General features: G+C 66.7%; 109 protein-coding genes and 1 pseudogene (1 of these 110 cut by a window edge). 43 read left to right on the top strand and 67 right to left on the bottom strand.

The annotated features are described in order from the left end of the window. Positions 1-117 precede the first annotated feature (117 nt). Together AC1D3B_RS11985 and AC1D3B_RS11980 are read right to left on the bottom strand one after the other, a co-directional pair. Positions 118-1,251 (bottom strand): thiolase family protein, encoded by a 1,134-nt coding sequence (locus AC1D3B_RS11985; protein ID WP_478190889.1) that lies wholly within the window; start codon positions 1,249-1,251, stop codon positions 118-120. 91 nt (positions 1,252-1,342) lie between these two features. After that, complete coding sequence (locus AC1D3B_RS11980; protein ID WP_478190888.1) at positions 1,343-1,927, bottom strand: TetR/AcrR family transcriptional regulator; 585 nt, start codon at positions 1,925-1,927, stop codon at positions 1,343-1,345. A gap of 295 nt (positions 1,928-2,222) precedes the next feature. Here AC1D3B_RS11980 and AC1D3B_RS11975 point away from each other — a divergent pair, with 295 nt between their 5' ends. From AC1D3B_RS11975 to AC1D3B_RS11950, 6 genes are all read left to right on the top strand, one after another. Beyond that, positions 2,223-2,474: a hypothetical protein gene (locus AC1D3B_RS11975; protein ID WP_478190887.1), complete on the top strand. Its 252-nt coding sequence runs from the start codon at positions 2,223-2,225 to the stop codon at positions 2,472-2,474. A 300-nt stretch (positions 2,475-2,774) separates the two neighbouring features. Beyond that, positions 2,775-3,776: a tripartite tricarboxylate transporter substrate binding protein gene (locus tag AC1D3B_RS11970; RefSeq protein WP_478190886.1), complete on the top strand. Its 1,002-nt coding sequence runs from the start codon at positions 2,775-2,777 to the stop codon at positions 3,774-3,776. Positions 3,777-3,794: 18 nt separating this feature from the next. Continuing rightward, on the top strand, positions 3,795-4,559 hold the full coding sequence (locus tag AC1D3B_RS11965) for an enoyl-CoA hydratase/isomerase family protein (protein WP_478190885.1): 765 nt from the start codon (positions 3,795-3,797) through the stop codon (positions 4,557-4,559). A 1-nt stretch (position 4,560) separates the two neighbouring features. Next, positions 4,561-5,790 (top strand): CaiB/BaiF CoA transferase family protein, encoded by a 1,230-nt coding sequence (locus tag AC1D3B_RS11960; RefSeq protein ID WP_478190884.1) that lies wholly within the window; start codon positions 4,561-4,563, stop codon positions 5,788-5,790. Beyond that, positions 5,783-7,108 carry a fumarylacetoacetase gene (gene fahA, locus AC1D3B_RS11955; protein ID WP_478190883.1) on the top strand — a complete coding sequence of 442 codons (1,326 nt, stop codon included), beginning with the start codon at positions 5,783-5,785 and terminating at the stop codon, positions 7,106-7,108. The genes AC1D3B_RS11960 and fahA overlap by 8 nt, the downstream gene beginning before the upstream one ends. A gap of 63 nt (positions 7,109-7,171) precedes the next feature. Then, positions 7,172-7,909, top strand: a complete 738-nt coding sequence (locus AC1D3B_RS11950; protein WP_478190882.1) for a TetR/AcrR family transcriptional regulator — start codon at positions 7,172-7,174, stop codon at positions 7,907-7,909. Positions 7,910-7,989: 80 nt separating this feature from the next. Here AC1D3B_RS11950 and AC1D3B_RS11945 read toward each other — a convergent pair whose 3' ends face one another. The 4 genes from AC1D3B_RS11945 to msrB form a co-directional block, all read right to left on the bottom strand. Continuing rightward, positions 7,990-8,460, bottom strand: a complete 471-nt coding sequence (locus AC1D3B_RS11945) for an MgtC/SapB family protein (RefSeq protein ID WP_478190881.1) — start codon at positions 8,458-8,460, stop codon at positions 7,990-7,992. A gap of 228 nt (positions 8,461-8,688) precedes the next feature. Beyond that, positions 8,689-8,922: a DUF2630 family protein gene (locus AC1D3B_RS11940; protein ID WP_478190880.1), complete on the bottom strand. Its 234-nt coding sequence runs from the start codon at positions 8,920-8,922 to the stop codon at positions 8,689-8,691. Between the two features lie 41 nt (positions 8,923-8,963). Continuing rightward, positions 8,964-9,482, bottom strand: coding sequence for a peptide-methionine (S)-S-oxide reductase MsrA (msrA, locus tag AC1D3B_RS11935; RefSeq protein ID WP_478190879.1), 519 nt, complete (start codon positions 9,480-9,482; stop codon positions 8,964-8,966). Beyond that, complete coding sequence (gene msrB, locus AC1D3B_RS11930) at positions 9,482-9,928, bottom strand: peptide-methionine (R)-S-oxide reductase MsrB (protein ID WP_478190878.1); 447 nt, start codon at positions 9,926-9,928, stop codon at positions 9,482-9,484. Before msrB ends, msrA begins: the two co-directional genes overlap by 1 nt. Before the next feature lie 341 nt (positions 9,929-10,269). Here msrB and AC1D3B_RS11925 point away from each other — a divergent pair, with 341 nt between their 5' ends. Next, positions 10,270-10,587 (top strand): hypothetical protein, encoded by a 318-nt coding sequence (locus AC1D3B_RS11925; protein WP_478190877.1) that lies wholly within the window; start codon positions 10,270-10,272, stop codon positions 10,585-10,587. Positions 10,588-10,821: 234 nt separating this feature from the next. Here the strand turns inward: AC1D3B_RS11925 and AC1D3B_RS11920 are convergent, their stop codons facing one another. The 5 genes from AC1D3B_RS11920 to AC1D3B_RS11900 all read right to left on the bottom strand — a co-directional run bounded on the left by AC1D3B_RS11920 (position 10,822) and on the right by AC1D3B_RS11900 (position 17,255). Continuing rightward, complete coding sequence (locus AC1D3B_RS11920) at positions 10,822-11,079, bottom strand: hypothetical protein (RefSeq protein WP_478190876.1); 258 nt, start codon at positions 11,077-11,079, stop codon at positions 10,822-10,824. Positions 11,080-11,596: 517 nt separating this feature from the next. Next, positions 11,597-12,454, bottom strand: a complete 858-nt coding sequence (locus AC1D3B_RS11915) for a DUF2272 domain-containing protein (protein ID WP_478190875.1) — start codon at positions 12,452-12,454, stop codon at positions 11,597-11,599. A gap of 187 nt (positions 12,455-12,641) precedes the next feature. Continuing rightward, entirely contained in the window at positions 12,642-14,528 is a 1,887-nt protein-coding gene (locus AC1D3B_RS11910) for a phage integrase family protein (RefSeq protein WP_478190874.1), read from the bottom strand. A gap of 330 nt (positions 14,529-14,858) precedes the next feature. Further along, positions 14,859-15,941 carry a ParB/RepB/Spo0J family partition protein gene (locus tag AC1D3B_RS11905; protein WP_478190873.1) on the bottom strand — a complete coding sequence of 361 codons (1,083 nt, stop codon included), beginning with the start codon at positions 15,939-15,941 and terminating at the stop codon, positions 14,859-14,861. 156 nt (positions 15,942-16,097) lie between these two features. Then, positions 16,098-17,255, bottom strand: a complete 1,158-nt coding sequence (locus tag AC1D3B_RS11900) for an AAA family ATPase (RefSeq protein WP_478190872.1) — start codon at positions 17,253-17,255, stop codon at positions 16,098-16,100. 631 nt (positions 17,256-17,886) lie between these two features. Here AC1D3B_RS11900 and AC1D3B_RS11895 point away from each other — a divergent pair. Further along, on the top strand, positions 17,887-19,245 hold the full coding sequence (locus AC1D3B_RS11895) for a replication initiation protein (protein WP_478190871.1): 1,359 nt from the start codon (positions 17,887-17,889) through the stop codon (positions 19,243-19,245). A gap of 8 nt (positions 19,246-19,253) precedes the next feature. Here AC1D3B_RS11895 and AC1D3B_RS11890 read toward each other — a convergent pair whose 3' ends face one another. Then, on the bottom strand, positions 19,254-19,772 hold the full coding sequence (locus AC1D3B_RS11890) for a PDDEXK nuclease domain-containing protein (RefSeq protein WP_478190870.1): 519 nt from the start codon (positions 19,770-19,772) through the stop codon (positions 19,254-19,256). 78 nt (positions 19,773-19,850) lie between these two features. After that, entirely contained in the window at positions 19,851-20,876 is a 1,026-nt protein-coding gene (locus AC1D3B_RS11885; RefSeq protein ID WP_478190869.1) for a tyrosine-type recombinase/integrase, read from the bottom strand. A 264-nt stretch (positions 20,877-21,140) separates the two neighbouring features. Between AC1D3B_RS11885 and AC1D3B_RS11880 the strand changes: the two genes are divergently transcribed. Beyond that, positions 21,141-21,338 (top strand): hypothetical protein, encoded by a 198-nt coding sequence (locus AC1D3B_RS11880; RefSeq protein WP_478190868.1) that lies wholly within the window; start codon positions 21,141-21,143, stop codon positions 21,336-21,338. A 19-nt stretch (positions 21,339-21,357) separates the two neighbouring features. On the opposite strand, the gene AC1D3B_RS11875 is transcribed toward AC1D3B_RS11880, so the two are convergent. The 9 genes from AC1D3B_RS11875 to AC1D3B_RS11835 all read right to left on the bottom strand — a co-directional run bounded on the left by AC1D3B_RS11875 (position 21,358) and on the right by AC1D3B_RS11835 (position 31,150). Beyond that, entirely contained in the window at positions 21,358-23,259 is a 1,902-nt protein-coding gene (locus AC1D3B_RS11875) for a hypothetical protein (protein ID WP_478190867.1), read from the bottom strand. 140 nt (positions 23,260-23,399) lie between these two features. Further along, a complete protein-coding gene (locus AC1D3B_RS11870; RefSeq protein ID WP_478190866.1) occupies positions 23,400-24,308 on the bottom strand; it encodes a hypothetical protein in 909 nt (302 codons plus the stop codon). Beyond that, positions 24,305-26,470: a hypothetical protein gene (locus AC1D3B_RS11865; protein WP_478190865.1), complete on the bottom strand. Its 2,166-nt coding sequence runs from the start codon at positions 26,468-26,470 to the stop codon at positions 24,305-24,307. The genes AC1D3B_RS11870 and AC1D3B_RS11865 overlap by 4 nt, the downstream gene beginning before the upstream one ends. A gap of 72 nt (positions 26,471-26,542) precedes the next feature. Next, the gene (locus AC1D3B_RS11860) at positions 26,543-26,926 is read right to left on the bottom strand and encodes a glutaredoxin (RefSeq protein WP_478190864.1); all 384 of its coding nucleotides are present in this window, start codon (positions 26,924-26,926) and stop codon (positions 26,543-26,545) included. Between the two features lie 49 nt (positions 26,927-26,975). Beyond that, positions 26,976-27,947 (bottom strand): cation diffusion facilitator family transporter, encoded by a 972-nt coding sequence (locus AC1D3B_RS11855; protein ID WP_478190863.1) that lies wholly within the window; start codon positions 27,945-27,947, stop codon positions 26,976-26,978. A 119-nt stretch (positions 27,948-28,066) separates the two neighbouring features. Continuing rightward, the gene (locus tag AC1D3B_RS11850; protein WP_478190862.1) at positions 28,067-29,038 is read right to left on the bottom strand and encodes a fumarylacetoacetate hydrolase family protein; all 972 of its coding nucleotides are present in this window, start codon (positions 29,036-29,038) and stop codon (positions 28,067-28,069) included. Next, positions 29,035-29,358 carry a NifU family protein gene (locus AC1D3B_RS11845; protein WP_478190861.1) on the bottom strand — a complete coding sequence of 108 codons (324 nt, stop codon included), beginning with the start codon at positions 29,356-29,358 and terminating at the stop codon, positions 29,035-29,037. Before AC1D3B_RS11845 ends, AC1D3B_RS11850 begins: the two co-directional genes overlap by 4 nt. Beyond that, positions 29,355-30,386: an amidohydrolase family protein gene (locus AC1D3B_RS11840; RefSeq protein ID WP_478190860.1), complete on the bottom strand. Its 1,032-nt coding sequence runs from the start codon at positions 30,384-30,386 to the stop codon at positions 29,355-29,357. The genes AC1D3B_RS11845 and AC1D3B_RS11840 overlap by 4 nt, the downstream gene beginning before the upstream one ends. A 2-nt stretch (positions 30,387-30,388) precedes the next feature. Next, on the bottom strand, positions 30,389-31,150 hold the full coding sequence (locus tag AC1D3B_RS11835; RefSeq protein WP_478190859.1) for a Bug family tripartite tricarboxylate transporter substrate binding protein: 762 nt from the start codon (positions 31,148-31,150) through the stop codon (positions 30,389-30,391). Between the two features lie 6 nt (positions 31,151-31,156). Here AC1D3B_RS11835 and AC1D3B_RS11830 point away from each other — a divergent pair, with 6 nt between their 5' ends. Beyond that, complete coding sequence (locus tag AC1D3B_RS11830) at positions 31,157-31,828, top strand: AraC family transcriptional regulator (RefSeq protein ID WP_478190858.1); 672 nt, start codon at positions 31,157-31,159, stop codon at positions 31,826-31,828. Positions 31,829-31,852: 24 nt separating this feature from the next. On the opposite strand, the gene AC1D3B_RS11825 is transcribed toward AC1D3B_RS11830, so the two are convergent. The 4 genes from AC1D3B_RS11825 to AC1D3B_RS11810 form a co-directional block, all read right to left on the bottom strand. Further along, a complete protein-coding gene (locus tag AC1D3B_RS11825) occupies positions 31,853-32,458 on the bottom strand; it encodes a methyltransferase domain-containing protein (RefSeq protein WP_478190857.1) in 606 nt (201 codons plus the stop codon). Between the two features lie 38 nt (positions 32,459-32,496). Continuing rightward, a complete protein-coding gene (locus AC1D3B_RS11820) occupies positions 32,497-33,993 on the bottom strand; it encodes an amidohydrolase family protein (RefSeq protein ID WP_478190856.1) in 1,497 nt (498 codons plus the stop codon). After that, positions 33,993-35,132: a BMP family ABC transporter substrate-binding protein gene (locus tag AC1D3B_RS11815; protein ID WP_478190855.1), complete on the bottom strand. Its 1,140-nt coding sequence runs from the start codon at positions 35,130-35,132 to the stop codon at positions 33,993-33,995. Before AC1D3B_RS11815 ends, AC1D3B_RS11820 begins: the two co-directional genes overlap by 1 nt. A gap of 62 nt (positions 35,133-35,194) precedes the next feature. Next, positions 35,195-35,923, bottom strand: a complete 729-nt coding sequence (locus AC1D3B_RS11810) for a GntR family transcriptional regulator (RefSeq protein ID WP_478190854.1) — start codon at positions 35,921-35,923, stop codon at positions 35,195-35,197. A 250-nt stretch (positions 35,924-36,173) separates the two neighbouring features. Between AC1D3B_RS11810 and AC1D3B_RS11805 the strand changes: the two genes are divergently transcribed. Further along, positions 36,174-37,256 carry a DUF1989 domain-containing protein gene (locus tag AC1D3B_RS11805; protein WP_478190853.1) on the top strand — a complete coding sequence of 361 codons (1,083 nt, stop codon included), beginning with the start codon at positions 36,174-36,176 and terminating at the stop codon, positions 37,254-37,256. Here AC1D3B_RS11805 and AC1D3B_RS11800 read toward each other — a convergent pair. Further along, the gene (locus tag AC1D3B_RS11800) at positions 37,225-39,174 is read right to left on the bottom strand and encodes a sensor histidine kinase (protein WP_478190852.1); all 1,950 of its coding nucleotides are present in this window, start codon (positions 39,172-39,174) and stop codon (positions 37,225-37,227) included. The two genes, AC1D3B_RS11805 and AC1D3B_RS11800, sit on opposite strands and share 32 nt — an antisense overlap. Continuing rightward, positions 39,174-39,848 carry a response regulator gene (locus AC1D3B_RS11795; protein ID WP_478190851.1) on the bottom strand — a complete coding sequence of 225 codons (675 nt, stop codon included), beginning with the start codon at positions 39,846-39,848 and terminating at the stop codon, positions 39,174-39,176. Before AC1D3B_RS11795 ends, AC1D3B_RS11800 begins: the two co-directional genes overlap by 1 nt. A 185-nt stretch (positions 39,849-40,033) precedes the next feature. Between AC1D3B_RS11795 and AC1D3B_RS11790 the strand changes: the two genes are divergently transcribed. From AC1D3B_RS11790 to AC1D3B_RS11765, 6 genes are all read left to right on the top strand, one after another. Next, entirely contained in the window at positions 40,034-41,971 is a 1,938-nt protein-coding gene (locus AC1D3B_RS11790) for a hypothetical protein (protein WP_478190850.1), read from the top strand. Between the two features lie 62 nt (positions 41,972-42,033). Then, positions 42,034-42,186 (top strand): hypothetical protein, encoded by a 153-nt coding sequence (locus tag AC1D3B_RS11785; RefSeq protein ID WP_478190849.1) that lies wholly within the window; start codon positions 42,034-42,036, stop codon positions 42,184-42,186. Between the two features lie 367 nt (positions 42,187-42,553). After that, entirely contained in the window at positions 42,554-42,970 is a 417-nt protein-coding gene (locus AC1D3B_RS11780) for an organic hydroperoxide resistance protein (protein WP_478190960.1), read from the top strand. A 41-nt stretch (positions 42,971-43,011) separates the two neighbouring features. Next, positions 43,012-43,545, top strand: coding sequence for an alpha/beta fold hydrolase (locus AC1D3B_RS11775; RefSeq protein WP_478190848.1), 534 nt, complete (start codon positions 43,012-43,014; stop codon positions 43,543-43,545). A 97-nt stretch (positions 43,546-43,642) separates the two neighbouring features. After that, entirely contained in the window at positions 43,643-45,016 is a 1,374-nt protein-coding gene (locus AC1D3B_RS11770; protein WP_478190847.1) for an epoxide hydrolase family protein, read from the top strand. A 332-nt stretch (positions 45,017-45,348) separates the two neighbouring features. Beyond that, positions 45,349-46,122 carry an alpha/beta hydrolase gene (locus AC1D3B_RS11765; protein WP_478190846.1) on the top strand — a complete coding sequence of 258 codons (774 nt, stop codon included), beginning with the start codon at positions 45,349-45,351 and terminating at the stop codon, positions 46,120-46,122. 26 nt (positions 46,123-46,148) lie between these two features. Here the strand turns inward: AC1D3B_RS11765 and AC1D3B_RS11760 are convergent, their stop codons facing one another. The 3 genes from AC1D3B_RS11760 to AC1D3B_RS11750 form a co-directional block, all read right to left on the bottom strand. Next, complete coding sequence (locus tag AC1D3B_RS11760) at positions 46,149-46,976, bottom strand: SDR family NAD(P)-dependent oxidoreductase (protein ID WP_478190845.1); 828 nt, start codon at positions 46,974-46,976, stop codon at positions 46,149-46,151. A gap of 119 nt (positions 46,977-47,095) precedes the next feature. Then, positions 47,096-48,046, bottom strand: coding sequence for a GlxA family transcriptional regulator (locus AC1D3B_RS11755; RefSeq protein WP_478190844.1), 951 nt, complete (start codon positions 48,044-48,046; stop codon positions 47,096-47,098). 97 nt (positions 48,047-48,143) lie between these two features. Continuing rightward, complete coding sequence (locus tag AC1D3B_RS11750) at positions 48,144-49,388, bottom strand: CaiB/BaiF CoA transferase family protein (RefSeq protein WP_478190843.1); 1,245 nt, start codon at positions 49,386-49,388, stop codon at positions 48,144-48,146. A gap of 170 nt (positions 49,389-49,558) precedes the next feature. Between AC1D3B_RS11750 and AC1D3B_RS11745 the strand changes: the two genes are divergently transcribed. Continuing rightward, on the top strand, positions 49,559-50,341 hold the full coding sequence (locus AC1D3B_RS11745) for a TetR/AcrR family transcriptional regulator (protein ID WP_478190842.1): 783 nt from the start codon (positions 49,559-49,561) through the stop codon (positions 50,339-50,341). Here the strand turns inward: AC1D3B_RS11745 and AC1D3B_RS11740 are convergent. The 3 genes from AC1D3B_RS11740 to AC1D3B_RS11730 form a co-directional block, all read right to left on the bottom strand. Then, positions 50,338-51,540, bottom strand: coding sequence for an MFS transporter (locus AC1D3B_RS11740; RefSeq protein ID WP_478190841.1), 1,203 nt, complete (start codon positions 51,538-51,540; stop codon positions 50,338-50,340). The two genes, AC1D3B_RS11745 and AC1D3B_RS11740, sit on opposite strands and share 4 nt — an antisense overlap. Then, complete coding sequence (locus AC1D3B_RS11735; RefSeq protein ID WP_478190840.1) at positions 51,537-52,445, bottom strand: NmrA family NAD(P)-binding protein; 909 nt, start codon at positions 52,443-52,445, stop codon at positions 51,537-51,539. The genes AC1D3B_RS11740 and AC1D3B_RS11735 overlap by 4 nt, the downstream gene beginning before the upstream one ends. 91 nt (positions 52,446-52,536) lie before the next feature. Continuing rightward, entirely contained in the window at positions 52,537-54,480 is a 1,944-nt protein-coding gene (locus tag AC1D3B_RS11730) for an AMP-binding protein (RefSeq protein WP_478190839.1), read from the bottom strand. Positions 54,481-54,701: 221 nt separating this feature from the next. Here AC1D3B_RS11730 and AC1D3B_RS11725 point away from each other — a divergent pair, with 221 nt between their 5' ends. The 3 genes from AC1D3B_RS11725 to AC1D3B_RS11715 are packed head-to-tail and all read left to right on the top strand — an operon-like array spanning position 54,702 to position 57,107. After that, positions 54,702-55,157: a MaoC family dehydratase gene (locus AC1D3B_RS11725; RefSeq protein ID WP_478190838.1), complete on the top strand. Its 456-nt coding sequence runs from the start codon at positions 54,702-54,704 to the stop codon at positions 55,155-55,157. Between the two features lie 36 nt (positions 55,158-55,193). Then, complete coding sequence (locus AC1D3B_RS11720; RefSeq protein ID WP_478190837.1) at positions 55,194-56,153, top strand: tripartite tricarboxylate transporter substrate binding protein; 960 nt, start codon at positions 55,194-55,196, stop codon at positions 56,151-56,153. 48 nt (positions 56,154-56,201) lie between these two features. Continuing rightward, a complete protein-coding gene (locus AC1D3B_RS11715; protein ID WP_478190836.1) occupies positions 56,202-57,107 on the top strand; it encodes an SDR family oxidoreductase in 906 nt (301 codons plus the stop codon). A 9-nt stretch (positions 57,108-57,116) separates the two neighbouring features. Here the strand turns inward: AC1D3B_RS11715 and AC1D3B_RS11710 are convergent, their stop codons facing one another. Genes AC1D3B_RS11710 through AC1D3B_RS11700 form a run of 3 tightly spaced genes read right to left on the bottom strand, consistent with a single transcriptional unit; the run spans position 57,117 to position 59,649 of the window. Continuing rightward, positions 57,117-57,431, bottom strand: coding sequence for a type II toxin-antitoxin system RelE/ParE family toxin (locus tag AC1D3B_RS11710; protein WP_478190835.1), 315 nt, complete (start codon positions 57,429-57,431; stop codon positions 57,117-57,119). Then, positions 57,428-57,709 carry a YlcI/YnfO family protein gene (locus AC1D3B_RS11705; RefSeq protein ID WP_478190834.1) on the bottom strand — a complete coding sequence of 94 codons (282 nt, stop codon included), beginning with the start codon at positions 57,707-57,709 and terminating at the stop codon, positions 57,428-57,430. Before AC1D3B_RS11705 ends, AC1D3B_RS11710 begins: the two co-directional genes overlap by 4 nt. A 44-nt stretch (positions 57,710-57,753) precedes the next feature. Beyond that, a complete protein-coding gene (locus AC1D3B_RS11700; RefSeq protein WP_478190833.1) occupies positions 57,754-59,649 on the bottom strand; it encodes an AMP-binding protein in 1,896 nt (631 codons plus the stop codon). Positions 59,650-59,834: 185 nt separating this feature from the next. Here AC1D3B_RS11700 and AC1D3B_RS11695 point away from each other — a divergent pair, with 185 nt between their 5' ends. From AC1D3B_RS11695 to AC1D3B_RS11675, 5 genes and pseudogenes are all read left to right on the top strand, one after another. Beyond that, positions 59,835-61,016, top strand: a complete 1,182-nt coding sequence (locus tag AC1D3B_RS11695; RefSeq protein ID WP_478190832.1) for an iron-containing alcohol dehydrogenase — start codon at positions 59,835-59,837, stop codon at positions 61,014-61,016. 14 nt (positions 61,017-61,030) lie between these two features. Then, positions 61,031-62,008 carry a tripartite tricarboxylate transporter substrate binding protein gene (locus AC1D3B_RS11690; protein WP_478190831.1) on the top strand — a complete coding sequence of 326 codons (978 nt, stop codon included), beginning with the start codon at positions 61,031-61,033 and terminating at the stop codon, positions 62,006-62,008. Positions 62,009-62,019: 11 nt separating this feature from the next. Continuing rightward, complete coding sequence (locus AC1D3B_RS11685; RefSeq protein WP_478190830.1) at positions 62,020-62,949, top strand: SDR family NAD(P)-dependent oxidoreductase; 930 nt, start codon at positions 62,020-62,022, stop codon at positions 62,947-62,949. Between the two features lie 33 nt (positions 62,950-62,982). Further along, positions 62,983-63,854, top strand: a pseudogene (locus tag AC1D3B_RS11680) (NAD(P)H-dependent flavin oxidoreductase). A gap of 145 nt (positions 63,855-63,999) precedes the next feature. Then, on the top strand, positions 64,000-64,479 hold the full coding sequence (locus tag AC1D3B_RS11675; RefSeq protein WP_478190829.1) for a VOC family protein: 480 nt from the start codon (positions 64,000-64,002) through the stop codon (positions 64,477-64,479). A 32-nt stretch (positions 64,480-64,511) separates the two neighbouring features. Here AC1D3B_RS11675 and AC1D3B_RS11670 read toward each other — a convergent pair whose 3' ends face one another. From AC1D3B_RS11670 to AC1D3B_RS11650, 5 genes are all read right to left on the bottom strand, one after another. Beyond that, the gene (locus tag AC1D3B_RS11670) at positions 64,512-65,942 is read right to left on the bottom strand and encodes an efflux transporter outer membrane subunit (protein ID WP_478190828.1); all 1,431 of its coding nucleotides are present in this window, start codon (positions 65,940-65,942) and stop codon (positions 64,512-64,514) included. Then, positions 65,942-66,850 (bottom strand): efflux RND transporter periplasmic adaptor subunit, encoded by a 909-nt coding sequence (locus tag AC1D3B_RS11665; RefSeq protein WP_478190827.1) that lies wholly within the window; start codon positions 66,848-66,850, stop codon positions 65,942-65,944. Before AC1D3B_RS11665 ends, AC1D3B_RS11670 begins: the two co-directional genes overlap by 1 nt. Positions 66,851-66,857: 7 nt before the next feature. Next, positions 66,858-67,088, bottom strand: coding sequence for a DUF1656 domain-containing protein (locus tag AC1D3B_RS11660; protein WP_478190826.1), 231 nt, complete (start codon positions 67,086-67,088; stop codon positions 66,858-66,860). Next, positions 67,082-69,130: an FUSC family protein gene (locus AC1D3B_RS11655; RefSeq protein ID WP_478190825.1), complete on the bottom strand. Its 2,049-nt coding sequence runs from the start codon at positions 69,128-69,130 to the stop codon at positions 67,082-67,084. Before AC1D3B_RS11655 ends, AC1D3B_RS11660 begins: the two co-directional genes overlap by 7 nt. A 224-nt stretch (positions 69,131-69,354) precedes the next feature. Then, a complete protein-coding gene (locus tag AC1D3B_RS11650; protein WP_478190824.1) occupies positions 69,355-69,654 on the bottom strand; it encodes a hypothetical protein in 300 nt (99 codons plus the stop codon). A gap of 238 nt (positions 69,655-69,892) precedes the next feature. Here AC1D3B_RS11650 and AC1D3B_RS11645 point away from each other — a divergent pair, with 238 nt between their 5' ends. Beyond that, positions 69,893-70,135, top strand: coding sequence for a hypothetical protein (locus AC1D3B_RS11645; protein ID WP_478190823.1), 243 nt, complete (start codon positions 69,893-69,895; stop codon positions 70,133-70,135). Positions 70,136-70,499: 364 nt separating this feature from the next. Here AC1D3B_RS11645 and AC1D3B_RS11640 read toward each other — a convergent pair whose 3' ends face one another. After that, a complete protein-coding gene (locus AC1D3B_RS11640) occupies positions 70,500-70,718 on the bottom strand; it encodes a hypothetical protein (RefSeq protein ID WP_478190822.1) in 219 nt (72 codons plus the stop codon). Between the two features lie 149 nt (positions 70,719-70,867). Between AC1D3B_RS11640 and AC1D3B_RS11635 the strand changes: the two genes are divergently transcribed. Together AC1D3B_RS11635 and AC1D3B_RS11630 are read left to right on the top strand one after the other, a co-directional pair. Next, positions 70,868-71,485, top strand: coding sequence for a glycoside hydrolase family 108 protein (locus tag AC1D3B_RS11635; RefSeq protein WP_478190821.1), 618 nt, complete (start codon positions 70,868-70,870; stop codon positions 71,483-71,485). Between the two features lie 26 nt (positions 71,486-71,511). Continuing rightward, positions 71,512-73,125, top strand: coding sequence for a trypsin-like peptidase domain-containing protein (locus AC1D3B_RS11630; protein ID WP_478190820.1), 1,614 nt, complete (start codon positions 71,512-71,514; stop codon positions 73,123-73,125). Here the strand turns inward: AC1D3B_RS11630 and AC1D3B_RS11625 are convergent. The 4 genes from AC1D3B_RS11625 to AC1D3B_RS11610 are packed head-to-tail and all read right to left on the bottom strand — an operon-like array spanning position 73,122 to position 77,215. Next, on the bottom strand, positions 73,122-74,330 hold the full coding sequence (locus AC1D3B_RS11625) for an ABC transporter substrate-binding protein (protein ID WP_478190819.1): 1,209 nt from the start codon (positions 74,328-74,330) through the stop codon (positions 73,122-73,124). The two genes, AC1D3B_RS11630 and AC1D3B_RS11625, sit on opposite strands and share 4 nt — an antisense overlap. Beyond that, positions 74,327-74,902 (bottom strand): hypothetical protein, encoded by a 576-nt coding sequence (locus AC1D3B_RS11620; RefSeq protein WP_478190818.1) that lies wholly within the window; start codon positions 74,900-74,902, stop codon positions 74,327-74,329. Before AC1D3B_RS11620 ends, AC1D3B_RS11625 begins: the two co-directional genes overlap by 4 nt. After that, positions 74,902-76,170, bottom strand: a complete 1,269-nt coding sequence (locus tag AC1D3B_RS11615; protein ID WP_478190817.1) for a phosphotransferase family protein — start codon at positions 76,168-76,170, stop codon at positions 74,902-74,904. The genes AC1D3B_RS11620 and AC1D3B_RS11615 overlap by 1 nt, the downstream gene beginning before the upstream one ends. Positions 76,171-76,210: 40 nt before the next feature. After that, positions 76,211-77,215, bottom strand: a complete 1,005-nt coding sequence (locus AC1D3B_RS11610) for a DUF7064 domain-containing protein (protein WP_478190816.1) — start codon at positions 77,213-77,215, stop codon at positions 76,211-76,213. 192 nt (positions 77,216-77,407) lie between these two features. Here AC1D3B_RS11610 and AC1D3B_RS11605 point away from each other — a divergent pair, with 192 nt between their 5' ends. Beyond that, on the top strand, positions 77,408-78,235 hold the full coding sequence (locus AC1D3B_RS11605) for an IclR family transcriptional regulator (protein WP_478190815.1): 828 nt from the start codon (positions 77,408-77,410) through the stop codon (positions 78,233-78,235). Positions 78,236-78,287: 52 nt separating this feature from the next. Continuing rightward, positions 78,288-79,208: a DMT family transporter gene (locus AC1D3B_RS11600; protein WP_478190814.1), complete on the top strand. Its 921-nt coding sequence runs from the start codon at positions 78,288-78,290 to the stop codon at positions 79,206-79,208. Between the two features lie 24 nt (positions 79,209-79,232). Here the strand turns inward: AC1D3B_RS11600 and AC1D3B_RS11595 are convergent, their stop codons facing one another. The 6 genes from AC1D3B_RS11595 to AC1D3B_RS11570 are packed head-to-tail and all read right to left on the bottom strand — an operon-like array spanning position 79,233 to position 85,463. Further along, positions 79,233-80,798: an AMP-binding protein gene (locus AC1D3B_RS11595; protein ID WP_478190813.1), complete on the bottom strand. Its 1,566-nt coding sequence runs from the start codon at positions 80,796-80,798 to the stop codon at positions 79,233-79,235. Positions 80,799-80,802: 4 nt separating this feature from the next. Next, on the bottom strand, positions 80,803-81,705 hold the full coding sequence (locus AC1D3B_RS11590) for an SDR family oxidoreductase (protein WP_478190812.1): 903 nt from the start codon (positions 81,703-81,705) through the stop codon (positions 80,803-80,805). A gap of 10 nt (positions 81,706-81,715) precedes the next feature. After that, complete coding sequence (locus AC1D3B_RS11585; protein ID WP_478190811.1) at positions 81,716-82,915, bottom strand: acyl-CoA dehydrogenase family protein; 1,200 nt, start codon at positions 82,913-82,915, stop codon at positions 81,716-81,718. Positions 82,916-82,931: 16 nt separating this feature from the next. Continuing rightward, positions 82,932-84,098 carry an acyl-CoA dehydrogenase family protein gene (locus AC1D3B_RS11580; RefSeq protein WP_478190810.1) on the bottom strand — a complete coding sequence of 389 codons (1,167 nt, stop codon included), beginning with the start codon at positions 84,096-84,098 and terminating at the stop codon, positions 82,932-82,934. Positions 84,099-84,132: 34 nt separating this feature from the next. After that, positions 84,133-85,014: an HpcH/HpaI aldolase/citrate lyase family protein gene (locus AC1D3B_RS11575; protein ID WP_478190809.1), complete on the bottom strand. Its 882-nt coding sequence runs from the start codon at positions 85,012-85,014 to the stop codon at positions 84,133-84,135. Next, the gene (locus tag AC1D3B_RS11570; RefSeq protein WP_478159749.1) at positions 85,011-85,463 is read right to left on the bottom strand and encodes a MaoC family dehydratase; all 453 of its coding nucleotides are present in this window, start codon (positions 85,461-85,463) and stop codon (positions 85,011-85,013) included. The genes AC1D3B_RS11575 and AC1D3B_RS11570 overlap by 4 nt, the downstream gene beginning before the upstream one ends. Positions 85,464-85,581: 118 nt before the next feature. On the opposite strand from AC1D3B_RS11570, the gene AC1D3B_RS11565 reads away from it, so the two are divergent. Then, a complete protein-coding gene (locus AC1D3B_RS11565) occupies positions 85,582-86,610 on the top strand; it encodes an NADP-dependent oxidoreductase (protein WP_478190808.1) in 1,029 nt (342 codons plus the stop codon). A gap of 7 nt (positions 86,611-86,617) precedes the next feature. On the opposite strand, the gene AC1D3B_RS11560 is transcribed toward AC1D3B_RS11565, so the two are convergent. From AC1D3B_RS11560 to AC1D3B_RS11520, 9 genes are all read right to left on the bottom strand, one after another. Continuing rightward, a complete protein-coding gene (locus AC1D3B_RS11560; RefSeq protein WP_478190807.1) occupies positions 86,618-87,112 on the bottom strand; it encodes a PaaI family thioesterase in 495 nt (164 codons plus the stop codon). Beyond that, positions 87,109-88,347, bottom strand: a complete 1,239-nt coding sequence (locus AC1D3B_RS11555; RefSeq protein ID WP_478190806.1) for an acetyl-CoA hydrolase/transferase family protein — start codon at positions 88,345-88,347, stop codon at positions 87,109-87,111. The genes AC1D3B_RS11560 and AC1D3B_RS11555 overlap by 4 nt, the downstream gene beginning before the upstream one ends. Beyond that, the gene (locus tag AC1D3B_RS11550; RefSeq protein WP_478190805.1) at positions 88,344-88,736 is read right to left on the bottom strand and encodes a MaoC family dehydratase; all 393 of its coding nucleotides are present in this window, start codon (positions 88,734-88,736) and stop codon (positions 88,344-88,346) included. Before AC1D3B_RS11550 ends, AC1D3B_RS11555 begins: the two co-directional genes overlap by 4 nt. Then, the gene (locus AC1D3B_RS11545) at positions 88,733-89,185 is read right to left on the bottom strand and encodes a MaoC family dehydratase N-terminal domain-containing protein (protein ID WP_478190804.1); all 453 of its coding nucleotides are present in this window, start codon (positions 89,183-89,185) and stop codon (positions 88,733-88,735) included. Before AC1D3B_RS11545 ends, AC1D3B_RS11550 begins: the two co-directional genes overlap by 4 nt. Continuing rightward, positions 89,182-90,711 (bottom strand): enoyl-CoA hydratase-related protein, encoded by a 1,530-nt coding sequence (locus tag AC1D3B_RS11540; RefSeq protein WP_478190803.1) that lies wholly within the window; start codon positions 90,709-90,711, stop codon positions 89,182-89,184. The genes AC1D3B_RS11545 and AC1D3B_RS11540 overlap by 4 nt, the downstream gene beginning before the upstream one ends. Positions 90,712-90,817: 106 nt before the next feature. Next, a complete protein-coding gene (locus AC1D3B_RS11535; protein WP_478190802.1) occupies positions 90,818-91,612 on the bottom strand; it encodes an enoyl-CoA hydratase-related protein in 795 nt (264 codons plus the stop codon). 13 nt (positions 91,613-91,625) lie between these two features. Further along, positions 91,626-92,396: a glucose 1-dehydrogenase gene (locus AC1D3B_RS11530; RefSeq protein WP_478190801.1), complete on the bottom strand. Its 771-nt coding sequence runs from the start codon at positions 92,394-92,396 to the stop codon at positions 91,626-91,628. 51 nt (positions 92,397-92,447) lie between these two features. Continuing rightward, positions 92,448-93,653, bottom strand: coding sequence for an acetyl-CoA acetyltransferase (locus tag AC1D3B_RS11525; protein WP_478190800.1), 1,206 nt, complete (start codon positions 93,651-93,653; stop codon positions 92,448-92,450). Beyond that, a complete protein-coding gene (locus tag AC1D3B_RS11520; protein WP_478190799.1) occupies positions 93,654-95,132 on the bottom strand; it encodes a 3-oxoacyl-[acyl-carrier-protein] synthase III C-terminal domain-containing protein in 1,479 nt (492 codons plus the stop codon). Positions 95,133-95,271: 139 nt separating this feature from the next. On the opposite strand from AC1D3B_RS11520, the gene AC1D3B_RS11515 reads away from it, so the two are divergent. The 11 genes from AC1D3B_RS11515 to AC1D3B_RS11465 all read left to right on the top strand — a co-directional run bounded on the left by AC1D3B_RS11515 (position 95,272) and on the right by AC1D3B_RS11465 (position 107,135). After that, positions 95,272-96,186 carry an SDR family NAD(P)-dependent oxidoreductase gene (locus AC1D3B_RS11515; protein ID WP_478190798.1) on the top strand — a complete coding sequence of 305 codons (915 nt, stop codon included), beginning with the start codon at positions 95,272-95,274 and terminating at the stop codon, positions 96,184-96,186. Between the two features lie 24 nt (positions 96,187-96,210). Beyond that, a complete protein-coding gene (kce, locus tag AC1D3B_RS11510; RefSeq protein WP_478190797.1) occupies positions 96,211-97,143 on the top strand; it encodes a 3,5-dioxohexanoate:acetyl-CoA acetone transferase in 933 nt (310 codons plus the stop codon). A gap of 120 nt (positions 97,144-97,263) precedes the next feature. Next, positions 97,264-97,731 (top strand): MarR family winged helix-turn-helix transcriptional regulator, encoded by a 468-nt coding sequence (locus tag AC1D3B_RS11505; protein ID WP_478190796.1) that lies wholly within the window; start codon positions 97,264-97,266, stop codon positions 97,729-97,731. A gap of 165 nt (positions 97,732-97,896) precedes the next feature. Next, positions 97,897-99,543: an AMP-binding protein gene (locus AC1D3B_RS11500; RefSeq protein WP_478190795.1), complete on the top strand. Its 1,647-nt coding sequence runs from the start codon at positions 97,897-97,899 to the stop codon at positions 99,541-99,543. A 208-nt stretch (positions 99,544-99,751) separates the two neighbouring features. Next, entirely contained in the window at positions 99,752-100,558 is an 807-nt protein-coding gene (locus AC1D3B_RS11495; RefSeq protein ID WP_478190959.1) for an ABC transporter ATP-binding protein, read from the top strand. Beyond that, complete coding sequence (locus AC1D3B_RS11490) at positions 100,558-101,445, top strand: branched-chain amino acid ABC transporter permease (protein ID WP_478190794.1); 888 nt, start codon at positions 100,558-100,560, stop codon at positions 101,443-101,445. Before AC1D3B_RS11495 ends, AC1D3B_RS11490 begins: the two co-directional genes overlap by 1 nt. Before the next feature lie 2 nt (positions 101,446-101,447). Then, positions 101,448-102,485, top strand: coding sequence for a branched-chain amino acid ABC transporter permease (locus AC1D3B_RS11485; RefSeq protein WP_478190793.1), 1,038 nt, complete (start codon positions 101,448-101,450; stop codon positions 102,483-102,485). Between the two features lie 22 nt (positions 102,486-102,507). Beyond that, on the top strand, positions 102,508-103,710 hold the full coding sequence (locus AC1D3B_RS11480) for an ABC transporter substrate-binding protein (RefSeq protein WP_478190792.1): 1,203 nt from the start codon (positions 102,508-102,510) through the stop codon (positions 103,708-103,710). After that, positions 103,695-104,522, top strand: coding sequence for an ABC transporter ATP-binding protein (locus AC1D3B_RS11475; protein ID WP_478190791.1), 828 nt, complete (start codon positions 103,695-103,697; stop codon positions 104,520-104,522). Before AC1D3B_RS11480 ends, AC1D3B_RS11475 begins: the two co-directional genes overlap by 16 nt. Then, positions 104,519-106,339, top strand: a complete 1,821-nt coding sequence (locus AC1D3B_RS11470; RefSeq protein ID WP_478190790.1) for an AMP-dependent synthetase/ligase — start codon at positions 104,519-104,521, stop codon at positions 106,337-106,339. The genes AC1D3B_RS11475 and AC1D3B_RS11470 overlap by 4 nt, the downstream gene beginning before the upstream one ends. Continuing rightward, a complete protein-coding gene (locus tag AC1D3B_RS11465) occupies positions 106,332-107,135 on the top strand; it encodes an enoyl-CoA hydratase/isomerase family protein (RefSeq protein ID WP_478190789.1) in 804 nt (267 codons plus the stop codon). The genes AC1D3B_RS11470 and AC1D3B_RS11465 overlap by 8 nt, the downstream gene beginning before the upstream one ends. Positions 107,136-107,166: 31 nt before the next feature. Here the strand turns inward: AC1D3B_RS11465 and AC1D3B_RS11460 are convergent, their stop codons facing one another. The 5 genes in view from AC1D3B_RS11460 to AC1D3B_RS11440 are tightly spaced (at most 9 nt apart) and all read right to left on the bottom strand, a layout consistent with a single transcriptional unit that may run on beyond the window. Beyond that, on the bottom strand, positions 107,167-108,162 hold the full coding sequence (locus tag AC1D3B_RS11460; protein WP_478190788.1) for a ketopantoate reductase family protein: 996 nt from the start codon (positions 108,160-108,162) through the stop codon (positions 107,167-107,169). 9 nt (positions 108,163-108,171) lie between these two features. Beyond that, the gene (locus AC1D3B_RS11455; protein ID WP_478190787.1) at positions 108,172-108,975 is read right to left on the bottom strand and encodes an SDR family NAD(P)-dependent oxidoreductase; all 804 of its coding nucleotides are present in this window, start codon (positions 108,973-108,975) and stop codon (positions 108,172-108,174) included. Next, a complete protein-coding gene (locus AC1D3B_RS11450) occupies positions 108,972-109,754 on the bottom strand; it encodes an ABC transporter ATP-binding protein (protein WP_478190786.1) in 783 nt (260 codons plus the stop codon). Before AC1D3B_RS11450 ends, AC1D3B_RS11455 begins: the two co-directional genes overlap by 4 nt. After that, positions 109,751-111,556 carry a branched-chain amino acid ABC transporter ATP-binding protein/permease gene (locus tag AC1D3B_RS11445; RefSeq protein ID WP_478190785.1) on the bottom strand — a complete coding sequence of 602 codons (1,806 nt, stop codon included), beginning with the start codon at positions 111,554-111,556 and terminating at the stop codon, positions 109,751-109,753. Before AC1D3B_RS11445 ends, AC1D3B_RS11450 begins: the two co-directional genes overlap by 4 nt. A gap of 4 nt (positions 111,557-111,560) precedes the next feature. After that, positions 111,561-111,607, bottom strand: partial view of a branched-chain amino acid ABC transporter permease gene (locus AC1D3B_RS11440; RefSeq protein WP_478190784.1) — the 3' portion only. It continues 832 nt past the right edge of the window; the window shows 47 of its 879 coding nt (coding positions 833-879); its start codon lies off the right edge, out of view; its stop codon occupies positions 111,561-111,563.

Here is a 111,607-nt window from a genome sequence, read left to right as displayed (position 1 = left end):
CTTCGAACAGCCGACGCGCGGTCCTGTACCGCGTGGCGGAGTCGGCGTGCACGCGCCCACCGAGCAGGCCCGGCGTCGCATCCATCGTGATCACGCCCGAAGGCGGCCGGTCCGAACTCAGATGCGCTCCAGGATGGTGGCAATGCCCTGTCCACCTCCGATGCATTGCGTGGCGAGTGCGTAGCGGCCGTTCTCGCGAACCAGCAAGGCGGCCGCCTTCCCGGTGATGCGGGCGCCGGTCGCGCCGAGCGGATGGCCGATGGCCAGGCCGCCGCCGTCAAGATTCACCTTGTTCAGATCCAGACCCAAGTCGCGGATGCAGGCCAATGCCTGCGAAGAGAAGGCCTCGTTGATTTCGACCACATCGAGGTCCGCGACGGTCAGCCCCGCGCGCGCAAGCGCCTTTCGCGTCGCCGGAATCGGACCGATGCCCATCACAGCCGGGTCGACACCGACGGTCGCGAAGGATTTGATACGCGCCAGCGGCTTCAAGCCGTGCTCCTGCGCGAAGGCGTCGCTTGTGACCAGGACGGCCGCAGCGCCGTCCGTCAGCGGCGAGGACGTGCCGGCGGTCACCACGCCGTCTGGCCGGAATGCCGGCTTGAGCCCAGCCAAGGCTTCGGCCGTGGTGGTCGGCCGAATGCAGCCGTCGGCCGTGACCCATTCGCCCGTGACGCCGCGAACGGGCACGATCTCGTCGACCAGCCGTCCCTGCTCTCGTGCGGCAGCGGCCTTCTGGTGTGACTGGACGGCGAGTGCCTCCTGATCGCTCCGGCTCACGTTCCATCGCTGCGCGACGTTCTCGGCTGTCTCGCCCATCGAGATGTATGCATCGCTATGGCTTCGCAACTCGGGATTGGGTGAAAAGTTGAAGCCGCCCTGTGGCACCATGGTCATCGACTCGACGCCCACGCAGAGAAACGCATCGCCCATGCCCGCTTCGATCTGAGCGGCTGCGATGTGCACGGCTTGCATCGACGAGCCGCAGAAGCGGTTGACCGTCATGCCGCCCACATGGTGCGGCAGACCTGCCAGCAAGCCGACGATGCGCGCCAGGTTGTTGCCCTGCGCAGCCTCGGGATATGCGCAGCCCAGCACGATGTCTTCGAGCAGGTTCGGGTCGAGCCCGGTGCGCTCCAGCAGCCCGCTGACCACCGTGGCGGCCAGAGTGTCGGGGCGGACCTGCGCGAGCGCGCCTTTCTTGGCAAAGTGAAGCGGAGAACGGGCGTAGGCGGAAATGACGGCTTTCATCAAGAGACTCCAGTTGGGGCTACCAACCAATCGGTAGCCTGTGAGAATAAAAAGAAGGCACGCCGCAGCGCGCCGGATCGTGCATTCGGTTTCACTCCTGCAGGGATGATTTCAGCTGCGCCACTGCTTCGTCGAAGTCTTCGACGCGACCGGTCATCCGCGAAGACAGCAGGGCACCCTGGCAGACGGCGAAGACGTATGCCGCGCGGCGCTGGGCGATGGCCGAATTCCTCTTGCGCCCCGCGGACGGCAGCCCGCCGAGCGCCGCCGCCAGCCACAGCACGTGCGCATCGCGCAATTCGCGCACGGACTGGCGCAACTCGTCGTTGATGACACCCCATCCGGGGGCCAGTGCCCCCGTGGGACAGACCCCATCGCCCGCATGCAAGCTGTCGCGCAGCATGCGGCAGTAGGCGTCGACGGACTCGGAGGGCGACCGCACTTTCGACCGGGTCCAGTCCAGAAAGCGTTGCGTCGTTTCGTGCAGCACCTCGATGCCCAGCGCTTCCTTGGACGGGAAATGGTGGTACAGGCTGGCCTTGCGGATCCCGACCCGGTCCGCGATGTCCTGAAAACTGAAGCCGAGGTAGGACCGTGTCTGGATCAGGTCGCGCGCCACCTCGACGATCTCGTCGCGAGTGGTGGCCGCAAGGACAACATTGGTGGGTGCGCTCATCTACCTACTATAAGGTAGTTTCTCAGCGTTCGCACGGCATGCGCATTCAGCCCCGGCGTGCGACCGGAGATTTGTATTCCTGTGTATCTCATCGAGCCGAACTACAAGGCATACACCGAAGCGCTTCTTTTCGCGCATGTCGACTTCCAATCGAAACCGTGGCCGCTGTGCCGTTGAAAGGGAAGACCGCCGATCTTCCGGCCGATCCACTCGTTGATGGCGTCGATGACCCATCGATTCTTCATGACTCCTGCCCGCGAATCGGAAAGTCGCCCTGCAATGTGGCGACGCGCGAATGAAATTGAACGCAATGAAATCGACGGAACTTCGGGACATTGAGCAAGCCCTTCAAGTCATCGAACATGTACTCGCCAAGGGTGGCCTGTTGACGGTCGCGCACCGGCTCATGGACGAGCCGGAAGATCTTTCCAGCAGGGAGTTCTCGCTTCGGATGAAGGCCACGATCGAGAAACTCAAACTGGCCGCGCGAAGTGCATACGAAGCCGGTCATCTTCTTATCGGAGTTCGAACGCCCCCTCATTCGTGAGAACGAACGACGCGGATCCACTCGGACCGCCATACAGATTCTGATCTGCATCTCACGCTGCCAGCGGGCTCGGCACGCCCGGATCTCGCAGTCGCGCCGCCTCCCGTCACCTCGGCGCCTTCGGCAACTGCACTGCGTCGCCGGCCAATTCCGCTAGATGCGCTCGAACTTCGCCGCGGCAAGCCAGTTTGGCCCTTGCGCGATTCAGGAATTGCGCTTGCGGATCGATGTGAGCAGTGATATCTTTCGTCCAAGTTAGCATCGTTAACACCGTATCGGCCACCTAACTGGAGACAGCACATGCACCCTATGTCCGTTCGCAAAGCCCTCATCGTCGGTTGCTTCGCCATGAGCACGGCGCTGCTCGGCGCATCGGCAATCGCGCAAGCACCGGCCTACCCGGGAAAACCCATCGTGATCAAGGTCGCGTTCCCGGCCGGTGGCCCCGCGGACGCTTCGATCCGAGCCGCGAGCGTCGTGCTGCAACGCAGCTTGGGCCAGCCCTTGCTTGCCGACAACTTGCCTGGAGCGAATGGCTCCATCAGTGCGATGAACGTGCTCAAGGCCGTGCCAGACGGCTACACCCTGCTGGGCACGACCGGGACGGATTTCCTGATCGCTCCACAAACCATCGCTTCAGCCAAGTACAAGCCGGACAGCTTCTCGCTGCTCGGCCTGACGGGCCAATCCGACTTCGTGCTGGTCTCCAGCCCGGCGTACGCCTTCAAGAGCGTGGACGAACTGATTGACTACGCGAAGAAGCCTGGCAATCCGCAACTCTCCGTCGCTCACTGGGGCACGGGTTCCGCGCCGCACATCGTGGCCGCGGACTTCCAGGCCCGGACCGGGACGAAGTTCCTGGAAGTACCTTACAAGGGCGCCGCACCCACGATCGCGGACGTGGCCGGCGGACAGGTGGACCTGACCTTCGTGCCTCTGGCTGGGCCGACGCTCGGAATGATTCAGAACGGAAGGCTCAAAGCCATCGGGATCACCAGCCTGAAGCGCAACCCCGCGCTGCCGGACTTGCCTGCACTCGCCGAAAGTCCGCGGCTTCCGGGCTTCGAGTACAGCCAATGGGCGGCGCTGCTCGCCCCGCCGAAAACGCCTGAAGCTGTCGTCGCGCGCCTGACCAGTGCAATGAACGATTGGCTCCAAAGCCCCGAAAACCAGGCCCGTGTTGCGACCAATGTCCAACGCAAGCTGGAACCCATGAGCGTGACCCAGGCTGCCGCCTTCCTCAAGGCCGAGCATGAAAAGTTCGAGCGGGTCACGCGCTCGCTCAAGCTCGATCCCCAGTAACCATTCAGAAAGGTCTCCATGTCCATCGTCCACTACGAAAAGGACGGCGCCGTCGGCGTTGTCACCCTGGCCAAGCCACCTCACAACCTGATCGATGAACCCTTGTTGGACGGTCTGCTCGGCGCCTATCGCACGGCGGTCGCCGAGGGTTGCCGGTCCATCCTGCTGCGAAGCGGAATGCGCCACTTCTGCGCCGGCGCCGACGTGGCGGGCTTCACCGGCGGGGCGCGCCGCCGCGACCAGGCTGCGCTCGAGAAGCTTCTGGACGCGCTGGAGAACGTCGCCCTGCCCAGCGTCGCCGCGGTCCACGGCGCCGCACTGGGCGGCGGCCTCGAGCTGGCGGTGACCTGCGACATGATCGTCGCGGCGGACACGGCCTCCTTCGGCATGGCCGAGTCATCACTGGGACTGCTGCCCTTGCTCGGCGGCGTGCAGCGCGTGGTGCAGAGGGTCGGCCCGGCGCGGGCGAAGGAGATGGCGATGTTCGGGCGGCGCCACGATCCCGCCGCGCTCGAACGCTGGGGACTTGTCAACCTGGTCGTGGCAGAGGCCGAGTTGCAGAACGCGTCGATGTCCTGGGCACGCCAGCTCGCAGCGGGTCCCACGGTCGCGTTGCTCGGCATCAAGACCCTGGCCAACCTGTCGGCCCGCCATGGCATCGCCGGCGCCGATGCGCAACAGACCGAGGTCAGCAACCGCATGTGGGCCAGCAGCGACCAGAAGCGCGGCCTGACCGCCTTTGCCACCACCGGCCCGGGCTCGGCCGTGTTCGAGGGGAACTGAAATGAACGCGCCACTTCAGGGCCTGCGCGTGATCGACTTCACACGCGTGTTGGCCGGACCCCATTGCACGAAGACGCTGCGCGATCTCGGTGCCGACGTCACGAAGATCGAGCCACCGGCCGGAGACGCAGGCCGCGCCGGCGTGCCGCATCTCAACCAGATGTCCGTCTATTACACGCAGCAGAATGCGGGCAAGCGCAACCTGAGCCTGGACCTGAATTGGCCCGAGGCGCGCGAGATCGTGAAGGATCTCTGTCGCGATGCCGACGTGATCGTCGAGAACTTCCGGCCCGGCACCCTGGCGCGGTTCGGCCTCGGCTATGAGCAGGTGCACGAATTCAATCCGACCGCGGTCTACGTATCGATGAGCGGCTATGGGCAGACCGGGCCGTGGCGCAACCGACCCGCCTTCGCGCCTACCGTGCAGGCCGAGACGGGACTCACCGATATCCTCGAGCAACACTACGGCGAAGCGCTGACGGAGTCGCGCAACGACGCCTGCAGCCATGCCGACGTGTACACCGGCCTTCAGGGCGTGATCGCGGTCTTGGCCGCCCTGCAGCATCGCAGCCGCACGGGCGAGGGCCAGCACGTGGACGTGTCGATGGCCGCCACGATGCTCTCGGTCAACGAGCGCGCAGGCGCCCAGCTCTCGGGTATCGACACGATGGGCGAGCCACCAGCCCTCAGCGCGCCCGAATCGCACATCTACGAGCTGCCCGACGGCCGCCGCATCACCATCGCGGCCAGTCCGATCTACTCGCCCATGTTCGTTCGCTATTGCGCCATGATGCGGCGCACCGATCTCCTCGGCGACCGGCGCTTCGCCACTGCCGTGCTGCGCCGGCAGAATGTGAAGGCGCTGTTGGCCGAGGTGCGCGCATGGGTCCTCACCTTCACGGATCTGGAGGAGTTGCAGGCGCAAGTGAGCGAAGCCGGCCTTGCCATCGGCGTGATCCGCACGACCCGCGACCTGGCTGAATCCGAGTGGGCGAAGGACTGGGGCGCAGTGGTCGAGGTGGACGATCGCGGCGGCAGCACAGTGCGCATGCCCGGACCGCCCTGGCGCTTCAGCGAATCGACGTTGCCGTCGCCCGGCATCCCTGCCTTCCAGGGCGAGCACAACGTCGAATTGCTGATGGAACGCAAGGTCGATGCGGCCCTCATCGAGGACCTGCGCGAGCGCCGGGTGCTTCTGAGCCGACGCAGCCCTCGCGGCGCCTATGACTGAGCTCGATCACACCCACGACGCCGGCGCCCGCAGTTGGGTTGCGTCGGCCAACGTAGCCGGCGATTTCCCGTTGCAGAACCTTCCGCTCGCGAGCTTTCGACGCGGCGGCAGCGGCGAGGCCTTTCGCGGCGGTGTTGCGATCGGCCATCAGATCGTCGACCTCGCATTGCTGTCACGATCGGGCGTCCTGCAGGGCATCTCGGCGCAGGCCGCACAGGCCTGCGCACAACCGCAATTGAATGCCTTGCTCGGGATGGGCCTGCCGGCCTGGCGCGCGCTGCGACATGGCCTCTTCGCCGCCCTCCATGACGCTGCGCCACAGACCGTCCGCGAGCAAGTGCAGGCCTGCCTGCTGCCCCAGGCGCAGGCCGAGTACGCGCTGCCCGTGCACATCGGCGACTACACGGACTTCTACACGTCGATCGACCACGCGCTCAACATCGGTCGGCTCTTCCGGCCCGACGACCCGCTTTCGCCCAACTTCCGCTGGATGCCCATCGCCTACCATGGCCGCGCATCGAGCATTGGGGTTTCGGGTCAGCAAGTGCACCGACCCGGCGGACAGGCGCTTCCCGCCGATTCAAGCGTGCCGGTCCTCGGTCCAAGCGCGCGACTGGACTATGAACTCGAACTTGGCATCTTCATCGGCACAGGGAACGATCAGGGCACATCCATCCCGGTGGACGAAGCGGAAGACCATGTCTTCGGAATCTGCCTCCTGAACGACTGGTCCTCGCGCGACATCCAGAGATGGGAATCGACTCCGCTGGGTCCGTTTCTCGCCAAGAACTTTGGCACCACCGTGTCACCCTGGATCGTGACGATGGCCGCGCTGGCCCCGTATCGACTGCCCTGGCAGCGCGGCGAGCACGAGCCGCAACCGCTGCCTCACCTGGATCATCCGCAGATCCGGTCAAAGGGCGCTTTGGACATCCGCCTCGAAGTCCGATTGGAAACCGCGCGACATCGAGCCCAGGCTGCGGCGCCGCAGCGCCTGTCGAGCACCAGCTTCAGGCACCAGTACTGGACCATCGCGCAGATGGTTGCGCATCACACCAGCAATGGCTGCAACCTCCAACCGGGCGATCTTCTGGGTAGTGGAACAGTTTCCGGTCCCGCGCCCGGGGAGGCCGGCGCACTGATCGAGCTCAGCGAAGGTGGTCGCAAGCCGTTGATGCTGGACAACGGGGAGCGTCGGACCTTTCTGGAGGATGGCGACACCGTGCTCTTCGAAGGCTGGTGTGAGAAACCCGGATTTGCACGGATCGGGTTCGGCTCGTGCCGAGGGACGGTCCAACCTCCGCGCCGCTTCGCTTGAAGTCATTACAGCGCTCCTGTCGAGCCGCCTATGATCTGCGGCAGAGAAACGCCCGTTTGAAAAGTGCGCACGAAGACATCTGCCCCCCTCTCCGCCGACTCCGCTCGCAAGCCGGCCGGGGCTCGCTCCACGCGCAAGCGCCCTGCCCTCGCCACTCCAACTGGTTACCACCACGGCGACTTGCGCAACGCCTTGATCGCGGAGGGTCGCCGCATGCTCGAGGAAACGGGCGCGCGGGAACTGAGCCTTCGGAACGTGGTGCGTTCGATCGGCGTCTCCATCGCGGCACCGTCGCGTCACTTCGATGGCAAGGACGGACTGCTGGCCGCAATTGCTGCGGACGGCTTCAGGGAACTTGCAGCCGAACGCAGCCAGATTGCCCTTGCCATCAAGGATCCGTTGCTCAAGGTGTACCGAATGATGGACGGCTATGTCCGCTTCGCCCAGCGGGAGAAGGGGCTTTTCGATCTGATGGTCGGGCCGCGCATCCTGCCCAGGCATCCGGACGAGGAACTTGCAGTTGCGGCTTCCTCATCGTTCGAATGGTTCGCGGCCGCCGTGCGCGACTATGCGCGCGCGCGAGGTTGGCAAGAGAAGAATCTCGAGTTGGTCGTGCACGCGGCATGGTCCGTCGAGCACGGGCTTGCGACGCTGATTCTGGCCGACCGTGTCCCCCGCTTCGATCGTCAGATCGACGTCCAGCAGATGATTCACTTCTCCCTCTCCCTGCTGTTGAGCGGGATAGCGGCCGGGCCAGCGGACTTTTCGCGCATCGCACGATTGACCGCGCCGAAGGCATGAACTGGGGCCGCCCTGGAGCCACTCAAGACAAGGCGTCCACGATGGCTTGGTACAGGGGGCTCATGCCCGGCTGGAGTGCGTCAAGGTGAAACTCTCGACACCAGGAAACGGCGAACCTCTTCGGCGCTCGGCCGGTGCCCCTGGCGAAATCGAAACGATCCCGTCATGGTCGCATGGGCGGGCAGGCGTTGCTCGATCCGGGGCACGATGGCCGTGCAGACCACGAACAAGTCCGTCAGCCCGATGGCCGGCACGTAGAACCCCGCGCCCAGAAACCCGATGCCCGTGAGGACGGCGCCAATGACCTTCGTTGGATCGGCCGCAATGGCGTTCTGCACACTTCCCCAATACCAGATCGAGGGATAGCCAGCCAGCAAGGTGACGGCACAGGAGGTGGTGCAGACCAGGCAGTAGACCTGGCTGCCGGCTGCACGTCCGTTGAAATAGCGCTCGTAGCCGACGAACCAGCCGAGCACCAGCGCCGCGGACATGTTTAACACCATCCACAGGCCCGCACCGTGCCAGCTGTTGATCAAGCCAAGTTGCGACACGTCCGCTCCTTGTCGGTACGAAGACGGTGCGCCGGAATTCCTGTGTTCATTGCGGATGCGTCGCGTGGTCGGACCAGGCAACTCTAGGAAAACCGCTGCCGACCGACAAGGCGATGCAGCGCAATACGCTGTTCAAGCTTCGTCAATAACGCGCAGGCGTAGAAGCGAGGCGATTCTGTTTCGTCGGCTACGGAAACGTGCCGGCGCTACGGCCTCGGCACCCGCTGATCAGCCCTCGTAGCCTTCGACGGTGCCCGCGTCCCGAACCTTGGCGTCGGCCGGATCACCCCCGAACTCGCGCTTGGCGCGCCGCTGCCGCAGCAGGTCCCAGCATTGGTCGAGTTGCTCTTCCACGTGCCTGAGGCGTGCCGCGTTCGATTCAGAGGCCACGGGCTCCGATCGCAGTTGATGCTCCTCGGCGACCAGCGTCGTGATGTGCTCGAGGATGGACTTGTCGCTCATGCTGGATACCTCCGGCGATTCGATGCGGGCAGCCTGCGCCCCTAGGCCGACTGCGACGAGCCCGCGCGAACGGACAATTTCCAGTCGGGCCGGATGAAGTGGCAGGTGTAGCCGTTCGGGATGCGCTCCAGGTAGTCCTGGTGCTCCGGCTCGGCTTCCCAGAACGGACCCGCCGGGGCGAGCTCGGTCACCGCCTTGCCGGGCCACAGGCCCGAGGCATTCACGTCGGCGATGGTGTCTTCGGCGACGCGCTTCTGCGCCTCGCTCGTGTAGAAGATCGCAGAGCGATAGCTCAGTCCCCGATCGTTCCCCTGACGGTTGAGCGTCGTCGGGTCATGGATCTGGAAGAAGAACTCGAGCAGCTTCCGATAGCTGGTCTTCGCGGGGTCGTACACGATCTCGATGGCTTCGGCATGCGTGCCGTGATTCCGGTAGGTCGCGTTCGCAACGTCACCGCCCGAATAACCCACGCGCGTCGAGACCACGCCGTCCTGTCGACGGATCAGGTCCTGCATGCCCCAGAAGCAACCGCCAGCAAGGATGGCTTTTTCGTGACTCATCAGATGTTCTCCACTTGGTCTAGATAGGCGCCAGAGCCCTGCGCTTCCATGTCATCGCGATGAATGAAGCGCAGCGAGGCCGAATTGATGCAATAGCGCAGGCCGCCGCGATCCGCGGGGCCATCGGGAAAGACGTGGCCGAGGTGGCTGTCGCCGTGCGCCGATCGCACCTCGGTGCGAACCATCCCGAGCGTGGCATCGCGCAGCTCGTTGATGTGCGCAGGCTCGATCGGCTTGGTGAAACTCGGCCAGCCGCAGCCCGACTCGTACTTGTCGGACGAAGCGAACAAGGGCTCGCCGGAAACGATGTCGACGTAGATGCCGGGCTCCTTGTTGTCGAGGTATTCGCCGGTGCCAGGGCGTTCGGTCGCGCTCTGCTGCGTCACGCGGAACTGTTCCGGCGACAGGGCGGCGAGCGCCTCGGGTGTCTTACGGTAGTCAGCCATACGATGTCCTTGGGAATGACCGCCAGTGTAGGCGTGCGCTTCCAACTTGGGGACCGGGGAACAGCTTGCAAGGCCCTTCGCCTGATGACCCTGATCGGGCTCGCCGGACGCTGAGAACATTGCCATCACTTTTCAAGATCGAGTTACATGTTTGGCACGGAACTCAACCCTTGAGTTTTCGTTTCGTTTCTCAGTTCCCTGTGATGTTCAGGTCATGGCTTGAACGGCCTGCTCAGGAATCGTGAGCCCTGGTGTGGACAGCATGCGACAAACCAGCGAACAGGCTGCCTTCGTGTGAAATTGCTCGGGGCATGGCGGCCGGCACGGCTCACAATTTCTGCATGTCCACCCCTCGACTTCCGCTCTGGTATCGCCATGCTTGGTGGCTGCCAGGTGCCTGCTCCGCCTTCGCCATCGCGCTGGTCGCTGCGACCCTTCGCCCGTCGGAACAGAGCGTCCTGCTGACAGTGGCCATTCTCTGCGCCCTGCCCTGGGCGCTCGTCCTGCTGCTTCTGGATTTCGGACAAGGCTTCGCGGATCGCGCGGCGGTCGTCGTCTGCGTCGGCCTCGTTGCAAACGCGGCGGTGCTGTGGTGGTCGACGGCCGTGTTGCGGGCTCGATTTCGTCAGCGTCACAACACAGGCGCCCTCGAAGCCTGAATCAACGCACGACCTGGGCATACGGCTTGCATGGTTCATTGCAAGCCGGCAGAAAGGGCTCCAAAGCATCCCTTTCTGGTGCGTCGTTTGTCTCCTCCACCCAATCTTGGTGGATTTCCCCCGGGGCGGTGCAATACCCCCCGGGGACTTTCTTGGAAGACATCGCGCCGCGCGGATTCGGAATTTCAATCCGACGTCCAACCCGCCTCGCGAATCATCAGCGGCAGCAAGGCTTCAGGCTACTTCGCGATCGAAACGGAGATGTGGGTCCAGGCTGCGCGCCGAGCTCTCCTGAACGAATGGCATCGCGTATTCGCGGCCGATCATGTCTCGCGCCAACAGGTAGTTGTTGCGGGCCTTCTCACCCATCGCGTCGAGATCGACTTCACCGCGGCTGTCGCACGGAAATGCCAACGCGCGGCCCTCATGAAACAGTGACCGGAAGCGAATCTCGAACGCAGCGGCAGTACGCATCGAAGGACCTTTCAGCATGATGTTCTCCTGAACCTGTCTTGCATCAATCGTGCCCGAGCTCCTTCGGTTGACGCATCCCGCGCGTTGTTGAGTGATCCGCGCAGGGAGGACGTCGGACCGTGAAGAAGTGCACAACGCGAGGCCTTGGAGCAGCGCAGGGACGGCTCTGTCGATTGGCAACGCTGCGGCCCAATGCTGACAGCCGGGCCCGTCGCCGTCGCGCGTTTCAAATAGCGTGCGAGATGGTCCGGAGCGCGACTGCTTGCGTTGACAAGCCACAGATGCGGCCGCTCGGCTCAGCCGCTGTGCAACTCGAAGACCGAAGGTTCAGATCAGCCACCAACGCCGTCTGACTGATCACCCATGCGAGCACCCCGAGCGCGAGGCAGATGGCAGCCCATCGGAGGACCGGCGCCTTCCACACCGCGAGCACAAGGAGGATGCCAGCGCTCAGGATGGCGCCAACGATGACGGGATCCTTCATCGATCGGGACGTCCGAGTCGCGCCAACAGTTGCATGGCAGGTGCCGCTCATTCACAGGCGATTGGCCATCAGCACGATGGCTTCGCCCACGACCTTGCCGTCCGCATCGATGCGCCGGTTGGGGGTCAGGAAGCCATCGCTGTCGACCTGGTAGCCCGTCGCATAGACGCTGTTCCTGATGTTGCCTCCGATGGCCAGGACGAGGTCTGGGCCGACGGCCACGACGATGTCCGAATGACAGGGCGTCTCCGGGTTCTCGGTCGCTGTCAGGAAGTTGTCGAAGCTGAAGGGCGTGTTGCGCCAACTCCCGATGATGTCGCCGACCTGCGGCCTCGCCTTGGAAAGCATCACACCCCAGAAGGGCGCAGCCATGTCGCCGCTCGCGGCCTTCCTGATCGATTCCCACATGTAGCGTGAGTGGCCGATCGACTCGGGAAATGACCTGTAGCCCGCCACCGTCCTCGCGGCATTGCGCACCATGAGCGAGATGGCCACCGCGGACCAGGGCACGTCTTGGTTCTTGCCGGTCAGGTTCTTGCCGAAAGCCTTCCACATCTTGCCGATCATGGTGCTGAACGGCTCGACGTTCTCCTTGCCCTCGCCCTTCTTGAACAGGAGCCACTGCTCAACTGCGGCGGCCACCAGCGCCTCACGCGCCGGAGAGGCCGGGTCCCGCAATGTCGGTTGCTTCTTGTCGGTCCATCGGATCCTCGCGTCGACCAGCCCGTCCACGCAGAAGCCATCGACCTCCTTGGTGCCGACGCGCGCGCGAATGTGATTCCACCCCGGCGGACCGTCACCGATCTCGACGACCGAATCGCCCAGCGAGAGTGCCGTCAGCGGATCGTTGGCTTCGGTGCTCGGGACGCCGCGAAAGTTGACGGTCTGGACATTGACGAACTTCTGCATCAATTACTCCTGGACTTGAGGGCGAGAGAACGAACGCCCATCGGTGCCGCCGATGGCGGCATCCCTCGGGGCAGTGTCAGCGCGCGTCAAGCCAGTGTCAAACTTTCTTCTACGCCAAGCGCGCGTCGCGAACTCTCGCGAAGTTGCGTGGTGGCGCGAGCCCGCCAGGCGCGGCACTGAGTTGCCTTCAGCCCTTCAGGTACAGGGCTGTCGTCGCTACCGATGCGTGCCCGACGTTCCGCTGAACAACCTCGATCGACAACGGTGACTGCCCCGCCCTGCCCTGCAGTGAATGCACCACGTGCGAGTGCCGCAGCCAGTGCGTGCTGGCTTCCCTGAGTCGCTGCGATGCAGCGTCATCGAGTTCCCGCGCGGCCTTGTCAACCGCGGCCTTGATCGCCTGGTAGAGACCCGAGGCCGACCAGCACGGCGGCTCGCCACTGCGTGGCGAACCGAATCGCGCAAGTAGCGCGACGCTTCGATTGCCGACGGCGTCGGCGGCGCCCTCGTGGCCCTGCATCGCGAGTTCGGCTTCGAGCTCTTCGACCAGACGAGACGGCACAGGGACGTCGCGACTGCGTCCTCCGCGGCCGACCACCTTCAACTGCCAGACGCTGTCCGACGCCGATTCTGGTTCCACGGGCTCTACCTTCCGGAGGTCGCCGCAGGTGGCCCGCTTGATCTCGTCCAGACGCAGTCCCGTCTCGTACAGCCAGCGCACGGCCCGTGCCAGCCGCCGTCCTACGACGTCGTCCGCGCGGCGCGCCAGGCAGGCGTCGAGATGGGTCCATTGCGCGGCGGTTAGCGTGCGGCCTGCACCCAGGGCGCTGCGTGGGCTCGAAGGCGCCTGCACCTCGGCGAACGGGTTGGTTCGCACGTAGTTTGCTGAAGCAAGAAAGGCGAAGAGGCCGCTCACGATCGTCAGCGCTTGCTTGCGTGCGCTCGACGACAACGGCCCTTCCATCGGGCGCCATAGCGGCGACCAACGCTGGTGATGGCGCGGTCCGCACCAACTCTTCGGCGGATCCGACAGGAACTCGAAGTAGGCGCTGGCGTCATCCACGGACAACGATGACAGCGCCTTTCCGCGCTCGAGAATGGCCCACAAGAGCAGTCGCTCGGCCTCCTTGCGATACGAGCGCTGAGTCGGCGACAGTGCGTGGCCCGCCCCATCCGCCTGCTTTGCCAGGAGCCACGCGTCGATGGCCTCCCTGTCGTCGACGGCGACCAGTCGACAGGTTTCGGACGGCGCACGGTTGTGTCCGGCCCGTCCATCGAGCTGCGCTGGCAACACGAACTTCTCGTAGGGAACCAGCGAGGTCGCCGGCGACACGACGGCCGCGAGCACGTCCGGGCTCAACTGCGCCCGTGGCTGCGCCGCATGCCGGCCGACCCTCAGCCCCCCCAGGACGTCCTCATTCGCGTGCAGCCAATCGAGAATCCGGGCCGCCTTGCGCTCGCCGATCCCCGGCACTTGCACCCACCAGCGTGCGCCCACGCCGTTGATGCATTCGACCAAGGAGAACAGCGTGCCGAGCCCCGCGCGTTCGAGGCGGGCGGCCACGGCCGGATTGAGCCAGGCCGACACGCCATCCAGCGGCCTCGGGTCCTGCGCAATCAGCCCCTCTAGCCAGCGCAGCGCCTCGAGTTGCCGCTCGATCACGCGCGCGCGCCGCGAAGGCTGTCCTCCTCTGCCCGCGCGGCCGGACTGTCCATCGCCCGCGCGGGCATGCGCCGCCTCGTAGGCCTCGATCTGCTCGGCCTCCGAGAAGTCCTCCAGTCCGTTGGCGTGCGCAAACTCGGCCAAGCTTGGCAACTGTGGCGCCTTGTCCGAGTACCCGGACGGGTCGAGCAGGATCAAGCGCGCGGTGCCCGGCTTCCGTTCGCGTCGCGCGGCGGCCGCAAAGGCGTCGCGGATCCAGGCGATGGTGCGCCGGACAGTGCGGAGGTCGGCGTGCTCGCCCTCGAGGCGCAGGTAACGATCCCAACTCGCGCGCTCGTCCAGCCCTTGGGCCAAGGCCCGCATGAAGGCGAAATGGCCCCGGTGGAGCTTGCGTGGCGGTCGATTCGTCACCGGGCCGAGGCGTTCACGGGTGGGCAGGCGCAGTTACGGCCGTACGCAGGACTCGAACGGGGATCCCCAGCCTGCTTCTTCGTTGACGTTCGTGCATATGTCAAACATCGGGCGACCCGATCGATTGGTCGAAAAACCAAGCATATCAAAGACTTAGAAGTATCAGCTCAGAATAGCCTAATCTCGACATGTAAATTCATCATTGATGATTATTTGAGACGCGCCCCTGGGTGCGACAGCGCTCTGCGTCCATTCACTCCGCCGCCGAAATCCCAACCGCTCTCACATTAGATGGTGGTTCGCCGTTTGCTCGGCGCACCACTCTCTCGCTCAGGTCTGCTGACGGAGCTTGCGCAATGCGGCCACGACCGCCGATTCGACCGCCTCCGCATTCGAATCCACCGCGGCTTGGGCCGCGATCGTGATCGTGATCTCGCCCGATTTGGCGCGCACGAGCGCGCCGAGTTTGTTCCCTGCCACTTCAATGTCGACGCGTTCAGTGCGCTCGAAGCCGGGCTTCGCGTCAAGCAGCCGCGCGACCACGATCGGCGCCGACAGCCCCTGGCCTCGAAGTTTCTCCGCGCGCTTCAGGACCGCGCGGCGGTCCTGCTCCATCGCCGCAGTCATCTGCTCGGCGTGGCGAAAACTGATGTCGAGTGGACTGCGAAAACACTCGACCACGGCCTCGGGCAACTGAGCCACCAGCAGCGCCTTGCGCACCCAGGTGTGGCTCACGCCGATGGCCTCGGCAAGCTGTCGCTGTGTTGGGAACAACTGCTCCTCGAGCGCGCGCTGGTACATGACGCCCTGCTCATAGGCCGACAAGTCCGCGCGCTCCCGGTTCTCGCGGTCCATGATCTCGAACAAGGCGCGGTCACCGAGTTCGTCGTTCCACACCGAGGCCAGCACTTCGATGCCCAGTTCGAGGCAGGCCTGGTGCCGTCGATGGCCGAACACGAGTTCGAACTGGCCCGGCTCATCCTTCAACGGCCGCACGAGGATCGCCTGGACGTTGCCGCCGGCGTGCTCGATGTCGGCCTTCAATCCGGCAAATTCGCTGGTACTGAAGGAAGACTGGTGACGGTTCGCGTAGCGGCTGGGCCGGATCGTCTTTGGGTCCATCTTGCGCGTTGGCAGCGCGCCTTCGTACTGGCGCAGTTTGTCGCGCAGCGCGGCCATCTCCCCCTCGACTTGCTGGATCTGACCGCGGAACGCCATCATCTGACCCGGGCCGGTCCGTGGCGGCAGGCCGGCGCCCGAAGCCGGTGGAAACCTGGTTTCCACGCCGGCCGGCGCTGGCGCAGGACCGTCGGGCGGCTCGGGCGTCACTGCAGGGGCCGCGGGCCTGGGCAGCTCGGTGGGCAGCGACAGACCGGCAGTCAGCGCTTCAAGACGTTTGCGTGTGCTTGCCATGTCAGGCCTCCTCTTCGCGCTGCGGCGTAGGTGTCGATTCGGCCGGCACGACGACCTTCGGCCGGCCTCGGGCCTCAGAAACGAGACGGCTGCACAACAACTTGCATCGGCCGGTGGAAACCAGGTTTCCACGCGCGAGCGATTTCCTTGTCGTGTTCATCGTTGTGCCCTGCCCTGTGCCTGCCAGGCGCCGACGACCGATTGCTCGACCAGTTCAACGAACGAGTCATAGGCGTCCACCGCCCGCTTGTAGGTCTTGGCAGCACCCTCGTACTTCTGAACGTCGTAGACGGTCGCGAACTCCGCGGCCTTGTTGCTCGTGACACTGGTCTTAGGGATCTCAACCGGCAAGGTGTACTCGCCGTAGGTCGCCTGGATCCATTGCCGCACCGCAGGCATCGCGGGATCGGCTGCGTCGACGCGGCTCAACAGCACATGCAGGAAGTCGAAGGCCTTGCCCTCGCGGTCCTTGCTCTGGCCGTCGAGATTGCCGCCGAGGTCCGCGAGCAGCGACCAGAACTGGGCCGACGAAGCGAAGTCGAGACCCGAGGGCGGCACCGGCACCACGATCCCGTTGGCAGCCCACAGCGCATTGATCGTCACATAGGAAAGGGAAGGTGGCGTGTCGATCACGATGACGTCGTAGAGATCGCGGACGCTGTCGAGGCCCACATTCAGCACGTCCCAAAACTTGGCGCCCGGCTCCTGCATCTGGCGCGCCGGCAGCGCGAACTCGGCCGAGAAGAGGAAGGGTGCGGCCGCGACCAAGTCGATGCCATCCCAGTAGGTCGAGCGGATCGCATACCGGATGTCGTTCTCGGTGCCGTCGCACAGCGGCCCGATCGTCATGTCCTCGGTTACCTCGGCTTCGGGCAGTAAACCATGCAGGGTCGTCAACGAGCCCTGAGGATCGGTATCGATTGCCAGCACCCGGTGGCCGCGCAGGCTCAGGCCTTGGGCCAGGATCATCGCGGTGGTCGTCTTGGCGACGCCGCCCTTGAAGTTGCCGACCGCGATCGTCACCGCCTTGCGCCCGGCTGGACGCATCTTTTCGCCGCGGTATGTGCGAGTCCAGCGGCGCAACTCGTCGAGCCCGAAAATCCGCTTGCCGCCCGAGGGGGTCAGTTGCCCGCCCGGCAGGTCATCCTTGGTGATCCGGTACGCGACATGCGCCTTGTCGACGCCGCACAGGGCGGCAAGCTGGGCGGTGGAGTAGGTGGGGGCGATCTTGCGGGTCTCAGGGGCCAGCAGCATGCCGCGGATCTGCTCGACCATCGAGCCGGCCCGCGTCGCCAGGGCAGCAATGCGCTCCATATTGATCGTCTGGCGAGGCTGGGCAGGGGCGTCAGTGGAAACCAGGTTTCCACCGACCGGCGGGACAGTGACAGACATAGGGGACAACCTTATTCGACAGAATCCAGCGATTCTATGAGAATCCGTCGAATGAACAAGTTTCGCGTAGAGCGCGCCAATTCTCTCGCCGCGTATTGTGAGGTCCTTTGGGAATCCACCGCCAGCCGGCCGCCGGCACCGGCGCCGATAAGGGCAGAAAACTGCGGCCCCAGGGCGGAAGCGTGCATCCAGCCGGCTTCACCGCCCCCGCGACGGCTGGAAGCGCCGCGGGGGAGGGCGGTTGCCCCTATCCACTCACACCCAAGCCCATTGCTTCTCACGCTTCGCTGAGTCGGAGCCCAATTTCTCTCACATCAAATCCCAACGCCGCTCACGTTCAACCCCAATGAAACTCACAGTTCGCATCGTAAGCCTTTGTCCGCGTTGAAGAAATCAGATCCTCAACTCTTCAATCTCCCAAGTGTTCCTTTCAAACAATTCAAGGGCACTGACAGAATTTCTTGTGAATTGACCGAATCACAATACGACGGCATGATGTGCAACCCCATCAACACCACCCCGCTCCATGGCCGAGGATGACTTATCACGCAGCGTGCCTCGCCAGCCCCCGACGGCAGAGGAGCAAAGCGTCGCGAAAGCCAACGAGGCTATCGCGATCCGCCCGAAGCGCGGGCGCCTGACCCTGTTGTCCCGGCGGATCTACAACGCGCTGCTGTACCACTCCCAGCGCCAGGGCGTCGATGAACCCGTGTATCGGCTCGCGCTCAGCGAGCTGATCGGCGACGCCCGCTTCAACTCGAACAACACCGAGCTGCTCAAGTCGCACCTGCGCGACATGCAGGCCACAACGATCGAGTGGTCGACCAGCAGCAGCTCGCTCAAGCGCTGGGTCTCGTCGCAGCTGCTGGGCACCGTGACGATCGAGGAGCAGGGCAGGGGCCGTCCGTGCATGGTGACCTGGCGCTACCCCGACGAGATCAAGGAGCGGCTGGTCAAGCCCCACCAGTACACGCGCGTGCTGCTCGAGATGAGCAGCCAGATGCGCAGCTACTCGGCCGCGGTGCTCTACGAGATCGGTGCGCGCTACCTGACCTCGCCGGGCCGGCTCTCGATGCGCGAGGACGTCGTATGGTGGGCGGCCGTTCTGACCGGGCGCAGCGACATCAAGGAAGTGGACTACCGCTTTCTCAAGCGCGACGTCATCACCAAGGCGATCGCCGAGATCGACGCGCTGTGCGAGGAATTCGGCCTCGAACTGATCGAGCACAAGCGCGGGCGCAAGATCGAGGAGATCCAGTTCCGGGTGGTGCCAAGGGTCCAGCAACGCCTCGGCGACATCAATGCGCCCAATCGCAACGTGTTCGACCTCGAACTGGTCGCGCGCCTCGTCGCACTCGGCATCAAGCAGGACGAGGCGCAGGACCTGTATGCGACGACCGATGAAGGGCAGATCCGGGCGACGCTCGACCATGTCGAAGCGCGGCAGCGCAATGCGTCGATGCCCGTGCTCAAGTCGCCCGCCGCGTATTTCAAGGACGCATTGAAGAAGGGCTATGGCGGTGTCGTCGCCGGCGCGCCGGCGTCAGCGGTCGCCGGCACGGCACCGGCACTCCCCGCACCGGCCCTCCCCGCACCGGCCCCGGCGCTGTCCGAGGCCGATCGACAGCGCCGGATCCGCGAACTATGGGAGAACGACCGCATGGGCAAGGCACGCGCTCTGTTCGCGGAGATGCTCGAACCGATGCAGGCGGACCTGCGCTCGCGCTTCGAGGCCGATCGGCTCGACCAGATGGCCGCGCCGATCGCGCGCGCCTGGCGGCGCGACGGGCCCGACAGTCGCATTGCCGCGACGACCTTCTTCAAATGGCTGGCGCAGGAAACCTGGCCCGAAGAACCCAGCGATCGCGTGTTGCTCGACTTCGCACTGCAGCGCGGCGTTCCAGGGCTGTAGCGCTCTTTTCAGAAAGTCAGCGCATGCTTCAGAGCATGCTTCAGAAATGATGAAGCACGCGTGGCTTGAGTGGCAATCGAATCCGCGCGGCCGCGCCGGCCAGTCAACCGTTCGTCCGGCCCGGAGGGCGGCTCGGATGACTTCCTGCAGCTGGCGCGGGGAGGGCAGCTTCCCCCTCGCTCCCTGTCGTTGAGCAGGTTCAGATAGAAGTCCATCTTGCCCGCGTACTCGGGTTCGAACTTGCCGATCTTCAACTCGATCGCCACTAGCGACTTCAGGAATCGGCGATAGAACGGCAGGTCGATGAAGTACTCGTTGCGGCCCAAGGTGAGGCGGTGCTGGCGTCCGATGAAGCAGAAGCCGTAGCCGAGCTCCAGGATGAAGTCGCGCAACTTGTCGATCAGCTGGTTCTCGAGATCGCGCTCCCTGACGGCCTGGCGCCGCGTACGTCGATGAAATGGGCGTAGTCGCTCGCGGGAACGGGGTTGCGGGTCATGGGACGGGACTTTAGACCACCGTCTTGCCACGACCGACGGGACCGGGCCGGTTGGAGCAGAGGCGAAGAAAGGGCAGGGGAGGCTTGCCCGTGCTCAGTCAGTGGCCAGCTAGATGACATCCTCGGGCCCGGCGACGACACGCCGGTACCTCGCCATGGTGTCGGGTTCGACCCCGAGCCAGCGCGCGACCTGTTCGCTGTCGGCACCGCGCCGGAGTTGACGCAGCGCGAACGTGTGCCGAAGGCGAAACGATCCGCCATCCGCGGCGACGAGGCCCGCCGCGTCGAGCACCTGCTTGGCGGCCTTGTAGTGAGACTCCTTGCTCCAGGCCTTGCCGCTGCGCGTGGAGGGAAACAGAAAAGGCCCCTCGACGCGCGCCTCGGTGCGCACCTGCAGCCAATGCTGCAGCAGTTCTCCGGCCCACGGTGCGATCGGCGTCTCGCGTGCGGGCGAATTGCCGTTGCCCGGGACCGCCACCTTCCACGGCCTTTCGCGCACGTGTCCGCCCTGCGCGGTCGGTCCGTCAAGAGTCAGCACGCGCACGTCGCCGGGTGTCAGCCCGGCGCCCAACTGCAAGCTGACCGCGACGCGGTTCCGCACCTCCTGCCAGCTGAACGCCGTCTGCGCGGCTCGGCGTTCGGCGGAGAGGTGCGGGCGTGGTCGAGCTTGCGTCAGAAAGGTGATCAGCTGCTTGGTCTCGGCCACCGAGAGGAATTCCGGCAACGGATCGGACGCCGTGGCTTCCGCGTAGCGGATCTCGGGATTCGTGGCAATCCAGTCGGCGGCCGCGGTGTTCACGGGCGCGTCCGTGGCCGCCGCGTGGTGCCGCAGCACCCGATCGATCAGGCGCAGAAGACGCAAGGCATGGCGCGGGGAGAGCGACAGGTCGGCGCTTTTCATGCCGTAACGCGCCGCCTGGAAGGCTTGCAGATCGCGCGAGTCCAGCGACTCCAGCGTGACCGCGGGCGATTGATCCAGGCACCAGGCCGTGAAGGCCCTCCACATGTTCCGGTACACATCGACCGATGAGGCCCGGCGCAGCGATCCTTGCGCCTGCTGGTCGTGAAGCCAATGCTCAAAGGCCCCACGATGGATTTCGCGAGGAGCTTCTTCGAAGAGGGAAAGGGATGCCATAAATACGCTAACGGCAGGGGTGTGGTGTTATGTAGGAACGGGGTTGTGCGTTGAGGTGGAGGAAGCGGGGTGCCGTTAGTGTAAATACCTCATCGGTATCTCGCGTCAATGCAACCATGCCTTGGAGCGCATCCAGGGGCGCAGCAAACACACTCGTTCCCAGCCCAGTGTTGCGGTAAATGTACAAACGAGAACCTTCGAGGTACTTGTAGTTACGTTTGTATACGTTTGGGTTACCATCGCTCACCGAACGAGGTCAAAAGTATGAACACCTATCCGACATCCAGCCAAGCGACCGGCGTTGCACGCACCCTCAGCAAGAGCGCGCAGAGCACCATTGTTGTTTACAAGACGGCCGAGAACAGGTTCGTGACGGCCAGCCTGCGAGACTCGGTACGTGGCCTGGTGCTCGGGGCCTATCGCAATGGCTATGGGGTTCCTGTCGGCGAAGTCGTGAGGTAACTGGCCCCGCGTGATACGCCTAAGGCACGTTGGCCGTGCTGATCGCGAACGGCCGGCCCGGTATCGACATGCCGCCGCCAAATTCGAAGGGCGCATCGCCACCCGTTCCCATGCCGCAACCACGCGGCGGCTGGCAGGCCCAGGAAGGGCCTCGATCGGCAAACACGACCTTCCCGTACCGATAGTTCAGCACCGCTTTCGCGCCATGGTCCGCAATGCTCAGCACGTGACCGGCGGTCGCGAAATTGTCGGCATCCTCGACGGCGATCGGATCCACGATGCGTGAATCCTGGAGGGTGCGCACGACGCGGCCGCTGTTTCCGTCAGCCGCAAAGCGCACCCACTGGATCTTGCGCTCGCCACGCGACGCAACCAGCACCTGGCGATTGAGCGGGTCTACGCTCTCGTCGTCTGGCGCGCTCTTCGAGATCGCGAGCGAGGTCGGATTGCGGCCGACAGGCACGACGCCGAGTTGCACGATCCCGTTCGCGGACGCGACCGCGGCACTCCCGGCTGCGGTCGCATACCCACCGAGCCCGAAGATCCGCAGCGTGCCGTCCTCCGTCGCAATCCAGGCGCGCTGCACCTCGCCGAACTGCGTGGTGCGTACGGCGGTTGGCCGGGCGCCGAGGGAAACGGTCTTCACGAGTTCGGGAGCATGGTGCGGCCAGTATGCGAAGGCATAGGGCCACTGATCGTCGCGCAGCCCGAAGCGGCCCACCGTCGACTCGAACTCGCCCTGGGTGCCTTCGAAGTAGGTGCGGCGCATCGACCCGAACAGAGGCCGCAGGTCGACGAAGGCCGCCTTGCGCTCCGACTTGGAAACCACGACTGCGATCCCGCCTTTCGCAACCTTCCCATCGTTGTCGCCGCGGGCACGGAAGCTTGCGCGGTTGAACGGGTCCGATAGCGGCGTCTCGAGTCCCATGAAGTTGCCGTTGCCGAGCATGGTGCGAAACGGGTCGAGGCCGGTTGTCACCGCGATGTCGGTCGGCGCGGCCAGCCCCGGCAGGTCGATGTAGCCGAGCACCTTCATGAAGGCAATGTTGCCCATGTTGGGCAGCCCCGGATACACGCCCAGCCACTCGTGCCACCAGTCGTACCAGGCGCGCGGCTTCACGCGGTCGTAGGGGTTGCAGCCGTCGCACAGGCCGGCCAGCGCGATGACAGCCACCTGCCCTTGATGCGTCTTCACGTCCCACACCGTGACGAAGGCGAACTCGCTGTTGCCGCTCATCGCGATCGCGGTCGGCACCTTGTTCGCGGCGAGCTTGACGGTCGCACGATTCGTCGCCGTGTTGGTCCCCGCGGTGGCAATCAACCCGTTCTGGTAGGCGACGAGACTGCTCGCGCAGAAGCCCGCGCGACCGCCGCAGCGCCCGATCGCGACGGGACCGCCGGCGATCAATCCTTGCGCCCTGTAGTCCATCGCGGTGACGGAGTCCATGCCGCCGCCGGCCACGCCGGTGCGCGTCCAGCTCAATTGGGGCCGCTGGGCGAATGTGTTGAATTCGTAGCCCGAGACCTGGATGTCTGCGACCCCGATGCGCGCAGCAGGATCCTCCGGCACGAACAGCACATTGGCCTGGTTGGTCGAATAGCTGCCGGCTGCCACCTGGTCGTTGGTCTGGTCCCCGGAATTGCGCGGCCCCCCGACCTGCCAGCGCGAATCGCCGCCGCGCGCGACCACGTCGGGGCGTTGGTACCACGTCGGCGCGCCTTTGGCGATCGGACCGGCAGGTGCGCCGAAGCGATACGCGATGCCGGCCTCGCTGCCCATCTGGCCCGCGATCGCCACGTAGGCGGCGGGCACGATGGCGCCAGTGGCGTCGACGATGTCTCCCGGCAGAGCGGGCAAGACAGCCCGAGCACACAGTGGAGACAGGGTCAAGGCTGCCGCCGCGAGGATGGATGGGAGCATCGGCATACGCCATTGTGGCGGCGTGTTCTGCGTCGGACCAAATCGGAGCAGCCCTTGGGGGCTGCATCGCGAGACTTCGCTCGATCCGGCGGACGGACCGAACTGAAGCGAGGCGCCGCCACAGCTCCGGCGACGGCAGCTCACGCCGCGCCGAGCGCGTCGAGGTTGGCCCGGTAGACGCGTACGCTTTCGATGTCGCCGACAGCCTCTGCGCCGGCAATGGCACGCGTCGTGCACTCCCGCGCCCTAGCGGCGTTTCCGAGCCGGTGTTCGTCAAACCCCATCAGACCCAGGACCTTGGGCGATAGCGCCGCCAGCAGCGCATCGCCAGGGTGGCCCTCGATCACCGACAGCGCCTCGACAAGGCGGTGCCTGCTGATCTCATACCGACCCGCATCGGCTGCCTCCTGCGCACGCACGACCAGCCGCCGGACCTGTAGCGCACGCTGGCCCGAGTCGGGCGCAATTGCCAGCGCGTCGATCACGCGCAGCGACATCAGGTTTTCGTAGTAGGCAACGCGCCCGGCCTCGTCGCCGCTCGCACCGCACGCGTCATAGGCGCGCTGCGTGAAGTCGAGCGCGGCGGCGTACTCGCCGCGGTGGAGCGCATTGGTGCCGAGCGTGCCGAGGATCTTCGGGCGCAGGTCGTCCACCACGTTGCCGGTCGCCCCCTCCATCTCGTCCAGCACGGCACGGAGTTCCGTGTCGGACGCGCTGTGCTCCCCACCTTCGGACAAGGCCTGCGCATTGGACAGCCTTCGCTTCCATCGCACGATCGGGTTGTCCTTGTCCTCGCCCACCATGCGCTGCAGCAGCGAAGCTTCGCCCACGTGGTCGAACAGTTGCGCAATGCGGAAGAGCGAGTCGACGTACAGTTTCACTGCTGCCTGGTCGCCACGGATCGCAGGCGGCACATTCAGCCAGGAGCCGAACTGTTCGACGACCTCCTGCCCGTGCGCCTGAAGCAGGCGATTCAACGCCGTCGCGTCGTTGGCTTCGATCGCCGCGTGAAATTCGGCGTGCAGAGCGCTAGCGCATGGAAGGCTCATGGAACCTCCTCCAGAACCTGCCACTGGAACAGCCCCCCGGCATGCACCCTGGCGGGACGCTTCGCCAGGTTCACGGGCTTGATCATCTCACCGACCTCCACATCCTTTGGGGGATCCTCCGGCTCGTAGATGCGGACGTTGTCCCTGGCTTCATCGACGGCCACCGTGACATGGGTGATCCCGGTCCAGCGCAGGGGTTCGATGACCTGCCCCGCCACCGGGCAATGCGACAAGCGCATCGACGTCGCGACGACGACCCACGCGTTCGCGACGACCGCAACGCCTTCGAGCGTCCCGACAACCAGATGCCCGATCGGCGCGATGTCGGCGGCGACCCACGAGATGCTCGTGATGGAGACTGGCAACACGGCCTCAAGCTCGGAGAGGTGTTGGTGAACCCAGTTGGCCAACAGAATCGCCTCGCCCTCGCACGCCCCGACGACCGCGACGTGGCACGGGGCTACGTCGACCGTCGCGGCGACTTCAAGCCGGCGGAACGGTGGAACAGCCGCAGCGTCATCGCGCGCAGCGTTCCATGCTGTCGGCAGGGCGAGAGCGCCGGTCCAGTCCAGCGACGCCGTCGGCACGGGCTTCGCGTCCGCCCGGACCGCCCGTCCGGTGCGGCGTGGACGCACGACGACCGCCCCATCCTCGAAGGCCGGCATCGGCAGCACACCTGTCACCACCGCTGAATCGTCGATGTGAATCTTGACCGGGCCCCGGAGCCCCTTCAATCGGTCATAGATGAATGCCAGGTCGTCGGGATCCGTCACCGCGAGTCCGAGCCGCTCGACGCACCGGCCGGGCGACTGGATGTCGAACAATTCGGTATCGAGCACCGCCCGCCACAGCACATGCGGCAGGTCGACCAGAAGGCTTTCGAAATAGTGCTCGACCTCGCCGGCTGCTGTCGTCGGGCGCCGCGAACCGACGACAAGGTCGGCCCCGTTCCCGTACGTGTCGGCGACGAGCGCCTCCAGCGCACACCAGGCGCGCGAGAGGTAGTCCTGGGCGTCGTCGAGCATGATGACCGTGCGTCCCATGATCTGTGCCGCCGAGAGTTCCTTGAGGCCCTGCACGAACAGCGGGATGTCCTCCCCCTCTCGCGGCGGCTGGGGCAGGCAGGCGTAGTCGTACCAGAGGTGAATTCGCTCCGTCAACCGGCGCAGCAGCGGACGGTCGGCCATGAGGCTGCGCAGTCCGGCGAGTCCGTTGTCGGTCTCAGCGCGCGCGACCCCATGATCCTCGAGTTCCTCTTCGAGGGAGGCGACCTCAACGGCTGCCTGCCGCAGCGACTCCTCGTCGAGCGCGAACCGGAGGACGTTGACGATCAGGGCCTCGGCGAGCGTGGTCCCCCTGGGCCCCACGGCTTGCCCCAGCTGTGCGCTGAACCGCCGCGGTTGATGCAGCCCGCGCTGGTCGGCAACCCGTATGGCTTGAACGAGGTGAGCCACGAGCTGCCAGGCCGCGAAGCGCGCCTGCGCGCCTTCGGCATCCGGATGCGTCGTGCCGAGCCAGCGATGCGAGAGGAAGCAATAGAAGATCCCTCGCTGTGTCTCGCGATGAAGCTGCGACCGGACCTCCTGGAGACGGCGAAAGTGCCCGTCTTCGAGCAGCGTCTTCAGGGGAAGCCAGTGCGTTGCCTGCAGGCGCACGGTCAGGGTCTGTGCCGCGACCAGCGCCTCATCCGCATCGTACGCGCCGAGCAGGAGCGCGTCGGGGAGGTCCGTCAGGGAAAAGGTCCAGCGGTCCACGATCTCGCGCCCGGCATCGTCGACGCGGTCCGTGTACATGTGGATCGCCTCCCGATCGATGCCGTAGCGGAACGAGCCGTCGGAAATGGGCAGGCGAATCGCGCGAGGACGCAGCACCGCTTGCTGCGTGAGGATCTCGTCCACGACCGTGTCGGCCTTGCTGCGATCGGCAAGCTCGCGTTGCATGGCCGTCCACGCTGCCGTTTGCAGCGGCGACGGTCCACGTCGTGGCGACGCGGCAAACATGCGGAAGCCGATCGCGTCGTACGGAGCCTCCTGATGCCCACGCCTGGCGTAGAGGATTGCGCGTCCGGCGGCTGACGTCTCCGCGCTGAGCGTGGCGGGGTCGAGGATCAACGCGCGTGGAGAGCGACCCTCAAGGTCCGACGCATCGATTCCGCCGAACACGGCAGGGAGTCCTGAAAGCTCGACCTCATCAGCCATGGCGCCTCCGCTTCACGTCGGCCAGGATCCACTCCGTCAGGTCGGCACTGTCGTGTCGGCCACCAGCCCGGGCAATTCGCCGCTCGCAATGAGCTTCTGCAGGTCGTCGGCTCCGCCGATCAGGGTGCCGCGCACGAAGATCATCGGCAGCGTCGGCCAGCCGGTCCACATCTTGAGCGCATTGCGCTCGCGCCATCTCGAGAAATAGCTGCCGTAGCCGAGGTAATGGTAGGGCACCCCGGCTTCGTCAAGCAGGCGTCTGGCCTTCTTCGGAAAAGGGTTGATGCCCATGCCGACCACCACGACCGGATGCGTCGCCACGGCGTCCTGCACTTCGCGGACGATGGCGGACTGGTGCCGGGCGATCTTGTCGCGGACGGCGGGATGAATGTGGGTTTCGGCAAGGATTGCGCGGGGCATGGGTGCTTTCTCCGGGATGGCGACACAGCTTACATGGCAGCTGCCGTGCCTACGCGCTGATGTCCTCTTCCTCGGGCGCGGCCAGCGTCAGGGTGGCGAGGCCGACGTTCCTGTGGGTCATGACCTGCCGCTCCAGCCGGCGCAGGATGGCGCCGAGTTCGGCCTGGGAATGCTCGCCGGCAATCTCGATGCGCGCAGCCAGGAGAATGCGATCCGGCCCGATGAACTCGGTGAACAGATGAGTGACGCGCTTGACGTCGGGCGACTGCTTCAGCAGCACGATGGCGCTCGCCCGACGATCCGCTGGCAGCGGCATCCCGGCCAGATAGCGGCGGTTCAGGTTGACCAGGAACACCCCGGCGATCCCCATCAGCACGCCCACGACGATGGAGCCCCCGGCGTCGTACACCACGTTGCCGGTGATGTCGTGCAACAGCATGCCCAGCCCCGCGACGGCCAGCCCGACCAGCGCGAGAAGGTCCTGCGTCACCACCGTCCTCAGCTGCGAGTCGGAGGTCTCGAACACGTGCTTGACCGCGCCGAGCTGTCGCTCCGAGGCACGTCGCCGCAGGAACCGAAGCGCCTGAAAGGTCGAGATGCTCTGGAGCACCAGCGATCCGAGGATGACGGCGTAGCCGAGCCGGTAGTCGGTCGTCGCGTCGGGCATGCCCAGCTGGCGAATGCCGCGCCAGATCCCGACTTGCGCACCCAGGGCCAGCATGGCGATCGAGCCGAACATCGACCACACGTACGACTCCCGTCCATAGCCGAGCCGATGGAGCGCGTCGGCGGGACGCCTGGCCGCGAGGTAGGCGGCGACCAGGAAACTGTCGGTCAACGTGTCGACCCACGAGTGCACGGCCTCGGCGGTCATGGATGCGGAGCCCGTGAGGACCGCGGCCACCGTCTTCACGAGCGCCATCGACGTTCCCGCCGCGAAGGCCAGCCACACGGCCGACTTGCCGCCGGGCTTGTCGGCATCGACGCCGAGGTGGCGATGAAAGCGGTGAAACGCCCTCATGGCTGGGCACCTCGTCGCCCTTCGCGAGTCTTGGGGGAAGTCATGTTGGGGGATGATGCCACCTGCCCCGCCGTGCTCCACCGCACGGCTGCCGATATCAGAGAGCGTCGGCCAGGACGCTAACGCAGCTCATCCACCACACGGTTGCGCAGCACGCCTACGCCCTGCACCTCGGCCTCCACCACGTCGCCCGGCTTCAGCAGCTTGTCGGGCTGCTGCTTGCGAAAGCCCGCCACACCCGAGGTCGTACCGGTCGTGATCACGTCACCCGGTTCCAGCGTCACGCGCGACCAGTACGCGACGATCATGCCGAAGTCGTACAGCATGTTGCGCGTGTTGTCGCGCTGGCGCACCTCGCCGTTCACCCGCAACTCCATGTCCAGGTTGCCGGTGTCGCCGAGCTCGTCCAGGGTGGTGATGCAGGGGCCGAGCGGGCAGCAGGTGTCGAGGTTCTTGCCCTGGAAGTGAATGCCGTGCGTCTGTTCGGCGAGGATGATGTCGCGCATGCTCACGTCGTTGACCACCGTGAGCCCGGCCACGACCGAGCGCCAGTCCTGTGCGGGCACGTCCTTGCAGCGCGTGCCGATGACGAGGGCGATCTCGATCTCGTAGTCGAGTTCCTCGGTGAGGCGCGAGCGCACGATGTGCTGGTCCGGCCCGATCACCGCCGAGGGCATCTTCAGGAACGCGAGCGGGTAGTCGGGCGCATCCAGCTTCACCTTCTGCTGGTGCACCTCGTCGACGTGCGAACGGTAGGTTCCGCCTGCGGAGATGATCTTGCGTGGACGGGGCACCGGCGCCAGCACGCGCACCGTGTCCGCCACCTGCGCCACGCGGGCCGCAAGCAGCGAATCCAGGCTGGCGGATCGCGCGTGCTCGTCGGCCGCGCGCGCGGCCTGCATCGACAGCACCCCGCCCTCGAGGAAGCGGATCATGTCGCCGGGAACCCGCACCGCCGCGATCTGCGCCGCGAACGGATCACCCGCCAGCGTCGCCGCATACGCGCGCTGCAGGTCGACGATCAATTCGCCCTGCAAGCTGCCCACGCGCGGCGCGGCATCGCCCGGCTCGATATAGGTCACCAGCTTCATGCCTCATCCTCGCAACGTCGAACCGCCCGCAGGATCGCCTGCAGGTCCGCGCAATCGGCAGATGCTTCGAGCGCGGCCTGCGCATGCTCGGAGACGCGGCCACCGGCGAGTTCCACCGCGGTCACGCCCTCGAGCGCTCGCAGGGCAGGCCCCACCACCCGCGCCGCGGTCACCGGCCTGAGTTCGCAGCCGACACACATCCCGGTGAAGCGCACGCGCACCACACCGCGTTCATCAACCGACTGCAGCTCCAGTCCGCCCGCATGCGACCGCAGCATGCTGTCGAGCGCCTGCACCCGGCCCTGGACGGCTTCTCTCATGCGGCCTCCGTCACGAGGCCCAGCTTGCGCCTGGCCGCATCGAGGTCGATGCCCATGATCCGCGCGAAGTTCTCGCCGAGGATCTTGCGACGGTCCTCGCGCGTGATCTGCGGGTAACCGTAGCCGGCGCGCAGGTCGTCTGGAATCTTCAGTTCCATAAAGGCTTCCAGATAGGGCTGCGGATTGCCAGCAAGCGCCGCTTCGGAACCCCACAGGATCTTGTCCGGTCCGGCGGTCTGCAGCAGGCGGCCGATGTGCTCCTGCACGCGCCGCGGTGCGACGCGATAGAAAGCCATGAAGCCGGCCAGCGAAAGGTAGACGTTCGGAAAGCGCGTCGCGATCGACACCATCTCCTCGAAGTAGGGCAGGGCGAGGTGGTGCACGATGAAGTCGGCCTGCGGGAAGTCGCGCGCCGGCGCCTGCAGGTCCACAGGGCTCAACCATTCCATGTTCTGCAAGCCGTAAGGATTGCCCTTGTGGAACTGCAACACCCGCACGCCATTGGCCAGGGCCCGTTCGTACATCGGGTAGGCAAGCTTCTCGTCGTCGCAGCGCCAGCAGTCCTTGAGTTGCGCGTGCCCGTTGTAGAACTTGAACGAGCGCGCACCGAGCTCGCGAGCCTGGTGGTCGATCTGCTCCAGCGCGTCCGTGAGTCCCCGGTAGCCCGGATCGACGCCGCCGCAGAACAGCACGCGGTCCGGATACGCGGCGGCCATCGCATGCTGCGTGCGGACCGGCGAATACCAGTCCTTGAACCAGTCGAACATCGGGACGGTCTGGGCCATTGCCATGTCGGTCGCGGAGCCCTTGAACACCAGCTCGTGCATTTCCTCGACGCTCCAGCGGGTGTCCCAGCGGAAGTCGCGCCGACCGCCCGGCGCGGACCTCGGGTCGCGTACCTGCGCGCGGATGTAGTCGAGGATGCGGTCCCGCGCGGGCAGCGCATCGTCGCGATCCGTGCGCACGTTGCCGGCCGAGAGGTCGTAGAGGTGGATGACGTTGTCGAAGACGAACAGGTTGTCGATCATGCTCACTCCAGACGGATGTTGGCGGAGCGGATCACTTCGCCCCAGTGGTCGTACTCGGCACGGATGAAGCGCCGCGATTCGTCCGGTCCCATGTCATAGGGCACGAAGCCGAGCGGCGCGAAGGCATCGCGCAGCTCCTTCTGCTGCAGCACCTTGTGGACTTCGACGGCCAGCCGGTCGACGATGGGACGCGGCGTCGCCGCCGGCACGAACAGGCCACCCCATCCGATCACCTCGAAGCCGGGGACGGTCTCGTTCGTGAGCCGCGCCTTGGGAAACTCCGGCAGCGGGGTCGGGCTGGCGATGGCGATCAACTTCACCCTGCCATCCCGGATGAACGGCGTGGCGCTGGCGCTCGGCTCCACCAGGAGTTGCACGCGGCCGCTGGCCAGGTCGGTCAGCGCCGGCGTCGTGTTGTAGGGCACGTGGACGATATCGAGGCCCGCACGCGCCTTGAACACTTCCATCGCCAGATGCGCATTCGAGCCCACGCCCGGCGACGCATAGGAGACCTTGCCGGGGTTGGCCTTGATCCAGGCGATGAGCGAGGGCAGATCGTCGGCCGGGACCGTCGGACTGGCGATGAGCAGCAGATGCGCACGCGCCAGCATGGCCACCGGCGTCACGTCCTTGTTGGGGTCGTACCCGAGCTTCATCAGGTGCGGCGTCGTGACGAAGGTGCTCGATGCACCGCACACCATCGTGTAGCCGTCAGGGGCCGCCTTGGCCGTGGCCTCCACGCCCACGTGGCCGCTGGCCTGCATTCGGAGGTGATCCTCGACCTTCAGGAGGGCGACGGCGGTGCTGCCCTGTGCGCGTACCACGGAGAGGCCGTGGCGGCCTCGTCACCGCAAGTGATCGACCTTGTCGCGGGCGGCGTCTTCCAGGTCATGCGGCACCTGTGCGGTCCGCAGTGGCGAGCGCGGGCCGTGTGCCTTGCCCACCCGGCGCCTGCGGATGCACGGCCCTACCGGCGCTACTTCGGGTGCCCCGTGGCGTTCGACGCCGACGGCAACGCGCTGTTCATCGCACTGGAGGACCTCGACCTGCCGATCGCGGAGGCCGATCCGATCTTCCGCAGTGAGTCCGAGCGACAGGTGGAAGCCTGGGCCGGCCTCCGGGCACGGCCGATGGACGCGCGGGTCCGCGAACTGATCCGCGTGATGTTGCCGAGCGGCCGTTGCACGATGGCGAACGTCGCGCTGCGCCTGGGCTTGCAGGAGCGCACGTTGCGCAGGCACCTTGCGGCCGCGGGCGTGACCTTCGCGGGCGAACTCGAAGCGGCGCGGCGCGAACAGGCGCGCGACTACGTCGAGCGCTCGGACAGGGCGATCGGGGCGATCGCGGGACTGCTCGGGTTTTCGGAGACGAGCGCGTTCTCGCGGTGGTTCAGGCAGGAGTTCGGGTGCGGCCCGAAGGAATGGCGAGACAGGGCTGTTTGAACCGGACGGCCTTCGGAGGAAACGTCACCCTGCCACGCACTCGAGCGAGAACAGGGGCAGCTCGCTCTGCCGGCTCAGCCACACGCCGCCACCCACCTCCTGGAAGTGCCGCGACAGCCCATGCCGGTACACCTCGGCGCGATGGCGAAAGATGTGCGGATCGGTCACGTCCTCATCCACGATGTCGCGCGCGTAGTCCTCGCGCGTCACGGCCTCCACATACAGGGCGCCCCGGCTCAGCAGGCTCAGGTTGTTCAGGGCGCGCTTGAGATCCGATGGGCTGAGATAAGGCAGCACACCCTGGCAGATGACGAAGTCGAAGGGCTTCCTGGCCTGGTAGTCCACCACCGAACCGCGCTCCCAACCGTACCGCCCGCACAGGTAGTCGCTGAACTCCACGCCGTGGTAGCTGGCCGTCGGGAATTGCTTCGCCACGATGTCGCGCCAGAGCCCGATGCCGCAACCCACGTCCAGCACCCGCTTGACCGGCACGCGCAGGTACCGCAGGTAGGCGCAGACGAACGCGCCCAGTCGCTCGGAATGCTGCGGGTCCACTACCTTGGTCTTCTTGTCGAAGTAGTAGCGCTGGTAATAGGCTTCGTCGAAGGTGGCAGCATCGGCTGATTGCATATTCCCGCTCCATGTCATGTTGCGGGGATTCTCGGGGATCAGCCGCAACAAGTGCCGAAGCGGCCGTCTCGATAGAAAGGGGCCAGGTCCTGCTCAAGTGCCTGCACGGTCGCGCGCCAGCCGCCGTGCGCCGCGTCGGCGGCCAGGGCGGCGCGCGCGCGTGCCAGCAATTCGGAGCGCAGCGCAGCCTCGTCGATGCCTGTCACCCGGCCAGCCTCGACGACGGTGCGCCCGGCGACGATCACGTCCGCGATGTGCGTGCCGTTGCCGCGCGCCAGCAGCAGGTCGAGCGGGTCCGCGTCGGCGAACAGGGTATCGTCATCGAGCGCGTCCCAATTCAGCAGCACGATGTCGGCCCGCGCCCCGGGCTCGATGCGGCCGCTCGATGGTGCAGCGGCTCCCGACACGCTGCGTGGGCCGTTGAGCGAGGCGAAGCCCCAGAGCTGCCCCGGCGTCATCGTCGTGTCGAAGCCCCAGCCACGGTGCAGCGCGTAGGCGAGGCGTGCCTCGCGCAGCGCGTCGTCGTCCTCGTCGAAGGCCATGCCGTCGATCCCCATGGCCACGCGGCAACCCTGCTTCAGCATCTCGGCCAGCGGAGCGATGCCGGACTTCAGGCCCAGGTTCGAACTCGTGTTGACCGCGATGCTCGCGCCGCGCTCGGCGATCAGCGCAAGCTCGTCGGGCCGTGCCCAGGTGCAGTGGGCCAATGTGAGTCGCGGGCTGAGCAGTCCGATGTCATCGAGGAACTTCACGATGCCGCCGGGATGTTCCCGGTCCGCCCACTGGCGTTGGTAGGGGGTCTCCAGCAGGTGCATGTGCACGGGCCGGCCGGTGTCGGCCGATGCCTGAGCGATGGCTTCGAGCAGCGGCGTGCTGCACCACTGGACGGCCGTCGGGCCGTACTGCACGGTGACGTGGTCGCCCCACCCATCCGCTTCCACCATCGCGGCGACCTCGTCGACCAACGCGAGCTGCCGTGCGGGCGCGACCGGCTGCACGGCAAGCCGCTGCGCGACCGCGTCGCGGATGCCGGGGCGCAATGCGGACAGCACCGTCGCGTCATCGCAGTAGGCGATGCCATGGCGGTCGCGCATCGCCACCGCGAAGCCGATGCGCACGCCGACGTCCCGTGCGGCCCGAGCCACGGCGCGCGCCTCGTCCACGTAGGGCATGCCGCCCTGCACGCGGGTGTAGTGCACCATGAGGTGTGCGACACCGTTGCGCACCGAGCGCGCGAACGAAGTTGCCGCACAGAGGTACGGGTCCATGCCCGGCACCACGCCGAGGTACGGCAGCCAGCTTTCCAGCGGCTGGTTGAACGCCCCCAACGTGGCGCTGCGAAAGGTGCGTGCGTGGTCGTGGGCGTTAGCGAGCGCCGGAAGCGCGAGCCTGCGATGGCCGCTCGCCGCGCCCGGCCGCGCCTCGATGGAAGCCACGCGTCCCCCCGCCACGCCGATGCGCACATCGCGCCGCGCCGGCTCCGCGCCCGGGTCGGCCAGCAGCCAGGCGCAGTCGAAGAAGGCGGCGTCGCTCATCAGCCCAGCGTGCCCGAGACGCCCTCGACCAGGTAGTCCATCTTCTCGAGGATCGGGTCGTAGTTGCCGTAGCCCTTGTCCAGCACGACCTTGCCGGTGTTGCTCTTCACGGCGCCGGTCCAGATCGGCTTGCCGGCCTTCAGGTCGGCGATGGCGGCGGTGGCCGCATTGCGGGCCTGCTCGCTTGCGCCAGCGCCGAAGGGCGTGCTCAGCACCATGTCCTTGTCGTAGCCGCCGAAGAACTGGTTGGGCAGCTTCCTGCCCGCACCCACATCGGCGGCGAAGGCCTTGTAGACCGTCTCCCACTTGTTCTCTGCACCGGTGATGAAACCCTTGGGCGCCAGTTGCGCCTGCGAGGCGTTGTGGCCCAGCGTCTTCACGCCGGCCTTCTCGGCCGTCTCGATCACCACTTTGGGGCTGTCCACATGGCTGGCGATCACGTCGTTGCCGGCAGCGATCAGGGCATTGGTGGCCTCGGCCTCGCGCACGGGCATCGACCATTCGCCGGTGAACACCAACTGCACCACCGCATTCGGGTTGACCTTGCGCACCCCCATGGCGAAGCTGTTGATGTTGCGCAGCACGATGGCAATCGGCTTGGCGGCGACGTAGCCGATCTTGTTGGTCTTGGTCGACAGGCCCGCCGCGATGCCGTTCACGTAGTGCGCCTGGTCGAGATAGCAGAAGTACCCGCCCAGGTTCATCGGGTGCTTCTCGGGCGACCACAGCGAGGTGGGGTGGCGGAACTCGACCTTCGGATACTTCCTGGACATGTCGACCATGAAGGGGTCGAAATAGCCGAAGGAGGTGGCGAAGATCAGCGAGGCGCCGTCGCTCTGGATCATCCCTTCCATGGTCTTGCGCACAGCCACCGTCTCGGGCACGTTCTCTTCCTCGACAACCTTGATGCCGGGCACGGCCTTCAGCGCCTTCGCCGCCACCGCGTGCGCCTGGTTCCAGCCGTAGTCCCCGCGCGGGCCGACATAGATCAGGCCGACGGTGACGTTCCCGGCCTGCGCCTGGGCCGCGCCCGCGCCGAACAGGGCCGGCGCAATGGCGCTGCCGGCGAGTGTGCTGCCGACGGCCGAGCCGAGGGTGGTGCCGAGAAAGCGGCGGCGGTTCCAGGAAGTGTTCGACATGGTGGATTCCTTCTTGAGGTGGTGAGGCGATGGAGACGTACAGGGAATCGGGTGCATGGACCTCAGGCCCTCCTGGGCCGCTTCGCCGCTGCCGGGCGGGCCGCCGCATAGCGGCCGAGGATGCTGCCGAGGTCTTCCTCCACCGGCTTCTTCTCGGGCGTCAGGGCGCGCTCCTGCACGCTGGAAAGGTGCGAATTCATGAGGCGCACGGCGGTCTTCTCGTCGCCGCGACGGAAGGCATCGATCAGGGTCTTGTGCTCGTCGATGCCGCATTGCGAGGAATGCGGATTGCCGTAGATGGCGAGGATCAGCGAGCAGCGAGATACCAGTTCCGACACGTAGCGCTCGATCACCGCGTTGCCCGCCATCTGCGCCAGCTTGATGTGGAATTCGCCGGCCAGCCGCGCACAGACGGCCGGCGCCTGGGTGCGCGCGGCTTCTTCCTCGCTGCGCACATGCCCTTCCAGCGCCGCGCCCATGGCGGGGGCCCAGCGTGCGACGACCAGGCGCACCACTTCGCGTTCCAGGCAGGCGCGCGCCTCGAACACGCTTTGCGCCTCGGCGCGCGAGGGCTGGGCGACCGTGGCCGTGCGCTTGCGGCCCGCCTCGACCAGGCCTTCCGCAGTCAGCCGGGCCAGCGCTTCGCGCACGAGGGTGCGGCTGACATGCAGGTGGGTGGCCAGCACGTCCTCGGGCAGTTTGGTGCCGGGGGGCAGCGCCTGCTCGATCACGGCGTGCTTGATGGCCAGGTAGGCGGCTTCGGATTTGCCAGGTTCGTTCTGGAGGCTCATGGTGTACAGCGCGGGTATTCCTGATGAATGCCTTGCTGTATGCGAAAAGCGGGCCAGCTGCGTCGGCCGGGCTGCACTGCCGTTTGCACCTCCATTGCTCGCGAACGCGCTTCGAATCCCCTGGAGGATGCACCGGAAGGGCGCCGGACCGTGTGCTACGCACCGATCTGGCACGGGCGATTCGTGCGACGCTTGGCAGATATCTTGCATACCTGCAGGCATCCATCAGGTACACAACAAGGAATTGATCATGAGCGCCGAGACCCTGCGTCTTTCCCTGAACCAGCAACAACTGGAACTCCTGGAGCGTTGCATTGCCGCCGGCGACGCCGGTGACCTCCAGGCCCTGGTGCAGCGCGCGCTGCGCGAATGGAAGGAGGGCGTGCCCTCGGCCAGGCCGGCACCCGCCGCGAAGCCCGACCTGGCCAGGTTGTCGGACCGGCGCGCGCACCTCGCCAGCCACGTGATCGAGCCGGGCACCGGCAAGGCGCTGGAAGTGCTGAAGGAGCAGGTCGTTCGCATCTCCCAGGTCGAAGGAGGGCAGTGCGCCGATTTCAACTGCTTCAACCTGCACGACTACAAGGAGTTCATGCACGTGGGCCGCACGCGCACGCTGCATGGCTTCAACCCCGGCCCCGGCGACTTCCTCTGGTCGGCGCCGCCGCGCGAGCGCGCCATGATGTACATCCTGGCCGACACGGTGCGCGCCAACGACGTGATGTTCCCGCGCTGCAGCGCCAACCTGTACGAGTCGGTCTACGGCTTTCGCCGACACACCAACTGCCACGACATCCAGGCCGAGGCGCAGCGCGAATACGGCCTCACGCCGGACGACGTGCATGACTCCTTCAACCTCTTCATGGTGACGGAGATCGCCGGCGAGCGCGGCCGCATCGAGCGGCAGACGTCGAAGCCCGGCGACCACGTGGAGTTCCTCGCGCTCATGGACGTGCTGGCAGTGCCGAATGTGTGCGGCGCCGACATCATGCGCACCAGCAACTTCTCGTTGAAGCCCCTGAAGGTCGAGGTCTTCGGCGCGTCGGAGCGCGACCTCGCGAGCGTGCCGCCACTCGGCGACTACGACTCCAACCGCACGCCGGCACAATTCGCACAGCCCCGCATCAAGGCCGACCGCGCGCTGCAGCGCAACGCAGCCTACGTGCCGCAATTCACCAACGTGCCGATCGTGCAGCGCGAGCACGAAGTGCGGCTGAGCGCCGCCGAGTACGAGATCCTCGGCTCGCTCGGACTTCGGCAGTTCTACGGCGAGGACCTGGCGGCGCAGCTGCGCGACGTGCTGTTCAGTTGGTGGGAGAAGCGCTACCTCGCTTGATGCCCAGCTCGTGGAAGCCCGAAGGGGGCGGAGCGCGTTCGATCTGCCACTCCAGCACGATGCGCACGCCGCCGCCCGCCGGCTGCTCGATCCGGAAGTCGGCACCGATGGCGATGGCCCGCGCGCGCATGTTGTCGAGGCCGCGGCCGTGCGCCTGCGCTTCGTGCGCACGCGCGTCCGCGGGAAAGCCGACGCCGTTGTCGGTGATGCGCAGCATCACGCGCGGCGACGCTTCATCGCGCCAGCGGACCTGCACCTCTACCTGCGAGGCACGCGCATGTTTCATCACGTTGGTGAAGGCCTCCAGCAGGATCCGCTGCACGTGCAGCACGACGGGCGGCGACAACTCGCGGAGCTCCGGCAACTCGGCGACGTCCCAGATGACCTCGATGCCCGCGGCCTGCAGGCGCGACTGCAGGCGGTAGCGCAAGGTCGCCAGCAGGGTGGCGAGGTCATCGTGCGCCGGTTGCAGCGAGTCGACGGCCATGCGCATCTCGTCGAGCGCCAGTTGCACCTGCTCCTTGAGCGCCGCGGGGTCGGCGCCCTTGCGCGTCACCATGTTCAGTAGGCCGACAAGCTGCGAGCCGACGCCGTCGTGGATCTCCCGCATGATCCGCTGCCGTTCGATCGCGACCGACTGGTGATGCTCTTGTTCCCGCAGCGAGTCGAAGGCCCGATGCAGCTGGCGCTCGCGCTCCTCGACGCGGTGCGAGAGTTCGGCATTGAGCGCCTGGAAATTCGCGACCGAGCGGCTGTACCGCTCGGCGACGAACCACGTCATGACGAGCACGAACGCGAACATCCCGTGCTGGATGTAGGTGTTGTAGAGGCCGCTCGCGCCAGCAACGCGGATGATGAGCACATCGTGCGTGCCGGTCGCCAGAGCGGCTGTGATCGCGGCGGCCAGCACCCACGCCTTCGCGCTCCCCGTCCGGATCGCCTCGCGCGCGACCATCGCGAGCGTTGCCAGTCCGAGGACCGGAATGAGCACGAACCCCAGCGTCATGAGCAGCGGCAGGCCCAGCGCGAACGCGAGGGCGTCGAGCACAGCGACCCCCACGAGCACGGCGTCGATCGCGCGACTCATGCGACGCGTGATCGTCCCCGCCGCAATCAGGGCGAACCGGCACATCAACGCGATGTGCGCCGTGTAGCAGATCGCCGCGATGGCGCCCCATAAGGGCCAGGGCACGGGCACGTCGGGCCATGACCGGTCGATGACGCGCACGACGCCGAGCAGCGCAGCCAGGCTGAACCACCCGTAGAAGGGGTCGCGCTGGCGCCACCACAGCACGGCCGTGAGCGCGCCCATGCCGACCAGTCCGGCCGCGAAGACCAGCATGGCGATGTCGCGAGAAAGCACCTGGTCGTTGTAGAGGTCCTCGATCAGCGAGACGGGGCCATAGCGCACCACCGAGAGGCCCCCGAGGCGCTGGGCCTGGATGGTGACGTCCACGCGCAATTCGTTCGGGCGATCCGCATGCAGGAGGGCCGCCGACAGCGTCACCATCCGCACGGTCTTGGTGGCGTCGAACAACGGTTCGCCGAGTTCGCCCCAGCGCTGGATCGTGCTGCCGTTGAGCAGCACATGCACCTGGTTGCCGACACGCGAGAAGAGCAGCGCCATCGGCTCCATGTCGGCGCGCGGCGGCAGCGTGATGCGGTAGCTTGCACGACCGCCCTGCCCGGGGAATTCGCGATCCCAGCGGCGGGCGAGGTCGACCTCGCCCTCGCGCACCGGGCCGCCCTGGGGCTCCAGCCGGGCGTAGGCCCGGTCGATCACGAGGATGCCGGGCTCGCCGGCGGCGAAGGCCGGCGCGGCACAGAACAGTGCCGCAATTGCCGACAGCACGGCAATGATCCACCGCGCGCCCGCCGCCCGGCGCACCGCCTCGCCGATGACCCCGACCGATCGCACTAGCGGAGCAACCCGAGCTGCCGTGCCTCGAACACGGCTTCGGTCTTGTTGTGCACGTCCAGCTTGCCGTAGATGTTGCGCACGTGGCTTTGAACGGTCGAGAGCAGGATGCCCATGCGCTGGGCTGTCTCGGCATAGGTGAAGCCGCGGGCGACCAGTCCCAGCACCTCGGTTTCGCGCGGGGACAAGGCCTCACGGCCGGGCGGGACCTCCGCCGCCGGCAACTCGGGACGCGCCTGCCATTGCACGAGCAACTGTCGCGCGATGATCGGCGACATGGGCGATCCGCCCGCATGCAGGCTCAGCACGTGCGCGGCCAGGTCGGCTTCGGTGCCGTCCTTCAGCAGGTATCCGCCGGCGCCGGCCTCGAAGGCATGCAGCATGTTCATCTCGTCGCCGAAGATGGTCAGGACCATCATGGCGCAGGCGGGCTGCAGGTCCCGGCAGCGCCGTATCACTTCCAGGCCCGAGCAATCCGGCAGGCCCAGGTCGACAAGCAGCACGTCGACGGGGTTGTGGGCAAACCACTCGAGCAATTCGGCCGCCGTCGAGGCACCGAAAGCCAGCCGCAGGCTCGGTTCGGCCGCGATCACCCGTTCGAAGCGCTCGCGCATGCCCGGGTTGTCCTCTACGAGGGCAACGCTGACAGGGGCTTGAGGGTCCGGATTCGGCAAGCAGCAACTCCGCGGGTGGAGTCCGGATGTTCTCACGATCGACCGTGACTTATGCACGGGCGACACCCCATGAACTGCGGATGTCCCTGCGCCGGCCGGCCGGTAGCGTCCAGGGGCCGTCCAGAGTGCCCGCCAACGAAGGGCCTGGACCGAGCGAAATCTTTCGACAACTGGAGCAGGATCTGATGAGAAAAACGGCAACGCAGTGGAAATTCAAGTACGCGGCCCTCGCGCTCGCGGCATCGTTGGCCGCGTGCGGCGGCGGTGGCAGCGGCGGCGGCTTCGTGGGAACCGGAGTCGGAGCAGGTACCGGGACCGGGACCGGCACGGAAACGGGGACAGGCGCAGGCACAGGGACCGGCACAGGATCCGACACGGGCGGCTCCGGCGGCGGCGTGGCGGCATCGGGCGCGCAGATCTCCGGCGTGGCGGCCGTGGGCGCTCCCCTGGTCGGCACCGTCACGGTCAAGGACGCGCTTGGCGCCACCCGGACCAAGGACATCGGCACCAATGGCTCCTACCAGGTCGACGTCAGCGGCATGACGGCACCTTTCGTCTTCCGCGCGGAAGGCCGGGTCAATGGCATGACGGTCACGGTGCATTCGCTGGCCACCCAGGCCGACATCGACGGCAAGATCAACATCACCCAACTGACCAACCTGGTCGTCGCGAACATCGCGGGACAGATCGCCGCGAACTACTTCGACAAGTTCGAGCAGGGCAGCAACCCCAGCCTGGCCACCAAGGCCCTGGTCGATGCCGAGGTCGGCAAGCTGAAGGAAAAGCTCCTGCCCGTCCTCACCGCGCTGGGCGTGGACGCCGCCATCGACCTGCTGCACGGCACCTTCACGCCGCTGGCGGACCCGATCGACAGGGCGCTGGACGTGATCCGCGTTCAGTACGACACGGCCGCCAACACCGCGACCATCTCCAACATCCTGAACACGTCCACCGTCGTCGACGACCTGGCGAAGCAGGCCGCCGCCGAGCCTGCGGTCACCAGTCCGCTGAGCAGCGACAACGTCGTCACCGGCCTGTCGGACCAGGCACTCGTGAAGAAGGTGCTGACGGACTTCGCCGGCAAGTTCGCGAACGGTCTCCCCGCCTCGGGCGACCTGACGCCGCTGATGACCAGCGGCTTCATGTGGAACGACAGGAACCGCGCCACGTGGGTGGCCGAGCTCACCCAGGCGTCGGACTTCGTCGGCATCTCTCTCACCGACATCGAGATCAACCAGATCAACTACAACAACGTCAACGGCGTCACCGCGCGCGTGTCGTTCACGCCCAAGACGCCGCAGGGCGTCGAACTGGGCCGGGTCGAGGACTGGCTGATCCGCAAGAGCCTGACGGACGGCATCTGGCGCCTGCATGGCGACCAGCGCAGCCTCGACCTCGACTGGTTCGCGACGACCTCGCTGCACAACGGCCTGCCGGGCTCCGGTGCCTGCGTGAGGACCGGCATCGAGTTCAACATCGTCGACCACAACACCACCAACAACGGCGGCGCCATCAATTCCATCGTGGTGACCGGGCCGGGCCTGCCCGCCGACGGGCTGCACTACGAAGCAGCGCCGGTCGACGAGCGCTGGAAGATCGCCGGCGCCGGGCAGGAAACGTATGTCATGGCCTCCAACTGCACGGGTGCGCAATCGCCACTCAGCGACGCGGCCATCGCGGCGATTCCGGACGATGCGGTCTACACGCTGACGCCCTATGACATCAACGGCGCCAAGGTCCTGTCGCCCTCGGGGTCGAGCGACGGCACCTTCCGCATGAAGGTCCAGCGCCGCCCGCTGACCCTGGCCGAAGCCGCCGGCAACGGTGTGTTCCCGGTCATCGCACCGGACACGATCACCGCATTCAACGGCTTCGTGTCCGGATCACTGGCCTTCTCGGCAAGCAATCTCTATCCGCTGAGCCAGGCCTACGTGCAGATGCGGCGCCAGAGCGCCGCGTTCCAGACGCTCGACCAGACGGAGCTCTCCGTGCTTCCGAGCGCATCGGGAACGATCAGCACCAGCATGGACTTCGATGTCCAACCGTTGGCCGTGTCGAGCGCGATGTGGGTGGAATCGCCTGATCGCTATCGACGCAACATCCAGACCTACTACTACAAGTAGTCGACGCCGGGGCAGCCAGCGCAAGCTGGCTGCCCGCCAGCCGACGAAAGGACGGCGCCGCAGTGCACATCTCCTTCGACCTGGTCTTCGGCTCCCTGACGCTGGCCGTGACAGGCGTCACACTCGCCCTGGCCCCGCCCGAGAAGCGGCTCGAGTTCCTGTTTCACATCACCCTCGTGACGGTGCTCACTGTCTTCGTGATCGAAACGGCATAGGCCCTGCCATTCGATCATCCGGCTTCGGAACACGCCGAATCTCCCGCCGCGATGCGCGCCGGGGGCTGCCACCACACCCATCGAAAGTTGCTTGCAGCGAAGGCGCGCGCCTTCGTGGACTTTGTCATGGAGGCCTTTCGCAGACTTGCGGACCGTCTTGCCGGGAACGTCGCGAACGCGGCAGCCTGTCGTTGTCTGTAATAGAGGGAAATATGACATTTGGGAAATCGGCCTCGACGCCTATCTTCGGAGCGTGAAGGCCAGGCGACTCGAGGGATGCAAGCCATCGCGCGCGTTCCCTCGAAGCCCGCCGTGAATCGTCACGAGGGCCTTCCTGTCTCCAAATCAACCCAAAGGAATGATCATGATCACCGAGATCGACAAGGTTCTCTACACCGCGAAGACCCACACCACGGGCGGACGTGATGGCGCCGGCAAGTCCAGCGACGGCGCGCTCGACGTGAAGCTGAGCAGCCCCGGCAGCCACAGGCCGGGCACGAACCCGGAGCAGCTCTTTGCCGTGGGCTGGTCGGCCTGCTTCATGGGCGCCATGGGCCTGGCCGCAAAGGCGAGGAACATCACCTTGCCCGCCGATGTGGCCGTCGACGCCGAAGTGGACCTCGGCCTCACGGACAGCACCTTCTCGCTGCGGGCGCGCCTCAACGTCCACGTGCCGGGGCTGGATCGCGCGCTCGTGGAAGCACTGGTCCGCGACGCACACCAGACCTGCCCGTACTCGAGAGCGACGCGCGACAACATCGACGTCGCCTTCAATGTCATCTGAGCCGATCGATGACTCACTCAATGACCGATCGGAGGAACCTCATGACCACGACCGCGACCCAACCTGCGCTGCGAACCCTCCAGAACGCCTTCCTCGCGCTTCTGGTCGTGGACACCATTCCGGGGCCCGTCGTGATGGTGGGCCACTCGTATGGTGGCGCGGTGATCTCACTCGGCGAGCTGGGCGCCAGGTTCCCGGGCAGCACCTTGGGCTCGGTGCTGGTGCCGGTGGCACTGCCCGGCGGTGGCAAGGACCTCTACGTCCAGCAAGCCAAGTACCGCGAGCAGATTGCGGCCGACGTCCCCGAGCGCGTCGCAGCCCTCCTCGCGGCCACGCAGCGACCCGTCGCTGAACTTGCGTTCAGCGAGAAGGCAGATTCTCCCGCGTGGAAGGAAGTGTCCTCCAGGTTCATCTACGGCACGGCCGACAAGGCGATCGCGCCGCCGCTGCTCGCATTCATGGCGCAACGCGCGGGATCGAAGCACACCGTGGCCGTTCCGGGCGCTTCGCACGCCGTCCTGGCATCGCATGCCGACGAGGTCGCAGCGCTGATCGAAGAGGCTGCCGCCAATTGACAGGGGCGGGCGACAGGGACGGCCCTGCGGTTCACGACGCAGGGCCGGTTCTGCCCATTCCCATCTCTATTCATCTTCAGTTCCCAGAGGCATTCCCATGAGCTCCCGCATCTTCCACTCCACAGAGGCCCTGCACGGGGGCCTCGAGGCATCGCAGTCCTCGCCGCTGTCGCGGCGCCTTTTCCTTGCCGGTTCGGCCACGGCGCTTCTCGCCAGCCCCACGGCGTTCGCACTCCCTGCTGCGCACACCGATGATCTCGCCGCGGCACCCGCCGCGAAGCCGGCCGTCGACGATGGCCGCATCCGCCCCTTCACCGTCCGCATCCCCCAGGCCGAGCTCACGGACCTGCGCCGACGCATCGCCGCGACGAAATGGCCTTCGCGCGAACTGGTGTCCGACGCATCCCAGGGCGTGCAACTCGCAACGATGCGCGAACTCGCACGCACCTGGCAGACCGACTACGACTGGCGCAAGTTCGAGGCGAAGCTGAACGCACTGCCCCAGTTCACGACGACGATCGACGGCGTGGACATCCACTTCATCCACGTCCGATCGAAGCATCCCAATGCCCTGCCGGTTATCGTCACGCACGGGTGGCCCGGCTCGATCGTCGAGCAGATGAAGATCATCGATCCGCTGACCAACCCGACGGCCCACGGCGGGGCCGCATCGGATGCCTTCGACGTGGTGATTCCATCGCTGCCGGGCCACGGCTTCTCAGGCAAGCCCACGACGCTCGGCTGGGACCCGATCCGCATCGCGCGTGCCTGGGTCGTGCTGATGAAGCGCCTGGGCTACACGCGCTTCGTGGCGCAGGGCGGCGATTGGGGCAATGCGGTCACCGAGCAGATGGCCCTCTTGGCACCTCCCGAACTCGTTGGCATCCATACCAACATGCCAGCCACTATTCCTGACGACATTGCAAAGGCGCTGCAGGCAGGGGGTGCGCCGCCGGCAGGTCTCTCGGCCGAAGAGAAGTACGCGTACGACCAGCTCGACTTCTTCTACAAGAACGGCCTGTCCTACGCGCTGGAGATGAGCAAGCGTCCCCAGACGCTGTACGGCATCGACGATTCGCCCATCGGACTCGCGGCCTGGATGCTGGACCACGACGCACCCAGCTACGCGCTGATCTCGCGTGTCTTCGCCGGCAAGCCCGAAGGTCTGACGCGAACCGACATCCTGGACAACATCACGCTCTACTGGCTGACGAACACGGGCGTGTCTTCAGCGCGTCTCTACTGGGAGAGCAAGCTGGCCTTCTTCGCGCCCAAGGGCGTCGCCATCCCCGTCGCCGTGAGCGCCTTCCCTGACGAGATCTATACGGCACCGCGCGGCTGGACGGAGCGGGCGTACCCCAAGCTCGTGCACTACGGCCGCCTGGAAAAGGGCGGTCACTTCGCGGCGTGGGAGCAGCCGGAGGTCTTCGCTGCGGAGCTGCGCGCGGGGTTCAAGTCGTTGCGTGGCTGAAGGGCGTCGCACAATCCGAGGCAAAGCCGCGTCTCCAGCAGAGATCCCGTGACTACCGGGTAGTCGCGGGTTCGCATGCGTCCATCCCGGTTCATCGACTCGGACTCGTGGAAGGACCTCACTTCATTTCATCCGCAACAAGGTTCCTCCGTCGCGCAATGCGCTCGAAACGTGCACGAATGAAGCTCAAGGCTCACTGAATCGAGGAGCTGGGATTTCGCAATCGACGCAGTGGACGACTTTCATCCGCACGCGGCCGTTCCGATGGACGCGCAATCCACCCCAGGGTGGCCCATGAGAACCCGGCGAATCTCGCCGAACAGGAGATTGACATGAAGTACCTCAAAGCCTGCGTGGCCCTCGCTGCCGCAACCAACCTCTTTGCCCTGACAGTTCCGGCGCACGCCGAGCCCATCAGGAACATCGTGCTGGTCCACGGCGCCTGGGTCGACGCGTCCGGGTGGAAGCCGGTAGAGCAGATCCTGGCCCGGGACGGCTTCAACGTGACCATGGTGCAGGAGCCTGAAACATCGTTCACGGACGACGTCGCGGCAACCAAGCGAGTCCTCGACATGCAGACCGGCCCGACGCTCCTCGTCGGTCACAGCTACGGAGGATCGATCATCAGCGAGGCCGGCGTGCATCCGAAAGTGGTGGGCCTGGTGTACGTCGCCGCGCATGCACCCGATGTCGGCGAAGACGAATCCGCACTGGGAAAGAGGACGCCCAGCGTGCTGGCCAGGACCGAGGGCGCGATCAAGGTGACGCCCGATGGCTTCACCTATCTCGAACCGGCGGTGTTTCCCCGGCTCTTCGCGCCTGACCTGCCACGCGAAGTTGCCGACTTCACCGCACGCTCCCAGGTCCTCGCCGCAGCCAAGGTCTTCAGTACGCCCCTGACGGCGGCGGCATGGAAGACCAAGCCCAGCTGGGCCATCGTGGCCGGGAACGACCAGATCATCAATCCTGATCTTGAGCGCTGGTACTACGCGCGTGCAAAGAGCCGGACGATCGAGATCAAGGGCGCGAGCCACTCCGTGTACGAATCTCATCCGACAGAGGTTGCACGCGTGATCGAGGAGGCCGCCCGCAAAGCACAGGACTAGCGGCCGCGCCAGGAAAAGCGAGAAGGCTACTGCTCGACCGCCGCGGCACGCAGGCGCTCAATGCCGTAGCGCGGTGCCGGGACGGCGTTCGACAGCCTGCCCGACATGGCACGGCGGGCGGCTTCGTACGCATCCCATTCCGCCTGGTCTGGCAGCGCCGGGATCGTGACGCGTTCGCCCTGGTCGAGGCCTGCCAGTGCGGCGTCGACCATGTCATCGGCGCTCATGACGATCTGCTTCGGCAGATGCTCGACCGGCAGACCGGCGATGTCCCAGAACTCGGTCGCCGTGGCCCCGGGGAGGACGGCCTGGACGCGCACGCCCTTCTCGGACAGTTCGTGCTCCAGCGACTGGCTGAACGCAAGGACATAGGCCTTGCTGCCGCCGTAGACGCCGTTGAGCGTCTCGGGAGAGATCGCGACGATGGAGGCGATGTTGATGATCGTGCCGGCGCCACGACGCGCAAAGCCAGGCGCAGCCGCATAGGCAACACGTGTCAGTGCGACGACGTTCAGGTTGATCATGTCCTCCATCTTCTTGATGTCGGAAGACAGCAGCGGGGCGGTCGCACCGACGCCGGCGTTGTTCACCAGCATCGTGATGTCGTCGCGGGTGCGAAGCGTCGCCTCGACGCGTTCAAGGTCCTGCGGGGCGGAGAGGTCGGCCGCGAGCGTCTCGACGCGGCGTCCGGTCGATTGGGCGAGGCGGCTGGCAAGGGCGCGCAATCGTTCGGCGTTGCGGGCCACCAGGACCAGGTCGAAGCCGCGCCGGGCAAGTCGGTCGGCGTAGACGGCGCCGATGCCTGACGACGCGCCGGTGATGAGGGCGGTGCCTCGGTTGTGCTTGAGAGTCATGACATTTCCTTTCGCTACGGGCGTTGTGTGAGAGGAAAGTGTCCGTCGGATCGCAGATGGCGTAAATGTCGATTAACCCACCTTTTATGCCATCAAGATCGAGGCCGGAAAGCCCGGTCTCAGGCCTGGGCAGCAGCGCCTTGCCTGGCCATCCTGCGCATGCTTTGCGGCGGGTGGCCGAGCGAACGAAGGAAGGCGCGCCGCATCCGTTCGGGATCGCCGAAGCCCGCCTCCTCGGCAATGACGCCGAGCGTCAGGTTGCCGGCATCGATCATCACGCGGGCCGCCTCCACGCGCAGGTTCTCGATGGCATGCGCGGGCGACTGCCCCGTCTCGGACTTGAAGGCCCGGCTGAACTGGCGCGGACTCAGATGGGCGACCTCGGCGAGTTCCTCGACCGACAGCGGCGCGCGCAGGTTCGCACGTGCATGCGCCAGCGTCTGCTGGATGCGATCGGACTTCGGTTCCAGTTCGAGCAGGGCCGAGAACTGCGATTGCCCGCCGGCGCGCCGGTGATACACGACCAGCTTCCTCGCCACCGAGCGGGCCATCTCGACCCCCAGGTCGTCCTCGATGAGCGCGAGCATCAGGTCGATGCCCGCCGTCATACCGGCCGAGGTCCACACGAGCCCATCGTGAATGAAGATGCGGTCGGGCTGGAGCTTGACCAGCGGATGGCGCTTCTGAAGCTCGCTGGCAAATGCCCAATGCGTGGTGGCCATCCGCCCGTCGAGCAGGCCGGCGTCGGCCAGCCCGAAAGCGCCAGTGCAGATGCTCGCGATGCGGCGTGTGCTGCGCTTGCGGGACCGAAGGAAGCGACACAGCCTTTCCGGCGTGGGGCCGAGCGTCAGCGAGCCGGTCATCACGAGCGTGTCGAACTTCGTCGTGCTGAGCCGCTTGGACGAGACATGCACGCCCGAAGAGCTCTCGATCAGGCCGCCCCGTTCCGACAGCAGCTCGACCTTGTAGAACGGCTTCGCCAGGTTGGCGTTGGCAAGCTCGAAAGCCGCGATGGCAGCCAGGTCGAGGATCTGGAAGCTGGGAAAGACGAGGATGCCGATCTGTTTCATGATGTCTCGAAAGGAGGGAAATCGCGTTACAGACCAAGGCTACGCCGCATCCCGCTTTCCGTCAAACGCCGGTTCGCTTGACTTCGACATTACACCGTTAAGATAAAGTCGATGGCGCGGCAACCGGCGCCGGGGCGAACGAGACGGCCCCTTCCTGCGCCATGGCATCGAGCTCGTCGGGCGCATAGCCGAGACGGCTGAGAACCTCGCGGGTGTGCTCGCCGAGTCGCGGCGCCGGCGCGAGCGGCGGCGACGGGGTGTCGTTCCAGTAGGTCGGCGAGCCGAGCGTACGCAGCCGGCCTTCGGTCGGATGCTGTTCTTCCCCGATCAGGCCACTGGCCCGAAGCTGCGGGTCGTCGATGAGCGCGTCGAGCGTCGCGGGCACCTGGTTCGGGATGTCGATGCCGTCGAGCAGGCTGCGCCACGCCGCCGTGGTGCGCGTCGGCATCACGCTCGCCACGAAGCCGTAGACCTCGTGGATGTGGCGCGAGCGGTTGCGCTGGGTCGAGAAGCGCTCGTCCTGCTCGAAGCGCTCCGGCTGCCCGATCGCCGAGAAGAAGGCGCGCCAGTGCTTGTCGTTGTAGATCAGCACGCACAGATGACCGTCGGCCGTCCGGTACGGGCGCCGGTGCGTGGACAGCAGGCGGTCGTAGCCCGCCGGCCCGAGCGCGGGCTCGAAGCTCGCGCCTGCCATGTGGTCGGCGAGCACGAAGTGCGCAGCGCTCTCGAACATCGGGACCTCGATCGTCTGGCCCTCGCCGTCACGCTCGCGCGCGTACAGCGCCGCGGTCACGGCGTAGACCACGTGCAGGCCTGCGACCCGGTCGACCAGCGACAGCGGCACGTAGGCCGGCTCGCCGCCCGTGTACTGCTGCATCAGCGAAGGAATCGCGACCGCACCCTGAATCAGATCGTCATAGGCGGGCTTGTCCGCGTGCGGGCCGCGCGATCCATAGCCGCACGCCGTCACCTGGATCAGGCGCGGGTTCGACTGCCGCAGCACCTCCGGCCCCAGGCCCAGGCGTTGCATCGCGGCCGGCCGGACATTGCAGAGAAAGACGTCGGCCTGCGCGACCAGTCGCAACAGCGCCTCGCGCGCGGCGGGCTTCTTCAGGTTCAGCACCACGCTCTGCTTGCCACGGTTGCCGTGCAGGAAGACGTGGCCCATGTCGTCGTGCAGCGCGCTGCCCGCAAGGCGAACATTGTCGCCCTCGGAAGCCTCGACCTTGATGACCTCGGCACCCATGCCGGCCAGGGTCAGCGTGGCGAGCGGCCCCAGCACGATGGAGGTCAGGTCGATGATGCGCACGCCCGCGAGCGGCTGGCTGGATCTTGCGGTCATCACAGTTCCTCCACGGCGAGAAGGATGCGGAGGTCGGGCAGGGGAGCTTCGTACGGGGACATGCGGATCTTTCCTGTCTGCAGGATGCTGGTGCGATCTATATTAACATTGTTAAGACAGAAATCGAAAAACTCGATTGAACTTCATTCTTTGACTGTTAAGATTTCCCGATGGAAAAAGAAGTCACACGCACCCGGTCGGCACCGCGAGCAGCTACCGGCGGCTCGGAGTCAACCGCGATCAGGAAGCCCAAGCCCGCAGCGAAAACCGCCCGTGCGAAGGCGAAGCCTGCGATCCGTGCCGGCAAGTCCGTCAAGGAGAAGGCCGGCACGGGAGCGTCGCCGCGCCCCTACCATCACGGCAACCTGCGCGAGGATCTCGTGCGCTGCGGCAAGGAGCAGCTCCGCGAGGTGGGGCTGGCCGAGCTGAGCCTGCGACGCATCGCTGCCGAAGTCGGCGTTTCGCAGGTGGCACCCAAGCACCATTTCGGCAACAAGGAGGGGCTTCTCGCGGCGATCGCGGCCAGCGGCTTTCGCGACCTGACCGAGTTCCGCTTCTCGAAGCTGCGCCCGAACATGTCGCCCGAGCAGCGCCTGCGAACGCTCCTGTCCGCCTACGTGGCGTTCGCGACGCTCAATCCCACGCTGTTCCACCTGATGTTCGCGCCGCAGTTCCGCGCGCCGGAGACCCACGCCGAACTCAACGAGGCGGCGAGCCAGTCCTATCACATGGTGGCGCGCGCGGCGGCCGACTACCTGGCCGCGGAAGGCAAGGCCGACGAGGTCGACCCGCATGAAGTGGCGCGCATCGCCTGGATGTGCATGCACGGCGTGGCGACGCTGATCATCGAGAACCGGATCAATCCCTTCGGCGCCACCAAGGTGTCGCGCGAGCAACTGACCAACCAGAGCCTCGACCTGCTCTTCGCCGGCATCCGGGGCCTGCACGGCTAGCCGGCGGCGCGTGCCTGCCGGTGCGAGAACCACAAGGTCGACAACGCCACCGCGGCGAGGACGGCGCCCGCAGGGCCCAGGGCGTGATAGCCGTGGTCTCGCAGGGCGAGTGCGGCCATGGACGCACCGAGCGAGGAGCCCACGTAGATCGCGGCCGAATGGAGTGCGAGCAGGACGGGCGCGCGCTCCGGATCGAGCTGGGCCAGCCGCGTCTGCTGCGGCACGTGCACGGCCCAGCCCGAGGTGCTCCATGCGAGCACGGCGACAAGACGCATCGCGAGCGGCATCTCGAGCAGCGTGATGGTCGGCAGCAACACGATCAGCAGGCAGCACAGGACCCCGAGAGTCGGGACGGCGCCGAAGCGATCGGTCAGCCTCCCGCCCATGAAGTTGCCGAGCACCGCGGCGCATCCATAGCCCATCAGCACGGCCGCGACGGCCGCGGGGCCCAGCTCGTGGCGCTGGGTCATGAAGGCGACAAGATAGGTCAGCAGGGAGAAGTTCGCGCCGACGAAGAACACGATGAAGCTGATGGCCACCAGCAGTCGCGGCACGCGCAGCACCGCGCCGAGCGTCGCCAGGCTCGTGGCGGGAACCCTGACACCGCCCGGCACGCCCGCACGCACCAGGAAGAGTGCCGCAAGCGCTGCGGCTGTCGTCAACGCGAAAGCGGCGCGCCAGCCCATGGCACCCGCCAGCCAGGCACCCATCGGCACGCCGACGGCCTGGGCCAGCGTCAGTCCCGCAAAGATGGTCCCGAGCGTGCGCCCGCGCTGGTCCGCCGGTGCGATGGCGGTGCCGATCGCGGCAGCCACGGGCGTGATGATGCCGCCGCCGATTGCCATCACCACGCGGGCGACCAGCAAGAGTTCCAGATTGGGTGCCAGCATCGCGGCGCCGGCGCCGGCGGCCAGCACGATGAGCCCGGCATGGATGACGCGGGTGCGGTCGATCGAACCGAGCAGCGAGACCAGGATCGGCGACGAGACGGCGTAGGCCGCCGCGTAGACGGAAATCAGCAGCGCCGCCTGCCACATCGGCGCCTCGAAGGCCTGCGCCACCATCGGGACGATGCCGAGGACCGCGAACGCGCCGAGTCCCTGCGCGAAATTGGCGTACGACAGGGCCAGGCCGATCCGGCGGACCGGGGGCACGAGGGTCGATGACGCGATGGCGACCGCCCCGGACTCACCGTTCATGACAGGTAGGCCTGCGCATTGCGGCGCACGAACTCCTCGATCGACATCGGGGGCGTTCCGGTCAGGCGCTCCACCTGGTCGGTGAGCCGGTCATAGCGGTTCTGGCGATGCAGGAGCGCCATGGCGCTCAGGTGTGCTGCGAGGTGGGGCGAGGCGGCGTTGGCCCTCAGATCGGCCTCCCACGGCTCCGGCGGCACGTCCACATAGCGAATGTCACGGCCCAGCGCGCGCGAATAGTGCGCGGCCACACCGTGCATGTCTTCGCTGCTCGGCCCCGTGAGTTCGTACACCTGCCCGATGTGCGCGCCCGGGTCGGCCAGCAGCACGGCCACCACGCGCGCGACGTCGTGGGCGGCAATGGGCGATGTCTTCCCGTCGGCAAAGGGCAGTCGCAGTTCCGCCCCGTCGCGCACGCCACGCACGGCAAAGCGATGGAAGAAGACATCCATGAAGGCGGTGGCGCGAACATGGACGACGGGCAGCCCGCTCCAGTCCAGTACCTGCTCGGCCAGCCAGTGCTGCTTGTGCTGCGGGCTCGGAGAACTGAGGACGATGCTCATCTGCGACACCGTCATCTGCGACATGTTGACGAACGCCTCCACGCCGTGGTGACGGGCCACTGCGGCCGCATTGGTGGTCGCTTCGAGGTAGTTCGCCGCCACCGACATCGCGAAATAGATGCGCCGGCATCCCGCCACGGCGCGGTGCATGTCGTCCAGGCTGGTGAGATCCCCGACGATCACCTCGGCGCCCAGCGAGCGCAGCGCCTCGGCGCGCTCGTCTTCCCGGCGCACCATGGCGCGCACCTTGAAGCCGCGCTGAAGCAGCAGACCGGTGACCGTCGGGCCGATGGAGCCGACCCTGCCGGCGGCGCCGGTGACGAGGATGGGAGCAGTGTGTTGCATGTCAGTTCCGTTTGAAGCGAGTGATGCCAGGCCCATATCCTAACAATGTCAAGATCAACTGGCGAAAGAGGGCTGTGCCGAGACGATCCGGTCAGGGCGCCGAATGAACGTCGAGACACGCCACGGAGGCGGCCGGCGCCTTGGCGTAGAGCGCTTCGACCAGCGCCGAGCGGCGTTGCAGGACGGCGCGCTGGTTGATATAGCCCTTGTCGGTGATCTCGAAGGCCTCCGCGACCGGATCCTCCGACTGCAGCATGGCGCGGATCACGCGCATGCTCGAGCCGCCCCGCATGTGTTCGAGCTGCGCCGCCAGTCTCTGCACGAGGGGCGGATACCGGACCAGGTCCTCGCGCGCGAGGCCGGTGGCGTCGGGGAATTCCCTTCGCACGGCGCGCTCGTTCATGAAGAGGAGGGCGCCCACATAGGCACGGTCATGGCCTGTCAGCACCGCATCGCTTACGTACGGCGCCAGCGCCTCGATGACGCGCTGGCGCAGCGAGCCGACATTGACCCAGGTGCCCGAGAGCAGCTTGAACTCCTCGGCCACGCGGCCCGCGAACGCGAGGCCCTTGAGGGGATCGCGCGGATCGATCCAGGCGACCGCATCGCCCGTGCGGACGAAGCCTTCGTCGTCCATCTCGGTGGCCGCTCCGCCGAGGTAGCGCGGCGCCAGGCCGGCGCCCGCCAGATGCAAATCGAAGCGATCGCCCAACGGCTTCAGCTTCGCGACGATGCCCGGCGCGGGCAGGCCCAAGGCACCGCCGCTTTCCATGTCCCAGGTCGTGCTCAGGCCCGGACCCGAGGTCTCGGTGGCGCCGTAGCCGGAAGTGATCGGCAGCGCGTAGCCGACGTGGCGGATCGCCAGCGTGTGCAGTCGGTTCACGAGTTCGACGGACATCGAAGCGCCGCCGAAGGAAAGGTACTCGAGCCGGCTGAAGAAGCGCGCGGCCAGGACTTCGTCCTTTTCGAGCTCCGCTGCAAGCATCGCGTAGCCCAGCGGGACATTGAAGTAGAACGTCGGGCTGACGCGACGCAGGTTGCGCAGCGTTTCCTCGAACTTCCCCGGAGCGGGCCGGCCCCCATCGATGTGGAGCGTGCCGCCAAAGCGCAGGAGCCTGCCGAGCATCACGTTGCCGCCCATCACGTGGTGCCAGGGCAGCCAGTCCAGGTAGGCCTGTGGGCTCGCGGGACGCAAGGCGAGGTTGGCCGCGGACGTCGCCTGCGCGGCCGCGAGCATCGCGTGCGTCATCACGACGCCCTTCGGGATGCCGGTCGATCCGGAGGTGAACATGATCTTTGCGACATGGTCACCGCGTACGGTCGCGTGGGCTTGCGCGAGCGCCGCCGGATCCTGCGCGGTCGAAGCGTCAATCCAATCCGCAAGGCGATGCCGGTCGAGGCGTGCGGACGGCGCGACGCCGAGGTGATCGAGTGCGGCCCTCGCGTCGTCCAGCGTCTCGCTGTAGACGAGGTCCGGGTGCAGGAGGCCGTACATCTGAGCCAGCCGTTCCGAACGAGAACCCGCGGCGGCATAGGCAGGCGTGATCGGGGCGACCGTCCAGCCCACGTAGAGGGCGGCGAAGGTCAGCAACGCCTGGTGCACCGAATTGCCGGACAGCAACGCCAGCACGGGGCTGCGGTCGCCGTTGTGCAGGCCGAGCGCCAGCAATCCGTGGCCGATCGCCTGGACGGCCGACCACGCGCGTCGATAGTCGACCTCGGTCAGGACGCCGTCGTTGCCCGTTTCAGTCAGCATGATCGTGTCGGGCCGTGCCCTGGCCCAGACGGGCAGCCAGTCGACCACGTTCGCCACCACGCACTCGGTGGCGGCATCGGGCGCCGCCCGCCCGGGGTGCAGAGCGGCGACGTCCTGCGGCCATTGCACCAGCAGGCTGCCATCCGCGCGCTGCGCGACCTCGACGGCACTGCGGCGCAGACCTGCGTGGCGCACGCCGGCCGGAGGCGCCGCGCCATCGAAGCGAGCCATGGACATCATCGTGACGGACGGAACGGGTTCAGAAGGAGGGCGTTCCATGGTCTCTCCTATCGGGTAACGCGGGCTTGACCTGCGACCGCAGCATCAAGACGATGCTGATATCCTAACATCGTTAATATAGATTTCGCAAGAGGAGTTTGCGCCGACCTCCAGGCGATGCACGGCCTCACGATCGGCTTGCATCGACAGTCAAACTTTTATCTTGACAGTGTTAGGATGCAATCGCAATAATGACCCGACCCCCTTGCTGGAGAGACTTTGTGAAGACTGAAAACCGGTACCTCGAGGACCTCGAAAAGGGCGAACGCTGGGTCAGCGAGCCCGTCACGCTCAGCGCGGAGGAGATCGTCCAGTTCGGGCAGAACTACGACCCGCAGCCGATCCACACCGATGCCGAAGGCGCCGCCCGCGGCCCGTTCGGCGGCCTGATTGCCAGCGGTTGGCATCTGACGGCGATCGCCATGCGCCTGAGCGTGCGGGCCCGCAGCTTCGGCGGCACGCCCATCATCGGTGCCGGCGTGGATGAATTGCGCTGGCTGCAGCCGGTCAGGCCGGGCGACACGCTGACGCTCGAGCGCGTGTTCGAGAGCATCGAGCCGCCTGCACGTCCGGGCGGACGCGGCACCGTACGTTCGCGCATGACGGTACGCAACCAGCGCGACGAGAAGGTCATGACCATGGTGGCCATCGGGAAGATTCCCGTGCGTCCCGCCTGACGATTCCATCGACTGGATACCCCAAGGAGACAAGACATGCGACAACTCGTACGAACCTGTTTGATGGCCCTGATCACGACATGCGCAGCGGCAAGCGGCTGGGCGCAGAGCTTTCCGGAGCGTCCCATCACGATCTACTGCGCCTTTCCCGCCGGCGCCAGCGCGGACGCCGCGTTGCGTGTGCTGGCGCAGGCGGCGTCACGCTCGCTCGGACGGCCCGTAATCGTGGACAACCGCCCAGGCGTGGGCGGCACGCTCGGCGCCACCGCCCTGATGTCGGCCAAGCCCGATGGCTACACGCTCGCCCAGGTGACCAACACGCTCATGCGGCAGCCCTTCATCGGCAAGACCAACTACGACCCTCACAAGGATTTCAGCTACGTGATCTCCCCGACGGGCTTCGAGATGGGCCTGGTCGTCCGGGCCGAATCGCCGTGGAAGACGCTGCCGGACTTCGTGAACTACGCTCGCCAGAATCCGGGCAAGGCGATGTTTGCGACCAGCGGTGTCGGCACGATCCAGCACCAGGTGATGGAGCAGATCGCGCAAAAGGACGGGGTGACCTGGACCCACGCGCCCTACAAGGGGACGGCACCCGCGCTCAACGACCTGCAGGGCGGCCACATCGACGCGGTATCCGACCCATCGGCCTGGGCGCCTTTCGTGGACAGCGGCAAGTTCCGACTGCTGGCGGTCTACGGACCGACACGGCTGAAGCGCTGGCCCACGGTACCTACGCTCAAGGAACTCGGCTACGACGTCAACGAGATCGTTCCGTGGGGCATCGTAGCGCCCACCGGGACCGACCCGGCGATCGTGAAGAAGCTGCACGACGCGTTCCGCGGCGCGATGACCGATCCCGCCTTCATCGACACGCTGGCGCTGCTCGGGCAGGAGCCGCGCTACATGGGATCGGCCGATTACCAGCAGTACATGCGGGGCCGGATCGATCTCGAGCGCAAGGTGGTCGACAAGTACAACCTGCGCCTGCAATAACCCACGCCGCACGCGCGGTCATCAATCACTCACTTTGGAAACCAGCATATGTTCAAGAACGAACTCCTGAAGGGCAAGCGCATCCTGGTCACGGGCGGCGGCACCGGCCTCGGCCGCGAGATGGCGAGCAAGTACGCGGAACTTGGAGCCGACCTGTACCTGTGCGGACGCCGCGCCGACGTGGTCGAGGCCACGGCCCGCGAACTCTCGGAGCGCTACGGCGTGAAGGTCAGGGCTGCGAGCCTGGACATTCGGAACGCTGAAGCCGTGGAGCGCTACATCGAGTCGATCTGGCAGGATGGCGGGCCGCTCGATGGCTTGCTCAACAATGCGGCCGGCAATTTCATCAGCCGCACCGAGGACCTTTCTCACCGCGGCTTCGACGCAGTGGCCAATATCGTCATGCACGGCACCTTCTACATGACGCACAGCGTGGGCCGGCGATGGGTGGCGGAGGCGCGCGAGGCGCAGGCGCGTGGCGATGCGGTGCCCACCCGCAGCGTGATCTCGATCCTCGTGACCTGGGTCTTCAACGGCGGCCCCTACGTCGTGCCTTCGGCCATGGCCAAGTCGGCGATCGCGAACATGACCAAGTCCCTGGCTTCGGAATGGGGACGCTATGGCGTGCGGCTCAACGCGATCGCGCCGGGCGAGTTCCCGACTGACGGCATGAACGCGCGGCTCTCGCCGGGGCAGAAGACGATCGGCCGCGAAGGGCTCAACCCGATGCTGCGCGTGGGCCGCATGCCTGAGCTTCAGAACCTCGCGACCTTCCTGATGGCGGAGGGCGTCGACTGGATGACGGGCCAGGTGATCACGATCGACGGCGGCAACGCGCTGGCGACCGGTGGCAACTTCTACGCGTACCGCTCGTACGAGGATGCCGACTGGGAACGCATCCGCGACACCATTCGCGCCCAGGACCGGAAGGACAAGCAGGTCAGCGTAGCCTGAGGCGAAAGGCTAGTGGTAATCGTCTTCGCGCTGATGGCGCACCGCCGCAACAACGACCGTGCGCCCATCGACGATTTCGAACAGAGCGACATAGCCCGTATGGCCAAACGAGATGACCAGCTCACGCAGGAACGGGCTGGCGCCCACCTTCCTGCAGGTAAACGGAGTCCACTTCAGCGTTTCGATGCTCCGTCGAATCGCGTCCAGAGCTTGCTGCGCGACGTCAAGGTCTCCATCGCGCGCCAACTCCCGCTCGATGATGAAGTCGAACAGACGCTCCAGATCCGCTGTGGCCTCTTGCGTGAACCGGACGCGAAACGTCACGAATTCGCGACCGACTTGCGTGCCTTCGCGACCGCGAGCTTTCCATCGAGTTTTCTTAACACCCGGTCCGCTTCGACGTAGCCGCCGATCTGCCGGGCGCGCTTCAGGGAGCGAAGGCCGCGGGCAACGAACTCAGACTGGTTTTGCCGCTGGCGCACGGCGCTACGCACAGCCGCTTCCACGAATTCCGACAACGACTCGCCTTCGCCGAGCAGCTGCTCGACTTCGTCGCGCAGTTCCGGTTCAACCCGAACCGAGGGGATGGTAGCGGTTTTCATGTCTCATTGTATTTCATTTGCGCTACACGGACCAACTTGGCGTTTCATGGCGATGTCTCGTCGCTCCGTTGATCCGCGCGCGCCCGGATGACATCCGGTGGCACGGGAACGAGATACAGCGCATCGACGGCTCCCGAGCGGCGCAGCGTCACGGCGCGTTGATTCACGCTCCCCTTGTCCGTGAGCTCATAGGCATTCAGCGAGGGCGCCTCCGTCTGCAGCAGGATCCGCTCGACCCGCCGGGACGATGCCGTCGACGCCGCGTTGAACTCCCGCAATGCTCCTGCAAGGCGCGCGCGAATCGCCGGATCCGCGACGAGGTCCGCATCGCCGACCTGCGCCGGTGCGTGCACGAAAGCCCTGCATGCCGAGGCGTCCAGCCATGCGAGCGCCGCCACGTCCGCGCGTCCTTCGCCCACGATGACCGCCTCGCGCAAGAGAGGCGCGCAGGCTTCGAGCAGCAGCTGGCGCAGCGCGCCAGTGCGCACCCACGTGCCGTTGCCGAGCTTGAAGTCCTCGGCGAAGCGGCCGCCGAAAAGCAGCCCGGCCTCCGGCTGGTCAGGATCGACGAACCGGACGGCGTCACCGAGCCGATAGAAGCCGTCCTGGTCGTGCGTGTCCTGGCGCTGGACCGCGTGGCCGAGGTATCGGCCAGAGACGTGGGGTGCCCTGGCGCGCAACTCGTAGCGGCCAGGCTGCGTCGGGTCGGGCACGAGCTTGAGCTCGCAGCCGGGCAGGGGGACGCCGATGCAGGCGGTGTCGGTCGCTTCCCAGGTGCGCATCAGCACGGCGGACGTGGTCTCGGTCGCCGCATAGGCGGTGCCGATCACGATCCTGCGGCCCAGCGTGCGTTCGGCCACGCGCTGGAAGCGTTCGTGCGTATCCCTCGGCAGCATCGCGCCCGCGAAGTAGGCGAACTCCAGGCGCCCCAGCATGTGGGCGGCGAAGGCCGAATCGCGCTCCATCTCGTCGACCAGCATCGCGTAGCCCGCGGGTACGTTGAAGTAGTAGGTCGGCGCGACCTCGCGCAGGTTCGCCAGCGTCTGCGCAAAGCGGCCCGGCAGGGGACGTCCGTCATCGATGTAGAGCGTGCCGCCGAAGCGCAGCAGGCGCCCCAGAACGACGTTGCCGCCCATCACGTGGTGCCACGGGAGCCAGTCGACCTGCACCATGGTCTGCTCCGGTCGATGGACCACGATCTGGGCGTTCACCTGCTGGGCCGCAGCGAGCATCCGGTGCGTCATCACGACGGCCTTGGGCACGCCGGTCGAACCGGAGGTGAACATGTACTTGGCCACTGCGTCGGGCTCGCCGAGCGGCTCGCCCATGGCCTCGTCGGAAGCGCAGGTGTCGACGAAGTCCGTGAAGGCCAAGGCGCCGGAGCCAGCGCCGGACGCCACGATCGTCCGATCGGCAGGAAGACCCGCGGCCTGCAGCGCGCGGGCATAGGTTGTTCCGTCCTGCGCGAACACCACCCACGGGTCGACGATGCCGAGCACGGCACGCAAGCGCTCCAGCGCGCCCGGCGCCAGCGAGTAGGCCGGCGAGATCGGAGCGACCGGCACGTTGGCCCAATGGGCCGCCCAGGCGATCAGGGCGTGCTCGATGGCGTTCTCCGACAGGATCGCCAGCGGACGTTGCGGTCCCGCCCCGGCCTTGACGAGGGCACCCGCGAGCCGGCGCACCGTGCCCAGCGCCTCGGCATAGCTGACGCGCCGCCATGCACCGCCCTCGGTTCGCTGCGCAAGGAGGGTCTGATCGGGGTGGATGGCGGCCCAATGCACCAGCCAGTGAAGGATGAATGCCGGGTGCGGTTCCAGCACACGCGGCGAGCGCAACAGCACGGTGCCCGCGTCGTCCCGCTCGACGAGGACGGCAGGCTCATCAAAGACGGCGAATGACGCGTGACCCGCCCGGTCGCGAATGCCTGCATCTGTCATGTCTATCTCCAAAACTTAACGGCGTTATGTTGTGATCATGATCTTGATCCACCGGTGCCATTTGACCAGTCCGTACAAACCCTAGCGTAGTTTCGGCATATTTCCGAATCGAACTTGACAGTGTTAGGTTTGAACACCTATGCTGACTTCCTTTGGCATCGGCACCCCACCAACAGGAGACAGAAATGCACTTGACTGGTACCCATCTTTTCCCCGCCATGGACCGCGTGGTCTTCGGCAGGCCCATGGCGCAAGTGGTGGCCGACGAGGCTGCGCGGCTCGGCAAGAAACGCGTCTTCCTCATCGTCAGTCGCACGCTGAACACGCAGACCGACGCGATCAGCACCTTGCGCAATGCGCTGGGCGAGCGCTTCGCGGGCCTCTTCGACGGCGTGCCGCAGCACACTTCGCGCGAGGTCGTGGCCACGGCGACACGCGCGGCCCTCGATGCCGAAGCGGACCTGCTGGTGGCGGTAGGCGGCGGGTCGGTAGTGGACGCAGCCAAGATGATCTCGGTGTGCATGGAGCACCGCCTGGTCGACCCGCGCCTGGAAGGGCTCGATGCGTTCGAGACCAAGCCCGGGCCCGATGGTCGGCCGATCCGTGCCGAGTTTCGAGGACCGTCGGTGCGCATGATCGCGGTGCCGAGCACCCTCTCGGGCGGCGAGTACAACGCGGGCTGCCTCGTGACGGACACCGAGCGCAAGCTCAAGCAGACCTTCTTCCATCCGCTCATGATGCCGATGGCGATCGTGCTCGATCCCCAACTCGCGCTGCATGCGCCCGAGACTCTCTGGATTGGCTCGGGCACGCGTGCGATGGACCATGCGATCGAGGCGCTGTGCAGCCGCGTGGGCACGCCGCTCGTGGACGCCGTCGTGCTCGAAGGCATCCGGCGCATGGTCGACGCCCTGCCGCGCAGCAAGGCCGACCCGGACGACGTCGACGCGCGCCGCGACTGCCAGATCGCCTCCTGGCTGTGCTCCTACGGCCTGCAGGCCCGCGTGCCCATGGGCGCAAGCCATGCCATCGGCCACGTGCTCGGGGGCAGTTGCGATGTGCCGCATTTCCTGTGCACGCCCGCGATGATGCCCGGCATCCTCGAGTTCAACGAACCTGCCTCGCAGGAGGCGCAGCGCCTGCTGGCCGCTGCGCTGGGTCACCCGGAACTGAGCGCGTCCAAAGCCTTCCGGAAATTCGCCGCGTCTCTGGGCCTGCCGACCAGCCTCGCAGGCGTCGGAGTCGGGCGCGACCAGTTCGACCTGATCGCCAAAAACACCATGACCGAGTTCTTCATCTTCAGCAATCCGCGCAAGGTGCGCACGCCGGAAGAGGTGCTCGACATCCTGGCGCTGGCCGCGGAATGACGGAGGAAGCCACCATGCCCACGCACTCCGACCTCGGCGGCGTCAGCCGTCGCACCGCTCTTGCATCGCTGGCGCTGTTCGCACTTTCCGCGCGCGCGCAGGACTTTCCGCGCCGGCCGATTACCGTGATCTGTCCCTTCAGCGCGGGCGGCACGGCCGACGTCCAGTTGCGTGCCCTCGTCGTCGCAGCGGCGCGCGACATCGGGCAGCCCATGATCGTCGAGAACAAGCCCGGCGCCGCGGGCACGCTCGGCCCGTCGACCCTGGTCGGCAGCCATCCAGACGGCTACACGCTGTCGCTCGGGACCACGATCGCCCTGTTGCGCCAGCCCTTCATACAGCCCACGCGCTACAACCCCGCCAAGGACTTCACCTACATCACCGGCGTGACCCGTTTCGAATGCGGGCTCGTGGTGAGCGCGGACGCTCCCTGGAAGACGCTCGACGACTTCCTGCGCGAGGCCAAGCGCAATCCGGGCAAGGTCTCCTACGGTACGGTCGGCGTCGGCACAGCCCAGCACACGGCGATGCTGCGGCTGGCGGAGAAGGCCGATGTCGACTGGACCAACGTGCCCTACAAGGGCTCCGGCGAAGTCTTCAACGCGCTGCTGGGCGGCCACGTACAGGCGATCTCCGAAACCTCGGGTTGGGCGCCGTTCGTCGATTCCGGCAAGTTCAGGGTGCTCGCGCTGTATGGCGACAAGCGGCTCAAGCGCTGGCCCGACGTGCCGACGCTCAAGGAACTGGGCTACGACATCAGCGAATCGATCCCGTGGGGAATCATCGGCCCGGCCGGCATGGACCCGGCGGTCGTGAAGAAGCTCCAGGACGCGTTCCAGCACGCCTTGCGCGATCCCGCCTTCGAGGCCAACCTGGCCTCGGTGGGGCAGGAGGCATGGGGGGCGGATTCCCGCGCCTTCTCCGACTACGTGAAGTCGCGCATCCCGGTCGAGGAAGACGTCGTGCGTCGCTACCGCCTCAAGTTGCAGTAAAGGATTCGAACATGTCAGCTAGCCAACCCATTCTCGTCACCGGCGCCGCGGGCGACGTCGGCGGCATCGGCCGCAACGTCACCGCGCTGCTGCTCGGCAAGGGCCACCGCGTGCGCGCGCTCGTGCGCAGGGAGGACGAGCGCGCGCAAGCCCTGCGCGACCTCGGCGCCGAGGTGGTCCAGGGCGACCTGACCGATCTCGACGCCATGCACCGGGCGATCGAAGGCTGCGCGCGCGTCTACTTCGGCATGTCGGTCTCGCCCGCCTATCTCGAGGCGACCGTGAACACCGCTGCCGTCGCGCGGCATCACGGGGTGCAGGCCTTCGTCAACATGTCGCAGATGACCGTGACGCAGATGAGCATCACGGAAAGCACGCCGAGCCCGCAGCACAAGCTGCACTGGCTGGCCGAGCAGGCGCTGCAGTGGTCGGGCCTGCCCGTCGTGACGGTTCGCCCCACCGTGTTCATGGAGGGCTTCTTCCTGCGCTTCGCAGCCGCCGGCGTGCGCCGGTCCGACGAACTGGCGCTGCCGATGGGGCAGGGCAAGACCTCGCCGATCTCCGCGGTCGACGTAGCTCGCACGGTGGCCGCCATCCTGAACGATCCGGCGCCGCACATCGGGAAGATCTACAACCTGACCGGTCCCGAATCGGTGGACCTCGATCACTATGCCCGCGAGTTCTCGGAGGCGCTGGGGCGCACGATCTGCTATCGCGAAATCCCGCTGGCCGGATGGCGCCAGAAGCTGCTCGAAGCGGGACTGCCGCCGCATCTGGTCGACCATGTCGCAGCCATGGCTGCGCTCAATGCGCAGTCGCGCTACGACCGCATGACCGACGACGTGCTGACGCTCACGGGCGAGGCGCCCATGCGGGTGCGCGACTTCGTGCGGCTGCACGAGGAGAAATTCATCCTCCGCGCGACCTCGACGGCATCCTGAGGCGGCCCCGCATCCTTCATCCCGTAGACCACCATGACACTGCCCTCCGTGCTCACCCGTCGCCTGCGACTTCCCGTCGTGGCCTCGCCGCTCTTCATCATCTCGAACCCCGACCTCGTGATCGCCCAATGCAAGGCCGGCATCGTCGGATCCTTCCCGGCGCTCAACGCGCGGCCCAAGGAGGATCTCGACGTGTGGCTGAACCGCATTGAGCGCGAGCTGGCGGAGCACGACCGGCTGCACCCCGATCGTCCCGCCGCCCCGTTCGCGGTCAACCAGATCGTGCATCGCTCGAACGACCGGCTGGATCACGACATGGAGGTCTGCGTGCGTCACCGCGTGCCGATCGTCATCACCTCGCTGGGCGCACGCCCGGAGATCAACGACGCGATCCACAGCTACGGTGGCATCGTGCTGCATGACGTGATCAACAACCGGTTTGCGCGCAAGGCCATCGAGAAGGGTGCGGACGGCCTCATCGCCGTGGCGGCCGGCGCCGGTGGCCACGCGGGAACGCAATCGCCCTTCGCGCTGGTCCAGGAAATACGGACATGATTGCCGCATCGGGAGCCGAGGACATCGTGTACACGAACCTCATCACCGGCGTTCACGGCAACTACCTTCGCCCGTCGATCGTGGCTGCGGGCATGGATCCGGACGATCTGCCGGTGAGCGATCCGACGAAGATGAATTTCGGATCCGACCGCCAGAAGCCGAAGGCGTGGAAGGACATCTGGGGCTGCGGGCAGGGCATCGGGGTCCTGCGGAATGTGCCGACGGCCGGCCAGCTCGTCGAACGCCTGGCCTCTGAATACGACAAGGCGCGCAACGAACTCCTCTGGCCCACGGAAGACCCCGTCACGTCGCGATCGACGCCCGACACCCGCGCGATGGCGACGACATGATCCGTTCCTGAGGGGCGCGGCCCCCGGCGTATCCGTACACTGGCATCAGTCCTGTCCGACAGACCGAGGTCCTGCGACGAGGACGATGGGACTTTGTCTGCACCGTGGCGGACGCCGGGGTGCCCAACACTTCAGGAGATGCGGAATGGCCAGCAAGAACACGATCTGTCTTTGGTACGACGACGACGCGGTGGGTGCCGCCAACTTCTACGCCAAGACCTTCCCGGACAGCGCCGTCGGCAAGATCTTTCGCGCGCCGGGCGACTATCCGGATGGCAAACAGGGCAACGTCCTCACGGTCGAATTCACCGTCGCGGGCATCCCCTGCATCGGGCTCAACGGCGGCCCGCATTTCAAGCCCACCGAGGCGTTCTCCTTTCAGATCGCGACCGACGACCAGGCCGAGACCGACCGTCTGTGGAACGCGATCGTCGGCAACGGCGGCCAGGAAAGCGATTGCGGCTGGTGCAAGGACCGGTGGGGACTGTCGTGGCAGATCACGCCGCGCGTCCTCATCGAGGCGATCGCCGACCCCGATCCAGCGGCGGCGAAGCGCGCCTTCGACGCGATGATGACCATGAGGAAGATCGACATCGCGACGATCGAGGCGGCGCGGCGGGGCTGAAGCCCAGGGTTGATTGATGGTGCGCCCCCGGGTCAACGGGGTGTTGCGCTCTCCTCCCACCCGCCCCCGAGGGCGAGGAACACATTGACCTGGTCGGAGGCCAGCTTGCTGTCGGCCGCGGCGACGGACTGCTCGACGACGGTCAGCGTGCGTGTCGCATCCAGCACGGGCAGGTAGCCTTGCCTGCCGAGGGCGAACAGCTGCTGTGTTTCATCCGCCGCTCGGCTGGCCTTCTGGCGGGCCGCCTCCAGCAATGCGCGCCGTTCCAGGTCGCGGGAGTAGGTCTCCAGCGCGCTCTCGACCTCCTTCAGCGCGTTCAACACAGTGCCATCGAAGCGGGCGAAGGCGATCTGCTGGTCGGCATCGGCCGAGCGAATGCGGGCCTGGATGCGGGACCGGTCGGGGAACTGCCAGCTGATCAGCGGCCCGAGCGAGAACTTCAGGGTGTCCGAATCGAGGAAGTTCCTGTTGAGGCCGACCGAGCCGATCGATGCGCCCAGCGTGATCTTCGGGTAGAGGTCGGCCGTGGCGACGCCGATGCGGGCGGTGGCCGAATGCAGTTCGAACTCGCTGCGCCGGATGTCGGGCCGGCGACGCAGGAGGCTCGCGCCGTCACCGACGGGAATCGGGTGCGCGAGCTGCGGCTCCTGTTCGCAGGACTGGACGTTGCGCGGGAAGTCCTCGGGTGCATGGCCGGTCAGCACGGCGAGGCGGTAGAGCGCCACCCGCTTCTGCGCGTTCAGCACCGGCAGGATCGCGCGCACCTGGTCCGTCTGGGCCGACGCGCGGGTGACGTCCAGCGTACTGCCGCGACCGCCCCGGAACAGCGTCTGGGTCAGCTCGGTGCTCTTCTCCTGCAACGCGACCGAGCGCTCTGCCACCGCGATCTCGCGCCCGGAGGAACAGACATCGAGGAATGCATGGGTGGTCTCGGCCACGACCGTCACACGGGTCGCGTCATAGGCGGCGCGCGCGGCACCCGTGTCGGCCTGCGCCGATTCGATGGTTCGCGCGATCTGGCCGAACAGGTCGACCTGGTAGGACACGCTGGCGCCCAGGCCATAGACCGCATTGTTCGAGAGCGCCTTGCCGGGGCGGAGTTCTTCCTCCGCCGAGCGGCGCCCGTAGGTGGTCGTGGCCAGCAGGTTGGTGGTGGGGTTGCGCGCGGCGTCGGCGTAGTCCAGGCCGGCGAGGGCGCGTTCGATGTTTCCGGCCGCAGCCCGCAGATCGGTGTTGGCGGCCAGGGCTTGCTGCACCAGCCCATCCAGCGTGGGACTTTCGTAGAGGCGCCACCAGTCCTGAGGGACCGGCTCGGGATCGAAGAGGGGATTGCTAGCGCCAAGGAATGGCCCGTTCGCGACCGGGCTGCTGGCGGTGGAGTCGGCCGGGCGTTGATAGTTGGGCCCCACGGCGGCACAGGCCGTCAGGAGCGCAATGACCAGGAGCATGAGGAGCCGCTTCATCATCTTTCTCCCTGCGCAAGGGCCATGGAAGGGTCGCCGTGCGGCCCCTCGATCACTTCGACCGTGGCCGTTCGCCCCATGATCAGCCGCGTGTCCGTCGGCACGTGGTCCAGCTGCACCCGCACCGGAATGCGCTGGGCGAGCCGGACCCAGTTGAAGGTCGGATTCACGTTGGCCAGCAGGTTGGTGCTGCCGTTTCGCTCTCGGTCCTCGATGCCGGCCGCGATGCTGTCGACATGGCCTTCGAGCCACTGCGTTTCGCCGATCATGCGCACGCGCACCGGCGCCCCGACATGGATGCGTCCGAGCTTGGTCTCCTCGAAGTAGCCCTGCACGTGCAGCGAGTTGCGGTCCACCAGTGCGAGGACCGGACGCCCCGCCGTCGCGTAGGCGCCCGGGCGCAAGTCGAGGTTGGTCACCCAGCCGTCGACCGGTGCCTTGACCTCGGTGCGCGCCAGGTTCAGGCGTGCCGTGTCCAGCATCGACGAGGCCTGCAGCAGGCTGGCCTTGAGCTGGTCCACCTTGGTGGCGCTTTGCTCCCGCCCCTCGGCGGGCACCAGGTCGCCGAGCGTGGCATTGCGACGGTTCTCGCGCCGGGCCTGCTCGATCTGCACGCGCAGTCCCTGGACGGTGGCTTCGGCCTGCTCGACCGCGAGCCGGTAGCGCGCGCGATCTATGACGAACAGGACGTCCCCCCGGCTCACCGGCTGGTTGTCGTGCGCGACGACCTCTTCGACCAGCCCCGACACGTCGGGCGCGATCTGGATCACATCGGCGCGCACGCGGCCGTCGCGTGTCCAGGGCGACTCGCGGTAGTGGTCCCAGCCGAGATGGCCGACGAAGATGGCGGCGGCGACGATGGCCAGCGTCAGCACGACGCGGCCGAGGGTCTGGAGTGAAGATTTCATGATGGCCTCATCCCAGGAGAGCGAGGAGGCGAACGTCCAGCGCGCTGGCGGCAAAGGCCACCCCGCCCCACAAGAGCGTGAACAGGGCGAGGTCGACGAGCGCCGGATGCCACACCAGGCGGTAGGCGCCGATGAAGGTCAGGACCTTGCGCAGCGGCAGCAGCACGACCCCGGCCACCATGGCCGAGACCAGTCCCACATTGACGAGGACTCCAAACAGGCTGATTTCGGCTAGCACGTCACACGCTCCTTGTCTTCGAAGGCCGGCGCGTCGGGAAACAGGCCTCGACGAAGGCCTGTCGCCGCAGCCAGGCCGTCGAGGCGCAGCCGTCCGCCACCGAGGGCGAGAAGCTGCCGGATGGTGTCGTCCAGCGCGCCGAGCAACTCGCCCACCGGCGCGGCGAGATCCTTGCGCGACCGCGCATGAAAGTGGGTGGCCAGTTGCCGCATCAGCGCACCGATGACCGGTGCGAGCGGGCTGCCATCGGCATCGCGTGCCACTTCGCGCAGCGCGGCCGTGTTGATGCCGAGTCGCAGGTCATTGAGCGCATCCGCGTTCTGGAATGCCGAGGCCCCGGTCAGGCGTGCGAGGCGCGGGATCAGCAGGCCGGCGCGATCGAGCATGCGGCTGGCCCACGCATCCCTGCCCGGCAGCCACTGCCCGCTGGCCAGGTCCGCTAGCTCTCGCCACCCTGCGCGCAGGATGCGGGATGCACTCGTCTCGGGACTCACGACACGGATGAGCGAAGTCACCAACAGCGCAATGATGCCGCCAGCCACCGCCCCGACGGCGACGGTCGTGAAGGCGTCGAAGTCGGCACGCAGCGAAGGTTGCAGCGCGAGCAGGGTCTGCGAGATGAGCGCGAAGCCGAGCGCGCGCAGCGAGTGCTGCGGCGTGGCGAGATACAGCGCGGTGCCGAAGAACAATGGGGACAGGGCCAGCGCGAATGCGCCGAAGCCGTCGACCGCCGGAAGGATCGCGAACACGTAGAGCGCGGCGACGGGCACGGCGATGAGCGACCAGAGGACCAGCAGTTTTTGCATCGGGCGGGGATCGTCGAGGAAGGCGAACACCGAAGAGCCGGCGGCCGCGATGCCGATCATTGCCGTGCCCTGCGCCCATCCCGTGGTCACGGCCAGTGTCCCGGCGAGGGCCACGGCCACGCCGGCCGCAAGGCCCGCGTAGGCGGCCAGGCCATGGTCCACGTGCAAGCGACGCCGACCCTTTGCTTCGGCGAGTTGCCGCACCTTCGCATCCGGCGCGCGATGCGGGTTGCGAACGAAGGTCGTGAGATGCAGGCAGTCGTTCCATGCCTCCACAAGATCGATCAGGCGCTGGATCAGGTTCGCGGCCAGCATTTCCGTCCACACAGGCGAGGTGCCTGGTGCCGGCAGCGCCACCCGTCCCGCCGCGACCAACTGGTCCGCGCGATCCTGATCGCCCTGGGTGGCTTCCTCGACCCATTGCCGGACCTCCGCCACATACCCCGCGAGGGCCGGCGGCATGGCCTCGGCCATGGCACCGAGCCGGTCCTCGACGGCGGTCGTCAAAGGCAGCAACGCGACCAGGCGCGCTTCGAGCGCCGAGACGATGCGAGGGTCCGCCGCATCCGCACCGGCGTCGAAGCGCTGGCCGTTGGCAAGCTGGTGCAGTTCCGTGAGGTCGGCCGCCATCCGCCGGCGTGCGCCCTGTTCTTCAGCCGTCGACCCCTGGCGCGAAAGCGCCGTGCTCATCCAGGCACGCGCATCCTTCATGCTCGCGACGAGCTTGGCCTCCATCTGGGACTTGAGCCCACGGGGAAACAGGATGCTGTGCATCAGCATCGCACTGACGGCCCCGATGACGATCTCCTCGATGCGTGCGACGCCCGTGTCGAAGAGCTGCGAGACATCGCCGATCTGCGGAAGCCCGACCAGCGCGACGGTGTAGCCGGCCAGCAGAAACGCATAGCTGCGCGGGCTGCGGTCGAGCAGGGAGATGTAGATGCACACCGCCACCCAGGCCGAGAGGGCCGCGATCATCAGCTCGGGCATCTGCACCAGCGCCGGCAGGATCAGCATCGAGGCGATGATCCCGATCACCGTGCCCGCGGAGCGGTACAGCGCACGCGAGACGACGGAGCCGGAGGCCGCTCCCAGCGGCTGGCTCACGATGAACACGGTCAGCGACGCCCACCCGGGGTTGGGCAGGCCGGCGCTGAAGGCGACATACAGGGCCAGCAGCGCCGCGAGGGTGCAGTTGGTCGCGTAGATCAGGCCGCGTGTGTTGAAGGCGCTCATGGCGATGATGGGTTGTGAATGCCGGGCCGGCGGCACCGGGCTGGTCGTAGCGTAGGTGGACCAGGCACATTCGGTAACCCTGTGCAATGAAGAACGCTATTGCGATGGCTGCAATAGCGGCGACGGGCGGCGCCGTCGGATCGGAACGCGCGGAGGTTCCGTGAGGGACGTCGGCTGATCCGGTCAGCCGCGCCGCAGGCGGCTGCGGCGCTGGAAGGAGGTGTCTACCGACCGGACAGACCCGGATCCCGGGAGGCCTCGGCCTTCACCAGCTCGGGCGAAGAGTAGGGGCTGCCGTCCTGGCGCACCATCTCGCGCGCGCGAAAGATGTCCTCGGCCTGGATCTGCTCGACGATGATCCTCGTCGGTTGCTGAACGCTTCGCTCGGTGGCGGGATCACCGCAAGGTCGATCCGTGAGGGTCGTGCGGCCGTCGGGGCCTTTGCAGTGATTCACTGGATCAGCCATGGCGGACTGGGTGGCGCCGACCACTGCCAGGGTGACGAGTAAGCGGAGAGCGTTCATTCGATGATCATAGGACGGCGCATCGCATCTCGTCCAGCGGGCGTGCTATGCACGTTGCCATACCGTCGCAATCAGGAATCCGTCGCTGACCGTGACGGATTGCGCGATCCACCGGGCTGTGGGGAGTCAGTACACCTTCTTACATATCGCTTCAGACGTCTTCGCAAATTCGCCCACTGTCCTAAAGTTGCCTCCATGGAGAGATAGAGATCAAGTCCTTTTCATGCAGGAGGTGTTTATGGAAGCGATCACCGATGACGCCGGCCAACTCAGGGCCGCGGCAACCAAGGCAGAGGTTTCGGCCCGGCGCGCCCACAAGGCGGCGACCGAGGCCTTCCAGCAGTTCCTGAGGAACCCCGGCGCTGAACCACCCGATCAGGCCTTCGACGCGGCAAAAGCCAGCGCCAGGGCAGCGCAAGAGGCGTGGCGCAAGTATGTTCACTACTTCGCCCTGCACGGCGGGCATCTGCATCGCTGCTGAAGCGCAACTCGCCGGCGGTACCGGGGCGGCCGGGTTTATCTGGAAGCCCTGCGCGTCGGCGCTGTGGCGGCGCGCTTGATGACCGGTTTCGCCGCGGCCCCGGGCGTCGAAGACCGTGGTGCGCGCTTGGCGGGCTTCCTCGGCGCACCGCTCAACGCCTCGAGAAGGTGTCGTCGGGCGACCTCGTACGAAACCGTTTTTTCACGCATGGCGACCTCGACTGGTAGGTACTCGCGCAGGCCGGCAGGGCTTGTGTCAACGGCCCGGGTGCCTGGTTTCCGAGGTCGATGCTATGAGGCGACGGCCCCGAAAGCCAGCCTCCGTCCGCAAAGCACGCGAGCCCCTTGTGGGGATTCGCGATGCCCTATCGCTTCCAGAACGCCCACCACGCAGCCCGTCTCCGGGCCGGAGAGCGCAGTTCCGCGCCCAAGGTCGACAACGCGCCCTGCCGGCGGCGGAGCTCGCGCTCCAGCACATGCGCACGGTCGTTGGCGTCCTGCTCGCCCTGCAAGGCACGGCGGCGCCACGCGGCGGCCTGCTGGGCCAGCTCGTCATCGCTCAGACTCTCGGGGTTCAATGACATCGCGGCCATTGTGATGCGTTCCCGCGCCCCGGATGCTCCGGAATTACTCGGAGCGCCACCGCATGCCGGGCTGTACTCTGTTCGGGGGATGCCGGGAAGGAGGCAGGGAAGCACAATCGTGTCAGTCTTCCAGCAGCGGGGTATTCGCCATGCCATCTGCCTCTTTCGCGGACTCACTGCCTTTCATCCTTCGATGGGAGGGCGGCTACGTCAATCATCCGGCCGATCCCGGCGGCGCGACCAACCGCGGCGTGACCCAGAAGGTCTACGACGCCTGGCGCGCGAAGCAAGGGCAGCCGGCGCAGGACGTGCGCCAGCTGTCCGACGACGAGATGCGCAGCATCTACGAGTCGAACTACTGGCGACCTGCACGCTGCGACACCCTGGAGCGCAAGCTCGATGTCGCGCACTTCGACACGGCCGTCAACATGGGCGTCGGACGCGCCGTCCGCTTCCTGCAGGCGGCGATGGGGTGCGAAGTCGATGGCGGCTTCGGCGACGGCACCTTGCGGGCCGTGCAGCAATGCAAGGACCTCGCCAAGGCGCTGGTGGACTACTGCAACGAACGCGAGGCCTTCTACGCCCGGTTGATCGCGGCCAACCCGAAGCTGGCCGTCTTCCAGAAGGGCTGGAACAATCGCCTGAATGCGCTGCGCAAGGAAGTCGGCCTGCCCGGCTTCGAGGCCGATGTGCCGACGGACTACGGCGACACCGACTACATCGAGCGCATTCCGGACATCGGCGAAGACCCGGACTACGACCTCTGACATCGATCATCGTGGAACCTGCGACGTTGCAACAACGGGCAGAGAGCGCGCTGACGCTGCTGCGCGGCATGTGCGACGACGCGGACGTGGCAGCCGCCAAACCCCTGGTCGAGGAATTGCGCAACGCACGGGACTACCCCCGCATGCTGCAGCTTGCCGAGGCGGTGCACCGCCTCGACCCAGGCGATCCGAAGAATCGACGTCTTCTGGCGCAGGCCCTGATCGAAAGCGGCCTGGCGACCGTGGCGATCGACGTGCTGCAAGCCTTGACGGCCAGCCTGCCCCTGGCGCACCCCGAGCGCGGCGAGGCGCAGGGATTGCTCGGCCGGGCCTGGAAGCAGATCTTCTTCGATACCGCCGACAAGTCCGCGCCAGCCGCGCAGACGGCCCTGGCAGCGGCGATCGATGCGTACCGCGAGCCCTATCAACTGGACGAGCAGAAGACCTGGCACGGCGTCAATCTGCTGGCACTGCTCTATCGCGCGCGCCGCATGGGACTTGCCGTTGCGCCCGACCTGCAACTGAAGCCCCTGGCCCGGAAGCTGGTTGCGACCCTCGAAGCCACGCCCGAGGCGCAGCGTGACGAGTGGTTCCTGCCGACATTGGCCGAGGCGTCCCTGGGCCTGGGCGACTGGGACGCCGTGGAGCGTCGGGTCCACGAGTACGTCGCGTCACCGGATGCCAAGGCCTTCCTGGTCGCGAGCACCTTGCGGCAGTTTTCCGAAGTCTGGGATCTCGAGCGCGGGGACGATCCGCGCGGACGCAGTCTCGTCGCGGTCCTTCGCAGCCGCCTGCTCGCATTGCCCGCGGCGCAGATCGAGCTGAGCCCGGGCAGGGTCCGGGAACTCCAGGCCGTCGAGGCGCCCAGTGGTGCGCAACTGGAGGCAGTGCTCGGAAAGGAAGGACCGCAAACCTACGAGTGGTGGCTCACGGGCCTGAAGCGCGCGCGTTCGGTGGCCGCCGTGAAGCGTCGGCTCGGTCGTCGCGTCGGTACCGGCTTCCTGGTTCGCGCCGGCGATTTCGGAATGGAGCCGCCGGACGAACTGATGGTGCTGACCAACTACCACGTGGTGAACCAGGCCGGCCAGAGTCCGGGCATCCCACCGGGCGAAGCGCAGGTCGTGTTCGAGGCGGCCGATGGAAGTCCTGTCTTCGACGTCAAGGAAATCGTCTGGTTCGCCCCGCCGGACCGGCAGGACGCGAGCCTGATGCGTCTGCAATCGCCGGTCACCGGCATCGAGCCCATGCCGATCTCGCCCAGGCTGCCCGACTGGCCGCCGCCACCCGAGAACGCCGGGCGAGCCCCACGCGTCTATGTGATCGGCCACCCCGGGGGGCGAGATCTCTCGTTTTCCTTCCAGGACAACGAGCTGCTCGGTCACGAAGGTCCCCCGTCGGGGAAACCGCCGGTGGAAGGCGTCTGCCGCGTCCACTACCGTGCGCCCACGGAAGGCGGCAGCTCCGGCAGCCCGGTCTTCAACGACAGCGCCTGGGCCGTGATCGCCCTGCATCACATGGGCGGCGAGCTCGGCATGCCGCATCTCAACGGCGAAGCGGGCGCCTACGCCGCCAACGAGGGGATCTCGATGCAGTGCATCGCCGAGGCGATCCGCAAGAGTCGGGCGGGCAACGGCGCCTAGAGCTTGCACTCCGGACTGACCGGCGCCGTCACCTTGGCAACGGGCTCGATGGCGCGCAGCTCCATCTGGGCCTTTCCTTCCCCGGCCTTCACCGCTTGCACGATCAGCAGGGGGCGCAAGAGTTGGTGATCTGCGGCTCGCATCTCCACATCGCCCACCACGGTCGCCAACTTGATCCCGGCCAGGGCCGGGCGCACCGCATCGACATCGGTGGAGTTCGCCTTGAGGATTGCAGCGTGCAGCAGTTCGAAAGCGAGGTAGGCATCCACGCTCAGGTACGTGGGCTTGCGCTTGTACCGGGCCTCGTACGCCTTCACGAATGTCGCATTGCGTTCGCCGGGCATCGACCAGAAGTAGCTCTGAGTACCGTAGACACCGACGGTGCTGTCACCTTGTCCGCCCAGCAGGACCTCATTGACGGTGCTGGCCGAGACCACGGTCTTGTACTTCGAGAACAGGCCGAAGGCTTGCTGCTGCTTGGCGAACGCAATGCCTGCGGATCCCGGGTACAGCATGGCGAGCCCCTCCGCGGGCTTGGCATTCAACTGGGAGATGTAGGAGCCGAGGTCGGTCGCGGTCATCGAGGCGAAGATCGTCTTCTCGATCGTTCCCCCGTTGTCCTGGACCAGGGCGCCGAACTTCCTGGCGTAGTCGTGGCCGACCGCGTAGTCGGCCATGAGAAGGTCCCAGGACTTGATGCCGCTCTCCTGCAACTGCGTGCGCAAGCCGTTCATGACCATGCTGTCGCTGGTGTCGATGCGAAAGTAGTTCTTGTTGCAGTTCTTGCCGGTGAGGTCGTCGCTGGTGGCCGTGGCGTCCAGGAACAGGGCATTCATCCCCGCCACCTTGGCGGTGATGGCCAGCGCCGTGCTCGACGCGTTCAGGCCCGTGAAGAACGAGACGCCGCCTTGCGACACCAGCTTGTCTGCGGCCGCCATGGCTGTCGCGGGCGATCCGGTGTGGTTCTGGACGACCAGTTCGTACTTGCGTCCCAACGCGCCGCCCTGGGCATTCAACTGTTCGACGGCGAAGGCCGCGCCCTCGGCGATGTAGGACCCATTGGCGGCAAACGGGCCCGAGTCGATGTTCACGACGCCCAGCTTGATCGGCCCCGGGTTCTGGGCCACGGCGAAGGACGATAGCGAACCCACGGTGCCGGCAGCGGCGAGGGCCAGAGTCAGACGACGGCGATTGCAACTGATCATGATGACTTGTCTCCATTGAGTGCATGTTGGTCTTGCGAGCTGGCTGCGGTCGCCAGCAGGACATCCACATCCGGCAGGCGATCCGAATTCGATTCCCAGGCCTGCGGCGCAAACCAGGAGCGCTGGAACTCGATCAGCGGACGGCTGCAGGCGACGACGATGGCTTCCACTTCCTTGCGCAAGACCGGGTTGCCGTCGGGCAGGGTGCGAACGATGCGACTGAGCTCGGTCCGCAAGGCCGCCGAGACAGCCTCCAGCTGCACCTGCCTGGCTTCGACCGATGACAGCAGCGTCGTGGCTTGCGCGCAGAGCCTCGTCAGCTCCGGTGCGCCATTTCCGAATCGCTTCATGGCTTCGGCGGCGCCCTTGCCCATCGCCAGGTACAGCCTGAGCTCGAAGCGGACGCGATCACCGATCAGGTTCACACGCTTCGATACGAAGCTCAGGTACCTCGTCATCAGCGCGACCTGCTCGCGTGCGAGCGAGTCGCTCGCCTCTTCCACGCAGGGGCCGACTGTCATGTCGAGCGAACTCATGCAGCCCCGAAGCCCATTCACGGTTCGATCGGCCATCAGCAGTTCTCCAGGGATTTCAGCAACTCGTCCGCGAGCGAGCTGACCGCTCCTTCGACGAAGGCCAGGAGCACGTCCTGGTGCGATTTGCCCAGGCGCACCACGCGATAGGACGACGCCATGCTCGACACCATGAGCTGGTAGGTGTTGAAGACGCGGTAATAGTGAAGTCGACGGGCATCGACCCTCAGCCCCGACAAGCGTTCGTAGTCTTCGTAGAACTGCTCCAACGGGATCAGTCCGCTCACCAGGAATGTCTTGCCATCCTCGGCGACGTTGCCGAACAGGTGCGTCGCGGTATAGGCGAGATCCCTGTGGCGATCGCCGAGATAGCCGCGCTCCCAATCCAGCCATCCGTTGATGCGTCCGGCCTTCTCGTCGAACAGGAAATTGCCGCTTCGATAGTCGCCATGGAGCACGCTGACGCGGTCCAGTTTCGGCAGGTTGTCCTCCAGCCAGTTGGCGGCGTACTCGATCAGCGGGAAATCCTCGCCGCGATCCTCCTCCCACACCCGGCGCGCGCGGTTGAGCTGCCACAGCGCGGACTGCGTGGAGCCGACTTCCGGGACATCGAAGGCGTCGAGCCGGGCGCCCGACCAGTCGAAGGTGTGGATCGCAGCAAGGTGCTGCATGAATTGCGGTGCCAGACGCGAGCGCAGCTCGGGGCCGAAATGCGTGCCTGTACCGCTGACCCTGTGCCTGTCGTCCGACGGCTTGGCGCTTCCTTCGATGAACGCGTAGACGATGGCGGGCTCGGGAAACCATTGGCCGTCGGCATCCACCCAGTGCGTTCGCGGCACGGGAACGGCCGAGGCGATGGCCGTGATGATCTGATGTTCGCGCCTGCGGCTGGTGGCGTTCAGTGACTCCGCCGGTTCCATGCGCACGACCAGGCGCGTCGAGGTCCGGCCGACCTCCGGATCGTTCCATTGCAGCGTGAAGCCGAACTGGAGTTTCGAAGCGCCTCCTGTCAGCCATCGCTCTTCGGAAAGAGTGAACGCACCTTCGACATGGTCCGCCAGAAAGCTGCGCGCATGGCCGGACATCTCCTCCAGCGTCGGTATCCGGTAGGGGCCGCTGGCGCGGCGGCGCATCTTGCGCGTCAGCATGAGGTCGTATTCGGCCTCGGTCGGGTAGGCAGCCCGCACCGCCGCGCTGAACGCCTCCGCCGGCGCATCCCGCATCCGGTCGGCCGCGTCGTCGCCTGCCGGCTCGAACATTCGGCCGGACTGCAAGCCGGGCCGCGGCGGCGATTCGAGAACTTGCATCGTTGCTCCTTCCATGTGCCTGGACCGTTGCCTGTCCAGTTCAGGCTGTCAGGGCAGGGATGGGATCCGTCCAGCGGCGACCTCTCATCCCGCTTTCGACGGGCAGCGAGTGGTTCTCCTGCAGGGATCCGTGACCAATCTTCCCTGCGTGCTCCCAGCGGATCAGGCCGATCCAGCAGATGCAGGTCGAATACGCCCGCCAGGGCGCGCCCGCCAGCGGCGTGCCGCGCAGTTGGTACTTGTTGCCACGCTGGTCGGTGGCAATGACGTCGATGGAGAAGGGAACGATGCCGACGCGCGTGGTGGTCATCTCCAACTCGACGAGCGCATGAACCTTGCCCTTGTCCAGCAGGTAGCCGTGGGCGAACTTCTGATCCTGCCCTGCGGGCTTGCTCGGATCGAGGTGCATGTGGAAGCGGAAGCCGAGCTCCTCGCCGAACTGGGCCCAGACCGAATTCATCGGCGGAATGTCCATCTCGGGACGCGGACCCCAGCTGTGGTTCATGCGGTCGACGATGTCAACCTTGTATTCCTTCCCGCGCACCTTCAGGGTCCCCTTGACCCGCGCATGCATGTCGTAGTGGCCCTTGTAGCCGCTGCCCATCGAGGTGCTCGCGAGTTGTTCCGCCTCGGTCTTGCCGGCGAGCGGATTCTCGTCACGGTCATGGATGTCGAAGGGCTGCATGATCCCGACGTAGTCGACATGGATCTCGGTGCCGTCGCTGCCGACGTAGTCGACGCGGTAGTCGCGCGGTGCATTCACCGCCTTCACGCTCAGGCCGTTGGGGGCATGAATGTGCGAGAAGCGCTCGGGGAGCGGCAGGTGATAGCGGGTGTCGACGGAGAGCAGTTCGAACTCCGTGTTGCTGACCGCTCCCATGACCCGGATGTCGTTGGACATGGTGCCCAGCACGGGGCGGGTGACGACGTAGACGTGCGCGAACAGGCGCTCCTCGGGGACCGAAATGGGGATGTAGTAGGTCTCGGCCCAGGTGTAGTCGTCGGTCGGGCCGTGGTGGTATTCCAGGTCTTGGGCAGTGATCATGTTCAGTACCAGGTTGATGCTTCGGATAAGACGAACCAGCGTGCAGCAGGCTCTTCATGAATTCGCGCCTCGTTCAAGGTGCGCTTTCATGTTATCCCGCCCGCAAGTACAAATGCAATAATTCCAATATACGGGATTAGTATCGTTTTCCCGGTGGAAGGATAATGCAGCATCTCCGATCACACTCGTCGAATGGCAAACCAGACAAACAAGACGCCGCCAGAGGCCGAATCCACCCCGTCGGAAGCGACGCAAAGCAGTTCGGAGCGCGTGTTGCGGGTGATGGATCTCTTCACCGAGACAGCGCCGAGCTGGACAGTCGAAGGCATGGCGAAAGCGCTGGGCCTGGCGCGCACGACGGCCTACCGCTACGCGAAGACGCTGACCGACACCGGCTTCCTGGCTTCGCTCAACGCGGGTGTCTACGTGCTGGGCCCGCGGATCATCCAGCTCGACAGGCAGATACGGCTCAGTGACCCGCTCCTGCAGGCCGCTCCACCGTTGATGGATGCGATCCGCAAGCAGGCAGCGGGCATCCAGCTGCTGTGCAGCTACTACGGCGACCACGTGCTGTGCATCCACGACGTGCGGGTGGACAAGGAAGTCCCCTCCGGCTACGACCGTGGGCGGCCGTTTCCATTGTTCCGCGGCGGGCCGTCGCGCATCATCCTTGCCTGCCTGCCCCAGCGTCAGCTGAAGGACCTCATGCTCCACCATGCCGCCGACATCGCTCGCGCGGGGCTGGGACAGGACTGGCAGGAGTTCCACCGCAAGATGAAGGCCATCCAGCAGGCGGGCTACTTCGCGGCCAAAGGAGAGATCAACCCCGACACCTACGGTATCTCGGCGCCGATCCTCCATACGAAGGGCATTGCCGGCAGCCTCACCATCGGTCGAAGGCTTGCCAACCTGAAGGAACGGGAGATACCGTCGCTGATCGAGTTGACGGTCCAGACGGCGGCCAAGATCAGCAAGGCGATTCAGGCAATCCAGGCCGATGCAAACACCGACACGGACTAGTGAGCGCGATGTCGCCTCGTCAAACGATCACTGCCCGGCGCAGGCCGCTCCAGTGAAGCAACCCACGGGCCACCTCTCGTCCCTCAACGGCAATCGCCTGTCGGCCCTGCTGCTTTTCGTCACCGCGCTCTGGGGCTTGAACATGACGGCGCTGAAGACCATCGCCTCCTATTTCGACCCCGCCGTGATGGCGACCGAGCGGGCGGCCATCGCCGCGGCGTTCCTGGGGCTCATGCTCTGGCGGCAGCGCCACAAGCTGCGGCGGACGAGAATGACCGCGCGTCAGTTCGCCACCGTGCTGGCCTGCGCGGCGCTCATGGTCTATTTGAACCAGATCCTTCTCGCGGTCGGCCTGGTACGGACTACGGCCACGAACGCCTCGGTGGCCATTGCGCTGAGCCCCCTTGTGTCATCCCTCATGGCCGCATTGATCCTGCGCGAGCGCATCGGCTTGCTGCGCATCGTGGGTGTGGCGCTGGGCTTCGCTGGCGTCCTGATCGTGGTGCTGCATTCCTCCGGTGCCCGGCTCGCGGATGCGGGCCTGGGCGACGGCCTGGTCGTGGCATCGGTCGTGACCTTCTCGATCGGCGGCGTCCTGATCCAGCGGCTCGCTCGGGAGACCGATGCGCTCTATGCGAGCGCCATGATCTATGCGTGCGGCACCTTGATGCTGGCGCTGCACACCCTCGCTGTCGGTGCTGCACCGAATGTCGGCGCCTGGCTGCCCGGCTTCTGGCCGTTGATGCTGGTGCTGTTCTCGGCGTTGATCGCGACGGCCTTCGGCAACCTGGCCTGGAACCACGCCATCGTGAAGATCGGCGTCGCGCGCGTCTCGCTGTGGTTCTACTGGGTGCCCGTGTTCGGCGTGGGCTTCGCGGCGCTGCTGCTCGGCGAAACGCTGACCATCTGGCACGCTGTCGGCCTGCTGGTCGTAGTCGTCGGCACCGCGCTGGGTACGTACAGCCGCGCCTGAAGGGCCAGGCCGAGGCGATGCAGTTCAGTCCGCTGGCCTCTCCGCGACGGCCAGCATCTCGCGAAGGCGGCGCCGCAGCAGCTTGCCGGTCGGCGATCGCGGCAAGCTGTCGATGACGCGGAAGTCCGCAGGCTGCTTGATGCGGCCGAGGCGCGCTTCGCAGTGCGCACGCACAGCGGCGATCAGTCCGGACGGGCCGACTTCGGCCATGTCGCGCATCGGCACCAGGAACGCGACGGGCCTCTCGCCGAAACGTGTGTCCTCGATGCCGACGACGGCGCAGTCCCATACGCCGGGTGCATCTCGAATGGCCGACTCGATCTCCTGCGGGTACACGTTGACCCCGCCGGAGATGATCATGTCGTCCTGCCGATCGGTCAGGTAGAGATAGCCCTCCTCGTCGACATGGCCGATGTCGCCGAAGGTCTGCCAGCCTTGCGGCAAGGTGCGGGCGGCAGTCTTCTCCGGCGCCTTGTAGTACGCGAACGGCGTCACGCCCGAGAAGCAAACGAGGCCCGTCGTGCCGGCCGGCAATGCATGGCCGGCCTCGTCTGCAATGTGCAGCGTGCCCTTGCGCGGGCGGCCGACGGAACCGGGATGGGCGAGCGACTCCTGCGAGTCGATCAGCGTCAGGCCCACTCCTTCGCTGCCGGAGTAGTACTCCAGCAGGACCGGACCCCACCATTCGATGAGAGCCTTCTTGAGCGCGGGAGGGCAGGGCGCCGCGCCGTGGATCGCGCAGCGATGCGATGGCGCGGCAAAGGCTGCGCGGCGTTCGGCGGGAAGTTCGAGCAGTCGCTGGAACATCGCGGGGACCCATTGGCTGTGCGTGATGGCATGACGTTCGAGAAGATCGAGCGCTTCGCCCGCATCGAAGCGCTCCATCACATGCGCCGTGCCACCCGCGGCGGTCACGGCCAGCGCGAAGCGCAACGGCGCCGCATGGTAGAGCGGCGCGGTCGAGAGATAGCGGACGTCGGGGTCGCCGAGTCCGAACAGCGTGAGCAGATCGCCCGCGAACGGCGGCGTGCCGCGGTAGTTGGGCGGAAGCAGCGGCCGGAACACGCCCTTGGGCGAGCCGGTCGTGCCGGATGTGTAGACCATCAGCGCGCCGGGCGTCTCACGGCCGTCGGGGTCCTGCGAGGCTTGGTCCAGCAGCGGCTCCATGGCATCGAAGCCGGCAATCGCTCCCCGCAACGACAGCCAGGCGATGCCGGGCTTCGACGGTGCGGGAAGTTGCGCTGCGACGGCCGCGAGCGCCGCATCAGCGACCACGGCCTTCGCGTCGCAGTCATCGACGAGGTAGCGCACTTCAGTCGCGGTCAGGCCGGTCGGCATGGGCGTCAGGTAGACGCCGCAGCGCCAGGCCGCCCACGCAATCGCCACCGCCTCGGCGCGATTGCCGATCAACGAAGCGACATGGTCGCCGCGCGCCAGTCCCAGGCCGCGCAGCACGGCCGCCGTGCGGTTGCTCGTTGCCTCCAGCGCGGCGTAGGTCCAGGTCTCGCTGCCACTGACGATCGCCGGATGGTCCGGCGTCGCGCGAGCGTGCACCCGCAGGTCGCGCGTCGCGCTGTCGCTCCCAGCCATCACATCAGCCTGCGCTGCGTTGCGCTTTTTCCTGCTCTGCCTTTCCGCGCACGATCGACTTCGCTTCGGCCCAGTCCTCCGGGGTCAGCTTGCCGAGCGCCGCGAAGGTGCTCGGAGCCGCCAAGTGATGTCCGCCGTCGATCGCGATGTTCTGTCCGGTGAGGTACTCGCAGCCGTCGGCCTGCAGGAAGGTCAGCAGGTTGCACAGTTCCGGCATGCGGCCGAAGCGCTGCATGGGCACTTCGTCCGACGATGCGGCACCGACGTTGGCCTTCGGGATCGGTGCCAGCTTTTCCCACGCGCTTTCGGTCGGGAACGGGCCGGGTGCCACGGCATTGACGCGGATGTTCTTGGCGCCCCATTCGACCGCGAGCGACATCGTCATCGCATGCACCGCGGTCTTGGCCATCACGGAAGGCAGCACGTAGGCCGAGCCCGTCCAGACCCAGGTCACGAGCATGCTGACGACCGAGCCCGGCAAGCCTTGCTCGATCCAGCGGCGGCCGCAGGCGAGGGTCGAGAAGAGTGCGCCGTCCATCACCGTCGAGCGCACCGCGGCGAACCCGCGTGGACTGATATCGATCGACGGAGAGATGAAGTTCGCCGCCGCGTTGTTCACGAGCCCCGTCAACGGGCCGCCCGCCCAGATGCGCTCGACCATCGCTTCGATCTGGTCGGCATCGCGCACATCGCAGATGTGGTACTCGGCGCTGCCGCCGTGCCCAGCAGTCTCGTTCAGCTCGGCCACTGCGGCCTGCAGGACCGCCTCCCGGCGTCCGCAGATGTGCACCGCGGCACCCTGGGCGGCGAACTGCCTTGCCAGTTCCTTGCCGAGGCCGGTGCCGCCGCCGGTGATGAGGATGCGCTTGCCCGACAACACGTCGGGACGAAAGGTCGATGGGATCACTGCGAGTCTCCTAGACTGGATTGACGCCCGCGATGCCGTTGACGGCGGCGTCCTTGCCCGGGCGGAATTCGCTGAAAAGCTGGCGGCCGATGATGTGCTTCATCACCTCGATCGAACCACCGGCGATCTTGACGATGCGCGCATCCGCGTAGGCGCGCGCGATCGGATACTCCCACATGTAGCCCCAACCTCCGAAGAGCTGCAGGCATTCGTCGACAACCTTGCAGTGCATGTTGCTGAGCCACATCTTGGCCATCGCCGCGTCGACGGCGGTGAGTTCGCCCTTCATGAAGGTCTCGATGCATTTGTCGGTGAACTGCCGGCCGACGACAGCCTCTGTCTTCAATTCGGCCATCTTGAACTGCGTGTTCTGGAAATCGCCGATCGTCTTGCCGAAGGCCTTGCGGTTGCCGGTGTAGTCGATCGTCCAGTCGATCACCGTCTCGGCGACCGTCGCGGAGCGGATGGCCTGCGCGAGCCGCTCCTGCGCGAGTTTGGTCATCATCAGCTCGAAGCCACGCCCCTCTTCGCCGAGCATCGCGGTGGCCGGCACGCGCACTTCGTCGAAGAAGAGCTCCGATGTGTCCTGCGCCTTCATGCCGAGCTTGTGCAGGTTCTTGCCGCGACGGAAGCCCGGCAGGCTGGTGTCGACGAGAAACAGTGTCACGCCCTTGGCGCCGGCGGTCGAATCGGTCTTGGTCGCGAGCACGATCACGTCGCACAGTTGCCCGTTCGAGATGAAGACCTTCTGGCCGGAGATGACGAAATCGTCGCCGTCGCGCACGGCCTTGGTCCGGATCGCCTTGAGGTCCGATCCCGCATGGGGCTCGGTCATGCCGAGCGAGCCGATGGCCTCGCCGGTCACCATCAGCGGGAGCCATTTCTTCTTCTGCGCTTCGGAGCCGAAACTTGCGATGTAGGTGGCGACCAGATCGCAATGGATCATGAACCCGGGCCCCGAGAAGCCCGAGCGCGCCATCTCCTCGAACACCACCACGTCGAACAGGTAGTCGGCGCCGACGCCGCCGTACTGCTCCGGCACGGTGCAGCAGAGCATGCCGGCCGCGCCGGCCTTCAGCCACAGCTCCCGCGGCACGACGCCAGACTCCTCCCATTGCGCGTGGTAGGGCGCGATCTCGTTGTCGATGAATCGACGCACCATGCTGCGGAATGACTCGTGGTCTTCGTTGAAGAGATTTCGTTTGAACACCTTGGCTCCCTTGCGGTCAGTAGGACTTGGGAAGGTCGAGCACCTTCTCGGCGATGAACGACATGATCAGTTGCTCGGTCACGGGCGCGATTCGCGTCACCGTCACTTCGCGCAGCAGGCGTTCGACGTGGTATTCCTTCGCGTAGCCGAAGCCGCCGTGCGTCAGCACGGCCTGCATGCACGAATCGAAACCGGCGCGCGCGCCGAGGAACTTGGCGGTGTTGGCCTCCGCGCCGCAGGGCTGGTGCTGGTCATAGAGCCAGGCGCCCTTCATCACCATGGCCCATGCGGCCTCCAGCGCCATCCAGCGCTCGGCCAGCGGATGCTGGATGCCCTGGTTCTGGCCAATGGGGCGGTCGAAGACGACGCGCTCCCGGGCGTATTTGGCGGCCCGGCGCAGCGCGTCCTGACCGATCGCCACGGCTTCGGCCGCCACCAGCAGACGCTCGGGGTTGAGGCTGTGCAGGATGTACGAGAAGCCCTTGCCTTCCTCGCCGACGCGGTCTTCCTCGGGGATGAACAGGCCATCGATGAAGATGGAGTTCGAGTCGACCGCCTTGCGGCCCATCTTCGGGATGCGATGCACGTCGATTTTGCTGCGGTCCAGGTCGGTGTAGAAGATCGTGATGCCGTCGGTCGGCTTCTTGCAGTCTTCCAGCTTGGTCGTGCGCGTCAGCAGCATGATCTTGTTGGCGACCTGCGCGGTCGAGGTCCAGACCTTCTGGCCGTGCACCAGGTAGCCGCCGGGAACCTTCTGCGCGAAGGTCTTGATCGCCGTCGTGTTGAGACCGGCATCGGGCTCGGTGAAGCCGAAGCAGCACTGGTCCTTGCCTTCGACCAGGCGCGGCAGCCAGCGCTGGCGTTGCTCGGGCGTGCCGAAGACCACGATCGGATGCGGCCCGAAGAGGTTGATGTGCACCGTCGATGCGGACGCCATGCCGCCGCCATGGCTCGCGACCTCGTGCATCATGATCACGGCTTCGGTCACGCCGAGGCCGGCGCCGCCGTATTCCGGAGGCATCGTGATGCCGAGCCAGCCTGCATCGGCCATCGCGCGGTGGAAGGCACGCGGAAACTCGCCGTCGTCGTCGCGTGCGAGCCAATATTCGTCGTCGAAGGATCGAACGACTGCGCTCACGCCGTCGCGAATCGCACGATGGTCTTCACTGATTGAGAAATCCATAAGGTCTCCGATGGGTCCTGGTGTTGGCGGCCGTCTAGGCGGCCATCCGCAAGGTCTCGAGCGCCTGCGTCAGGTGGGGCTTGTCGAGCATCACGCCGTCCAGGCTCAGGGTGCCGGCATCCGGCGCGGCGGCGAAGGCATCGACGATGCGACGGGCATGCGCGATCTCCGCCTCTGAGGGCGTATAGGCTTCGTTGATGATGGCGACCTGGTCCGGATGAATCGCGATGCGGCCGCGGAAGCCGCGACGACGCGATGCGCGACAGGCGGCCGCGAGGCCTTCCGGGTCGCGAAAGTCGGCGTGCAACGTGTCGATCGGAGGCACGCCGGCAGACGCGGCCGCACAGAGGCACAGCGAATTGGCCCAGACGTAGAGTGGCGAGAAGGTGCCGTCCTCGTCGCGGTTCGACACGGCGCCAATCGCCGTCGAGATGTCCTCGGCGCCCCAGGTGATGCCCGCGAGGCGCTCGATGGGGCCGGCCGCGAAGCCCTGCATGGTCAGCATGGCTTGCGGTGTCTCGGTGGCGACCGGCACGATCCGCACGGTGCCCGGCGTGATGCCGGCGCGTGCCTCCAGGGCATCGAGACAGTGCGCGAGGCGCATGATGTCGGCCACGCTGCGCGTCTTCGGCAGCATGATGCCGGCCAGTCCGGGCACGACGATCGCGGCGAGGTCGCCCATCGCCAGGGCGGTGTCGAGCGGATTGATGCGCACGAAGAGGCTGGCGCCGATGATCGATGCCTGGGCGGCGATGAATTCGGCTGCGGTGGCGCGCGCGCCGACCTTGCGCGAATCCGCCACCGAGTCTTCCAGGTCGAGGATCAGCACGTCGGCCGGATTGCCGACCGACTTTGCCAGCTTGCGTTCGCTGTCGGCCGGCACGAAGAGCATCGAACGGAGCTTGAGCGGCTTCATTGGGGCTTCCGCAACATCAGAGCCTGGCGCGTGCAGACGCACACCTCTTCGCCGCGCTGGTTCAGGCCTTGGTGCAGAAAGGTCACGATGCCGGCATTCGGACGCGACTTGCTCTCGCGCACTTCCTTGACGGTGGTGCGCGAACGGATCGTGTCGCCTGCGAACACCGGGCCCGGAAAACGCGTGTCGGTCATGCCGAGATTGGCCACCGTCGTGCCGAGCGTCGTCTCCTGTACTGACAGTCCGATCACCAGCCCGAGCGTGAAGATGCTGTTGACCAGCGGCCGGCCGAACTCCGTGCCCTTGCAGTACTCTGCGTCGATGTGGATCGCCGCGGGATTGCAGGTGGCGTTGCTGAACCACATGTTGTCGGCCTCGGTCACCGTGCGACGGATCTCGTGGTCGAAGGTCTGACCGACTTCGAATTCCTCAAACCAGCGGCCTGCCATCGGGATTACCTCATGAATAGAAAGTTGCTACAGCGTATGGATGTGCATGGTACGCATGTGTACTATAGCAACTCTCGCAGCTTTGCAACTCGGGTGGAACCTTGATGGAGACAATTCGATGAACCCACGCACCAATCGCCAGGTCCGCCTGAAAAGCCGCCCTGTCGGCATCCCGCAGAGGGAACATTTCGAGATCGTCGAGACACCGTTGGCGTCTCCTGGGCCGGGCCAGGTGCTGGTACGCAACATCTGGCTGTCGGTCGAGCCGGCGATGCGCGGCTGGGTCAGTGCCGCGGCCAACTATTCGGAGCCCGTGGCCATCGGCGCCGTCATGCGCAGCTTCGCCGCCGGGCGGATCGTCGAATCGAACGATCCGGCATGGCCTGTCGGCACCGCGGTGACGGGGCTCTTCGGTTGGCAGGACTACGCGGTGGTCGATGGTGCCGCCATCCAGCGACGCATCGTCGAAGACGATCTGCCGATGTCGACCGCGCTGGGCGTGATGGGGATCAATGGCGTCACCGCCCACTACGGGTTGCTCGAACTGGGCCAGCCGCGCGCCGGCGAGACGGTGGTCGTTTCGACCGCCGCGGGTGCTGTCGGGTCGTGCGTGGGGCAGATCGCGCGGTTCAAGGGATGCCGTGCCGTCGGCATCGCGGGCGGCGCCGCAAAGCGGGCGCTTTGCCTGGAGCGCTTCGGCTATGACGCGGCGGTCGACTACAAGGCAGCCGATTTCGGGCAGCGACTGGCCGAGGCCTGCGCCAGTGGCGTCGACGTCTACTACGACAACACGGCGGGCCCGATCAGCGACGCCGTGATGGCGCACCTCAACGTCGGTGCGCGCATCGTGATCTGCGGTACCGCGTCAGTCGCAAGTTGGGACCCGCCGCCACAGGGCCCTCGCGTGGAACGCCATCTGCTCACCAAGCGTGCGCGCATGCAGGGCTTTGTGATCTTCGACCACCCTGAATACGGCGACGGTGCGCGCGCCGATCTTGCCGCGTGGCTACGCAGCGGCAGCCTGCGCTATATCGAAGAGGTGCTGGACGGCATCGAGCACGCGCCGGACGCGATCGCCGGGCTCTACCGCGGCGACAACCTCGGCAAGCGGCTGATCCGCCTGTTTGACGACGCCGAAGCGCACTGAGCGCAGACTACCCGCGCTGCGGCATTCCGGGCAGCCGCAATGCCTGGTCATCGGCGGATTCAGGCAGCAGCGGGCCGCGCCGGAACACGCCGCTCGCGCGCATCACCACCTGTCCGTCCGATTCGATCAGGCCTTGCGAGAAGATCAGGTTTCGCGTCACCTGCAGGATTTCAGCCTGCCCCTGGACCCAACTCCCCAGCGGCGCGACGGCAAGGAAGTCGACCTGCAGGCTGATCGTCGGGAGGAACTGGCGCGGGATGTCGGTCTGGTACTGCGCCGCGGTCGAGATGAGGACGTCGGCGAAGGTGCATAGCATGCCGCCGTGGCAGTTCTGCCCGGGATTGACGTGTCCGGGACCGACGCGGAAGCCCAGTTGCAGGCGTTCACCGTACCAGCGCGCGAACAGCGGTCCGTTGACGGTCGCGAAAGTGCCGCCCAGTTCCACGGCTTCGAAGCCGGGCGGAGGTGGCGCAGGGTGCGGAGCCTGTGTCATGGTCGTCATGCGGCCTTGCGGATCGCGCGCCAGGCTTCCTGCAGGCTCGCGCGGTGCTCGGGCGCCGCGATGCCGATCAAGGCCTCGGCCCGCGCATCGAGCGACAAGTCCCGGAGTTCCGCGATGCCATGCTCGGTGACCACGGCGTCCGCAAGATAGCGCGGCAAGGTGCACAGGCCCTGGTCGCCCAGGACGGGCACGATGCGCGAGACGCTGCCTTTGCGCGCGGTCGCGCCCAGGCAGATCAGGAGCCGGCCGCCCGGCGATGCCAATGCGCCCTGCGCGAAGGCCGGCAACCCGCCCGCGCCCGCCTGGATCATTCCGCCCACGCGTTCGCCATTGACCTGGCCGAACAGGTCGACCTCGGCCGCGGCGTTGATGGCGACGAAGCGCGGGATCGCCGCGACGATGGCCGGGTCGTGCGTCCTCGTCACGTCGACCACGCGCAACGAAGCGAGGCGCCCGACGAAGTCATGAAAGGACGCATCGCCCAGCACCACACCGGTGGTGATCGGCGCGTCGCGGTCCATGGCACCGGCTTCCCACAGCGTCTGCAGGGCGCTCGACACCAGCCCCCCATGAAAGCGCAGCCCGCGATGCGCGCTCAGGGCACCGGCCAGCGCCAGCGGGACGGAGCCGATGCCGAACTGGAGGGTGTCGCCGTCCCGCACCAACGCGGCGACATGCCGGCCGATCCGCGCTTCCAACTCGCCGGAGGGCGAATCGATGAAGTCGTTGAGCGGCGCATCGGCTTCGACGGCCGCATCCAGTTCCGAGACATGGACGCGGAACGAGCCCTGCGTGCGCGGCATGCGCGGATTGAGGTGCGCAACGCGCTTCCTGGCGCGCGCCCAGACCAGCGGGATGAAATCGCTCGCGAGGCCAGGACTGCACCATCCCTCGGCATCGGGCGGTGTGAGATGGGCAATGGCCAGGTCCATCGGCGCGGCGTTGCGAAGGTGCCGCGCGATACCGAGGTAGTCGAGCGACAGCAGTTCGGCGCGCCCTTCGAGCAGGCCGGCGCGCACCGGGCGTGTCATGAAGAAGGCCGTCTGTCGCGCCTCAGGATGCATCGCCAGGTAGTCGGCACGATCGATGCCCGGAAACTGGACGCCGGTGAAGACCACGCCACGGGCACGTTCCGGATCGACGCGCAGTTCGTCGATCAGCAGCGACGACTCGGTGCTCAACGTTGGCACGAACACCCGCATGCCGGGGCGCAACGCGTCGATCAGCCGGCTCATCGTGTCGGTCCCATCGTCACCCGCGCCTTGCCGGATACCAGTTCGACGCCTTCAGTCGTGCGTGCGTCGAGGTCATAGAGTCCGAGTTCCCCCTCGGTGCCCGCCAGCGTCGCGCTCAGCACCACCGTATCGCCGAGCCGGGCGGCGCCGGTGAACCGCGTGTGGAGGTGCCGCACGCTGCCCGCGCCGAAGGTCTTCGTGAAGAGGCGCGCCGTGTACGCCATGGTCAACATGCCGTGCACCAGGGGGCGATCGAATCCGGCGGCGCGTGCCGCCTCGACGTCGAGGTGAAGCGGGTTGTGATCGCCCGAGGCGGCGGCGAACAGCGCGAGGTCGACTGCCGTGACGGGTCCGCAGCGCAGTTCGAGCTTCTCGGGAAGGGCGCTCATGTCGCCTCCAGCGCGTTGCGTACCAGGATCGTCTGTCGGCTGCTTGCCACGGGCTGCCCCGCGCGGCGGTAGTCCGTGTCGACGACGATGAAGGTGAAGGCTCCGTGTTTCTTGTCGAAGATGTCAGCCACCTTGCGGCTGACTTCGATGCGGTCGCCGACGTAGACCGGCACAAGATGATCGAAGCTCTGTTCCGCATGCAGCACGCCGCGCAGCGGCACCTGGAGCAGCGCCATCAGCTGCGCGCTGCTGAAGTGCTCCCCCTCGACCGCCTTCAGGAAGGTCGGTGGCACCGGGCACGTCGGATGGCCCGCGGCGCGTGCGGCTTCCGGATCCCGGTAGACCGGGTCGTCCTCGCCGATCGCCTGGCAGAAGAGCTTCACGCGCCAGCCGTCGATGTCCGCCGTGGTGGCCTCGGTTTCGAAGCCGATGCGTGTCCGGTCGATCATGCGAAGGTGCGGTGCAGGGCGGGCTGGAGCCGATTCCAGGCGTCTCGCGTTCCCGCGTCGAAGCCGGGCACGACCTTGGCGCGCTCGGCCCAGAGCCAGCTCAGCGGGCCGCCGCTCCAGGCCGGTGTCACGCCCGCCAGGCAGGCCGCGACATCGAGGAAGGCCACGTCACCCGCGCCCGGCGTTGCCGCGCATTGGACGGCCGTGCGGGCCTGCTCTTCGAACGATGCACCGCGCAGCCGCTGCAGCACGCTGGCCGGACCCGGGGTCCGCCATGGCAACGCGCCGAGACGCGGTGCCAGGGCGGCGATGGCGGTCGCCGCCGCATCGTCCGCGCTGATGATCTCGATCACGCGTCCATACGGCCCGACGGGCGCAAGCAGCGCCAGCGCTGAAGCGGACGAAGCGGTTGTGTCAAGGGTTGCGAGCGCCACACGATGGCGGCCGCCTTGCAGGTCGACGATATCGAGGGCCCCTTCCGGCAGCGACGCGTTGGCCGACTGCGCCACCTTCGCTCTGGCCAGCGCATCGGCCCATGCCTTGTGGGCGGTGCCCAATGCGCCCACTTCGATGCGCTCGACGCCCGTGCCCTTCGGCGGCGCCAGTTCGCGCTCCGCGCGCAGGCGTTCGAGAAACAGGGTGCGCACCATATGGCCGGCGACTGGATTGAACATGAGGCGAAGGAACTGCGTCATCTCCACGTCGGTCGCTTCGGCGAGCGGGAGCCTCGCGCCTTTGAGCACACTGTCGACGATGGCGCTGTATGCGAGGTAGCGGTCGAAATCGTCAGGGCTGACGCCCTGCTTGAGGGCGATAGCGCGCGCCCCTTCGGCGGTGTAGTCCGGCACATCGGTCTGCGCGAGGTGGGCGAACTTCGCCGTCACGTCAAACGGCTTGTCATGCAGCGCGCGTGCGACCGCGCGGGCCTCGTCCACGAGTTGCGACGCCGGCAGCGCGCGGGCAAAGATGCCGAGTCGCACCGCATCGGCCGGAGCGATCGAGCGGCCGCTCAGCAGCAGGTCGAGCGCTGCGTCGAAGCCCGCCAGGCGCGGCAGCCGCTGTGTGCCGCCGGCACCCGGCAACAGGCCCCATCGCACTTCGGGCACGCCGATCTGCGCGCGCGGCTCGTCGGTCACCAGCCGTACGCGGCACGCGAGGGCCAGTTCGAGCCCGCCGCCCAGTGCGATACCGTTCACTGCGGCCACCCACGGCTTGGCCGATTCTTCGAGCCGGACGAACTGCCGGCCTAGCCGGCCGCACATGGCGAACAGTTCCTCGTGCGTACCGGTCTTCGCGCGGTCGGTGTAACCGCGCACCATCACGAGATCGGCGCCTGCCAGGAAGGTCGGCTTGCCCGAGGTCAGCACCACGCTGCGCACCGCTGAGTCGCTATCGACCCGGTCCATCAGCGCATCGAGCGCATCCATCAGGTCCGCCGAGAACACGTTCATCGTGCGGCCCGGCATGTCGATGGTGGCGACGAGCACGCCATCCGATTCGAGGAGAGTGTGAATGAGCGTTTCCATACGTCGCGATCCATTCAAGGGATACCGCGGAACCGGCTTTGCCGGGCCGCCGGTGTCGCCCCCTGCAAGGGGGTGGAGAGTGACACGAAGTGCACGAGCCTGGGGGTCAGGCGTACTTCTTGAAGTCGGCCTTGCGACGCTCGTTGAAGGCGCGCACCCCTTCTTTCGATTCTTCGGTCTGGTAGTAGTGCTTGACCGTCTGGATACCGAGGAAGCCGATGCCGCGGATGTTCTCGCTGTCGGCGTTGAACGAACGCTTCGCGATCGCGAGTGCAGTCGGGCTCATCTCGTTGATTTCCTTGCACCACTGCGCCACTTCGGCGTCGAGCTGGTCGTGGGGCACGACCTTGTTGACGAGGCCCATCTTCTCGGCCTCCGCGGCGCTGTACTTGCGGCAGAGGAACCAGATCTCGCGGGCCTTCTTCTCGCCGACGATGCGCGCGAGGTAGGCGGTGCCCCAGCCCGGATCGACCGAGCCGACCTTCGGGCCGACCTGGCCGAAGGTGGCCTTCTCGCTCGCGATGGTCAGGTCGCACAGCGTGGCGAAAACGTTTCCACCGCCGATCGCGAAGCCCTGCACCTTGGCGATGGAAACCTTGCGCAGGTCGCGCAGAGCGGTCTGCATTTCCTCGATCGGCATGCCGACGGTGCCGCGCGGACCATAGAGCCCGTCCTCGCTCAAGTGCACCTTCTGGTCCCCGCCAGTGCAGAAGGCCTTGTCGCCGGCGCCCGAGAGCACCATCACGTTGGCACTCTTTTCCTCGTCGGCGCGGCGCAGGCCGTCGATCAGTTCTTCGAGCGTCTGGTTGCGGAATGCGTTGTAGACGTCGGGCCGATTGATCGTGATGCTCACGACGCCGTCGCGCACTTCGTAGAGGATGTCCTTGTAGTCCTTGCTCATCTTTCTGCTCCTGTTATCCATGCATGCTGAGGCCGCCCGAGACGCTGATCGTCTGGCCGGTGATGAAGGCGGCATCGTCGCTGGCCAGGAAGGCCACGATACCGGGGTAGTCGTCGGGCACGCCGATGCGGCCGAGCGGCACCCCGCGCACCATCGCGTCGCGGATCTTCTGGCCCTGCTCGCCGGTGCCGACGAAGGCGTCCATGGCCGGGGTGTCGGTCGGGCCGGGGCACACTGTATTGACGGTGACATTGCTGCGAGCGACCTCGCGCGCCAAGGCCTTCGCGAATGCGATCGTCGCGCCCTTGCAGCCGGAGTAGACGACCTCGCCGGTCGAGCCGACACGGCCGGCGTCCGAAGCGATGTTGACCACGCGGCCGCTCTTGCGCTCGGCCATGCCCTTGGCGACCGCGTGCGTCATGTGCAGCGGGCCGAACCAGTTGATTGCGGTGACTTTCTTCCAGAAGGCCTCCTCGGTCTTCAGGAAGGGCATGGGCGTGTCCCAGCCAGCGTTGTTGACGAGGATGTCGGTGCCCGCGCCGGCCTGGCTCTCGAAGCTCGCCACGGCCGAGGTCACGGCTGCGTAGTCCGTGATGTCGCAGGTCACCGCGATCGCCTTGCCGTCCGTGGCCTCGATCGCCTTGACGGTCTCGGCGGCGCCGGCCGGATTGATGTCGAACACGCCGACAATCGCGCCTTCGGCGCCGAGTCGCAGCGCGATGGCGCGGCCGATGCCGCTGCCTGCGCCGGTCACGATGGCCTTCTTGCCTTTCAGTCCTCGCATGGGAAGTCTCCAGTTGAAAAAGGGGAATGGGAATTCGATTCGGCCGTGCGCTCAGGCGCCCGCGCGGCCGATGATGGCGACAGCACTCACGTTCTGGTGGGGATGACCACCGAGGTTCTGCGTGAGGCCGCGGTCGACGTTCTTGAGTTGGCGCTCGCCCGCTCGGCCATGGATCTGCTGGTAGACCTCGTAGACCATGCGCAAGCCGGACGCGCCGATCGGATGGCCGAAGCACTTCAGCCCGCCATCGGGCACGACGGGCAAGGCGCCGTCAAGATCGAACACGCCGTCGAGCACGTCGTGGATCACGCGGCCAGATGCGCTGAAACCGAGGTCCTCCATCAGCACCGCCTCGGTGATCGAAAAGCAGTCGTGCACCTCGGCCATCTGGATCTGGCGGCGCGGCTCGCTGATGCCGGCCGCACGGTACGCGCGCTCGGCGGCCGTCTTTGCCGTGGCGATGTTCGCGCCGTCCCAGTTGTTGAAGCTGGCCTCCTCGCCGTTGCTGACCGAGATCTCGAGCGCTTTGACGGTCACGATCTCGGCGTTCGCCTTGAGGGCGCGCGCGATCTCGGGCGTCGTGAGGATGGCGCAGGCCGAGCCGTCGCTGACCCCGCTGCAGTCGTACAGCCCGAGCGGGGCGGCGATGGTCATCGCCTTGAGTACGTCCTCCTCGGTGATCTTGTTGCGCAGGTGCGCTTTGGGATTCAGCGCCGCATTGGCGTGGCTCTTGACCGAGATGTGGGCCATGGCGCGCCGGAGATCCGCCATCGCGACGCCGTGCTTGGCCGCGTAGGCCGAGGCCAGTTGCGCGAAGGCGCCGGGCGCGGTCGAGTTCGGCAGCCAGAGGTCGTTGGCGACGCCGCGCGTGCGCGCCGGCAGGCCGCCGTAGCCAGTGTCCTTGAGCTTCTCGACACCGAGCGCGAGCACGATGTCGTAGGCGCCCGCGGCCACCGCGTAAGCCGCGCCGCGCAGCGCCTCGGTGCCGGTGGCGCAGGCGTTCTCGACGCGCGTCGCGGCGATGCGCGGCAGCCGCAACGCCTGCGCGAGCGGACCGGCGGTCTTGCCGACGTTGTTCTCCTCGAGGCAGACGCCGAACCATGCGGCCTCGATCTGGCCCGCGTCGATGCCGGCGTCGGCGACGGCTTCGTTGAAGGCTTCGAGCATGAGGTCTTCGGGACCGCAATCCCAGCGCTCTCCGAAGCGCGTGCAGCCCATGCCGATGATGGCGACCTTGTCGCGGATTCCGCTGGCCATTTACTTGCTCTCCGGGGTGGATGGGGCGCCGCTCGCGCCGGCGCGCGTGGGCGTCGCCTTCCAGAAATAGCGCCGGAAGCCGCGGTTGTGATCGAACTCCTTCACGCGGTAGACCATGCGCAGCGGCACGCCGACGGCGAGTTCGCCGACATCGGTGTCAGTGAACTCCATCAGCACACGGCCACCACCCTCGAAGTCGATGTGGCCGAACTGGAACGGTGGGTCGGGCGTGTAGCCCAGGAAGTCGGTGGTGTGCGACATCACGCGGGCCGGCACATCGGCCAGGCTGGTGGGCTGTTGGGTGTCCTGAGCGCGGCAGGCCGGATTGACGCACACCCGCGAGCGCGGGAACTGCACGGTGCCGCAGCGCTTGCAGCGCCCGCCCTCGAAGCGCTCGGTGCGTGCATGATCGCGCCACGCGGCGGTCAGTGCGGTCTTGTTGTCCATCTCGGCGCGCATGCCCCAGGCAAGTTCGATCTGGCCGGTGAACGACAGGTACTTGAGGTAGCTGGTCTCGGACTTGCCCGCGTCGGGGGCGCTGCCCGGGCAGGGCGCGGCCGTGCGCTTGAGGAGCAGAACGTCGCAGCCGCTGCCGAAAGCCGCGACGAGGATCAGCGCACCCGGCTCCGCAGCGCGCACCGCGATGTCGAGCATGGCCAGCGGTTGCGCGCAGCCGAGATCGCCGACCGCATCAGAAGCCGTGGCGACGAGCGCCGACGGCGCGATGCCAACACGCTTGGCGACCGCTTCGTTGATGCGCGGCAGCGGCACCGGCAGCGCGAAGTGGCTCACGTCCGAGGCGCTCACGCCGGCGTCGTCCAGGCACTGCCGGATGGTGTCGGCGGCGAGCTTCATGTAGCCCTCGTCGCGAATCCAGCGCTCCTCCCAGCCGTAGTCATGTGCCTCGCCCGATTGGCGGAAATGGTCGACCAGATCGGCATGCAGGCTGCGCGCCGCGACGAAAGTGGCGATCGCAGCCCCGGTTCCAATGCACGCCGCCGCGGCGCCATCTCCGAAGATCAGTTCCTGCGCGCTGGCAGGTTTCGCAGTTCGGCGTTCGGCCGCGACAATGATGCGCGTTGCATCCGGCGCCGGATGGCGCAGGGTGGCGGCCAGTTCGGTCAGTGCCGCGCGCGCACTCGATGCGACATCGCGCACGACGGCTTCGGCGCCGAGTCCCACCGCAGCGGCGACGATCCCGGCATTGAGGCGGTCCGCGAAGGGAAGGGTGGTGGAGGCCAGGGTCAGTTCCGTCGCGTCGGACGCGGGCATCGACGCGAGCAGCGTGCGACCGGCTTCGACCGCCATCGTCACGACGTCCTCGTCCCAGTTGGCCATGGCGCGCTGCCCCTTCGCGAGCGACTTGAGCCCCGGCGCCATCCAGCGGTGCTGCGCGGCCACCTCGCTGCGTTCCAGGCGCAAGCGGGGCACATAGCGGGTGGTGGCCAGCAGGCCGAATGCGGTGTCGGAATCACTCATGGATGATGGCGTCTGGCGAACGCCTGCTGTACATGATCATGTGGTGCATGGTACGCTAGCGCACGATATTTCCGCAAGCCGGAAGTTCGAGGATGAACAGGGGTTTACCCTCGACGGCTGCACCCCAAGGAGACTTGAATTGAGCAAACTACTGGAAGGCAAAGTGGCGCTGGTCACGGGCGGCGGCCGGGGCCTCGGACGCGGCATCGCGCTGGCCATGGCGGCCGCGGGGGCCAAGGTGGTCGTCAACGACCTGGGCGCATCGCTCGACGGCCAGCCGGACCAGGAGCAACCCGCGAACGAGGTCGTCTCGGCCATCAAGGCCGTGGGCGGCGACGCCATCGCCGACGGTGGCTCGGTCGCGGACTGGGGCGCGGCTAACCGGATGGTCGAGGCCGCCCTCAACGCCTTTGGCCGCATCGACATCGTCGTCAACAACGCCGGCATTCTGCGCGACGTCATGTTCCATCGAATGAGCGAGCCTGAGTTCGACCAGGTGCTGGCCGTGCACCTGAAGGGCAGCTTCAATGTCAGCCGGGCCGCAGCGCCGCACTTCAAGCAGCAGGGCAGCGGCGTCTATGTGCACATGACGTCCACCTCCGGGCTGATCGGCAATTTCGGCCAGGCCAACTACAGCGCGGCCAAGCTCGGGATCGCGGGGCTGTCGAAGTCGATCGCACTGGACATGCAGAAGTTCGGCGTCCGCTCGAACGCCGTGGCACCCTTCGCCTGGACGCGCATGATCGACTCGATCCCGAGTGAAACGCCGGAGCAGAAGAAGCGGGCGGAAGGCCTCAAGAAACTGGTGCCCGAGAAGATCGCACCCTTCGTCGTGGGTCTCTGCGCCGATGGGGCCAGCGATGTCAGCGGGCAGATCTTCGGCGTGCGCAACAACGAGATCTACCTCTTCAGCCAGCCGCGGCCGATTCGCAGTGCACACTGCGGCGAAGGCTGGACGCCCGAAGGCGTGCTCGACACCGCGCTGCCGATGCTGCGCGCCAGCTTCTTCCCGCTCGATCGATCGGGCGATGTGTTCACCTGGGACCCCGTCTAGACCCCGAAAACCAAGGAGACTCGAATGTCCAGCCAACGCAAAGTCATCATCACCTGCGCCGTGACCGGCGCGATCCACACGCCCTCGATGTCGCAGTACTTGCCGATCACGGCCAAGGAGATCGCGGACGCCGCGGTCGGCGCCGTCGAGGCGGGCGCGGCCATCATCCACCTGCATGCGCGCGACCCCGTCACAGGCAAGCCGGACCAGCGGCCCGAGGCCTTCGTTCCTTTCCTGAAGGACATCAAGGCCCGCTCGGATGCGGTCATCAATCTGACGACCGGCGGCTCGCCCTACATGACCGTGCAGGAGCGCATGCAACCGGCCAAGGTGCTCAAGCCCGAGGTTGCGTCGATGAACATGGGCACGATGAATTTCGGCCTGTTCCCGATGCTGCAGCGCTTCAAGGAATTCAAGTTCGACTGGGAGCGCCCCTACCTCGAGGGCAGCAAGGACTTGATCTTCCGCAACACCTACGGCGACCTGGAGACGGTGCTCACCGAGCTGTCGGTCAACGACACCCGCTACGAGTTCGAGTGCTACGACACCTCGCACCTGTACAACCTCGCGCACTTCGTCGATCGCGGCCTGGTCAAGGCGCCGTTCTTCGTCCAGACGGTGTTCGGCATCCTCGGCGGGATCGGTAGCCACCCCGACGATGTCATGCACATGAAGCGCACGGCCGACCGGCTTTTCGGCAGCGACTACCGCTGGTCGGTGCTGGGGGCGGGGCGCAGCCAGATGCCGATCGCGGCGATGTCGGCCTCGATGGGTGGCAACGTCCGGGTCGGACTGGAAGACAGCCTGTGGATCGGCGCGGGCAAGCTGGCCGAATCGAACGCGCAACAGGTGCGCAAGGCGCGCGAGATCATCGAAGGCCTGGGGCTGGCAGTCGCGACGCCGGCCGAGGCGCGCGAGATCCTGCAGCTCAAGGGCAAGGACGCCGTTGCCTTCTAGCGCGCCGGTGCGGTCCTGCGGGCGCCTGTCGCATGCCGGACTGCACGCGCTTAAAGTCAGTTGCTAGAATGTACGCATCATTACAGTAATAGACTCGCCGCCCGCGGCGAGCGGCGCACCATGGCAACAGATCCGCATTCGACCGACTGGGAGCTCCGGCTCGGCTTCCTGATCCATGACGTCTCGCGCTTGCGACGCAGCGCCTTCGATCGGTGCCTGAAGCCGCTGAACGTGACCCGGTCGCAATGGTGGGTGCTGGCCTACCTGTCGCGCGAGGACGGCATGACGCAGTCGCAGCTGGCCGAAGAGCTCGACCTGGGCAAGGTGGCCGTCGGCGGGCTGATCGACCGCCTGGAAAAATCCGGACTCGTGCGGCGCGATGCCGATGCCACCGACCGGCGCGTGAACCGGGTCTTCCTCGAGCCCAAGAGCAAGCAGCTGATCACCAGGATGCGCAAGGTCAGCCACCAGCTCAACGAGCAGATCCTGGACGGACTGGCCGACACCAAGCTCGAGGCCGCGGCGACCACCCTGGACGCCATGAAGCGCAACCTGCTGACCTATCTCCAGGCCACCGAGACGGCCTGATCTGTTTCCGCGCCCGTCCGCGGGTCGTCCATGTGCTCGCTTTCCCGGGGTTGTCCGGGCTTGCGATGGATTGTGAATCCACGTATCGTACAGTAGTGAACTAAATAGCCCGGGCGCAGCCATGACGTCCGTGTGCCTTCGGCGAACTACTCTGGAGATACTGGCATGACGGTCAAAGGATTCGATCCCGCCGCCCACGGGCGAGCCATGCGCGAGGCGGGGTTCTGGCTGGACAGGACGATCGACGACTACCTTGTCGCCGCGATCCGCCGCTCACCCGACAAGCCCGCCCTGGTGGCCTACCGCGCGGACCGGGCCGACCCGGTGCGCATCTCCTACCGCGAACTCGGCGACAAGGTGGCGGTGGCCGCCGCCGCGCTGCGCGGTCTCGGTGTCGGCCACGGCGACGTCGTGGCCGTGCAAGTGCCCAACTGGTGGGAATTCGTCGTCGCTACCCTGGCCTGCGGCCGCATCGGCGCGGTCGTGAATCCGCTGATGCCGATCTTCCGGGAGCGCGAACTTGAATTCATGCTCGGCTTCGCGGAGGCCAAGGTCTTCGTAGTGCCGGCGATGTTCCGCGGCTTCGACCATGCGGCGATGGCCGACAGCCTGAAGGCCAAATTGCCCAAGCTGCAGCACGTCGTCGTCGTCGACGGGGAAGGCGCCAATGGCTTCGACCGTCTGTTGCTGCAGGGCAGCAAGCGGGTCGAGGCGGCCGAGGTCGCGGCCGATCGCGCGCTCGTTCCCGAGGAACTCGCGGTGATGATGTTCACCTCCGGCACCACCGGATCGCCCAAGGGCGTGATGCACTCGTGCAATACGCTGCTGGCCTGCAACAAGGCGCTGTCGGAGCGCTTTGGCCTGACCTCGGACGACGTACTGCTTGCCTGCTCGCCAGTCGGTCACATGACGGGCTATGCCGCCGTGATGGTCCTGGGTATCTACCTCGGCTCGACGGTCGTGCTCCAGGACATCTGGGAAGCCCGGCGCGGTGTCACCCTGATGGCCGAGGAAGGCGTCACGTACACGGCAGCCTCCACGCCCTTTCTCGCGGACATCTGCGGCGCCGTGGCCGATGGCGCGCCGCGGCCTGCTCGCCTGCGCTCGTTCCTGTGCGGCGGCGCACCCATCCCGCCGGTGCTGATCGAGCGCGCAGCCAGCGAACTGGACCTGAAGGTCTGCTCGCTGTGGGGAATGACCGAGTCGCTCTCGAGCACGCTGACCGAGCCTTCCCGCGCAGCCGACAAGTCATCGAAGACCGACGGCCGTGCGCTCGACGGTGTCGGCATCCGGATCGTCGACTTCGACGGCAAGCCCATGCCGGTCGGCGAGACCGGCCGACTGCTCGTGCGCGGCGCGCAGATGTCGCTCGGCTACTACAAGCGGCCCGACATCGCCACCTACGACGCGGAAGGCTGGTTCGACACGGGCGACCTGGCCTACATGGACGACGAGGGCTATATCCGCATCAACGGCCGGACCAAGGACGTGCTGATCCGCGGCGGGGAGAACGTCCCCGTGGTGGAGATCGAGGCGCTGCTCTACAAGCACCCGGCCGTCGCGATGGCGGCCATCGTCGGCTACCCGGACGAGCGTCTCGGAGAGCGCGCCTGCGCCTTCCTCGAACTGCGCCCCGGCGCGACCCTCGACCTCGCCGGCGTGCAGGCCTACATGGCCGAGTCCAAGGTCGCGAAGCAGTACTGGCCCGAGCGCGTCGAAGTGCTTGCCGCGGTGCCACGCACGCCTAGCGGAAAGATCCAGAAGTTCGTCCTGAAGGAACGCGCGAAGGCCTTCGCCGCCGTCACGCAATAGTCATTCGCGGCCCTGCGCGTACGTGCGCACGGGTAAGCACTGATATTGCATACGGTACAGTAGTGTATTATTTTTTCGTGTCCGGCCCGCGTGCCGGACGTTTCATGGGCGCCGCGAGGTCGGTGCTCCTTCAAGACCTCGGAACGGGCGCATGGACATCGCGGCTTCCACGATACAGCGGACATCCTCCCTGCAGACCGGTCGCGCGATGGCCGCTGCGCATTCGGCCGCCACTGCCGGCGCTTCGCTCGCGGTCGAGAGTGTCGATCTGCGCTTCGGCGGCATCCATGCTTTGCGCGGCGTCTCCTTCGCGGCAGCTCCGGGCCAGATCACGGCGGTGATCGGCCCCAACGGTGCCGGCAAGACGAGCGTGTTCAACACCATCTCGGGCTTCTACCGCCCATCGGCAGGCCGCGTGGTGCTCGACGGGCAGGACATCACGGTCGTGCCGGTGCATCAGCGTGCCGCGCGCGGACTCGCGCGCACGTTCCAGAACATCGCGCTCTTCCACGGACTCAGCGTCCTCGAGAACATCAAGCTCGGCGGGCACCACTTCATGCGCGCCGGCCTGCTGCAGAGCATGGCGCAGACCCGGTCGGCACGCAACGAGGAACTCGCGCTGCGCGACGAGGTCGAGCGGCGCGTGATCGACTTCCTGCAGATCGACCACCTGCGCCATCGCCCCGTCGAGGCCCTGTCGTACGGCCTGCAGAAGCGCGTGGAACTCGCGCGCGCCCTCGCGATGCGGCCGCGCGTGCTGATGCTCGACGAGCCGGTCGCCGGCATGAACCGCGAAGAGACCGAGGACATGGCGCGCTTCATCCTCGACGTGCAGGAAGAGTGGGGCGTGACGGTGTTGCTGGTGGAGCACGACATGGGCATGGTGATGGACATCTCCAGCCACGTCGTGGTGCTGAACTTCGGCGAGGTCATCGCCCGCGGAACGCCCGCGGAGGTGCGCAGTCACCCGGGCGTCATCCAGGCCTACCTGGGCGCCGACGAGGAGGCCGCGTGATGAACATGTCGGACTGGTACGAGTTCATCGAATACAGCACCATCGGCCTGCTGTCCGGCGGCGTGCTGGCGCTGGTCGCGCTGAGCTTCGTGCTGGTCTACAAGGGTACGGGCGTCGTCAATTTCGCGGTGGGCGAGGTGATGATGCTCGGCGCCTACCTCTACTACGCGGCGCACGTGACCTTCGGCCTGGCGCCGCTGCCGGCCTTCGGTGTCGCGCTCGGCGCGATCGCGGTGCTGGCGGTGCTGGTCGAGCGACTGGTGCTGCGACCGCTGTCGGGGCAGTCGCCCGTCTCGGTGTTGATGGCCACCATCGGCATGGCCAGCATCGTGCACGGCAGCGTCGAGGCCATCTGGGGCGGCGACACCTTCACGGTGCCGCCCTTGCTGCCTCGCATGCCCCTCAATTTCGGCGAGGTGCTGATCCCGGGCACCGCCATCGGCAACTTCGTGGTGGCGGGCGTGCTGATCGGCGCATTCATTGCCTTCTTCCGCTATTCGAAGACAGGCATCGCCCTGCGCGCGACCGCCAGCGACCCGGTAACTGCAGCGACCATGGGCATCGACATCCACCATGCGCAGCGCCTGACCTGGATTCTCTCGAGCCTGGTCGGCACGGTCGCCGGCGTGCTGATCGCGACCTCGGCCAATCTGTCCCCGCTGCTGGCCTCGACGGCGCTCGCCGCCTTCGCGGTCATCATCCTGGGCGGCCTGGACAGCATCGTCGGCGCCATCGTCGCGAGCCTGATCGTCGGCTGGCTCGATGCGGTGGCGGCCGGCTATCTTGGCGGCAAGGCGCGCGACCTGGTCCCGTACGTGGTGGTGCTCGCGATCCTCGTGATGCGTCCGCACGGCATCTTCGGCACGCGAACCATCGAGAGGCTCTGAACATGCGCACGGGTGTCTTCCACGAAACGCACCGCTCCGAAGAGCAGCTATGGGACTCGCCGGCTTCGCGCCGCTCGATGGCGCTCTTCGTCGTCGTGCTGATGGGGCTGCCGTTCTATGGCAGCGACTACGTGCTCGCGATGGCCTGCATCGTCGGCATCCACATCGTCGCGACGCTGGGCCTCAACATCACGACCGGCAGCACCGGCCAGATCTCCCTCGCGCATGCGGCCTTCCTCGGGGTGGGTTGCTACACGGTCGCCTGGCTCGGCAAGCACGGCATCCCGTTCTACGTTGCGTTGCCGATCGCGGGGCTTCTGGCCGCGATGATCGGCGTGGTGGTCGGGCTGCCGAGCCTGCGCGTGAAGGGCATCTACCTCGCGATCGCCACACTGGCCGCGCACTTCATCCTGACCTTCGTGTTCCGCGAATGGGACGCGGTGACGGGCGGCGTGCCCGGCACCTCGATTCCGCGCGCCAGCCTGTTCGGTTTCGAACTGATCGGCGACCGCCGCAATTTCTACCTCATCTACGGATGCGTGCTGCTGGCGGCACTGGCCACGCGCAATCTCCAGCGCAGCTACATCGGCCGGGCCTTCATCGCCGTGCGCGACCGCGACATCTCGGCCGAGATCCTCGGGGTGAGCCTGCTGCGCACCAAGCTGCTCGCCTTCGCGCTGGGCGCCTTCTACGCCGGCGTCGCGGGTGGACTGCTCGGCTACTTCTACGGGAACATCACGCCGGAGTACTTCACGGTCACGCTGTCGATCTACTACCTCGCCGCGATCATCGTCGGCGGCGCCACGGTGCTCGGCAGCATCCTCGGCGCCGTCTTCATGACCTTCGTGCCCGAGGTCCTGCGGCTGGTCGCGCACGCGGGCGCCGAGTGGCTGCCCGGCATCGCCGGCCTTCTGCTGCCCATGGGGCAGGTGGTGTTCGGCCTGCTGATCATCGTCTTCCTGATCTTCGAGCCGCACGGGCTGTCGGCCATGTGGGCACGCGTACGACGCATCTTTCACCTGTGGCCCTTCATCACCTGAACCGACAACGAGGAGACTGACCATGACGGACTTTCTGAGACGCAAACTGATCCAGGCCGCCGGCACCGCCGCCGCACTCGGGCCCTTCGCCATCCAGGGTGCATCGGCGCAGGCCCAGAAGGGCGAGATCGTGATCGCGGCTTCGCAGCCCATCACCGGCATCTTCGCGTTCGCGGGCACCGCGATGAACAACGGGTTGAACGACTTCGTGCAGTGGAAGAACGCCAACGGCGGCGTCGCCGGCCGCAAGCTGCGCTACGTGTCGGAGGACAGCGGCTTCAAGCTCGATCAGGGCGTGGCCATTTTCAAGAAGCTGATGGCATCCGACAAGCCGACCTTCTTCTACGGCGACAGCACCCAATGGGCGAAGGCCGTCGCGCAAGACGCCATCGCGTCGGGCACGATCATGACGTCTTCCACCTCGCTGGCGAGCTCGATGGCCGACCCGACCGGCATGCCCCAGCACTTCGTGCCGGGTCCGATCTACGGCTCGATGCACGAGATCCTGATGGAGTACATCGCCAAGACCTGGTCCAAGTCCGACAAGCCCAAGATCGCCTACGTGTATGCCGACACCGAGTTCGGCCGCGACGGCATCCCGGGCGGCAAGGCCCGCGCGGAGAAGCTGGGTCTGCCGATCGTCGCCGAGATCGTGACCAAGCAGGCCGGCATCGACGTCGCGCCCGAAGTCGCCAAGCTGCGCCGCGCGCGGCCCGACATCGTGATCTTCCAGGGCTACATCCTCGCGCCGATGCCCGAGTTCGTCCGGCAGATGCGCGAGGCCGGCCTCCAGAGCCAGGTCATGGGGACCGCCTGGGGCCTCGACAAGCCCGCCTACGACGCGCTGGGCGCCATGGGCGAGTCGCTCGGCGGCGTGAGCCCGTACCGCTACGGACACGAGACCGACTCGGCCATGATCAACGCGATGCGCGACTACGCCGCAAAGAATCGGCCGGACATGAAGAACATCTCGCCGTTCTACATCAGCTCCTGGCTCTCGGGCATGGTGTTCGCCGAGGTCGCCGAACGCTGCATCAAGGCCAACAAGCCGCTCACGCTGCTCAACATGAAGGCCGCACTCGAGTCGATGAAGGACTGGGACTCGGGCGGCATCTTCGGCACGCTGGTGGATCTCAGCAAGCACCAGGCACCGGTCGGTCGCATCTACCGCTACGACCCGAAGACCAAGCAGATGGAGCCGGCGAGTTCATGGATCAAGGTGTGAGCGCAGCGCCGCCCCCGGCGCTGTCGATCGCCAACATCGAGGTGGTCTACCACCACACGGTGCAGGCGCTGCGCGGTCTCTCGATCGAAGTGCCCGATGGCAAGGTGGTGGCGCTGCTGGGCTCCAACGGCGCGGGCAAGACGACCACGCTGAAGGCCGCCTCGGGCATCCTGCCGCTGGAGAACGGACGCGTGGCCAGTGGCCGCATCCAGTTCTTCGGCGAGGACATCGAACGCTGGGCGCCGCACGTGCTGCCGAGGCGTGGCCTGGCGCATGTGCGCGAAGGGCGCCATGTCTTTGCCGAACTGACGGTCGACGAGAACCTGGTGGCGGCCGGCAATGCACTGCAGGGCCGCGCGGGCAAGGCGCCCGACATCGAGGCGGTGTTCGAGTATTTCCCGCGTCTGAAGGAGCGGCGCAAGCAGCTGTCGGGCTATCTCTCGGGAGGTGAGCAGCAGATGCTCGCGATCGCGCGTGCGCTGGTCGGGCAGCCGCGGCTGATCCTGCTCGACGAGCCTTCGCTCGGGCTCGCCCCGCTCGTGGTGAAGGACATCTTCTCGATCATCGCGCGCATCAACCGGGAGCAGGGCGTGGCGATGCTGCTCGTGGAGCAGAACGCGCGTGTCGCGCTCGGCGTGGCCGACTACGGCTACATCATGGAGAACGGGCGCATCGTCATCAACGGTGCGAAGGAGGTGCTGCTGGGCGACGCGGATGTGCAGCGCTTCTACCTCGGCAGTGGTGAGGGCGGCGAGGGCATGAGCTTTCGCGACGTCAAGCACTACAAGCGCCGAAAGCGCTGGTTGTCATGAGCGCGGAAGAGTTGAGGAGTCTGACGACGCCGCAGCAGCTGCTGCACTGGGCACGCACGCGTCCTGACGCAGTGGCGCTGCGACAGAAGCAGTTCGGCGTCTGGCAGCCGGTGACCTGGCGCGACTACGCCGAGCGCGCGAGCTGCCTTGCGCTCGCACTGCTCGAGCTCGGCCTGCAGCCAGGCGAGAAGGTCGCGATCCTCGGAGAGAACCGCGGCGAATGGGTGATCGCGCAGTTCGGCGTCGGCCTGGCCGGCGGCATCGTCGCGGGCGTCTATCCGACTTCGCCGGGCATCGAGATCGAGTACCTGCTGCAGCTGGCAGGCTCGCCGATCATCGTCTGCGAGGACCAGGAGCAACTTGACAAGGTGCTTTCCGTGCGCGCCAACCTGCCCGAGCTGCGACAGATCGTGCTGATCGATCCGCGCGGGCTGCGCCACTACAGCCGCGCCGGCATCCATGAATACGAGGCGCTGATCGAGCAGGGCCGCCAGCTCGCCGCCGCGCAGCCCACGCGCATCGCGACGCTCGCGGCCACGCAGATGCTGGACGACATCGGGTTGATCGTGTTCACCTCGGGCTCGACCGGCAGGCCCAAGGCCGCGCAGATGAGCTGGCGTGGTCTGGGCAGTGCGGCGCGTGGCCTCAACACCGTGCTGGGCTGCACCGAAGGCGATTCGCTGGTTTCCTACCTGCCCTTGTGCCACGTGGCGGAGCAGATGTTCTCGATCCACGTGCCGCTCGCCACCGGCGCGGTGGTCAACTTTGCGGAGAGCCTTCGCACCGTGCAGGAAGACCTGCGCGAGCTGTCGCCGCAGGTGTTCTTCGGCGTGCCGCGCATCTGGGAGAAGTTCCACGCGTCCATCCAGACCAAGCTGCGCGAAGCCGGCGGGTGGCGACTCGCGCTCTACCAGCGCGCAATGGCTTCGGTGGGTCGCTTCGCCGCCTTGCCGCTGCGGCAGCGCAGCCTCGCGCAGCGCGCGGTGTGGGCCTTCTGGTACGTGCTGGTGCTGCGCGCACTGCTCAACTACGTCGGACTGCGGCGCTGCCGGGTGGCGATCTCGTCAGGGGCGCCGATCGCGCCGGACATCCTTCACTTCTTCCGCGTGCTCGGCGTGCCGATCCGCGAAGCCTATGGCCTCACCGAGGCTTCCGGCGCCACGACCATGCAGACGAGCGATGCATCGCCGGTCGGTACGGTCGGTGTGCCGTACCCGGGTGTGGAGGTCCAGTTGGCGGACGACGGCGAGATCCTCATTCGCGGCGACGTGGTGTTCAAGGGCTACTACCGCAATCCCGAGGCGACGGCCGAGGCCATCGACGCCGACGGCTGGCTGCGCACCGGTGACATCGCCCGCTGGGACGACGGCCCGGCGGGCCGCGAGTTGCGCATCATCGATCGCAAGAAGGACATCATGATCACCGCCGGCGGCAAGAACATCACGCCGTCCGAGATCGAGAACGCCCTGCGCATGTCGCCCTTCATCAAGGAAGCGATCGTCATCGCCGACCGCCGGCGATTCGTGTCGGCCCTGCTGCAGATCGACTTCGAAAGCGTCGCGAACTGGGCCGAATCCCAGGGGCTGGCCTACACCAACTTCAAGAGTCTCGTCGAGCAGGCAAGGGTGCGAGCGATGATCGAGACCGAGGTCGCCGCCGTCAACGCGCGCCTGGCGCAAGTGCAGCAGGTGCGCAAGTTCCATCTGCTGGCGAAGGAACTCGACCATGACGACGGTGAAGTCACCGCCACGATGAAGGTCCGCCGCAAGTCCATCGCGGAAAAGTATGCCGACGTGATCGAGGCGATTTATGCCTGAGCCCGCTTCATCCTTCGGCGCGTACCTGGAGCGCCCGGCCGATGGCGTCGCACTGCTGCGACTCAACCGGCCGCAGCGCCTGAACGCGCTCGATGACGACACGGTGCGCGAGATCGCTCACCTGCTCGACAGGATCGACGCCGACGATGCATGCCGCGTGTTGATCGTGACCGGCGCGGGGCGCGGCTTCTGCGCGGGCTTCGACCTATCGCTCGCTGGCGATGCGCCCGGCAGCGAGGCCGGCGAGACGCAGGCGTGGATGAAGCGGCAGGAACTCTTCGCCAGCCTGGTCACGCGGCTGCGGGGATTGCGGCAGCCGGTCATCGCCGCGGTCAACGGGCCGGCCAACGGTGCGGGGCTCGGCCTGGCGCTGGCGGCCGAGATCCGCATCGCGGCGCGCTCGGCTTCCTTCAATGCCGCCTTCGTCAAGGTCGGCATGTCGAGCTGCGACATCGGCGTGAGCTGGCTGCTGCCGCGTGCCGTGGGCACTTCACGATCGTTCGAGATGATGCTGACCGGGCGTATGGTCGACGCCGTCGAGGCCGAGCGCATCGGGCTGGTGTCCCAACTGGCGGACGACGACGCGCTGATCGCGCGTGCCGTCGAGTTGGCGCAGAGCATTGCGGCGAACAGCGCCTTCGGTGTCTGGATGACGAAGCGCGGCGGGTGGGCTAACCTCGAGAGCGCGAGCCTCGCGGGTGCGATCGAGCTCGAGAACCGAACGCAGATCCTGGCGCGGACGACCGGCGAGCTTCGGCGCGCGGCCGAGGCGATGCTGGGCCGCAAGAAGCCGTAGTGCAAAGGGCTGGCCCGCCGGCCGACCCGGTTCAGGCAAGACGGCCAGAGCCGACAAGCTTCGCCGCGCGCAGCTTCAGCAGCGCGTACACCGTGTCGATTGTCGGCGTCGCTGTCCCGCCGATCTCGCGCATCGCCTCGATCGAATCGACCAGCACATCGAGCTCCAGCGGACGGCCGCGCTCCAGGTCCTGCAGCATCGACATCTTGTGATCGCCGGCATTGCGTGCGGCTGCGATGCGTTCGTCGATCGTGATGGGTGTCTTCTCGACGCCGAGCGCGCGTGCCAGCGCGTCGGCCTCGCTCATCATCGCGCGAACGATGGCCACTACCTCGGGCCGCGCGTTCATCTCCGACAACGTGCCGAGCGTGAGCGTTGCCACCGGGTTCCAGCACAGGCTGCTGATCATCTTGGCCCAGATCCAGGCGCGGATGTCGGGCACCACCGGCGCGTCGAGGCCGGCGGCGTGCATCGCACCAGCCAGGCGGGTGACGCGCTCGCTGGTTGCTCCATCGGGTTCGCCGATCGGGAAGCGCGACAGCGCACCGTCGTGGTGGATGACGCCCGGCGCAACGACCTCGGAAGCCACCCAGTAGACGCAGCCGATCACGCGTTCCGGCGCCAGGGCCCGCCACTGGCGACCGCCCGGGTCGAGACGTTCCACCTGTCGGTTGTTGAAGGGGCCGGGCAGGCCGTGGAAGTACCAATAGGGGATGCCGGTGGTAGGCGGCACCACCGCAGTGTGCGGACCCAGAAGCGCCTGCACGCCGTCGAGCGCGACCGTGACCTGGTGCGACTTCAGCGCCAGGATGACCACGTCCTGCACGCCCAGCGACGCTGGGTCGTCGGTGGCCTGCACGCGTGCGCGCAGGGTGCCGCGCGGCGACTCGACGGCCAGGCCGTTGGCGCGGATGGCTGCAAGATGCGCGCCGCGCGCGACCACGCTCACCGTCACGCCCTCGACCTGTGCCAGGTGCGTTGCCAGGTAGCCGCCGATCGCGCCGGCGCCAAAGATGCAGATCTTCATTGCGCGGCCTCAGTTGGGTGTGAGCACCGCGCCGCCGCAGACCGAGATCACCTGCCCGGTGACGTACTGCGACAGGTCGGTCGTGAGGAACTCCAACACGCCCGCGCAGTCTTCGACCTGCCCGAGCCGGCGCATCGGCACCTTGGCCGCCTCGGCATCCGTGCCGATGCCACGCGCCGCCGCCTGGGCGGCCACGCGGGCGGTCAGCATCACGCCCGGCGCCAGGCAGTTGGCGCGGATGCCCTTGGGCCCGAGTTCCGCAGCCAGGTAGCGGGTGTAGTGCGTCACCGCGGCCTTGGAGGCCGCGTAGGCGGCGAGGAGGCCCTGGTTGTAGGTCGTGATGCCCGACTGCGACGAGATGTTGACGATGACGCCGCTGCCTTGCTGCTGCATCTGCGGAGCCGCCGCCTGGCAACAGTGCACCGTGCTCATGAAGTTGACGTCCATCAGGAGGCGGGTGTCTTCCTCCGGCGCGACGGAGGCCAGGCTTCGTTCGGCCGGCGTGATGGCGCCGCCGGCGTTGTTCACCAGAATGTCGATGCGGCCGAGCGCAGCGAGTGCCGACTCGATGGCGCGAAAAGCCTCGTCGCGCCGTGTCAGGTCTGCCTGGATGCCGATGCTGCGCCGGCCCAGCTGTTCGATCTCGGCGGGCACGCTGGCTGCGCCGAGCTGCTCGCCGAATTCGGCGGCGCCATCGAGGTTGAGGTCGATGATCGCGACATCGGCGCCCAGCGATGCAAGGCGCAGGGCATAGGCGCGGCCCAGGCCGCGCGCGCCGCCGGTGACGATGGCGCACTTTCCTTGGAGCTTCATGGTGTGACTTTCGAGAAAGAAGGAGGGGACACGGCGGCCGGCGCCATGGAGGCACCGGCGCCCAGGTAGGCCCTGCGGATCAGGTCGCTGCCCTGCAGGTCGCGCGCCGGGCCGTGGCCGATGACGCGGCCGTTCTGGAGCACGTAGGCGGTATCGGCGATCTGCAACGCGCGCTCGACCATCTGCTCGACCAGCAGGATGGTGGTGCCGTCGGCGCGCAGCTGGACCACCGCGTCGAGCAACTGGTCGATGACGGCCGGCGCGAGCCCGAGCGAGGGCTCGTCGAGCATGAGCAGCCGCGGCGCGTGCATCAGCGCCTGCGCCACGGCGAGCATCTGCTGCTGACCGCCCGACAGGATGCCGGCGCGCACCGATTGCCGCTCGTGCAGCACGGGGAAGAGGGTGTAGACCCGGTCGAAGCGCGCCGTCGCATCGGCCTTCGTCAGCTTCGCACCCCAGAGCCCGAGCTGCAGGTTGTCGCGTACCGACTGGGTGCGGAACAGGCGCCGGCCCTCGGCCACGTGCAGCAGCCCGCGTTCGACAATCCGGCCCGGTGTCGCGCCGACAAGGGATTCGCCGCCGAAGGCGATCTCGCCCGCGCTGCTGCGGATCAGGCCGGACAGGGCGCGCAGCAAGGTCGACTTCCCGGCGCCGTTGCTGCCGACCAGGGCCACCAGGCCGCGCTCCGGCACTTCGATCGAGACGCCTTCGAGCACGCTTACGCGGCCGTAGCCGGCGTGCAGGCCACGCACTTGCAACAGCGGGATGTCGCTGCTCATCGCGAACCCCCTGTACCTTCACGACCCATGTAGGCGCGGGCGACTTCAGGATGGCTGAAGACCTCGTCCGGCGTGCCGGCCGCCAGCACCGTGCCGCGGTCCAGGACCGTGACCGAGCGGCTGATGCGTGCGATCAGCTCCAGGTGGTGCTCGACGATCAGCACCGTGGTGCCCAGCGCCACGATGGCTTCGATCAGCGCGCCCAGGCGGTCGAGCTCGTCCATCGACAAACCGGCCGCCGGCTCGTCGAGCAGCAGCAGGGACGGGTGCCCGGCCATCGCGCGTGCGATCTCGACCAGCCGCTGCTGCCCGTGCGGCAGGTCGCCGGCGAGGTCGTCCGCACGATCGCCGAGGCCGACGAAGCGCAACAGCGCCATCGCGGCGGCCGAACCTTCGTGCCGATCGCGGCGCGCGCGCGGCAGGCCGAGCGCGATCTCCGCGGCCGTGGCGCGCTCGCTCGGGAAACCGCCGAGTCGCACGTTGTCGAGCACGGTCACGTCGGGCAGCAGCTTCGGCGTCTGGAAGGTGCGGCCGACGCCAAGGCGGGCGATCCGGTGCGGCGCACGGCCGCTGACGTCGGTATCGCCGATGCGCACGCTGCCGCCGTCGCTGCGAATGAAGCCGCTGATGACATTGAGCGTGGTCGTCTTGCCCGAGCCGTTGGGGCCGACCAGCGCATGCGTGCTGCCCGGCTCGGCCACCAGCGTGCAGCCCTTCAATGCGGCAACGCCGCCGAATTGCTTGTGCAGCGCGTACACCGACAGGCCCAGGCGCGCGACAGGCCGCGCACTCGCGGCATCCGCGCCCGCGTTGTCGCGAGCAGGGGCGCGCACGCGCCAGCGCCGCCAGAGCGGCATGCCCATCACGCCGTGCGGCGCGAACACCATCAGCACCAGCAAGAGCACGCCGTAGATCAGCAGCCGCCAGCTCTGCAGCGCGCCGAGCAGTTCGGGCAGCAGGAAGAAGATCAACGTGCCGACCACCGGACCCCAGCGCTTGCCCAGGCCGCCGACCACGATCGTGAGAAGAAAGAAGATCGAGAAGTCGGCGCTGAAATCCTCGGGCGTGATCACCGTCTTCTGCACCGCGAAGAAGGCGCCGGCCAGCCCGGCGAGCGCCGCGCTCACGGCGAAGGCGAACAGCTTGATGCGCAGCAGCGACACCCCCGAGGCGGTGGCCGCCAGCGGGTTGTCGCGGGCCGCGATCATGCCGCGGCCGTAGCGCGACAGCGTCAGGTTGCGGATCGCGAGGAAGGCGAGCACCACGCAGAGCGCCACCACGAGGTAGACCTGCACAGGGCTCAGCGGATGACCGCCGATGGCCGGCGCCGGAATGCCGACGATGCCCGAGAAGCCGCGCGTGAGTCCGCGCCATTCGACCAAGAGGTCGGTGACCACTTGCGCGAAGGTGAGGGTGACAAGCGCGAAGTACCAGGTCGACAGCCGCAGCGCAGGCAGCGCCATCACCAACCCGGCGACGGTGGCCACCGCGACGCCCACCAGCGCGGAAGACCAGAACGACCAGTGCGCATCGACCATGAGAAGCGCGGTCGCGTAGCTGCCGAGCGCGACCAGGGCGCCGTGGCCGAGCGAGACCTGGCCGGCATAGCCGGTAAGGAAGTTGAGCCCGATCGCGACCAGCATCATCACGCCGGCCTGGGTGGCGAGGAACAGGATGTAGTCGCCGCGGAACCAGAGCGGCAGCGAAAGCGCAGCGATCACCAGGATCGCGAAGGCGGCCCTGGGAATGCCGCGCGCCGGCCTGGGCTGCGCCGGGACGGTAGAGAGCGTCGAGGCGTTCATCGTGTCAGACGGTGCGCGCTTCGAGCGAACTGAAGATGCCGCCGGGCCGCA

Source organism: Variovorax sp. P5_A3 (genome assembly GCF_056400665.1).
Note: the sequence above shows the minus strand (reverse complement) of the source record. Positions and strands in the feature narration are given on the sequence as shown.

Excerpts from the sequence above, each read along its gene's own strand:
- AC1D3B_RS11705 (WP_478190834.1), bottom strand. The coding sequence starts at position 57,709 with ATGAAAACCGCTACCATCCCCTCGGTTCGGGTTGAACCGGAACTGCGC.
- AC1D3B_RS11845 (WP_478190861.1), bottom strand. The coding sequence starts at position 29,358 with ATGAGAGAAGCCGTCCAGGGCCGGGTGCAGGCGCTCGACAGCATGCTG.
- AC1D3B_RS11760 (WP_478190845.1), bottom strand. The coding sequence starts at position 46,976 with ATGACTCTCAAGCACAACCGAGGCACCGCCCTCATCACCGGCGCGTCG.
- AC1D3B_RS11915 (WP_478190875.1), bottom strand. The coding sequence starts at position 12,454 with ATGCAGAAGTTCGTCAATGTCCAGACCGTCAACTTTCGCGGCGTCCCG.
- AC1D3B_RS11825 (WP_478190857.1), bottom strand. The coding sequence starts at position 32,458 with ATGCAATCAGCCGATGCTGCCACCTTCGACGAAGCCTATTACCAGCGC.
- AC1D3B_RS11985 (WP_478190889.1), bottom strand. The coding sequence starts at position 1,251 with ATGAAAGCCGTCATTTCCGCCTACGCCCGTTCTCCGCTTCACTTTGCC.
- AC1D3B_RS11460 (WP_478190788.1), bottom strand. The coding sequence starts at position 108,162 with ATGAAGATCTGCATCTTTGGCGCCGGCGCGATCGGCGGCTACCTGGCA.
- AC1D3B_RS11875 (WP_478190867.1), bottom strand. The coding sequence starts at position 23,259 with ATGCTCCCATCCATCCTCGCGGCGGCAGCCTTGACCCTGTCTCCACTG.
- AC1D3B_RS11580 (WP_478190810.1), bottom strand. The coding sequence starts at position 84,098 with ATGGATTTCTCAATCAGTGAAGACCATCGTGCGATTCGCGACGGCGTG.
- AC1D3B_RS11750 (WP_478190843.1), bottom strand. The coding sequence starts at position 49,388 with ATGACCGCAAGATCCAGCCAGCCGCTCGCGGGCGTGCGCATCATCGAC.
- AC1D3B_RS11730 (WP_478190839.1), bottom strand. The coding sequence starts at position 54,480 with ATGGAACGCCCTCCTTCTGAACCCGTTCCGTCCGTCACGATGATGTCC.
- AC1D3B_RS11500 (WP_478190795.1), top strand. The coding sequence starts at position 97,897 with ATGACGGTCAAAGGATTCGATCCCGCCGCCCACGGGCGAGCCATGCGC.
- AC1D3B_RS11530 (WP_478190801.1), bottom strand. The coding sequence starts at position 92,396 with ATGCGAGGACTGAAAGGCAAGAAGGCCATCGTGACCGGCGCAGGCAGC.
- AC1D3B_RS11455 (WP_478190787.1), bottom strand. The coding sequence starts at position 108,975 with ATGAAGCTCCAAGGAAAGTGCGCCATCGTCACCGGCGGCGCGCGCGGC.
- AC1D3B_RS11545 (WP_478190804.1), bottom strand. The coding sequence starts at position 89,185 with ATGATCGACCGGACACGCATCGGCTTCGAAACCGAGGCCACCACGGCG.
- AC1D3B_RS11505 (WP_478190796.1), top strand. The coding sequence starts at position 97,264 with ATGGCAACAGATCCGCATTCGACCGACTGGGAGCTCCGGCTCGGCTTC.
- AC1D3B_RS11620 (WP_478190818.1), bottom strand. The coding sequence starts at position 74,902 with ATGGCCGATCGAACCGTGAATGGGCTTCGGGGCTGCATGAGTTCGCTC.
- AC1D3B_RS11810 (WP_478190854.1), bottom strand. The coding sequence starts at position 35,923 with ATGAGCCTCCAGAACGAACCTGGCAAATCCGAAGCCGCCTACCTGGCC.
- AC1D3B_RS11905 (WP_478190873.1), bottom strand. The coding sequence starts at position 15,941 with ATGGCAAGCACACGCAAACGTCTTGAAGCGCTGACTGCCGGTCTGTCG.
- AC1D3B_RS11675 (WP_478190829.1), top strand. The coding sequence starts at position 64,000 with ATGGCCAGCAAGAACACGATCTGTCTTTGGTACGACGACGACGCGGTG.
- AC1D3B_RS11570 (WP_478159749.1), bottom strand. The coding sequence starts at position 85,463 with ATGGCAGGCCGCTGGTTTGAGGAATTCGAAGTCGGTCAGACCTTCGAC.
- AC1D3B_RS11775 (WP_478190848.1), top strand. The coding sequence starts at position 43,012 with ATGACCACGACCGCGACCCAACCTGCGCTGCGAACCCTCCAGAACGCC.
- AC1D3B_RS11540 (WP_478190803.1), bottom strand. The coding sequence starts at position 90,711 with ATGGAAACGCTCATTCACACTCTCCTCGAATCGGATGGCGTGCTCGTC.
- AC1D3B_RS11595 (WP_478190813.1), bottom strand. The coding sequence starts at position 80,798 with ATGGCTGGGAGCGACAGCGCGACGCGCGACCTGCGGGTGCACGCTCGC.
- AC1D3B_RS11820 (WP_478190856.1), bottom strand. The coding sequence starts at position 33,993 with ATGAGCGACGCCGCCTTCTTCGACTGCGCCTGGCTGCTGGCCGACCCG.
- AC1D3B_RS11765 (WP_478190846.1), top strand. The coding sequence starts at position 45,349 with ATGAAGTACCTCAAAGCCTGCGTGGCCCTCGCTGCCGCAACCAACCTC.
- msrA (WP_478190879.1), bottom strand. The coding sequence starts at position 9,482 with ATGAGTCACGAAAAAGCCATCCTTGCTGGCGGTTGCTTCTGGGGCATG.
- AC1D3B_RS11490 (WP_478190794.1), top strand. The coding sequence starts at position 100,558 with ATGAACATGTCGGACTGGTACGAGTTCATCGAATACAGCACCATCGGC.
- AC1D3B_RS11470 (WP_478190790.1), top strand. The coding sequence starts at position 104,519 with ATGAGCGCGGAAGAGTTGAGGAGTCTGACGACGCCGCAGCAGCTGCTG.
- AC1D3B_RS11640 (WP_478190822.1), bottom strand. The coding sequence starts at position 70,718 with ATGTCATTGAACCCCGAGAGTCTGAGCGATGACGAGCTGGCCCAGCAG.
- AC1D3B_RS11860 (WP_478190864.1), bottom strand. The coding sequence starts at position 26,926 with ATGCCCCGCGCAATCCTTGCCGAAACCCACATTCATCCCGCCGTCCGC.
- kce (WP_478190797.1), top strand. The coding sequence starts at position 96,211 with ATGTCCAGCCAACGCAAAGTCATCATCACCTGCGCCGTGACCGGCGCG.
- AC1D3B_RS11550 (WP_478190805.1), bottom strand. The coding sequence starts at position 88,736 with ATGAGCGCCCTTCCCGAGAAGCTCGAACTGCGCTGCGGACCCGTCACG.
- fahA (WP_478190883.1), top strand. The coding sequence starts at position 5,783 with ATGACTGAGCTCGATCACACCCACGACGCCGGCGCCCGCAGTTGGGTT.
- AC1D3B_RS11445 (WP_478190785.1), bottom strand. The coding sequence starts at position 111,556 with ATGAACGCCTCGACGCTCTCTACCGTCCCGGCGCAGCCCAGGCCGGCG.
- AC1D3B_RS11840 (WP_478190860.1), bottom strand. The coding sequence starts at position 30,386 with ATGATCGACAACCTGTTCGTCTTCGACAACGTCATCCACCTCTACGAC.
- AC1D3B_RS11755 (WP_478190844.1), bottom strand. The coding sequence starts at position 48,046 with ATGAAACAGATCGGCATCCTCGTCTTTCCCAGCTTCCAGATCCTCGAC.
- AC1D3B_RS11870 (WP_478190866.1), bottom strand. The coding sequence starts at position 24,308 with ATGAGCCTTCCATGCGCTAGCGCTCTGCACGCCGAATTTCACGCGGCG.
- AC1D3B_RS11670 (WP_478190828.1), bottom strand. The coding sequence starts at position 65,942 with ATGAAGCGGCTCCTCATGCTCCTGGTCATTGCGCTCCTGACGGCCTGT.
- AC1D3B_RS11495 (WP_478190959.1), top strand. The coding sequence starts at position 99,752 with ATGGCCGCTGCGCATTCGGCCGCCACTGCCGGCGCTTCGCTCGCGGTC.
- AC1D3B_RS11805 (WP_478190853.1), top strand. The coding sequence starts at position 36,174 with ATGAGCGCCGAGACCCTGCGTCTTTCCCTGAACCAGCAACAACTGGAA.
- AC1D3B_RS11715 (WP_478190836.1), top strand. The coding sequence starts at position 56,202 with ATGTTCAAGAACGAACTCCTGAAGGGCAAGCGCATCCTGGTCACGGGC.
- AC1D3B_RS11720 (WP_478190837.1), top strand. The coding sequence starts at position 55,194 with ATGCGACAACTCGTACGAACCTGTTTGATGGCCCTGATCACGACATGC.
- AC1D3B_RS11615 (WP_478190817.1), bottom strand. The coding sequence starts at position 76,170 with ATGCAAGTTCTCGAATCGCCGCCGCGGCCCGGCTTGCAGTCCGGCCGA.
- AC1D3B_RS11690 (WP_478190831.1), top strand. The coding sequence starts at position 61,031 with ATGCCCACGCACTCCGACCTCGGCGGCGTCAGCCGTCGCACCGCTCTT.
- AC1D3B_RS11475 (WP_478190791.1), top strand. The coding sequence starts at position 103,695 with ATGGATCAAGGTGTGAGCGCAGCGCCGCCCCCGGCGCTGTCGATCGCC.
- AC1D3B_RS11610 (WP_478190816.1), bottom strand. The coding sequence starts at position 77,215 with ATGATCACTGCCCAAGACCTGGAATACCACCACGGCCCGACCGACGAC.
- AC1D3B_RS11855 (WP_478190863.1), bottom strand. The coding sequence starts at position 27,947 with ATGAGGGCGTTTCACCGCTTTCATCGCCACCTCGGCGTCGATGCCGAC.
- AC1D3B_RS11740 (WP_478190841.1), bottom strand. The coding sequence starts at position 51,540 with ATGAACGGTGAGTCCGGGGCGGTCGCCATCGCGTCATCGACCCTCGTG.
- AC1D3B_RS11605 (WP_478190815.1), top strand. The coding sequence starts at position 77,408 with ATGGCAAACCAGACAAACAAGACGCCGCCAGAGGCCGAATCCACCCCG.
- AC1D3B_RS11560 (WP_478190807.1), bottom strand. The coding sequence starts at position 87,112 with ATGACGACCATGACACAGGCTCCGCACCCTGCGCCACCTCCGCCCGGC.
- AC1D3B_RS11700 (WP_478190833.1), bottom strand. The coding sequence starts at position 59,649 with ATGACAGATGCAGGCATTCGCGACCGGGCGGGTCACGCGTCATTCGCC.
- AC1D3B_RS11525 (WP_478190800.1), bottom strand. The coding sequence starts at position 93,653 with ATGGCCAGCGGAATCCGCGACAAGGTCGCCATCATCGGCATGGGCTGC.
- msrB (WP_478190878.1), bottom strand. The coding sequence starts at position 9,928 with ATGGCTGACTACCGTAAGACACCCGAGGCGCTCGCCGCCCTGTCGCCG.
- AC1D3B_RS11645 (WP_478190823.1), top strand. The coding sequence starts at position 69,893 with ATGGAAGCGATCACCGATGACGCCGGCCAACTCAGGGCCGCGGCAACC.
- AC1D3B_RS11940 (WP_478190880.1), bottom strand. The coding sequence starts at position 8,922 with ATGAGCGACAAGTCCATCCTCGAGCACATCACGACGCTGGTCGCCGAG.
- AC1D3B_RS11835 (WP_478190859.1), bottom strand. The coding sequence starts at position 31,150 with ATGCAGGCCAGCGGCCACGTGGGCGTGGAGGCCACGGCCAAGGCGGCC.
- AC1D3B_RS11975 (WP_478190887.1), top strand. The coding sequence starts at position 2,223 with ATGAAATTGAACGCAATGAAATCGACGGAACTTCGGGACATTGAGCAA.
- AC1D3B_RS11575 (WP_478190809.1), bottom strand. The coding sequence starts at position 85,014 with ATGAAGCCGCTCAAGCTCCGTTCGATGCTCTTCGTGCCGGCCGACAGC.
- AC1D3B_RS11815 (WP_478190855.1), bottom strand. The coding sequence starts at position 35,132 with ATGTCGAACACTTCCTGGAACCGCCGCCGCTTTCTCGGCACCACCCTC.
- AC1D3B_RS11970 (WP_478190886.1), top strand. The coding sequence starts at position 2,775 with ATGCACCCTATGTCCGTTCGCAAAGCCCTCATCGTCGGTTGCTTCGCC.
- AC1D3B_RS11650 (WP_478190824.1), bottom strand. The coding sequence starts at position 69,654 with ATGAACGCTCTCCGCTTACTCGTCACCCTGGCAGTGGTCGGCGCCACC.
- AC1D3B_RS11980 (WP_478190888.1), bottom strand. The coding sequence starts at position 1,927 with ATGAGCGCACCCACCAATGTTGTCCTTGCGGCCACCACTCGCGACGAG.
- AC1D3B_RS11450 (WP_478190786.1), bottom strand. The coding sequence starts at position 109,754 with ATGAGCAGCGACATCCCGCTGTTGCAAGTGCGTGGCCTGCACGCCGGC.
- AC1D3B_RS11920 (WP_478190876.1), bottom strand. The coding sequence starts at position 11,079 with ATGCTGAAAGGTCCTTCGATGCGTACTGCCGCTGCGTTCGAGATTCGC.
- AC1D3B_RS11665 (WP_478190827.1), bottom strand. The coding sequence starts at position 66,850 with ATGAAATCTTCACTCCAGACCCTCGGCCGCGTCGTGCTGACGCTGGCC.
- AC1D3B_RS11555 (WP_478190806.1), bottom strand. The coding sequence starts at position 88,347 with ATGAGCCGGCTGATCGACGCGTTGCGCCCCGGCATGCGGGTGTTCGTG.
- AC1D3B_RS11735 (WP_478190840.1), bottom strand. The coding sequence starts at position 52,445 with ATGCAACACACTGCTCCCATCCTCGTCACCGGCGCCGCCGGCAGGGTC.
- AC1D3B_RS11485 (WP_478190793.1), top strand. The coding sequence starts at position 101,448 with ATGCGCACGGGTGTCTTCCACGAAACGCACCGCTCCGAAGAGCAGCTA.
- AC1D3B_RS11465 (WP_478190789.1), top strand. The coding sequence starts at position 106,332 with ATGCCTGAGCCCGCTTCATCCTTCGGCGCGTACCTGGAGCGCCCGGCC.
- AC1D3B_RS11565 (WP_478190808.1), top strand. The coding sequence starts at position 85,582 with ATGAACCCACGCACCAATCGCCAGGTCCGCCTGAAAAGCCGCCCTGTC.
- AC1D3B_RS11745 (WP_478190842.1), top strand. The coding sequence starts at position 49,559 with ATGGAAAAAGAAGTCACACGCACCCGGTCGGCACCGCGAGCAGCTACC.
- AC1D3B_RS11535 (WP_478190802.1), bottom strand. The coding sequence starts at position 91,612 with ATGAGCAAGGACTACAAGGACATCCTCTACGAAGTGCGCGACGGCGTC.
- AC1D3B_RS11925 (WP_478190877.1), top strand. The coding sequence starts at position 10,270 with ATGTCCACCCCTCGACTTCCGCTCTGGTATCGCCATGCTTGGTGGCTG.
- AC1D3B_RS11900 (WP_478190872.1), bottom strand. The coding sequence starts at position 17,255 with ATGGAGCGCATTGCTGCCCTGGCGACGCGGGCCGGCTCGATGGTCGAG.
- AC1D3B_RS11850 (WP_478190862.1), bottom strand. The coding sequence starts at position 29,038 with ATGAAGCTGGTGACCTATATCGAGCCGGGCGATGCCGCGCCGCGCGTG.
- AC1D3B_RS11520 (WP_478190799.1), bottom strand. The coding sequence starts at position 95,132 with ATGAGTGATTCCGACACCGCATTCGGCCTGCTGGCCACCACCCGCTAT.
- AC1D3B_RS11885 (WP_478190869.1), bottom strand. The coding sequence starts at position 20,876 with ATGGCATCCCTTTCCCTCTTCGAAGAAGCTCCTCGCGAAATCCATCGT.
- AC1D3B_RS11790 (WP_478190850.1), top strand. The coding sequence starts at position 40,034 with ATGAGAAAAACGGCAACGCAGTGGAAATTCAAGTACGCGGCCCTCGCG.
- AC1D3B_RS11880 (WP_478190868.1), top strand. The coding sequence starts at position 21,141 with ATGAACACCTATCCGACATCCAGCCAAGCGACCGGCGTTGCACGCACC.
- AC1D3B_RS11965 (WP_478190885.1), top strand. The coding sequence starts at position 3,795 with ATGTCCATCGTCCACTACGAAAAGGACGGCGCCGTCGGCGTTGTCACC.
- AC1D3B_RS11695 (WP_478190832.1), top strand. The coding sequence starts at position 59,835 with ATGCACTTGACTGGTACCCATCTTTTCCCCGCCATGGACCGCGTGGTC.
- AC1D3B_RS11635 (WP_478190821.1), top strand. The coding sequence starts at position 70,868 with ATGCCATCTGCCTCTTTCGCGGACTCACTGCCTTTCATCCTTCGATGG.
- AC1D3B_RS11655 (WP_478190825.1), bottom strand. The coding sequence starts at position 69,130 with ATGAGCGCCTTCAACACACGCGGCCTGATCTACGCGACCAACTGCACC.
- AC1D3B_RS11685 (WP_478190830.1), top strand. The coding sequence starts at position 62,020 with ATGTCAGCTAGCCAACCCATTCTCGTCACCGGCGCCGCGGGCGACGTC.
- AC1D3B_RS11960 (WP_478190884.1), top strand. The coding sequence starts at position 4,561 with ATGAACGCGCCACTTCAGGGCCTGCGCGTGATCGACTTCACACGCGTG.
- AC1D3B_RS11770 (WP_478190847.1), top strand. The coding sequence starts at position 43,643 with ATGAGCTCCCGCATCTTCCACTCCACAGAGGCCCTGCACGGGGGCCTC.
- AC1D3B_RS11480 (WP_478190792.1), top strand. The coding sequence starts at position 102,508 with ATGACGGACTTTCTGAGACGCAAACTGATCCAGGCCGCCGGCACCGCC.
- AC1D3B_RS11625 (WP_478190819.1), bottom strand. The coding sequence starts at position 74,330 with ATGATCAGTTGCAATCGCCGTCGTCTGACTCTGGCCCTCGCCGCTGCC.